The organism is Pseudonocardia sp. ICBG1293, from assembly GCF_020131355.1.
Taxonomy (GTDB): domain Bacteria; phylum Actinomycetota; class Actinomycetes; order Mycobacteriales; family Pseudonocardiaceae; genus Pseudonocardia.
On sequence record NZ_JAHLEL010000044.1, the window covers coordinates 402,296 to 515,759 of the forward strand.

109 protein-coding genes and 3 pseudogenes (2 of these 112 cut by a window edge) are annotated in these 113,464 nt (G+C 74.5%); 46 read left to right on the forward strand and 66 right to left on the reverse strand.

All coding sequences use genetic code 11. The annotated features are described in order from the left end of the window. Positions 1-219, forward strand: partial view of a UDP-glucose 4-epimerase GalE gene (galE, locus tag KPF47_RS21600; protein WP_224390617.1) — the 3' end only. Its footprint begins 750 nt before the window's first position; 219 of the gene's 969 nt are visible here — the last part of the coding sequence; its start codon lies beyond the left edge, outside the window; its stop codon occupies positions 217-219. Between the two features lie 32 nt (positions 220-251). Here galE and KPF47_RS21605 read toward each other — a convergent pair whose 3' ends face one another. Continuing rightward, on the reverse strand, positions 252-1,388 hold the full coding sequence (locus KPF47_RS21605; protein ID WP_224390619.1) for a DUF4192 domain-containing protein: 1,137 nt from the start codon (positions 1,386-1,388) through the stop codon (positions 252-254). 103 nt (positions 1,389-1,491) lie between these two features. Then, entirely contained in the window at positions 1,492-2,721 is a 1,230-nt protein-coding gene (locus KPF47_RS21610; protein ID WP_224390620.1) for an FAD-binding domain-containing protein, read from the reverse strand. 103 nt (positions 2,722-2,824) lie between these two features. On the opposite strand from KPF47_RS21610, the gene KPF47_RS21615 reads away from it, so the two are divergent. Together KPF47_RS21615 and sthA are read left to right on the forward strand one after the other, a co-directional pair. Beyond that, positions 2,825-4,318 carry an FGGY-family carbohydrate kinase gene (locus tag KPF47_RS21615; RefSeq protein ID WP_224390621.1) on the forward strand — a complete coding sequence of 498 codons (1,494 nt, stop codon included), beginning with the start codon at positions 2,825-2,827 and terminating at the stop codon, positions 4,316-4,318. Between the two features lie 57 nt (positions 4,319-4,375). After that, on the forward strand, positions 4,376-5,806 hold the full coding sequence (gene sthA / locus KPF47_RS21620; RefSeq protein WP_224390623.1) for a Si-specific NAD(P)(+) transhydrogenase: 1,431 nt from the start codon (positions 4,376-4,378) through the stop codon (positions 5,804-5,806). A gap of 1 nt (position 5,807) precedes the next feature. Here the strand turns inward: sthA and KPF47_RS21625 are convergent, their stop codons facing one another. Next, complete coding sequence (locus KPF47_RS21625) at positions 5,808-6,791, reverse strand: M23 family metallopeptidase (protein ID WP_224390625.1); 984 nt, start codon at positions 6,789-6,791, stop codon at positions 5,808-5,810. 492 nt (positions 6,792-7,283) lie between these two features. Between KPF47_RS21625 and KPF47_RS21630 the strand changes: the two genes are divergently transcribed. From KPF47_RS21630 to KPF47_RS21640, 3 genes are all read left to right on the forward strand, one after another. Further along, a complete protein-coding gene (locus KPF47_RS21630) occupies positions 7,284-8,093 on the forward strand; it encodes an SGNH/GDSL hydrolase family protein (protein ID WP_224390627.1) in 810 nt (269 codons plus the stop codon). Between the two features lie 110 nt (positions 8,094-8,203). Beyond that, a complete protein-coding gene (locus tag KPF47_RS21635; protein ID WP_224390629.1) occupies positions 8,204-9,028 on the forward strand; it encodes a glycerophosphodiester phosphodiesterase family protein in 825 nt (274 codons plus the stop codon). Between the two features lie 101 nt (positions 9,029-9,129). Continuing rightward, the gene (locus KPF47_RS21640; RefSeq protein WP_224390631.1) at positions 9,130-9,597 is read left to right on the forward strand and encodes a hypothetical protein; all 468 of its coding nucleotides are present in this window, start codon (positions 9,130-9,132) and stop codon (positions 9,595-9,597) included. Here the strand turns inward: KPF47_RS21640 and KPF47_RS21645 are convergent. Beyond that, positions 9,573-9,968 (reverse strand): YkvA family protein, encoded by a 396-nt coding sequence (locus tag KPF47_RS21645; RefSeq protein WP_224390635.1) that lies wholly within the window; start codon positions 9,966-9,968, stop codon positions 9,573-9,575. The two genes, KPF47_RS21640 and KPF47_RS21645, sit on opposite strands and share 25 nt — an antisense overlap. An 83-nt stretch (positions 9,969-10,051) precedes the next feature. Further along, complete coding sequence (locus KPF47_RS21650; protein WP_224390636.1) at positions 10,052-10,495, reverse strand: CBS domain-containing protein; 444 nt, start codon at positions 10,493-10,495, stop codon at positions 10,052-10,054. Between the two features lie 119 nt (positions 10,496-10,614). On the opposite strand from KPF47_RS21650, the gene KPF47_RS21655 reads away from it, so the two are divergent. Together KPF47_RS21655 and KPF47_RS21660 are read left to right on the forward strand one after the other, a co-directional pair. Then, on the forward strand, positions 10,615-11,079 hold the full coding sequence (locus KPF47_RS21655; RefSeq protein ID WP_224390637.1) for a MarR family transcriptional regulator: 465 nt from the start codon (positions 10,615-10,617) through the stop codon (positions 11,077-11,079). Between the two features lie 10 nt (positions 11,080-11,089). Then, a complete protein-coding gene (locus KPF47_RS21660; RefSeq protein WP_224390638.1) occupies positions 11,090-11,644 on the forward strand; it encodes an NADAR family protein in 555 nt (184 codons plus the stop codon). 21 nt (positions 11,645-11,665) lie between these two features. Here the strand turns inward: KPF47_RS21660 and KPF47_RS21665 are convergent, their stop codons facing one another. Beyond that, positions 11,666-12,019 (reverse strand): hypothetical protein, encoded by a 354-nt coding sequence (locus KPF47_RS21665; RefSeq protein ID WP_224390644.1) that lies wholly within the window; start codon positions 12,017-12,019, stop codon positions 11,666-11,668. A 281-nt stretch (positions 12,020-12,300) separates the two neighbouring features. On the opposite strand from KPF47_RS21665, the gene KPF47_RS39735 reads away from it, so the two are divergent. Beyond that, positions 12,301-13,032 carry a PadR family transcriptional regulator gene (locus tag KPF47_RS39735; RefSeq protein ID WP_305080457.1) on the forward strand — a complete coding sequence of 244 codons (732 nt, stop codon included), beginning with the start codon at positions 12,301-12,303 and terminating at the stop codon, positions 13,030-13,032. A gap of 144 nt (positions 13,033-13,176) precedes the next feature. Here KPF47_RS39735 and KPF47_RS21675 read toward each other — a convergent pair whose 3' ends face one another. Then, complete coding sequence (locus KPF47_RS21675; RefSeq protein WP_224390645.1) at positions 13,177-14,475, reverse strand: nitrate/nitrite transporter; 1,299 nt, start codon at positions 14,473-14,475, stop codon at positions 13,177-13,179. A 146-nt stretch (positions 14,476-14,621) separates the two neighbouring features. Between KPF47_RS21675 and KPF47_RS40325 the strand changes: the two genes are divergently transcribed. Then, on the forward strand, positions 14,622-17,024 hold the full coding sequence (locus KPF47_RS40325) for a PAC2 family protein (protein ID WP_308015452.1): 2,403 nt from the start codon (positions 14,622-14,624) through the stop codon (positions 17,022-17,024). Here KPF47_RS40325 and KPF47_RS21685 read toward each other — a convergent pair. The 4 genes from KPF47_RS21685 to amiA all read right to left on the reverse strand — a co-directional run bounded on the left by KPF47_RS21685 (position 16,916) and on the right by amiA (position 20,856). Further along, complete coding sequence (locus KPF47_RS21685) at positions 16,916-18,277, reverse strand: YcaO-like family protein (protein ID WP_224390647.1); 1,362 nt, start codon at positions 18,275-18,277, stop codon at positions 16,916-16,918. The genes KPF47_RS40325 and KPF47_RS21685 overlap by 109 nt on opposite strands. Further along, positions 18,274-19,725, reverse strand: a complete 1,452-nt coding sequence (locus KPF47_RS21690; protein WP_224390650.1) for a CocE/NonD family hydrolase — start codon at positions 19,723-19,725, stop codon at positions 18,274-18,276. The genes KPF47_RS21685 and KPF47_RS21690 overlap by 4 nt, the downstream gene beginning before the upstream one ends. Next, a complete protein-coding gene (locus KPF47_RS21695) occupies positions 19,722-20,636 on the reverse strand; it encodes a hypothetical protein (RefSeq protein WP_224390652.1) in 915 nt (304 codons plus the stop codon). Before KPF47_RS21695 ends, KPF47_RS21690 begins: the two co-directional genes overlap by 4 nt. Before the next feature lie 100 nt (positions 20,637-20,736). Further along, complete coding sequence (gene amiA / locus KPF47_RS39010; protein ID WP_020625778.1) at positions 20,737-20,856, reverse strand: streptamidine family RiPP; 120 nt, start codon at positions 20,854-20,856, stop codon at positions 20,737-20,739. Positions 20,857-21,015: 159 nt separating this feature from the next. On the opposite strand from amiA, the gene KPF47_RS21700 reads away from it, so the two are divergent. Then, complete coding sequence (locus tag KPF47_RS21700; RefSeq protein WP_224390654.1) at positions 21,016-22,257, forward strand: MFS transporter; 1,242 nt, start codon at positions 21,016-21,018, stop codon at positions 22,255-22,257. A gap of 188 nt (positions 22,258-22,445) precedes the next feature. Here the strand turns inward: KPF47_RS21700 and KPF47_RS21705 are convergent, their stop codons facing one another. From KPF47_RS21705 to KPF47_RS21730, 6 genes are all read right to left on the reverse strand, one after another. Beyond that, positions 22,446-23,243, reverse strand: a complete 798-nt coding sequence (locus KPF47_RS21705; protein WP_224390656.1) for an ABC transporter ATP-binding protein — start codon at positions 23,241-23,243, stop codon at positions 22,446-22,448. Continuing rightward, positions 23,240-24,394, reverse strand: a complete 1,155-nt coding sequence (locus KPF47_RS21710) for an iron ABC transporter permease (RefSeq protein WP_224390657.1) — start codon at positions 24,392-24,394, stop codon at positions 23,240-23,242. Before KPF47_RS21710 ends, KPF47_RS21705 begins: the two co-directional genes overlap by 4 nt. Beyond that, a complete protein-coding gene (locus KPF47_RS21715) occupies positions 24,391-25,404 on the reverse strand; it encodes an iron chelate uptake ABC transporter family permease subunit (protein ID WP_224390658.1) in 1,014 nt (337 codons plus the stop codon). The genes KPF47_RS21710 and KPF47_RS21715 overlap by 4 nt, the downstream gene beginning before the upstream one ends. Beyond that, positions 25,401-26,522, reverse strand: a complete 1,122-nt coding sequence (locus KPF47_RS21720; protein WP_224390659.1) for an ABC transporter substrate-binding protein — start codon at positions 26,520-26,522, stop codon at positions 25,401-25,403. The genes KPF47_RS21715 and KPF47_RS21720 overlap by 4 nt, the downstream gene beginning before the upstream one ends. Beyond that, positions 26,519-27,250: a sugar phosphate isomerase/epimerase gene (locus KPF47_RS21725; protein ID WP_224390660.1), complete on the reverse strand. Its 732-nt coding sequence runs from the start codon at positions 27,248-27,250 to the stop codon at positions 26,519-26,521. The genes KPF47_RS21720 and KPF47_RS21725 overlap by 4 nt, the downstream gene beginning before the upstream one ends. A gap of 125 nt (positions 27,251-27,375) precedes the next feature. Then, a complete protein-coding gene (locus KPF47_RS21730; RefSeq protein WP_224390661.1) occupies positions 27,376-29,676 on the reverse strand; it encodes a pyruvate dehydrogenase in 2,301 nt (766 codons plus the stop codon). A 170-nt stretch (positions 29,677-29,846) separates the two neighbouring features. Here KPF47_RS21730 and KPF47_RS21735 point away from each other — a divergent pair, with 170 nt between their 5' ends. From KPF47_RS21735 to KPF47_RS21755, 5 genes are all read left to right on the forward strand, one after another. Further along, positions 29,847-30,344, forward strand: a complete 498-nt coding sequence (locus KPF47_RS21735; protein WP_224390662.1) for an Lrp/AsnC family transcriptional regulator — start codon at positions 29,847-29,849, stop codon at positions 30,342-30,344. Positions 30,345-30,385: 41 nt separating this feature from the next. Then, on the forward strand, positions 30,386-31,207 hold the full coding sequence (locus KPF47_RS21740) for a DNA/RNA non-specific endonuclease (RefSeq protein WP_224390663.1): 822 nt from the start codon (positions 30,386-30,388) through the stop codon (positions 31,205-31,207). A gap of 29 nt (positions 31,208-31,236) precedes the next feature. Next, on the forward strand, positions 31,237-32,583 hold the full coding sequence (locus KPF47_RS21745) for a serine hydrolase (RefSeq protein ID WP_224390664.1): 1,347 nt from the start codon (positions 31,237-31,239) through the stop codon (positions 32,581-32,583). Positions 32,584-32,718: 135 nt separating this feature from the next. Further along, complete coding sequence (locus tag KPF47_RS21750; RefSeq protein WP_224390665.1) at positions 32,719-34,542, forward strand: BCCT family transporter; 1,824 nt, start codon at positions 32,719-32,721, stop codon at positions 34,540-34,542. Between the two features lie 287 nt (positions 34,543-34,829). Next, positions 34,830-36,566: a hypothetical protein gene (locus KPF47_RS21755; RefSeq protein ID WP_224390666.1), complete on the forward strand. Its 1,737-nt coding sequence runs from the start codon at positions 34,830-34,832 to the stop codon at positions 36,564-36,566. A 32-nt stretch (positions 36,567-36,598) separates the two neighbouring features. Here KPF47_RS21755 and KPF47_RS21760 read toward each other — a convergent pair whose 3' ends face one another. From KPF47_RS21760 to KPF47_RS21770, 3 genes are all read right to left on the reverse strand, one after another. Then, positions 36,599-37,579, reverse strand: coding sequence for an NADPH:quinone oxidoreductase family protein (locus KPF47_RS21760; protein ID WP_224390667.1), 981 nt, complete (start codon positions 37,577-37,579; stop codon positions 36,599-36,601). A gap of 85 nt (positions 37,580-37,664) precedes the next feature. Continuing rightward, positions 37,665-37,973 (reverse strand): hypothetical protein, encoded by a 309-nt coding sequence (locus KPF47_RS21765; protein WP_224390668.1) that lies wholly within the window; start codon positions 37,971-37,973, stop codon positions 37,665-37,667. 190 nt (positions 37,974-38,163) lie between these two features. After that, complete coding sequence (locus KPF47_RS21770; protein ID WP_224390674.1) at positions 38,164-38,589, reverse strand: hypothetical protein; 426 nt, start codon at positions 38,587-38,589, stop codon at positions 38,164-38,166. 285 nt (positions 38,590-38,874) lie between these two features. Between KPF47_RS21770 and KPF47_RS21775 the strand changes: the two genes are divergently transcribed. Next, positions 38,875-39,441, forward strand: coding sequence for a hypothetical protein (locus KPF47_RS21775; protein WP_224390675.1), 567 nt, complete (start codon positions 38,875-38,877; stop codon positions 39,439-39,441). A gap of 9 nt (positions 39,442-39,450) precedes the next feature. On the opposite strand, the gene KPF47_RS21780 is transcribed toward KPF47_RS21775, so the two are convergent. Continuing rightward, the gene (locus KPF47_RS21780) at positions 39,451-39,945 is read right to left on the reverse strand and encodes an ester cyclase (protein WP_224390679.1); all 495 of its coding nucleotides are present in this window, start codon (positions 39,943-39,945) and stop codon (positions 39,451-39,453) included. Between the two features lie 42 nt (positions 39,946-39,987). Further along, positions 39,988-41,052 (reverse strand): IS630 family transposase, encoded by a 1,065-nt coding sequence (locus tag KPF47_RS21785; RefSeq protein ID WP_255659546.1) that lies wholly within the window; start codon positions 41,050-41,052, stop codon positions 39,988-39,990. 299 nt (positions 41,053-41,351) lie between these two features. On the opposite strand from KPF47_RS21785, the gene KPF47_RS21790 reads away from it, so the two are divergent. From KPF47_RS21790 to KPF47_RS21815, 6 genes are all read left to right on the forward strand, one after another. After that, positions 41,352-42,209: an IS5 family transposase gene (locus KPF47_RS21790; protein ID WP_224390680.1), complete on the forward strand. Its 858-nt coding sequence runs from the start codon at positions 41,352-41,354 to the stop codon at positions 42,207-42,209. 250 nt (positions 42,210-42,459) lie between these two features. Further along, the gene (locus KPF47_RS21795; RefSeq protein ID WP_224390682.1) at positions 42,460-43,317 is read left to right on the forward strand and encodes an IS5 family transposase; all 858 of its coding nucleotides are present in this window, start codon (positions 42,460-42,462) and stop codon (positions 43,315-43,317) included. 191 nt (positions 43,318-43,508) lie between these two features. Continuing rightward, entirely contained in the window at positions 43,509-44,117 is a 609-nt protein-coding gene (locus KPF47_RS21800) for a TetR/AcrR family transcriptional regulator (protein WP_224390684.1), read from the forward strand. Further along, positions 44,114-45,148, forward strand: coding sequence for a DNA polymerase IV (locus tag KPF47_RS21805; RefSeq protein ID WP_224390686.1), 1,035 nt, complete (start codon positions 44,114-44,116; stop codon positions 45,146-45,148). The genes KPF47_RS21800 and KPF47_RS21805 overlap by 4 nt, the downstream gene beginning before the upstream one ends. A gap of 11 nt (positions 45,149-45,159) precedes the next feature. After that, positions 45,160-45,534 (forward strand): hypothetical protein, encoded by a 375-nt coding sequence (locus KPF47_RS21810; protein WP_224390688.1) that lies wholly within the window; start codon positions 45,160-45,162, stop codon positions 45,532-45,534. Between the two features lie 52 nt (positions 45,535-45,586). Next, a complete protein-coding gene (locus tag KPF47_RS21815) occupies positions 45,587-46,975 on the forward strand; it encodes an MFS transporter (RefSeq protein ID WP_224390691.1) in 1,389 nt (462 codons plus the stop codon). Here the strand turns inward: KPF47_RS21815 and KPF47_RS21820 are convergent. Then, positions 46,858-47,598 (reverse strand): annotated as a pseudogene (locus tag KPF47_RS21820) (IS3 family transposase); the annotation flags it as partial. The gene KPF47_RS21815 and the pseudogene KPF47_RS21820 overlap by 118 nt on opposite strands. 47 nt (positions 47,599-47,645) lie before the next feature. Beyond that, the gene (locus KPF47_RS21825; protein ID WP_224387616.1) at positions 47,646-47,939 is read right to left on the reverse strand and encodes a transposase; all 294 of its coding nucleotides are present in this window, start codon (positions 47,937-47,939) and stop codon (positions 47,646-47,648) included. Between the two features lie 42 nt (positions 47,940-47,981). On the opposite strand from KPF47_RS21825, the gene KPF47_RS21830 reads away from it, so the two are divergent. Next, complete coding sequence (locus tag KPF47_RS21830) at positions 47,982-48,200, forward strand: MFS transporter (protein WP_224390693.1); 219 nt, start codon at positions 47,982-47,984, stop codon at positions 48,198-48,200. Positions 48,201-48,311: 111 nt separating this feature from the next. Here the strand turns inward: KPF47_RS21830 and KPF47_RS21835 are convergent, their stop codons facing one another. Continuing rightward, entirely contained in the window at positions 48,312-49,277 is a 966-nt protein-coding gene (locus KPF47_RS21835) for an SDR family NAD(P)-dependent oxidoreductase (RefSeq protein WP_224390694.1), read from the reverse strand. 45 nt (positions 49,278-49,322) lie between these two features. Between KPF47_RS21835 and KPF47_RS21840 the strand changes: the two genes are divergently transcribed. Continuing rightward, positions 49,323-49,892, forward strand: a complete 570-nt coding sequence (locus KPF47_RS21840; RefSeq protein ID WP_224390696.1) for a TetR/AcrR family transcriptional regulator — start codon at positions 49,323-49,325, stop codon at positions 49,890-49,892. Positions 49,893-50,118: 226 nt separating this feature from the next. Here KPF47_RS21840 and KPF47_RS21845 read toward each other — a convergent pair whose 3' ends face one another. From KPF47_RS21845 to KPF47_RS21890, 10 genes are all read right to left on the reverse strand, one after another. Further along, the gene (locus tag KPF47_RS21845) at positions 50,119-51,342 is read right to left on the reverse strand and encodes an IS701 family transposase (RefSeq protein ID WP_374108784.1); all 1,224 of its coding nucleotides are present in this window, start codon (positions 51,340-51,342) and stop codon (positions 50,119-50,121) included. 136 nt (positions 51,343-51,478) lie between these two features. Further along, on the reverse strand, positions 51,479-51,862 hold the full coding sequence (locus tag KPF47_RS21850; RefSeq protein ID WP_374108883.1) for a transposase: 384 nt from the start codon (positions 51,860-51,862) through the stop codon (positions 51,479-51,481). Further along, on the reverse strand, positions 51,846-52,688 hold the full coding sequence (locus tag KPF47_RS21855) for an IS5 family transposase (protein ID WP_224386276.1): 843 nt from the start codon (positions 52,686-52,688) through the stop codon (positions 51,846-51,848). Before KPF47_RS21855 ends, KPF47_RS21850 begins: the two co-directional genes overlap by 17 nt. Before the next feature lie 140 nt (positions 52,689-52,828). Beyond that, positions 52,829-53,671 (reverse strand): IS5 family transposase, encoded by an 843-nt coding sequence (locus KPF47_RS21860; protein ID WP_224386276.1) that lies wholly within the window; start codon positions 53,669-53,671, stop codon positions 52,829-52,831. A 125-nt stretch (positions 53,672-53,796) separates the two neighbouring features. Then, positions 53,797-53,967: a hypothetical protein gene (locus KPF47_RS21865; RefSeq protein ID WP_224388985.1), complete on the reverse strand. Its 171-nt coding sequence runs from the start codon at positions 53,965-53,967 to the stop codon at positions 53,797-53,799. Continuing rightward, entirely contained in the window at positions 53,921-54,229 is a 309-nt protein-coding gene (locus tag KPF47_RS21870; RefSeq protein WP_224390442.1) for a hypothetical protein, read from the reverse strand. Before KPF47_RS21870 ends, KPF47_RS21865 begins: the two co-directional genes overlap by 47 nt. Next, on the reverse strand, positions 54,180-54,632 hold the full coding sequence (locus tag KPF47_RS21875) for an IS5 family transposase (protein ID WP_224387966.1): 453 nt from the start codon (positions 54,630-54,632) through the stop codon (positions 54,180-54,182). Before KPF47_RS21875 ends, KPF47_RS21870 begins: the two co-directional genes overlap by 50 nt. A gap of 47 nt (positions 54,633-54,679) precedes the next feature. Then, complete coding sequence (locus tag KPF47_RS21880) at positions 54,680-55,048, reverse strand: hypothetical protein (RefSeq protein ID WP_224390697.1); 369 nt, start codon at positions 55,046-55,048, stop codon at positions 54,680-54,682. Between the two features lie 49 nt (positions 55,049-55,097). Then, positions 55,098-55,937: an Fpg/Nei family DNA glycosylase gene (locus tag KPF47_RS21885; RefSeq protein ID WP_224390698.1), complete on the reverse strand. Its 840-nt coding sequence runs from the start codon at positions 55,935-55,937 to the stop codon at positions 55,098-55,100. A 28-nt stretch (positions 55,938-55,965) separates the two neighbouring features. Continuing rightward, entirely contained in the window at positions 55,966-56,418 is a 453-nt protein-coding gene (locus tag KPF47_RS21890) for a DoxX family protein (protein ID WP_224390699.1), read from the reverse strand. A 250-nt stretch (positions 56,419-56,668) separates the two neighbouring features. On the opposite strand from KPF47_RS21890, the gene KPF47_RS21895 reads away from it, so the two are divergent. The 4 genes from KPF47_RS21895 (at position 56,669) to KPF47_RS21910 (ending at position 60,972) form a co-directional block, all read left to right on the forward strand. Next, positions 56,669-57,895: a threonine synthase gene (locus tag KPF47_RS21895; RefSeq protein ID WP_224390700.1), complete on the forward strand. Its 1,227-nt coding sequence runs from the start codon at positions 56,669-56,671 to the stop codon at positions 57,893-57,895. After that, positions 57,892-59,457, forward strand: a complete 1,566-nt coding sequence (locus KPF47_RS21900; protein WP_224390701.1) for an AbgT family transporter — start codon at positions 57,892-57,894, stop codon at positions 59,455-59,457. Before KPF47_RS21895 ends, KPF47_RS21900 begins: the two co-directional genes overlap by 4 nt. Before the next feature lie 18 nt (positions 59,458-59,475). Further along, a complete protein-coding gene (locus KPF47_RS21905) occupies positions 59,476-59,958 on the forward strand; it encodes a hypothetical protein (protein WP_224390702.1) in 483 nt (160 codons plus the stop codon). Positions 59,959-60,033: 75 nt separating this feature from the next. Continuing rightward, the gene (locus KPF47_RS21910; RefSeq protein ID WP_224390703.1) at positions 60,034-60,972 is read left to right on the forward strand and encodes a TauD/TfdA family dioxygenase; all 939 of its coding nucleotides are present in this window, start codon (positions 60,034-60,036) and stop codon (positions 60,970-60,972) included. On the opposite strand, the gene KPF47_RS21915 is transcribed toward KPF47_RS21910, so the two are convergent. From KPF47_RS21915 to KPF47_RS21945, 7 genes and pseudogenes are all read right to left on the reverse strand, one after another. Beyond that, the gene (locus KPF47_RS21915) at positions 60,923-61,963 is read right to left on the reverse strand and encodes a D-alanine--D-alanine ligase (protein ID WP_224390704.1); all 1,041 of its coding nucleotides are present in this window, start codon (positions 61,961-61,963) and stop codon (positions 60,923-60,925) included. The two genes, KPF47_RS21910 and KPF47_RS21915, sit on opposite strands and share 50 nt — an antisense overlap. Before the next feature lie 3 nt (positions 61,964-61,966). Then, entirely contained in the window at positions 61,967-63,454 is a 1,488-nt protein-coding gene (locus KPF47_RS21920; protein WP_224390706.1) for an ATP-grasp enzyme, read from the reverse strand. Next, on the reverse strand, positions 63,451-64,227 hold the full coding sequence (locus tag KPF47_RS21925) for a class I SAM-dependent methyltransferase (protein ID WP_224390708.1): 777 nt from the start codon (positions 64,225-64,227) through the stop codon (positions 63,451-63,453). The genes KPF47_RS21920 and KPF47_RS21925 overlap by 4 nt, the downstream gene beginning before the upstream one ends. Next, a pseudogene (locus tag KPF47_RS41025) lies at positions 64,224-65,452 on the reverse strand (sedoheptulose 7-phosphate cyclase). The gene KPF47_RS21925 and the pseudogene KPF47_RS41025 overlap by 4 nt, the downstream one beginning before the upstream one ends. A 158-nt stretch (positions 65,453-65,610) precedes the next feature. Beyond that, positions 65,611-66,282 (reverse strand): HAD family phosphatase, encoded by a 672-nt coding sequence (locus KPF47_RS21935; protein WP_224390709.1) that lies wholly within the window; start codon positions 66,280-66,282, stop codon positions 65,611-65,613. 218 nt (positions 66,283-66,500) lie between these two features. Continuing rightward, positions 66,501-67,433: a TauD/TfdA family dioxygenase gene (locus KPF47_RS21940; protein WP_224390710.1), complete on the reverse strand. Its 933-nt coding sequence runs from the start codon at positions 67,431-67,433 to the stop codon at positions 66,501-66,503. A gap of 68 nt (positions 67,434-67,501) precedes the next feature. Continuing rightward, the gene (locus KPF47_RS21945) at positions 67,502-68,140 is read right to left on the reverse strand and encodes a hypothetical protein (protein WP_224390711.1); all 639 of its coding nucleotides are present in this window, start codon (positions 68,138-68,140) and stop codon (positions 67,502-67,504) included. Between the two features lie 149 nt (positions 68,141-68,289). Between KPF47_RS21945 and KPF47_RS21950 the strand changes: the two genes are divergently transcribed. Both KPF47_RS21950 and KPF47_RS21955 read left to right on the forward strand, forming a co-directional pair. Further along, complete coding sequence (locus KPF47_RS21950; protein WP_224390712.1) at positions 68,290-70,272, forward strand: M13 family metallopeptidase; 1,983 nt, start codon at positions 68,290-68,292, stop codon at positions 70,270-70,272. Between the two features lie 49 nt (positions 70,273-70,321). After that, positions 70,322-70,540, forward strand: a complete 219-nt coding sequence (locus KPF47_RS21955) for a DUF2945 domain-containing protein (RefSeq protein WP_224390713.1) — start codon at positions 70,322-70,324, stop codon at positions 70,538-70,540. Here the strand turns inward: KPF47_RS21955 and KPF47_RS21960 are convergent. Together KPF47_RS21960 and KPF47_RS21965 are read right to left on the reverse strand one after the other, a co-directional pair. Beyond that, the gene (locus tag KPF47_RS21960) at positions 70,509-71,888 is read right to left on the reverse strand and encodes an amino acid permease (RefSeq protein WP_224390715.1); all 1,380 of its coding nucleotides are present in this window, start codon (positions 71,886-71,888) and stop codon (positions 70,509-70,511) included. The two genes, KPF47_RS21955 and KPF47_RS21960, sit on opposite strands and share 32 nt — an antisense overlap. Before the next feature lie 126 nt (positions 71,889-72,014). Next, positions 72,015-72,545: a GNAT family N-acetyltransferase gene (locus KPF47_RS21965; protein ID WP_224390716.1), complete on the reverse strand. Its 531-nt coding sequence runs from the start codon at positions 72,543-72,545 to the stop codon at positions 72,015-72,017. A 26-nt stretch (positions 72,546-72,571) separates the two neighbouring features. Between KPF47_RS21965 and KPF47_RS21970 the strand changes: the two genes are divergently transcribed. Beyond that, the gene (locus tag KPF47_RS21970; protein WP_224390717.1) at positions 72,572-73,897 is read left to right on the forward strand and encodes an MFS transporter; all 1,326 of its coding nucleotides are present in this window, start codon (positions 72,572-72,574) and stop codon (positions 73,895-73,897) included. A 7-nt stretch (positions 73,898-73,904) separates the two neighbouring features. Here KPF47_RS21970 and KPF47_RS21975 read toward each other — a convergent pair whose 3' ends face one another. The 6 genes from KPF47_RS21975 to KPF47_RS22000 form a co-directional block, all read right to left on the reverse strand. After that, positions 73,905-74,921: a hypothetical protein gene (locus KPF47_RS21975; protein ID WP_224390718.1), complete on the reverse strand. Its 1,017-nt coding sequence runs from the start codon at positions 74,919-74,921 to the stop codon at positions 73,905-73,907. Between the two features lie 97 nt (positions 74,922-75,018). Beyond that, entirely contained in the window at positions 75,019-75,447 is a 429-nt protein-coding gene (locus tag KPF47_RS21980; RefSeq protein WP_224390719.1) for a pyridoxamine 5'-phosphate oxidase family protein, read from the reverse strand. Positions 75,448-75,464: 17 nt separating this feature from the next. Beyond that, the gene (locus KPF47_RS21985; protein WP_224390720.1) at positions 75,465-75,860 is read right to left on the reverse strand and encodes a transglycosylase family protein; all 396 of its coding nucleotides are present in this window, start codon (positions 75,858-75,860) and stop codon (positions 75,465-75,467) included. A gap of 199 nt (positions 75,861-76,059) precedes the next feature. Further along, on the reverse strand, positions 76,060-77,280 hold the full coding sequence (locus tag KPF47_RS21990; protein WP_224390721.1) for an MFS transporter: 1,221 nt from the start codon (positions 77,278-77,280) through the stop codon (positions 76,060-76,062). A gap of 277 nt (positions 77,281-77,557) precedes the next feature. Next, positions 77,558-78,433, reverse strand: coding sequence for an alpha/beta hydrolase (locus KPF47_RS21995; protein ID WP_255660267.1), 876 nt, complete (start codon positions 78,431-78,433; stop codon positions 77,558-77,560). Between the two features lie 66 nt (positions 78,434-78,499). Further along, positions 78,500-79,135 carry a DUF1275 family protein gene (locus KPF47_RS22000; protein WP_224390724.1) on the reverse strand — a complete coding sequence of 212 codons (636 nt, stop codon included), beginning with the start codon at positions 79,133-79,135 and terminating at the stop codon, positions 78,500-78,502. Between the two features lie 45 nt (positions 79,136-79,180). On the opposite strand from KPF47_RS22000, the gene KPF47_RS22005 reads away from it, so the two are divergent. Next, a complete protein-coding gene (locus KPF47_RS22005; protein ID WP_224390726.1) occupies positions 79,181-79,675 on the forward strand; it encodes a hypothetical protein in 495 nt (164 codons plus the stop codon). A 130-nt stretch (positions 79,676-79,805) separates the two neighbouring features. Here the strand turns inward: KPF47_RS22005 and KPF47_RS22010 are convergent, their stop codons facing one another. Both KPF47_RS22010 and KPF47_RS22015 read right to left on the reverse strand, forming a co-directional pair. Continuing rightward, entirely contained in the window at positions 79,806-80,297 is a 492-nt protein-coding gene (locus KPF47_RS22010; RefSeq protein WP_224390728.1) for a Dps family protein, read from the reverse strand. A 127-nt stretch (positions 80,298-80,424) separates the two neighbouring features. Next, positions 80,425-80,754 carry a universal stress protein gene (locus KPF47_RS22015; RefSeq protein WP_224390729.1) on the reverse strand — a complete coding sequence of 110 codons (330 nt, stop codon included), beginning with the start codon at positions 80,752-80,754 and terminating at the stop codon, positions 80,425-80,427. 244 nt (positions 80,755-80,998) lie between these two features. Between KPF47_RS22015 and KPF47_RS22020 the strand changes: the two genes are divergently transcribed. The 3 genes and pseudogenes from KPF47_RS22020 to KPF47_RS41030 all read left to right on the forward strand — a co-directional run bounded on the left by KPF47_RS22020 (position 80,999) and on the right by KPF47_RS41030 (position 84,077). After that, the gene (locus KPF47_RS22020; protein ID WP_224390731.1) at positions 80,999-81,997 is read left to right on the forward strand and encodes a tripartite tricarboxylate transporter substrate binding protein; all 999 of its coding nucleotides are present in this window, start codon (positions 80,999-81,001) and stop codon (positions 81,995-81,997) included. Next, complete coding sequence (locus KPF47_RS22025) at positions 81,994-82,566, forward strand: tripartite tricarboxylate transporter TctB family protein (protein ID WP_224390733.1); 573 nt, start codon at positions 81,994-81,996, stop codon at positions 82,564-82,566. Before KPF47_RS22020 ends, KPF47_RS22025 begins: the two co-directional genes overlap by 4 nt. A 4-nt stretch (positions 82,567-82,570) precedes the next feature. Continuing rightward, positions 82,571-84,077, forward strand: a pseudogene (locus KPF47_RS41030) (tripartite tricarboxylate transporter permease). On the opposite strand, the gene KPF47_RS22035 reads toward KPF47_RS41030, so the two are convergent. The 5 genes from KPF47_RS22035 to KPF47_RS22055 all read right to left on the reverse strand — a co-directional run bounded on the left by KPF47_RS22035 (position 84,078) and on the right by KPF47_RS22055 (position 89,709). After that, positions 84,078-85,121, reverse strand: a complete 1,044-nt coding sequence (locus KPF47_RS22035; protein ID WP_224390734.1) for an LLM class flavin-dependent oxidoreductase — start codon at positions 85,119-85,121, stop codon at positions 84,078-84,080. Further along, positions 85,118-85,996: a hypothetical protein gene (locus tag KPF47_RS22040; protein ID WP_224390735.1), complete on the reverse strand. Its 879-nt coding sequence runs from the start codon at positions 85,994-85,996 to the stop codon at positions 85,118-85,120. The genes KPF47_RS22035 and KPF47_RS22040 overlap by 4 nt, the downstream gene beginning before the upstream one ends. A 76-nt stretch (positions 85,997-86,072) precedes the next feature. Then, positions 86,073-87,878, reverse strand: coding sequence for an NAD(P)/FAD-dependent oxidoreductase (locus tag KPF47_RS22045; protein WP_224390736.1), 1,806 nt, complete (start codon positions 87,876-87,878; stop codon positions 86,073-86,075). A 157-nt stretch (positions 87,879-88,035) separates the two neighbouring features. Next, a complete protein-coding gene (locus tag KPF47_RS22050) occupies positions 88,036-88,839 on the reverse strand; it encodes a DUF1684 domain-containing protein (protein WP_224390737.1) in 804 nt (267 codons plus the stop codon). Between the two features lie 42 nt (positions 88,840-88,881). After that, entirely contained in the window at positions 88,882-89,709 is an 828-nt protein-coding gene (locus KPF47_RS22055) for a hypothetical protein (protein WP_224390738.1), read from the reverse strand. Positions 89,710-89,809: 100 nt separating this feature from the next. Between KPF47_RS22055 and KPF47_RS22060 the strand changes: the two genes are divergently transcribed. Genes KPF47_RS22060 through KPF47_RS22070 form a run of 3 tightly spaced genes read left to right on the forward strand, consistent with a single transcriptional unit; the run spans position 89,810 to position 93,753 of the window. Beyond that, positions 89,810-91,672 (forward strand): hypothetical protein, encoded by a 1,863-nt coding sequence (locus KPF47_RS22060; RefSeq protein WP_224390739.1) that lies wholly within the window; start codon positions 89,810-89,812, stop codon positions 91,670-91,672. A gap of 58 nt (positions 91,673-91,730) precedes the next feature. Beyond that, complete coding sequence (gene dinB, locus KPF47_RS22065) at positions 91,731-92,975, forward strand: DNA polymerase IV (RefSeq protein WP_224390746.1); 1,245 nt, start codon at positions 91,731-91,733, stop codon at positions 92,973-92,975. Positions 92,976-93,024: 49 nt separating this feature from the next. Then, positions 93,025-93,753, forward strand: a complete 729-nt coding sequence (locus tag KPF47_RS22070; protein WP_224390747.1) for a Clp protease N-terminal domain-containing protein — start codon at positions 93,025-93,027, stop codon at positions 93,751-93,753. Between the two features lie 88 nt (positions 93,754-93,841). On the opposite strand, the gene KPF47_RS22075 is transcribed toward KPF47_RS22070, so the two are convergent. The 6 genes from KPF47_RS22075 to KPF47_RS22100 form a co-directional block, all read right to left on the reverse strand. Next, entirely contained in the window at positions 93,842-94,717 is an 876-nt protein-coding gene (locus KPF47_RS22075; protein ID WP_224390749.1) for a MaoC family dehydratase N-terminal domain-containing protein, read from the reverse strand. Beyond that, positions 94,714-95,508: an alpha/beta fold hydrolase gene (locus KPF47_RS22080; protein WP_224390751.1), complete on the reverse strand. Its 795-nt coding sequence runs from the start codon at positions 95,506-95,508 to the stop codon at positions 94,714-94,716. The genes KPF47_RS22075 and KPF47_RS22080 overlap by 4 nt, the downstream gene beginning before the upstream one ends. Beyond that, a complete protein-coding gene (locus KPF47_RS22085; RefSeq protein ID WP_224390752.1) occupies positions 95,505-96,941 on the reverse strand; it encodes a wax ester/triacylglycerol synthase domain-containing protein in 1,437 nt (478 codons plus the stop codon). Before KPF47_RS22085 ends, KPF47_RS22080 begins: the two co-directional genes overlap by 4 nt. Then, positions 96,938-98,458, reverse strand: a complete 1,521-nt coding sequence (locus KPF47_RS40340) for an HAD-IB family hydrolase (protein ID WP_224390754.1) — start codon at positions 98,456-98,458, stop codon at positions 96,938-96,940. The genes KPF47_RS22085 and KPF47_RS40340 overlap by 4 nt, the downstream gene beginning before the upstream one ends. After that, entirely contained in the window at positions 98,445-100,835 is a 2,391-nt protein-coding gene (locus KPF47_RS22095) for a glycerol-3-phosphate 1-O-acyltransferase (RefSeq protein WP_224390755.1), read from the reverse strand. The genes KPF47_RS40340 and KPF47_RS22095 overlap by 14 nt, the downstream gene beginning before the upstream one ends. A 102-nt stretch (positions 100,836-100,937) precedes the next feature. Next, positions 100,938-102,359: an aspartate aminotransferase family protein gene (locus KPF47_RS22100; RefSeq protein ID WP_224390757.1), complete on the reverse strand. Its 1,422-nt coding sequence runs from the start codon at positions 102,357-102,359 to the stop codon at positions 100,938-100,940. 113 nt (positions 102,360-102,472) lie between these two features. Between KPF47_RS22100 and KPF47_RS22105 the strand changes: the two genes are divergently transcribed. Next, positions 102,473-103,963 carry a PucR family transcriptional regulator gene (locus KPF47_RS22105; protein ID WP_224390758.1) on the forward strand — a complete coding sequence of 497 codons (1,491 nt, stop codon included), beginning with the start codon at positions 102,473-102,475 and terminating at the stop codon, positions 103,961-103,963. A gap of 9 nt (positions 103,964-103,972) precedes the next feature. Here the strand turns inward: KPF47_RS22105 and KPF47_RS22110 are convergent, their stop codons facing one another. Next, positions 103,973-104,842, reverse strand: a complete 870-nt coding sequence (locus KPF47_RS22110; protein WP_224390760.1) for an SAM-dependent methyltransferase — start codon at positions 104,840-104,842, stop codon at positions 103,973-103,975. 151 nt (positions 104,843-104,993) lie between these two features. On the opposite strand from KPF47_RS22110, the gene KPF47_RS22115 reads away from it, so the two are divergent. Continuing rightward, positions 104,994-105,542 (forward strand): hypothetical protein, encoded by a 549-nt coding sequence (locus tag KPF47_RS22115; protein WP_224390763.1) that lies wholly within the window; start codon positions 104,994-104,996, stop codon positions 105,540-105,542. Here KPF47_RS22115 and KPF47_RS22120 read toward each other — a convergent pair. Next, entirely contained in the window at positions 105,443-106,564 is a 1,122-nt protein-coding gene (locus tag KPF47_RS22120) for a glycosyltransferase family 4 protein (protein ID WP_224390765.1), read from the reverse strand. The two genes, KPF47_RS22115 and KPF47_RS22120, sit on opposite strands and share 100 nt — an antisense overlap. A 186-nt stretch (positions 106,565-106,750) precedes the next feature. Here KPF47_RS22120 and KPF47_RS22125 point away from each other — a divergent pair, with 186 nt between their 5' ends. Next, the gene (locus KPF47_RS22125) at positions 106,751-107,170 is read left to right on the forward strand and encodes an ATP-binding protein (protein ID WP_224390766.1); all 420 of its coding nucleotides are present in this window, start codon (positions 106,751-106,753) and stop codon (positions 107,168-107,170) included. 75 nt (positions 107,171-107,245) lie between these two features. On the opposite strand, the gene KPF47_RS22130 is transcribed toward KPF47_RS22125, so the two are convergent. Next, complete coding sequence (locus tag KPF47_RS22130) at positions 107,246-108,169, reverse strand: methylenetetrahydrofolate reductase (RefSeq protein WP_224390769.1); 924 nt, start codon at positions 108,167-108,169, stop codon at positions 107,246-107,248. A 189-nt stretch (positions 108,170-108,358) separates the two neighbouring features. Between KPF47_RS22130 and KPF47_RS22135 the strand changes: the two genes are divergently transcribed. From KPF47_RS22135 to KPF47_RS22150, 4 genes are all read left to right on the forward strand, one after another. After that, entirely contained in the window at positions 108,359-109,459 is a 1,101-nt protein-coding gene (locus tag KPF47_RS22135; protein WP_224390919.1) for a polyprenyl synthetase family protein, read from the forward strand. A gap of 5 nt (positions 109,460-109,464) precedes the next feature. Beyond that, positions 109,465-111,024, forward strand: a complete 1,560-nt coding sequence (gene crtI / locus KPF47_RS22140) for a phytoene desaturase family protein (RefSeq protein WP_224390770.1) — start codon at positions 109,465-109,467, stop codon at positions 111,022-111,024. Between the two features lie 77 nt (positions 111,025-111,101). Further along, complete coding sequence (gene mptB, locus KPF47_RS22145; protein ID WP_224390771.1) at positions 111,102-112,721, forward strand: polyprenol phosphomannose-dependent alpha 1,6 mannosyltransferase MptB; 1,620 nt, start codon at positions 111,102-111,104, stop codon at positions 112,719-112,721. After that, positions 112,702-113,464, forward strand: the 5' portion of a protein-coding gene (locus KPF47_RS22150) for a phytoene/squalene synthase family protein (RefSeq protein ID WP_224390773.1). It continues 230 nt past the right edge of the window; only the first 763 of its 993 coding nucleotides appear in the window; its start codon is at positions 112,702-112,704; its stop codon lies beyond the right edge, outside the window. Before mptB ends, KPF47_RS22150 begins: the two co-directional genes overlap by 20 nt.

The following is a 113,464-nucleotide window of genomic DNA, read 5'->3' on the forward strand; positions in this document are numbered from 1 at the left end:
GGCAGCGGCCACGGGTTCTCCGTGCTCGAGGTGGTCGAGGCCTGCCGCACGGTGACCGGGCACCCGATCCCGGCCGTCGTCGCGCCGCGGCGGGCCGGTGACCCGGCGGTGCTGGTCGCCTCCAGCGAGCAGGCCGCGCTCCGGCTGGGCTGGAAGCCGTCGCGGACCGCGATCGCCGAGATCGTCGCCGACGCCTGGGAGTTCGCCCGGTCCCGCTGACCGGCTCGGACGCCGTGCGGGCACGACCGGGCTCACCGGTCGGTCCGGCCGGGCGCCAGGTGCGGGTCGAGCATCGTCGTGAGCAGCCGGCGCAGGCCGGCCGGGCCCGCCCACCGGGCGGCGGGCGAGCGGGGGTCGCGGGTGCCGTGCAGGCAGGTGGCCACCACCCCGGCGAGCACGTGGTCGGGCCGCTCGACCAGCGCGCGTTCGACCGCGCCGGTCGCGAGCGCACCGTCGCCGCGCAGCAGGGCGCACACCGCGAGCAGGGCCAGCGGGTGCGTCCGCTGCGGTGAGGGCAGGGCCGCGACCAGCACCGCCCACAGCTGCTCGGCGTCGGTCGCGCGGCGGCCCAGGCAGTGGCGCAGGGCCTCGTCGCGCACCTCGCCGAGGTCGAGGGCTCCGCACAGGGCCAGCGCGAGCCGGTCGTCGACGACGAGCCGGCCCGCGGCGGCCTCCTCCAGGCAGACCTCGAGCAGCGCGGTGCCGGTGCCGGCGGAGACCCGGGCCGGTGCGGCGCCGGAGTCGCGCAGCCGGGCCCGGCGACGGCGGAGGCCGGCGTCCCCGTCGAGCGGGGCGAGCACCGCGGCGCGGTCGGGCAGGACGACCCTGCCGTCGCGGACCGCGGCCGTGACCCCGAGGGTGGTCGAGGCCGGGTCGGGCAGCGTGCCGCCGCAGGTGCAGGGCAGGTCGAAACAGCCCCATCGGTCCCCGGCCCCGGTCCCGGTCGCCCAGAGCGCCGCGATCGGCTCGATCCCGGCGGCGAGCAGCGCCCGCCGCGCGGCGGACCCGACGTCGCCGCGGCTGCGTCGCGGGCCGGGCCCCGCCGGGCCCGGGTCGCGCACGACCACGGCCAGCGCCCGGTCGGGCGGGGCCCCGGTGAGCACGTCGACCGCGTCGGCGCACACGCGACGGGCCGACGCCGAGGACCGCGGCAGGTCGACCCGGACGGTCAGCCCGATCCGGCCGCCGGGGGGCGGCCCGGTGACCGAGACGAGGACCAGCGAGTCCCGGGGGTGGAACCCGAGCAGCACCGGGATCGCGGAGATCAGCTCGGCGGGGCGGTCGAGGGGCGGGAGCGGGCCGGGTGTCCCGGCCGACCGGCCGGGGGCGGGCGGGTCCCCCGGCCCGGGCGGTGGGTGGGCGGGGTCGGGCCGGGAGCAGGTGGTCATGGCGCCACGGTCGTCGCGGGCCGGGACCTGCAGAACCCCGTCACCCGGCCGGCTGTGGACAGAGTCGCGCCGACCCCCTTGGCGATGGGGTGTCGTGGATGGTTCAGCCGCGCCGGGGCAGCCGCTTGCGCCACGCGGTGAACGAGGTGACCGGACCGGCGTGCGGGCGGTACAGCCACGGCCAGGGGTGCACGACGACCGGACGGACCGCGGCGGAGCGGGTCGCGAACCCCGGGACCGGGGCGTGGGTGACCGCGACCGCGGTGCCGTCGAGCTCCGCGGCGACGGTGCCGCGCCGTACCTGCACGGTCCGGCGCCGTCCGAGGTCGGCGAGGGTCTGTGCGAGGAACACGAGCCGCTTGCCGGACAGCCGCAGGCGGCGCAGCAGCGGCTCGTCGAAGACGAACACGGCGGGCAGGTCCGGGTGGGCGAGCAGGGCGGGGTCGGCGTCGCCCAGCGACTCGGCGGTCAGCCACACCGCCTCGGGGCCGGTCCCGGTGGTGACCGGGGCGGCCGGTCCCGCGGTGGCCTCGGGGTCGGGGTCGGCGCGCAGCCGCGGGTCGCGCTCGGGGGCCGGGCGCGACGGCGGATCGGCGGGCCGGCACTCGATCGGGCAGGCCTCGGACAGCGCGCAGCTCCCGCACAGCTGCGGGGCGCGCTTGCGGACCTGCCAGCGGGAGAAGCCGTAGGGCTTGCCGGTGCCGGCACCGACGGTCCACTGCCAGCCGAGCCGGTTCGCCGCGCGGGAGCCGTCGAGCAGGTGCGCGAAGAACTCGCTCTCCCCGCCCGCCCACTCGTGCCCGGCGCGCACGGTCCACTGCGAGGACAGCCACATGCGGGTCTGGTTCACCAGCCAGCCGTCGGTGTGCAGCTCGGTGAGGCAGGCGTCGACGCAGGCCATCTCGGCGGGCCACGGCTCGTCCCATCCCTGTTCGGCGCGGGCGGGGGCCGCGCGCAGCGCGGAGCGGGTGCGGGTGCGGGTGCCGAGCCGGGCGTAGAGGTGGCGGGCGTACTCCTGCCAGCACAGTTCGTCGCGGAACTTGGCGCGGTCGCGCGGCGGGGCGTCGGCGGCGGCGTCCCAGGCGGTCGGCAGGTCGACCAGCCCGTGCCGGATCCACGGCGACAGCGCCGTGGCACCACGCCGCGACACCGGCAGCACCTCGTTGCGCCGCGCCGCGTAGCCGGTCAGGTCCAGTGCGGCGACGGCGGCGTCCGCGGCGGTCTGGCCGCCCCGGAACGCCCCGGAGGCGACGGGCTCGTCCCGGCAGAGGTCACCGAGGTGCTCGCGGACCCAGTCGGTCGCGGTGTCCGGGGCGGGTGTGGGCAGCTGCACCGCCGCAGTCTGCGGTGCCCTCGCCCACCGCGCGCGTCGACCTGCACGAATGTTCTGCGCTCCTGCTGTGTGCGCCGCGCGGTCCGGACGGTAGGAACGTCCCATGCGCGTGTATCTGGGCGTCGACATCGGCACGTCGGGTTCGAAGGGCGTCCTCGTCGATCCGGGCGGCCGGGTCCTGGCCAGGGCCGACCGCGCACACGACACCGCCCAGCCCCGGCCCGGCCACGTCGAGCACGACGCCGAGACCGTCTGGTGGGGCGACTTCGTCGCGATCGTGCGGGAGCTGCTGCCCGCCCTCGACGGCGACGCCGAGCTGGCCGGGCTGGGGGTGTCGGGGATCGGCCCCACCCTGCTGCCCGCCGACGGCGACGGCCGCCCGCTGCGCCCGGCCATCCTCTACGGCGTCGACACCCGGGCCGGGACCGAGATCGACGAACTGAACGGGGAGCTGGGCGAGGACGCGATCCTGGCCCGGGCGGGGACGCCGCTGTCGTCGCAGGCGGTGGGGCCGAAGTGGCGGTGGCTGGCCCGGCACGAGCCGGAGGTGTTCGCCCGCACCGAGATGTTCCTGATGTGCTCGTCCTACCTGGTGCACCGGCTCACCGGCGAGTACGTCCTCGACCACCACTCGGCCAGCCAGTGCGACCCGATGTACGACCTGACCGCAGCCGACTGGGCACCGGACTGGGCCGAGCGCACCGCCCCCGGACTCACGCTGCCCCGGCTCCTGTGGCCGACCGAGGTCGCCGGACGGGTGAGCGCGGCGGCAGCGGCCGCGACCGGCCTGCCCGAGGGGCTCCCGGTCACCGCGGGCACCGTCGACGCCTGGGCCGAGGCCACCAGTGCCGGGGTGACCGGTGCCGGGGAGGTCATGGTCATGTACGGGACGACGATGTTCCTCATCGAGGTCATCGACCGTCCGCACCCGCACCCCGCGATGTGGACCACCCGCGGCGTCGTACCGGGGTCGTTCACCCTGGCCGCCGGGATGGCGACCTCCGGGGCGATCACGAACTGGCTGCGCGATCTCACCGGGGAGGGGTTCGCCGGGCTGGTCGCCGAGGCCGCCGAGGCACCGCCGGGCAGCGGGGGGCTGCTGCTGCTCCCCTACTTCGCCGGGGAGCGGACACCGCTGTTCGACCCGGACGCCCGCGGGGTGGTCGCCGGGCTGACCACCGGGCACACCCGCGGCGAGGTGTACCGGGCCGCGCTGGAGGGCATCGCGCACGGCGTGCGGCGCAACCTGGAGGTCATGCGGTCCGCGGGCGGCGGCACGAAGCGCCTGGTCGCGGTCGGCGGCGGGGTGCAGGGCGGCCTGTGGACCCGGATCGTCACCGACGTGACCGGGGTCCCGCAGGACGTGCCGGAGCAGACCGTGGGCGCCGCCCTCGGCGACGCCTGGCTGGCCGCCGTGGCGACCGGGGCCGAACCCCGGCTGCGCGACTGGAACCCGGTCGCCCGCACGATCGAGCCGGACCCGGCGGCCCGCGAGGTCTACGACCGCTTCCACCCGCACTACCGTTTGCTCTACACCGCCACCCGGGAGACCGCGCACTTCCTCGCCGCCGAGCGGAGACGCTCCTACCGGGCGTGACACGGTGTTCACACCGGCGCGGTTGCCGCGCGGCGCGGCGGCCACCACGCTGTGCGGGTGAGTGCCGACGAGTCATCCGTCCACGACTACGACCTGGTGGTGATCGGCTCCGGCCCCGGCGGGCAGAAGGCCGCGATCGCCGCAGCGAAGCTCGGGAAGCGGGTGGCGATCGCCGACCGCGGCCACATGATGGGCGGGGTCTGCGTGAACACCGGGACCATCCCGTCGAAGACGCTGCGTGAGGCGGTGCTGTACCTGTCCGGGTTCAGCCAGCGCGAGATGTACGGCGCCAGCTACCGGGTCAAGTCCGAGATCACCATCGACGACCTGCTGGCCCGCACCCGGCACGTGATCGGCCGCGAGACCGAGATCGTGCGCAGCCAGCTGCTGCGCAACCACGTCGACATCCTGACCGGGACGGCGCGGTTCACCGACCCGCACACCGTCGTCGTCGAGGGGCCGGGGCGCGGGGACCACAACCAGGTCAGTGCCTCGCACTTCGTCCTCGCGACCGGCACCCGCCCGGCCCGCCCGGACACCGTCGCGTTCGACGGCGAGCGGGTCGTCGACTCCGACCAGGTGCTGCAGCTGGGTCGCGTGCCCGGGTCGATGGTCGTCGTCGGGGCGGGGGTCATCGGCATCGAGTACGCGTCGATGTTCGCCGCCCTCGGGACCCGGGTCACCGTGGTGGAGAAGCGGGACGCGATGCTCGGGTGCTGCGACCCCGAGGTCGTGGAGTCGCTGAAGTTCCACCTGCGCGACTCCGCGGTCACCTTCCGGTTCGGCGAGGAGGTGTCCTCGGTCGAGGTGAACGGCCGCGGCACCGTCACCAGCCTGGCCAGCGGCAAGAAGATCCCGGCCGACATGGTCATGTACTCGGCGGGACGGCAGGGCATGACCGAGGAGCTGGGGCTCGACGCCGCCGGGATCCGGGCCGACGACCGGGGGCGGATCGAGGTGGACAAGCAGTACCGGACCTCGGTCGAGCACATCGCCGCGGTCGGCGACGTCATCGGGTTCCCGGCGCTGGCCTCGACCAGCATGGACCAGGGCCGGCTCGCGGTCTACCACCTGTTCGGCGAGCCCGTCCGCGAGCTGCACGAGCTTCAGCCGATCGGCATCTACACGATCCCGGAGATCTCGTTCTGCGGGCGCACCGAGGCCGAGCTGACCGCGGCGTCGATCCCGTACGAGACCGGGCTGGCCCGCTACCGCGAGCTCGCGCGCGGGGCGATCGTCGGCGACTCCTACGGCATGCTGAAGCTGCTGGTGTCACCCGAGGACCACCGGCTGCTCGGGGTGCACGTGTTCGGCACGAACGCCACCGACCTCGTGCACATCGGGCAGGCCATCATGGGCTGCGGCGGGACGATCGACTACCTCGTCGACACCGTCCTGAACTACCCGACGCTGTCCGAGGCCTACAAGGTCGCCGCACTGGACGCGACCAACAAGATCCGTGCGCTGGAGTCGGTCCAGAACTCCTGACTCAGGTGTAGCGGAACCCGTTCGCGTCCAGCCACGGCTTCGGGTTGATCTTGGTACCGCCGGGGTCCACGACCTCGATGTGCAGGTGCGGACCGGTGGACTGGCCCCGGTTGCCGACCTCGGCGATCTGCTGGCCCGCCGCCACCTTCTGGCCGACCGAGACCAGCGAGCGGTTGATGTGGCCGTAGACGGTGACCGTGCCGTCCGCGTGCCGGACCCGGACCCACATCCCGAAGCCGCTGGCGGGGCCGGAGCTGATCACGGTGCCGGCGATCGGCACGTGGATCGGGGTACCGATCGGGGCGGCGATGTCGAGCCCCATGTGCCTCGTGCCCCAGCGGGAGCCGAAACCCGAGGTCACCCGGCCGGTCACGATCGACACCGCACCGCCCGCGGAGGCGGACTGCAGCGCACCGGTGGCACCCGCAGCGCGGGTGGCCTCGACCGCCCGGGCGCGCTCCTCGGCGGCCTTGCGGACCTGGTCGACCGAGGCGCCGGCGGCCTGGACCGCGGAGGCGGCCCGGGCACGGCCGGTGTCGGCGGCGGCGACGGTGCGCGCGGCCGCCGAGGGGGCGGCGGCCGGGGCGGCCAGCGACGCGATGGTGGCCGGGTCCGCGATCGGGGAGGTGGCGTCGTCCGCCGCGGCCCGCGGGGCGGGGACGGCGGCGGGGAGGGCGGCGTCCCGGTCCGACACGGACGACGATCCCGCCGTGTCGGACCAGGACGTCACGGTCGCGGACAGGTCGCCGGAGCCGACACCCGCGTGGGCGGTGGCGGCGATGCCGCCCACCGCGACGACGGCGGCTGCGATCCGGGTCGAGGCCGGCCAGCGCGAGCCGTCCTCGGTCCGGGTGTCACGGGCGCGCCGGACGTGCGGACCTGCGGGGAACGAGCCGACCGGTACCCCGATCCCGGCCACCGCGAACTGCGGGGCCAGGAGCGCGAGACTCGCCGGGCGGCTCCGGGGGGAGCGATGCCGTGCCACGACCCTTCCTTCCGGATCCCGGAGCGGCGGACAACCCGTGGGGAGCGGGCGGCCCCCTGGGGAGGAGCCGCGTCCGGTTCGTGACCGTTCCGTGATCTGCCGACGACGCTAGCCGGACGGACCGGACGGACAAACCCGATCGGGTGATCACGAGACCGGCGGGACGTTGCGGGCGGTGAGCGGGGAGCACCGGTCACTCGGCCCCGTCACCTGCCGTTCACCGTGCGGCCGGTCCGCTCCGTCCGCCGTGGACAGCGCTCTGAGCTGCCCGTTCTCCCTGCCGGTCCGCACAGCCGAGTGGTCGTGACCGGGATCGGGGCGCACCGGACCGTCACCCGGGGTGAGGACGGGAGCACGGCGGCACCGCAACCGCTGCGCGGCGGACGCGGCCGGGCCGGGACCCGTTCGGCGCACCTCGTCGTCGACACCGCGTGCACCCCCTCACCCGGTGCCCGAATTGCCGTCCCGGTGGCGCGCGGGTTGTCTGGACGGGTGCGCCGCTTCCTGGTCCCCCTGCTGACGTGCGCGTTACTGGTCGCCCTGGCGCCGGCGGCCCTCGCCGCGCCGGCACCGGCCGCCGCCCCCGTCCGCTACGTCGCGCTCGGCGACTCCTACGCCGCGGGCGTCGGGGCCCGCCCGGACCCGGCCACCGGGGACTGCCGCCGGAGCGACGCCTCCTACCCGGCGCTGTGGGCGGCCCGCCACGCCCCGGCGTCGTTCGTGAGCGTCGCGTGCAGCGGCGCCACCAGCGGCGAGGTGATCGCCCGGCAGGTGCGCACCGTCTCCGCCGACACCACCCTGGTGACGATCACGGTCGGCGGCAACGACACCGGGTTCGGGCCGGTCCTGGCCGCCTGCAGCGTCGCGCGCGACGACGAGACCTGCCTGCGCGCCGTCCGGGGCGGGGAGCGCGCCGCCCGCTGGGTCGCCCCCGGCGGTCTGATCTCGACCATCGTCGGGGTCCGGCTGCAGGCACCCGACGCCACGATCCTCGTGCTGGGCTACCCGCGGCTGTTCGAGCCGGGCGCCGACTGCGATGTCCCCGGCGTCCCGAACGCGGTCCGCCGCGAGGCGCTCAACCGGGCCGCCGACACCCTCGACGCCGCCCTCGCCGACGCGGCAGGCCGCTTCCGGGGCCGGTTCGTCGACGTCCGCGGCGCGTTCGCCGGGCACGGCATCTGCTCCGCCGACCCCTGGATCACTCCCCCGCCGGCAGCGGCGCCGGCCGTCTACCACCCGACGGGGCAGGGCTACCGGGACGGCTACCTCCCCGCGTTCGAGGCGGCCCTCCACCGGCCCTGACCCCCAGCTCCTCGTCCGCCCGCCCGCCGCAGGACACCCGCCCGACACCCTCCCGACCAGCCGCGCGACCATGGTCCCAGGCACCGCCCCCGATCCTGAGGACTCACCTCGTGCGACGCCTGCTCGGCACCCTCCTCGTCCCCGCCGCCCTCCTCGCGACGGCCACGACCGCCCTCGCCGACACCGACCGTCCCCGGCCCGGCCCGGAGGTCGTCGCGCACCGCGGCGCCTCCGCCGACGCCCCCGAGAACACCCTCGCCGCCGCCGACGGCGCACTGGCCCAGCGGGCCGACGCCGTCGAGGTCGACGTCCAGCGCACCGCCGACGGGCACCTCGTGCTCGTCCACGACGCCACCCTGGCCCGCACGACCGACGTCGAGCGGGTCTTCCCGGCCCGCGCCCTGGCGCCGGTCGGGTCGTTCACCCTGGCCGAGCTGCGCCGGCTCGACGCCGGGTCGTGGTTCTCCCCCGCCTTCGCCGGGGAGCGCATCCCGACCCTGGCGGAGTTCGGCGACCGGCTCGGCGGCCGCGCGGACCTGCTGATCGAGCTGAAGGACCCGGCGAGGTACCCCGGCGTGGAGAAGGAGGTCGGCTACGAGGTCGACGGCCGCCGGGACGTCGTGGTGCAGTCCTTCGACCACGACGCGATGCGGCGCTTCACCGAGGCCACCCCGGACGTCCCGGCCGGCTGGCTGTTCGACGGGCGGCCGACCGCGGCGCAGCTCGACGACGCCGTCGCGCACGGGGTCACGCAGATCAACCCGTCGTTCCGGGACGTCGACAGCACCCTGGTCGCCGACGTCCGGGCACGCGGGATGCAGACCGGGGTCTACACGGTCAACGACCCCGACGACATGCGCCGGACCGCACGCACCGGGGTGGACCGGATCATCACCGACCGGCCCGCGGTGCTGCGGGAGGTACTGGGCGGCTGACCCGGGCGCGCGGACCCACCGCCGACATCCACCTCACACCGCCCGCCCTAGACTCGCCCCGTGGCGCGGGCGATTCCCGGCCGCTGAGCGGAGGATCGGGGATGACGGCTGTACGGCGGCCAGGACTGCTCCTCCCGGCGGTACTGGCGCTGCTCCTGACAGCGGGATGCGGGAGCTCCCTGGCGACCCAGCCGGGCTCGTCCCGCACGGTCACCACGACCGAGAGCCGCCCCTCCAGCCCGTTCTGCGACGCCGTCGAGGCCAGCCGCACCGCGACCCAGCCGTTCAACGGGGTGGGCATCGGCCGCGCGATCCCCGACGTGGGCGAGGTGGCCGCGAACGTGCGGCAGGCGAACGAGCAGGTGACCTCGCTCGCCCCGCAGGAGATCCGCGCGGACTTCGAGCGGGTGGACGTGCTCGTCGAACGTCAGCTGGCCCTGCTGGAGGCCAACGGCGGGGACACCCTCGCCGTCGCCCGCGACCCGGGGATCGCCCAGGACCGGGCGGACCCGGAGTACCAGGCCGCCTCGCAGCGCATCCGGGACTACGTCCGGTCGACCTGCACCTGACCGTCGACGACGACCGGTGCGGTCCGCCGCCACCCCAGGTAGCGGTCGGCCTCGACCAGCAGCGCCCCACCGAGCCACATCGCGACGACCGCGTCGTCGCCCAGGCCGAAGACGGTCAGGAACGCCTCGGGCACCAGGTCCACCGGCGACACCAGATAGGCCAGTGCCATCAGGAACAGCGCGACCCGGCCCTTCCCGAGGTGCGGGTAGGTGCCGCGCCAGGCGTCGCCGGCCATGGCGGGCAGCGCTCGGAACCGCTCGACCGGCCCGGGCTCCCCGGGGCGGCCGCGACGGGTGAGGGCGCGGAAGAGTGTCGCGAACGCGGCCGTACGGCCGGCGCGGCGACCTGCGGTGGCACTCGCTGCAGCCATGTCCGGTGCAACGTGCGGCGGGCCCCGGCCGTTCCCGGCGACGCGGTCACGTCACACCGGGAACCGCCGGGGCGGGCCCGTGGTCAGTGGGAGGCGAGGTAGATGTCGCGCAGCACCCCGGCCTCGGTGCTCATCTCGGCCAGCCGCTGCTTGACGACGTCGCCGATGCTGATCATCCCGACGAGCCGCCCGCCGTCGACGACGGGCAGGTGACGGTGGCGCCAGCGGTTCATCAGGCCCATGGCCTCGGCGAGCGAGTCCTCCGGCGCGCACGTCACGACGTGGCGGGACATGACGTCGGCGACGGTGAGGTCGAGCAGCCCCGCACCGTCGGTGGCGAGCCGGCGCACGATGTCGCGCTCGGAGACGATCCCGTCGACGCGTTCCCGACGGCCGTCGTCGGAGACGACGAGCGCGCCGATCGCCGGCGGACCGGCGAGGCGGGTCGCGGCCTCGGCGATGGTGTTCCACGACAACACGGTCTGCACCGTGTCGCCCTTGATCCGCAGGATGTCGGACACCTTCATGGAACTCTCCCTTCGACGGCCCTATTGTTGCGCTTGCGCAGTAGTTGTGCAATGGCAAAGATTGATCGACGCAACGGTCAGGCGGGGGTAAAGCCCCCTGGTGCGGGAGGTGGACGGGGATGGGCGGGACGGACGGGCGAGACCGGGATCACCCGGACGGCGCCACGGTCGAGGCGGGCCTGGCCCTGGCGCGCGCGTTCACCGGCATCAGCGTGCGCGCGGTCGCCGCGGCCGGGGACCTCGTGACCGTGCCCCAGCTGCGGGTGCTGCTGCTGATCGCCGACGCGGGACGCACCAACGTCGCCGCGGTCGGCCGCGAGCTCGACGTGCACCCCTCGAACGCCACCCGGGTCCTGGTCCGGCTCGGACGGGCCGGCCTGGTCGACCGCAGGCCCGACCCGGAGGACCGGCGACACCTGATCGTCGAGCTCACCCCGGCCGGACGGGAGCTGATCCGCGACGTCGACGCCCACCGGCGCGCCGCCGTCGCCGAGCTGCTGGCCCGGGTCCCCGCCGGGCGACGGGCCGGAGCGGCCGAGCTGCTGGCGGCGCTGGCCGACGCGGCGACCGCCCCGACGATCTAGCATCCTCGGCGTGAGCGAGGGCGCCCCGACCGACGTCGCATCCCTGCGGGCCGCCGTGGCGGCGGGCGCGGACCCGCGGTTCGTCCCGTTCTGGGGCTCCGAGCCCGAACCGGGCGACGTGCACGTCCTGAGCCAGTGGTTCCCGTCGCCGTTCGTCGTCGACGGGGTCCGCTACGCCACCGCCGAGCACTGGATGATGGCCGCCAAGGCCCGCGTCTTCGGCGATGACGAGGCACTCGCGCGGGTCCTGTCCGACGACGACCCGGACACCGCCAAGCGCGCCGGACGCGACGTGCGCGGCTTCGACTCCGCGGTGTGGTCCGCACGCCGGGTCGAGGTCGTCGTCCAGGGCAACGACGCCAAGTTCCGGTCCGCCGAGCGGCTCACCGCCGCCCTGCTGGGCACCGGTGACGCGGTCCTCGTCGAGGCCTCCCCCGTCGACCGCATCTGGGGCGTCGGCCTCGCCGCCGACCATCCCGACCTCGGTGCGCCGCAGCGCTGGCCCGGGCGGAACCTGCTCGGCTTCGCCCTGATGCGGGTGCGCGCCGGGCTCGGAGGCGGCTGACCCCGGCCGACCGGCCCCGGGTCAGGTCGCCCCGGGGAACGGGGAGCGGCGGGGACGGCGGACCCGGCGCACCACCAGCGCCGCACCCACCCCGGTCGCGACGGCACCGCCCACGTAGGGCACGGCCGCCCGGGCGATCTCCCCCGCCCGGCCGACGAGCGCCGCACGACGGGCGGCCAGGCCCGCACCGAGCCGGTCCAGGCTGGCCCGCAGCTCACGTGCCGCCTCGACGACCCGGTCGTCGCGCCCGTCGGACCGGGCCGAGAGCCGGTCGCGCAGCTGCGCGGCGGAGACCTCGCTCAGGTCCAGTTCCTGCGCCGTGTCCTCCGGCGCCCCGCCGGCCGGGCCGGTGCCCGCTGCATCGTGACGCCCCACGACTCCCCCTCCGTCCGGCGGACCGCCCGCCGGGACAGTGAACCCGCCGCGGGCCGTAGCGCGCACCCCAGGACGTTTTCGACAGATCACCGTTGCGTCGAAGAGCAGTCGCGATATATCGTGATGGCACACGAGCCGATCGAAGAGGGAGGCTCACGACGAGAGGACGACGCGTCATGACCACGCGCGACATGTTCCGGAGCCCGTTCGGGCCCCGTACCCAGCGATACCCCCGGGGCCGCCGCGGCGCCGGGTTCCCCTGCGGCCCGGAGGAGGCAGCCATGCACGACACCCCCGATGTCCACGGCGACGACCGTGACGATCCCCGTGACGATCCCCGCAGCGAGGGCGGCCACCGCCGCGGTCGCTCCCACCGCCGTGGACGCGGCCCCGGCGGACGGGGCTTCGGTCCCGGCCGCGGGTTCGGCCCCGGCGGACCGTTCGGCCCCGGCGGACCGTTCGGCCCCGGCGGCCCCTTCGGTCCCGGCGGGTTCGGCCCGGGAGGGTTCGGTCCCGGCGGCTTCGGTCCCGGGGGGCCCGGCCCCGGCGGACGGCGCGGCAGGCGTGCCCGCGGCGACGTCCGCACGGCGGTGCTGGCGGTCGTCGCCGACGGCCCGCGGCACGGCTACGAGATCATCCAGGAGATCACCGGCCGCTCCGGCGGTCAGTGGAAGCCGAGCCCGGGCTCGGTGTACCCGATGCTGTCCCAGCTGGAGGACGAGGGTCTGGTCCGCTCCGAGCAGACCGAGGGCCGGCGCGTCGTGCACCTGACCGACGAGGGCACCCGGCACGTCGAGGAGCACCGCGCCGAGCTGGACGCGGTGTGGGCGCCGTTCGCCGAGGACGCCGAGGAGGCCGGGTCGGACCCGGCGACCGGTCTGGGCACCGAGCTCGGCCGGCTCGCGGCCGCCGCACGGCAGGTCGCCGAGGCCGGCTCCGAGGCGCAGGTCGCCTCGGCGACCGAGACCCTGACCGAGGCCCGCAAGGCCCTGTACCGGCTGCTCGCCGAGTGAGGCTCGCCGAACGAGCAGACCACACCGCGTGAGGCCCGCCGCACGAGCGGATCGCACCCGCGCGGTGTGGCGGACGGGCGGAGCACGCCGGGTGCGGTGTGCGGGGCGGGGGCGGGACCGGACGGGTCCCGCCCCCGTCGTCGTCTACCCGGTCCGCCCGCGTCGCCGGTTGCGGCGCAGCGCCTCGCGCAGCGGCGGGACGACGGTGCCCTCGGCGGCCATCACCCGCCGGGCCTTGCGCCGGGCCAGGACGACCGCCACCGCGGTCAGCGCCCAGATCGGGAACTGCACGAGCCAGGCGAGGCGGAACGCCTCGGGGGTGTAGCCGCCGGACACGCCGAGCACGAGACCGACCAGCAGCGTGGTGGTGAGCGACGCGGTGAACCCGCCGACGTTGACGATCCCGACGGCCGTGCCGCGCCGGTGCGCGGGGTTGAAGGTGCGGGCGTAGTCGAACCCGACGGCGGAGCAGGGCCCGTTCGCGGCGAGCACGACGACGAGCAGGACGAGCAGCCACAGCGGGGCGGGCGGCGGGACGAGCAGCACGACCGTCCACACCAGTGCGGTCGCGGCGATGACCGAGAGCACGAGCCAGGACCGGCGCAGCGGGTGGCGGGCGGTGAACTCACCGAACACCGGTCCGACGACGGCCCCGGCGAGGACGAGCACGGTCAGCATCGCCGACGCGCCGGTGGGGCTCATCCCCTGTCCGGCGACGAGGTAGGGCACACCCCAGAGCAGCGCGAACACCAGGCCGGAGAACTGGGTGCCCGCGTGCGACCAGAGCCCGAGCCGGGTGCCCGGGTGCGCCCAGGCGTCCCGGAGCCCGTCGACGACCTCGCGGGGGCTGCTCGCCGGCGCCGGGGCCGGGCTGCCGGGTGGCCGGTCGCGGAACACGGCGAGCACCGCGACCGCGGCGACGACCCCGATCGCGGCGGCGGACAGGAACGCGGTGGTCCAGCCGTAGGCGTGCAGGACCGTGGCGAGCGGGATCGCGGACAGCACCTGTCCGAACTGGCCGAGCAGCGCGGTGACCTGCGTCATCAGCGGTACCCGGCGCGGGGCGAACCAGGTGGACAGCACCGACAGCACCGAGATGAACGTCAGGGCGTCGCCGACGCCGACGAGCACCCGGGCCGCGACGGCCAGCGGCAGCGAGGTGGCGAGTGCGACGAGGACCTGCGCCGCGGTCATGGTGACGGCACCGGCGAGCACCATGGTGCGGGCGCCGAACCGGTCGAGCAGCAGCCCGACGGGGACCTGGAGGGCGGCGTAGACGAGCAGTTGCAGGACGAGGAACCCGGCGAGCACGGTCGGGGACGCGTCGAACCGGTCGGCCGCCTCCAGCCCGGAGACGCCGAACGAGCTGCGTTGCAGGACCGCGACGACGTAGGCGAACAGACCGGCGGACCAGACGACGTAAGCGCGACGTGACGTGTGCATGACGAACGACCATTCTGGTCCACCCCGGACCCGCGGAGGGCCCCGGTGGGACCGTGTCACACGACGCGGCGGTCACACCGCGGCCGGGCAGGCCGTGGGGGCCTCCGGATAGGGTCGCGGTGCACGCCACGACTCGGAGGACGCCGGTGCTCGATCCCGCTCAGCTCTACCAGGTCGACCCGGCCGCGCCGGCCCTCGACGAGCCGGTCCTGATCGTCGTGCTGGACGGGTTCGTCGACGCCGGCAACGCGGGCGCCCTCGCCGTCGGCGCGCTCACCGACGACCGCGAGGCGGTCCGGGTGGCCCGGTTCGACGTCGACCAGCTCGTCGACTACCGGTCGCGACGCCCGCCGCTGCGGTTCGAGACCGACCGCTGGGCCGACTACGACCCGCCGGAGCTCGACGTCGTCGCGTTGGCCGACACCGGGGACACGCAGTACCTGCTGCTCGCCGGGCCGGAGCCGGACATGCAGTGGGAGCGGTTCGTCGCCGCGGTCGGGCTGCTGGTCGAGCAGCTCGGGATCCGCCTGGTGATCACGCTGCAGGGCATCCCGATGGCGGTGCCGCACACCCGCCCGATCGGGGTGACCGCGCACGGCACCCGGCCGGAGCTGGTGGAGGGCCACACCCCGTGGTTCGCCACCGCCGACGTCCCGGGCAGCGCCGCCGCGTTGCTGGAGTACCGCCTCGGGCAGGCCGGTCAGGACGTCGTGGGCTACGCCGTGCACGTGCCGCACTACCTGTCGCGCTCGGCGTACCCGCAGGCGGCGCGCGTCCTGCTGGACCACGCGGGGCTGTCGGCGGGGCTGTACCTGCCGACCGAGACGCTGACCCGGGCCGCCGAGCAGGCCGACTCCGAGATCGCCGAGCAGGTGGCGGGTTCGAAGGAGGTCGGGCAGGTCGTGTCGGCCCTGGAGGAGCAGTACGACCAGGTCATCGCGGCCCGGGAGTCCGGTGACCTGCGGGACGGGCTGGAGGGCGGCGAGCTGCCCAGCGGCGACGAGCTGGCCGCGGAGTTCGAGCGGTTCCTGGCCGGGGGTGGCGACGACAAGCCGGGTGGGAAGTCCCCCGGCGAGGACGAGCCACCGCACGAGCCCCCCCCGCGCCCCCGCTGCCCCCCGCGACCTGACCGACGCCGTGCGGGGCGGGACGGTCACCGGACCGGGCCGACCCCGCCGGTGACCTCAGGTCCCGAGGGCGAGGGCGTGCTGCACCCGCCCACGGCCGGCGGGGCCCCGCAGGACCGCCTCGACCCAGCAGCCGACGGGGCGGGCCGCGAGACCGGCCGCGGTCGCGGCCAGCCAGGCGTCGTGGACGGCGAGCCCGGCCGCGACGTGCTGGGTCACGGTCCCGGGGCCGGGGTCGAGGTCCCCGGTGACGACGAGCAGCCCGCCGACGCCGGTGAGGTCCGGGATCCCGCAGGCCCGCCGGGTCAGCGCGGCCAGCAGCGGGTGCCCGGCGTCGAGCACGGACGCGCGCTGGCCGGCGACCAGCCGGTCCCGGGCGACCCGGTCGAGCCCGATGTCGGGGACCGGGGCGCGCAGGTTCGCGAACGGCACCGAGCGACGCGCCCGGAGCACGTCCGCCGGGTGCCCGGCCGCGCCCGCGCCCAGCGGGACGGCGCCGTCGGGGCCGGGCCCGGTCGTGAGCACGACCCGGGACCGGGGACCGTCCGGGACGAGGTGGGCCGTCCGCCGCCGGTCCAGGGTGGCCGCGGCGGCGAGCACGGCGGCGGCCGCGTGGCCGAGGTCGAGCAGCAGCACCGGCAGCGAGCGCGGTCCGTAGCGCCACGCGGTCCGCTCCGGGGTCAACCGGAGGACGACGTCCGCGCGGTCGACGTCCGTGGGCCCGGCGTCCGTGGGCCCGGCGTCCGTGGGCCCGGCGTCCGTGGGCCCGGCGTCCGTGGGCCCGGCGTCCGTGGGCCCGGCGTCCGTGGGCCCGGCGTCGACCGGGCCGGGCGGGTCCCCGAGGGCATGGGCGAGCGGGTCGTAGACGCGGCCGCCGACCCGGGCGTCGACCGGGTAGCGACCACCCGCCGAGGGCACCCGGCGCAGCCGCACCCCGCCGACGACCCGGGCCGGATCGGCGGCCAGCGACAGCGCGAGCAGCGCACCGGTCCCGGTGCCGTCGACGGGCAGGGGCACCGGCCGGGTCGCGGTGGTCGCCTCGGCGGGGCGGGTGGTGTGGTCGGTGGGACCGGGGTCGGCGCCGGACCAGGCGAGCCGGAACGCCGCAGCGGTCCGAGGGTCCACGGCGACCCGCCGGTCCGGCACCGTCCCGCCGGGGGCCGCGGCCCGCTCCGGGGGCGGTGCGGCCCGGCCCGGGGGCGATGCGGGCCTGCCCGGGGACGGTGCAGCCCGGCCCGGGGACGGTGCGGGCCTACCCGGGGACGGTGCAGCCCGGCCCGGGGACGGTGCGGGCCTACCCGGGGGCGGTGCCGTCACAGGAACGGCGGCGGGCAGTGCACCAGCCCGTCGGGGCCGGTGGCCGGGTCCAGGTCGAGGCCGTACGCGCGGGCCGTCTCGCGCCAGCGCGGCAGCCCCCAGTAACGGAACGCCGCCGGCGCGTTCGGGACGAGCCCGGTGGCACACGTGCGGACCACCCGCCAGGGTGTCTCGGCGACGTCGGGGGTGGTGAGGTCGACGCGCGCGATCCGGTGCCCGTCGGCGAGCAGCGCCGCGGTCAGCGACGCCAGGTCCCCGGTCACACCGGCGCGCAGCGGGCCGCGCGTCGCCGGCGCGGTGAACCGGGGCAGGTACTCCTCCTGGACGCGCGGGTCGAGCCACACCTGCACCTGGGCGCCGAGGTCGCGCACGGCGGCGTAGCGCGCACCGGCGCCGTCCCGGTAGCGGCGGTCGGCGCGGTGGTCGAGATAGAGCCCACGGGCGAGGACCCCGGCCTCGATCGAGGCGTACACCCAACCGTCGGGGTCGAGCAGACCGCGGGTGAACACCCAGGTGTGGACGGCCTCCAGCACGGCCTTGGTCGCCGCCTCACCGGCGTCGAAACGGGCCGCGCCACCCCCGGCGACGATCCCGGTCTCCCGGTCCACGACGACGGCCCCGACCACCGCGGCCGGGTACTCGGTGGGCAGCTCGACGAGGTGCACCTCGAACGCCGCCCCGGCCAGCGCGGCGTCGAGCCCCGGCACCGAGGCCCGGTCGATGCCGCGGCCGGGCAGTCCGAGGTGCCACCAGCGTTCCAGGGCGTCGCGCTCGACGAGCTCGAGCAGGCCACGGCGATGGGCGTCCAGCGCGCCGTCGCCGGTCGCGATGCCGGCGTAGTTGAGGTGGTGGAAGCGGGGCTCGTCGCGGCGGGCGCCGCTGTGATGGTTGAGCAGCGCCCAGGAGGCGGGCAGCCACGTCTGCTCCCCGTCGGCCTCGACGCCGGCGATCCAGCGGATCGGCAGGTCGTCGGTGAAGCGCCGGTAGGGACGGCCGTCCTGCCAGGGGGCGAGCAGCGGCAGCTCGTCGGGGCCCCAGCACCGCCGGCCCGCGTCGCGCAGCTCGGCGGCCGTGGTCAGCGGGAGGTCGCGCGGGACGCGGTTGCCGCAGTAGCGCTCGACCGCCTCGCCGAGCGCGGCGGTGCGCGCGCCGTCCCGGTCGCCGAAGGTGGTGCCGAGGCTGACCCGGTCGGCGGGCCAGGCGCCGAGCCGGCGCGCGTCGGACACCTCCGCGGTGACGGCGGTGTAGGCGGCGGGCAGCCCCGGCACGGGGGCGACGTCCACCAGCCGGCGGACGACCCCGCTCAGCGGGTCCACCAGCGCCTCCACCGGCAGTACGGGAACGGTCGGTGCCGTCACAGGGTGACCTCCTCGGGGATGGCGGCCGCGGCGAGCTCGTCGCGGCCGGGTGGGACGTGTGGCAGGTCCAGGTGCACCGCGTGCACCGTGCGGGGGTCGGCGCGCAGGTCGGTCGCGTGCGCCGCGTCCTGCCCGGTGTGCGGGTTGCGGGCGTGGGCGGGCCAGTGGTGCCCGGCGATCTCGACGCGCAGCCGGTCGCCCTCGGCGAGTGCGGCACCGACCGGTGGGGTCGTGACGACGACCCGGTGCGGCGACGGGCCCCGGTGCCGGTGCACGGCGGTGACGAGGTCGTGGTCGCGCAGCCCGATCCGCACGACCCAGTCGGCGTCGACGGCGCCACTGTCGGCGACGAGCGTGACGACCAGTGGTCCGGCGAGGGTCCCGGCGGACAGGGGCGGGGTGTGGGCGACGACCCGGTCGTCCCGGTGCAGGTCCGGTCCGGAGACGGCGGGGACGGCGGGGACGGCGGGGACCGGCGCCCCCGGCGGCCGCGACCGCACCGGCCGGTCCGGGTCGGCGACGAACCCGGCGGGGAACCCACCCGGCCGCACGGCGTCGACGGCGAGTGCCGGGGCTCCCCCGGCGCGCACCCAGCGACCGGTCCCCCCGGCCGCGACGAGCGCGCCACGCCCCAGCGGCCGGTTCTCGACCGCGGCGCGGGCCCAGGCGGCGTAGACCGCGCCGATCCGACGGCCGGCCAGGGCGGCACCGGGTGCCGGCGCGTCGAGCTCGTGCCCCCACGGTCCCAGGACCAGCCGGGAGGGTCCTCCCCAGTGCCGGGCGAGCGCCCAGGTCCGGGCGGCGAACGGGTCCGCGGTGCCCCCGACGGCGAGCAGCGGCATCGCGGCGAGGGCGACCCCGTCCCACAACCACGGTGTCCGGGCGGGGGCGTCCCACAGGTCGGTCCAGCCGGCCGGCGCCGGGTCCAGCGCCGCGGTGACCGGCAGCGTCGTGGCCGCCGACGGGGCGGCGGGCCGGGCGTCCTGCCCGTGCTCGGACCACCAGCCGATCCGACAGGCCAGCCGGGCGGCGCCGCCGGGTTCGCGGGCGGTCTCACCGGGTCCGAGCGCGGGGACCGCGGCGAGCACCCCGCACACGTCGGGATCGGCGAGGGCACCCGCGACCGCGCAGTGCGCCCCGTAGCTGGCGCCGGCGAGCACGACCCGACCGTCGCAGCCCGGGACGGCACGCAGCGCGGCCAGCGCGGCGACGCCGTCGCCGGTCTCGTGGGCGTAGGGCAGGAAGCTGCCCGTCGAGCCGCCGCGTCCCCGGACGTCGACGACGAGGGCGCCGAACCCGTGCGCGGCCCAGCCGCGGGCCTCGGGGAGCAGCCGCTCACGGCCGTAGGGGGTGCGGATCAGGACCGCGGGCCAGCGTGCGGCGGTGGGACGGACGAGGGTGGCGGCGAGCCGGACACCGTCGGGGCCCGGCAGGTCGAGCTCGCTCACGGTGCGCTGTCGGGCACCGGCAGCAGGGCGTGGTCGGCGACGGCGGCGGTGTCGAGGTCGACCACCCGCAGGCGACGCCGGGCGGGCAGCGCGGCCGGGACGAGGGCGCCGGACGCGGGGGTGTCGTGGCCCGCCACCCAGGCGCGCACGTCGGCGGCGAGCAGCGCGGCCAGCAGGGCGTGGTCGCCGGGGCCGGTCGGGGCGGCGGGGGCGGCGTCCCAGTAGGCGAGCAGGTGCGGGTGTCCGGACCCGGCCGCGGCCAGGCGCCGGGCGCGGACGTCGGCGTGCCCGGCGTCACCGGGGTGCACCGAGGGCGGTTCGAGGATGCCGTGGCGGCCCTCGACGGCGAGCCGGAACCACGCGGTCCCCCGTGCGGGCAGCGTGTCCAGCGCGGTCCAGGCGGCGGGTGCGGGGCCGTCCGCGACGGCGCACACCGCGTCGACGGGACCGGCCGTACCGGCGTCGCCGGGGCCGGCCGCGGCGTCGTCGCCGGTGCGGTCGCCTGCGGTGGCCGGGTCGGTGGCACCACCGGCGGTGGCCGGGTCGGCGCGGCCACCGGTCCCGGAGCCGCCCGCGGCGGGGCTCCCCGGCGTGGCCGCGGTGAGCGTGGCGAGGTCGCGACGGCCGACCCGTACCCCGGGCCCGTCCAGGGCGGCGGCGACGGCGTCGGCCAGCGCGCCGGACCCGACGACGGTCACGGTGACGGTGCGCGGCGGCGGCGCGTGGTCGAGGTAGCCGGCGGCGGCGAACGCGTCCCGCTCCGGGACGAGCTCCGGCGGGGGTACCGGGTCGGTACCGTCGAACCAGGCGGTCAGCGCCTCGACGGTGGCGGGGGGCAGGTCGATCCCGCGCAGCCGGCCGGACGCCTCCCGCAGGGCGGTGCCCCGACCGGGGACCTCGAAGACGCTCACGCCCGGTCGCAGTCGTTGCACTGGCTCTCCCTGGTCCGTCGGTCGGTCACGGCAGACCGCGGGCCCGGCACCGTCACCGGTGCCGGGCCCGCGGCGGGTGTCACTCCTGCTCGGCGGCCTGCTCGGTCGCGAACGGGTTCTCGACGAGGGCGTTGGAGTGGCTCGCGGAGTTGTGCGGCAGGGCGCGCTCGGCCTCGAGCTCGGTGAAGATGTCCTTCATCGTTTTCTCCTCCAGTGGGTGACATCGTCCGGTTCCGGACCGCACCATCGTCACCATAAACGACATTGGTTTTCAACAGTGGGCCATCTCTCGTCCCGATCTATTGGAGATGACTGTCGTTTCACACTAGGGTTCGCGCAACCCCGACGGAAGGAACCCGTGAGCGAGACGGCCCCGACCGCCCCCGAGCACGAACGCACCGACCTGCGCCGCTACCTGACCGCCCGGGTCGTCTCGGTCGCCGGCTCACTGGCCGCCGCGGTCGCGCTGCCGGTACTCGTCTACCGCCTGACGGGCTCCCCCGCGTGGACCGCGGCGATCGCGACGGCGGAGGCACTGCCGTACCTGTTGTTCGGGCTGGTCGCGGGGGCGCTGGCCGACCGGGTCGACCGCAGGCGGCTGATGGTCGGCGTGGACCTGGCGTGCGGGCTGGTGCTCGCGGGGGTCCCGCTCGCGTGGTGGGCCGGGGTGCTCACGCCGTGGCAGGTGCTCGGCACGGCGGTCGCGGTGCAGACCGGGTTCGTGTTCTTCGACGCCGCGAACTTCGGCGCGCTGCCCACCCTGGTCGGGCCGGACCGGATCACCGCGGCGTTCTCCACCCTCTACGGCGCGACGACCGTCGTCGAGCTGGTCGTGCCGCCACTGGCCGGGCTGGCCGTCGCCACACTGGCCCCGGCCGGGCTGCTGTCGGTCACCGCGCTCACCGCGGTCGCGTCGGCGCTGCTGATCCGTTCGGTGGCCGGGCGGTTGTCCCCCGGGCCGGGTACCCGCGCCCCGACCCGGATCCTCGCCGACGTGCGCGAGGGCCTGGGGCTGCTGTGGGGCAACCCGGTCGTGCGCACCCTGACCCTCGTCGGCACCACCCAGGCCGTCGCGGGCGGCGCCTGGCTCGCGATGACGGTGCCGTGGGCGGACCGGGTCCTGGGCATCCGCGCCGACGGCGACGCCCGGCTCGGCCTGCTGTTCGCCTGCTGGGGCGTGGGTGGGCTGGCCGCGGCCCGGCTGGTCCCACGGCTGTCGGAGCGCTGGGGCGGAGCCCGGCTGGCGCTGGCCGGGCTCCCGGTCTCGCTGGCCTGCGCGGTCGCCGTCGTCGCGGCGACACACTGGGTCCCCGCGCTGCTCGCCGCCACCGCGTTCGGGGCGGCCTACTCGACCGTCGTGCTCAACGCCGTCACCTACCGGCTGCAGGTCACCCCCGAGCACGCCCGCGCCCGGGTGTCGACGACCGCGCGGATGCTGTCCTGGGGGCTCGGCACCCCCGCCGGCGCGGCGCTGGCCGGAGTGGTGGCGACGACGCCGGCGGGCCCGCGCGGTGGGCTGGCGGCCGGGGCCGCGGTGCTGGCCGGCGGGGTCGCGCTGGCCTGGCTCACCCCGCCGCTGCGCCGGGCCGCCCGCGGCTGACCGGGCCGACCCCGTCCGGGACACCCCGGCCCGGCGCCGGCAGCACCGATCCCGACGCGCGCCCGACCGGCGAGACGCACGTTTCCGCCCTCGCAGGGGCGGAAACGTGCACGTCGCTGCACCGGCGACCCGCCCGGGAATGGCGAACCGGTCGTCGGCGTGCCACGCCCGGCGGGGTGGGTGGGCCGTCAAGCACTGACCGGCCGGGCCGGGGTGGAGTCCAGGTAGCTGCAGGTCAGCCGCCCCTCGTGGGTCGAGACGACCCCGCGCACCCCGAACACCTCGGCCAGCAGCCCCTCGTCGACGACGTCGGCGGGCGGCCCGTCGGCGTGCACCCGCCCCTCGCGCAGGGCGACGATCCGGTCCGCGCACCGGGCGGCCTGGGCGAGGTCGTGCAGCACCGCGACGACCGTCAGCCCCCGCAGGCCCTGCAGGTCCCGGACCAGGTCGAGCATCTCCAGCTGGTGGCGCACGTCGAGGTAGGTGGTCGGCTCGTCGAGCAGCAGCACCGGCGCGTCCTGGGCGAGCGCGAGCGCCAGGCGCACCCGCTGCCGCTCGCCGCCGGACAGCAGCTCGACCGGGGTGTCGGCCCGGTCCTGCGTGCCGGTGGCCCGCAGCGCCTCGACGACGTGGGCGTCGGCGCCGCCGCCGAGCATCCCCAGCGGCCCGCGGACCGCGTAGCGGCCCTGCGCGACGAGCGCCCGCACGGTCACCCCGCCCAGCGGCGGCAGCGCCTGCGGGAGCACCGCGACCCGCCTCGCGACCTCCCGGCGCGGGGTCCCGGCCAGCGGCCGGTCGGCCAGGTGCACGGTCCCGGCGTCGGGCCGGTGCAGTCCGGCGAGCACCCGCAGCAGCGTCGTCTTGCCGCAGCCGTTGCGCCCGACCAGCGACAGCCACTCCCCCTGCCGCACCGACAGGTCGACGCCGTCGAGCACGGTGCGCCCGTCGAACCGCACCGTCACCCCCTCGGCCCGCAGTACCGTCACAGGACACCTCCCACCGTCGTGCGGGACCGCCGGCGGACGATCCCGATCAGTACCACCGCGCCGGCGACCGCCGTCACCGCTCCGGCGGGCACCCCGATCGGCCGGTCACCGGCCGGGGCGAGCGCCGTCACCGCCTGCGCGACGACGTCCGCCGCGACGACCGTGCCCGCCCCGGACAGCGCGGCCGCGGGGACCAGCAGCCGCGGGTCGGCCGCACCCCACGGGCCGAGCACCGCGCGGGCCAGGTGCGGGGCGAGCAGCCCGACGAACGCGAGCGCCCCCACCGCGGCCACCGCGCCACCGGTGGCGAGCACCGCCAGCAGCACCGCCGCCGAGCGCCACCCGGAGACCGCCAGGCCGACTCCGCGGGCGTGGTCGTCGTCGACCCCCAGCACCGCGAGCACCGGGCCGAGTAGCACCGCCACGACGACGGCGACGACCGCCACCGGCCACAGCGCCGCCCAGTGCTCCCAGCCGCGGCCGTTGAGCGAGCCGACCAGCCACCGCACCATCGACCCGGCCAGCTGCGGGCGGGCGGTGAGCAGCAGCAGCGTCGTCCCGCCCAGGACCGCCGACACCAGGACCCCGACCACCGCGAGCCGCAGCGGGTCCGCGGTGCCCGGTCCGGCGGCGCGCCCGGCGAGCAGCCACAGCACGCCGCCGCCGAGGGTCCCGCCGAGCAGGGCCACCGCGAGCACACCGAGCGGGGTGCCGACGGGGCCGCCGAGCACGGTGCCCAGCACCGCGCCCAGCACCGCGCCGGACCCGACGCCGGTCACCTCCGGGGAGGCGAGCGGATTGCGCAGCACCGCCTGCAGCACCGTCCCGGCGACGCCCAGACAGGCACCGGCGGCGAGCCCGACCAGCACCCGCGGCACCCGCAGCCCGCGCACGAGGTCGACCGACAGCGGGTCCGCGGCCCCGGCCAGTGCCGCGAGGGCGGTGCCGGGACCGACCGCGGTCCCGACCATCAGCCCGGCCAGGGCGGCGGTCGCGACGACCGCGCCGAGCAGGGCGAACCGCGACGCCACCGTCGCGACCAGGCCGATGGCGACCCGGCCCGCCCGGTCCGGGGCCGCCCGGGCCCGGCCGGTCCCGGAGCGCACGCCGGGGGCCCGGGGCGCCGTCCCCCGCCCGGCCGGCCGGTTCACCGGGCCACCGCCGCATCGCGACGGGCCGTGCGGGCGGCCCGCGGGCGTCGCCAGGCCAGCAGCACCCCGCCCGCGACGATCGCGACCGCGGCGGTGAAGCCGCCCACCGGCAGCTCCACCGGGTGGAGCACCGTGCGGGCCAGCAGGTCCGCGACGACCACCACCGCCGCCCCCGCCCCGGCGCAGCCCGCCGCGCGCGGCAGCGGCCGTGCGGCCGGGACCAGCACCCCGACCAGCTGCGGGGCCAGGAAACCGACCCAGGCGACCGGCCCGGCCGGCCCGACGACGGCGGCGACGAGCAGGCAGGCCACGCCCAGTACCGCGGCCCGGGCCGCGCCGGTGCGCAGCCCGAGTGCCGCGGCGGCGTCGTCGCCGAGGCGCAGCGGCCCGAGCAGGGGCAGCACCGCGACGGCCGCGGCGAACGCGACCACCAGCGCGGGCAGCACCGGGGTGAGGGTGGCCCAGGTGGTGCCGGTGAGCGAGCCGAGCAGGTAGCGCACGAGCACGCCCTGCTCGGTGGACCCGGTCATCGCGACCGCGGCGAGCAGCAGCGCCTGCAGTGCCGCGCCGACCCCGGCACCGATCAGCAGCACCGCGGCCGGGCCGACGGCACCGCGGATCGCGAGCAGGGTGAGCCCGCACCCGACGACCGCGCCGGTGACCGCCGGCAGCAGCGGCGCGAACGGCACGGCGGCCCCGGTGACGATCGTGATCGCCACCGCCGCGGCCGCCCCGGAGGACACCCCGAGCAGCTCGGGGACGGCGAGCGGGTTGCGCAGGCCGTCCTGCAGGAGCAGCCCGGCCAGCCCGAGTGCCGCGCCGGTGAGCACGCCGAGCAGCAGCCGTGGGACCCGGAGCTCGGTGACCACCACGTGCTCGACCCCGCCCGTCGCGCCCAGCACCGCCGGCAGCCGGTGCGGTGCGACGGCCGGTGTGCCGGTGCCGAGGACCAGCGCGGCGACCAGCGCCGCCCCGAGGACGACGGCGAGCGCCGCCAGGGCCCGCCTCACCGGCCGGGGACCGCCGCGAGCGACTGGGTGACGATCGCGCCCAGGCTGCGGGTGCCACGGCCGCTGCCCCACAGCCGCGGGTCCATCTCGTGCACCTGGCGCGCCGCCACCGCGGGGACCTGCTGCCAGACGGGGTTGTCGGCGAGCTGGTCGGTGAGGGTGCGGTCGGCCGAGGAGAACAGCAGCGAGTAGGCGAACACCACGTCCGGCGCCTGGGCGAGGATCTCCTCGACGCTGTAGGTGCTGGCGGTCTCGACGTCGGCGCCGCGCGGGACGAACGGGTAGTCGTAGAGCGTCGCGAGCAGGTTCCCGTTGACGGTGTCGGTGGTGTCGACGCCGATCGTGTCGGCGCTGCCGTACATCAGCAGGACCCGGCGGTCGGCCCGTCCGGTGGCGCGGGCCTGCTCGACGCCGTCGGCCAGGGTGGTGCGGAAGCGCTGCTCCCCCGCGGTGGTCTCGGCGGTGCGGCCGGTCAGCGATCCCAGGTTCCGCAGGTAGCCGACCGACTCCTCCCAGGTGCCGGGCTGCACCAGCCAGAGCGGGGCGAAGCGTTCGACCGCCGCCCGCAGCGGCTCGTGCACCCCACCGAGGCCGATCACGAGGTCCGGGCGCAGGGCCGCGATGGACTCGACGTCCTCGCTCCCGAAGCTGCCGGCGACCGTCGGGACCTGCGCGGCGCGCTCGCCGAGCAGCACGGGGTTCTCCAGCAGCGCCGGGGTCGAGGTGCCGGCCGGGGTCAGCCCCAGCTCGACGACCATGTCGTCGCACAGACCGGTCAGACAGACGATGCGCGTCGGCGGGGCCGGCACGGTGACCGTGGTGCCGCGCGGGTCGGTGACCGACAGCGCCGGCTCCAGCGCAGCGACGTCCCGGCTCACGGCGGGCCGCTCGGCGGGCGTCTCCGGCGCGGGCGCCGCCGCCCCGCCGCACCCGGCGAGCAGCAGCACGACCGCCGCGACCGGCAGCACCGCGGCGACACGGGAGGCCCGGGCCGCGGCGGACCGGCGGGGGGCGGCGGACCGGCGGGGAGTGGCGACGCGGGCGGGCGCGGCGGGTCGGGCCGCGGCGGACCGGTCGCCCGCACCGGCGGGCACGGGGGGCACGGGGCGGGGGCTCATCGCGCACCCGCCAGATCGCGCCCGGACCGCAGGTCGCGCAGCGCGGCCGCGTCGCGACGCAGGGAGGCGGCGGTGTCACCGGGGACGAACTCCAGCAGCACCTCCACGTCGGCGTCGTCGGCGGCGGACTGCGCGGCGAGCTCGGCCAGGACCGGCGCCCACAGGTCGGCGCGGTCGGCGAGCGGGAGCCGCTCGGTGAAGCCGTCGGCACCCCAGGAGAAGGCGTGCACGGTCCGCGGGCGCAGCACGCGGACCTCGGTCAGGCAGGCGTCGGTATCGGGCAGCTCGCGCGGCTGCCAGTGCGTCACCAGGGCCGGGTGGTCGACCTCGGTGCGCAGCGCCGACGCGGTGTCGAGCCCGTCGGTGAGGGACTCGACGTGGTGCTCCACGAGCAGCCCCAGCCCCTGCTCGGCGACGGCGTCGGCGCAGCGCCGCAGCGCATCCACCGTGGCGGCGCGCTCGGCGGGCGACACGTCGGCCGAGGCCGCGGTGCCGGCCCAGACCCGTACCCGCGGGGCACCGAGCTCGGCCGCCGTCGCGACGACGGCGGCGAACGCGGCCGGGTCGTCGGCGCCGGCCTTGTGGTAGCTGCCGTAGGTCCCGATCCGCAGGCCGGCGCCCGCGCAGGCACCGCGGGCCGCCGACGCCGCCGTCCGGTCACCGGGCCGCACGTGCCGGTCCCCGGCCCACTCGACGACCTCGGAGCCGGCGTCGACCGCCAGGCGCACGACGTCCGGTACGGATCTCTCACGGAAGGTAACCGACGCCAACCCCAGAAGCAGCATGGTCGGTAACCGTAGTCATTGTCGTTTACGGGAGCCAGCGACGTACGTCACCCGGTGTCCGGTTCCGGCTAGAGCAGGTCGAGCCCGGCCGCCACGACGGTGTCCGCGTCGAGCCCGTGGTGGGCGTAGACCGACGCCAGGTCACCGGACTGCCCGAACCGGTGCACGCCCAGGTGCGAGGCCGGGACCCGGTTCACCCCGGCGAGGAACGCGAGCGTGTGCGGGTGCCCGTCGAGCAGGGTGACCAGGGGCGCGGCCCGCCGCGCCGGGAACGCCGACTCCAGGATCCACGGCTCGGCCTGCGGACGGGCGGGCCGCCCGGACCGCGCCTGCAGGGCGTCGAACAGCAGGCCGGGGCTGGTCACCACCACGACGTCGACCTCGTGGCCGAGCTCGGCCAGCCGGTCGGCGGCGGCGAGCGCCTCGGTCGTCGGCGCGCCGGCGACCGCGATGGTCAGCGCGGGCGTGCCCGCGGCACGGCGCAGCGGGTAGGCGCCGGCGACCACCTGGCGGCGACGCCGCTCGCGCGCCGCCGGGTCCGCCGGCACCGCGGCCAGGGTCTGGTCCACCGGTCGGGTCGACAGACGCAGGTACGCGCTGGTGCCGTCGGGGCGGCCGAGCCGGACCAGTGAGGCGAGCAGCGTCCACTCGGTGTCGATCGCGAACGCCGGCTCGTAGGTCACGCAGCCGGGCTGCTCCAGCCCCACCGACGGCGTCGTCACCGACTGGTGGGCTCCGCCCTCGGGCGCCAGCGACACCCCGGAGGGGGTGCCGACCAGGATCGACTGGCCGCCGGCGTAGATGCCGAACGACCACGGCTCCAGCGCGCGCTCGACGAACGGGTCGTAGAGCACCCCGATCGGCAGCACCGGACGGCCCCAGCGCGACCAGGTCGCACCCAGCTCCCCCAGCGCGCCGACCAGGTTGCCCTCGGCGATGCCCAGCTCCAGGTGCTGACCGGTGGGCCGCTCGCGCCAGTGCAGGATCGTCTCCGGGTCGTCGTCGAACCAGTCCTTGCGCTCCGCGGTGGACCAGACGCCGACCTTGTTCACCCAGCCGCCCAGGTTCGTCGACGACGACACGTCCGGGCAGAGCGTGACCACCCGCTCCGCGGCCGCCGGGGCCTCCCGGGTGAGGTCGAGCAGGGCCCGGCCGAGCGCGGCCTGGGTGGTGGCGCGCCCGGTCGGCGTGCGCCCGATGTCGGTCGGCAGCGGCGGGACCGGCTGCTCGTCGACCGGGTCGCGGTGCAGGCGCTGCGCCGCCCGCGCGACCACCTCGCCCACCGGCGAGGCCGGGTCGAACCGCTGCCAGGGGTCGTCGGGGTCGGCGCCGACGGCGTCGGCCAGCTCGCGCACCTGGTCGGCCGCCAGGATCGAGCCGTGGTTCTGCGGGTGGCCCGCGGTCGCGAGGCCGTGGCCCTTGACCGTGTAGGCCAGGATCACCGTGGGCCGGGTGTCGTCGATGGCCTCGAACGCGTCCCGCAGCGCCGCCGTGTCGTGCCCGCCCAGGTTGCGCACCGCGGCCAGCAGGGTGTCGTCGTCCAGACCGGCGACCAGCTCGGTCAGTGCCGCGTCGCCGTCGGGCAGGCGGGTGCGGACCTCGTCGGCGTCGCAGCGCAGCAGCCGCTGGTACTCGGCGTTCTGCATGGTGTCGATCCGGGCGCGCAGCGCGTCACCACCCGGGCGGTCGAACAGCTCGTGCAGCAGCCTGCCGTACTTGACGGTGAGCACCTGCCAGCCCGCCGCGGAGAACATGCCCTCGATCCGCGGGGCGCCGATCGCCGGGACGACCCGGTCCAGGGACTGCCGGTTCAGGTCGACGACCCACACGACCTCGCCCAGCTCACCGACCATCGGGTCGAGGATGGCCTCCCAGACCGCGCCCTCGTCGAGCTCGGCGTCGCCGACCAGCGAGTACTGCCTGCCCTGCCCCGCGCCGCCGAAGTGGCTGTCGACGTAGCGGCGGGCCAGCGCACCCCAGATGGGGGCGGTCGCACCGATCCCGACCGAGCCGGTCGAGTAGTCGACCGGGTCGGGGTCCTTGGACCGCGACGGGTAGGACTGCAGCCCGCCGAAGGCGCGCAGGGTGCCCAGGTAGCGCTCGTCGAGCTCGCCGAGCAGGTAGTTGATCGCGTGCAGCACCGGGGAGGCGTGCGGCTTGACCGAGACCCGGTCGCCCGCCCGCAGGTGCTCGAACCAGAGCGAGGTCATGATCGTCGTCATCGACGCGGACGACGCCTGGTGCCCGCCCACCTTCAGCCCGCTCGGGTCACCGCGCCGGTTGGCCGCGTCGACGATCGCGACGGACAGCCACAGCACCCGCTTCTCGATCTCGACGAGCGTGTCCGTCGTCACCGTCTGCGTGCCCATCGTCCACCACTCCAGCTCCGTTGCCCATGCAGCCTGCCCGGCCAGCCCACCACCGCACCGACGACTGCACAACCGCAGCCCGACGGGCTGAGCAGAATGCACGCCCCGTGCCGGGTCGACCCGGCACCGGAGCGGCATACTGCGCACCCACGGCACGACGGGGGGACGACATGACGGGCACGACCGGCGACGGACGGGCCGCACTCGACGGCCACGACGCCCGACTGCTGCTGGCGCTGGCGCAGGACCCGCGCGCGACCGTGCTCGCCCTGGCCGAGCGGGTCGGCCTGTCCCGCAACACCGTGCAGGCCCGGCTGGCGAGGCTGGACCGGGTGGCGGCGCTGGACACCTTCGAGCGCCGCGTCGACCCGGCCGCCCTGGGCTACCCGCTCACCGCGTTCGTGACGGTGCGGGTGGTGCAGCGCGAGCTCGCCGCGGTCGCCGACGCCCTGGACCGGGTGCCGGAGGTGCTGGAGGTGCACGGCGTCTCCGGGCCCGAGGACCTGCTGGTACACTTGGTGGCCCGCGACGCCGACGACCTCTACCGGATCGCCGGGCACCTGCTCGCGATCGACGGGGTGGAGCGCACGTCGACCTCGCTGGTCATGCGCTCGCTGGTCGGGTTCCGGACCGCGCCGCTGCTGCGCAGGCTGGCCGACGGCGGCTGAGCCGCACCCGCCGTTCACCCGGCACCGCTAGCGTCCCACCGATGAGCGCCCCCGCCGCCCCCGGTTTCGATCCGGACTTCCTCGGCGTCGCGACGCCGATGCCGACGCTGCCCGGGACCGACACCGTCCTGCTCCCCTACACCCACTTCGCGACGCTGCACCGGCCCGACCGGCGCCTGGCCGCCGCCACCGCCGTCGCGATCGACGGCGCGACCCTGCGACAGCTGGAGCGCTCCGACGACTGGCGCCTCGACGACCGTCTGCCCGCCGAGCAGCAGGCCGGCCCCGAGCTCTACCGCGACAACGACCTGGACCGGGGTCACCTGGTGCGCCGCCAGGACCCGGTGTGGGGCGAGCCCGCCGAGGCCGCGACCGCCGAGTCCGACACGTTCCACTACACCAACGCCGCACCGCAGGCCGCGGCGTTCAACCAGGACAAGCAGACCTGGGGCGGGCTGGAGGACTACCTGCTCGACAACGCGGGCGACCACGACCGGCGGCTGGTGGTGTTCACCGGCCCGGTGCTCGCCGACGACGACCCGGAGTACCGCGGTGTGCTGGTCCCCCGCCTGTTCTGGAAGATCGGCGCGTTCGTCACCGGCGGCGCCCTCGGGACCACCGCGTACCTGCTGGACCAGACCCCGGAGCTCGGCGACCTCGCCGAGCCGCCGGCCGGGGACCCGCCGCCGCTGGGCCCCTACCGCACCTTCCAGGTGCCGGTGGCCCGGATCGGCGAGCTCACCGGGCTCGACCTGGGCCCGCTGACCGCGGCCGACCGCATGCCGGTGCCCGAGCCGGTCCCGGCCGCCCTGTCGGAGCGGGCCGTACGCCTGCGGTCGTTCGCCGACATCCGGGGCCTGTGAGCCCGGAGCCGGGTCCTAGGGTCGGGCGGGTGACCGAGCTGCTCCCCAGCACCCAGCGCACCCTGCTCGCCCGCGTCGCCCGCGCCCAGCGCGACGGGCGGGTCCCCTCGCTCGTCGCCGGGGTGGTCCGCGACGGCGGCCTGGTCTGGCACGCCGGCCGCGGTGCCCTGCCCGACGGTGCCGCCCCGGACGACGTCCAGTACCGGATCGGGTCCATCTCCAAGACCGTCTGTGCCCTCACCGTCCTGCGGCTGCGCGACGAGGGGCTGCTCGACCTCGACGACCCGCTGGACCGGCACGTCCCCGGCACCCCGCTCGGCGACCGCACCCTCGGCCAGCTGCTGTCCCACCTCGCCGGGGCGGGCTCGGAGAGCCCCGGCGGGTGGTGGGAGCGCACCCCCGGCGGCACGCTCGACGAGCTGGGGCTGGGCGAGGGCGACCGGGTGCTGCCGGCCGCGCGTCGCTTCCACTACTCCAACCTCGGGTTCGGGCTGCTCGGCGAGGTCGTCGCCCGCACCCGCGGCCGCGCCTGGACCGACGTGGCCCGCGACGAGGTACTGCTCCCGCTGGGCATGACCCGCACCTCGCCCCGCCCGCTGGAACCGGCCGCGGCGGGCCGGGCCGTGCACCCGTGGGCCGACCTGGTCCTGCCCGAGCCCGAGCACGACGCCGGGGTGATGGCCGCCGCCGGGCAGCTGTGGTGCACCGCCGCCGACCTGGCCCGGCTCGGCGCGCTGCTGCTCGGCGACACCGGCGGGGTGCTCTCCCCCGCCACCGTCGAGGAGATGACGCTGCCCGCGGGCGTGGACCCGTCGTCGCCGGTCTGGGCGGGCTACGGGCTGGGCGTGCAGGTCCTGCGGGTCGAGCGGCCCGGCGGCGGCACGACGACGCTGGTCGGGCACGGCGGGTCGATGCCCGGCTTCCTGGCCGGGCTGTGGGTGGACCGGGAGGAGGGCGCCGGTGCGCTGGCGATGGGCAACACCACCGCCGGGATGGACAGCGGGCTGGCCGCCGGACTGCTGAACGACCTGCGCACCGCCGAGCCCCGCGTCGTCGCGCCGTGGACCCCGCAGCCCTGCCCGGTCGATCCCGACCTGCTCGGCCCGTGGTTCTGGGGCCCCTCCCCCTACGCGCTGCGCTCGGTCGCCGGCGGGCTGCTGCACCTGGGCGGCCTCGGGCGCCCCGGGCGCGCGTCACGCTTCCGGCCCGGCCCGGACGGCACCTGGATCGGCCTGGACGGGTACTTCGCCGGGGAGACCCTGCGCCTGGGCCGCGACCACCTGTGGCTGGCCACGTTCGTGTTCACCCGCACCCCGTACGACCCGGCCGCCCCCGTTCCCGGCGGCGTCTCCGACGCGGGCTGGACGGCCGGCTGAGGTCACGGTTCGGCGTGCACGGCGACACGGGGCGGCCGAGTACCTAGACTTTCGGCACACAAACGACTTGTGCACCATTTTCTGCACGGACGAAAGCGGAGGGGGGATGCGCCCGGCATCCGGGCGCGACCACACATGACACAGGCCCCAGCACCACCGGACGCCCGTCCGGACACGACCGGGGGCGACCGGCCCCGCACCGACTGGGTCGTGTTCGGCGTCGGCGCCGCGCTCGCACTGCTGTTCGTGCTCTGGGGGCTGCTCAGCCCCGACACGCTGGGTTCCGCCGCCGAGTCGATGCTGGGCGGGCTGATGCGCGGCGGCGGCTGGGGCTTCATCCTCGCCGCGACCGCCTTCGTCGCCTTCGCGCTCTTCCTGGCCTTCAGCCGGTTCGGGCGCATCAAGCTCGGCGCCGACGACGAGGAACCCGAGTTCCGCACGGTCTCCTGGATCGCGATGATGTTCTCCGCCGGCATGGGCATCGGCCTCATGTTCTTCGGCGTGAACGAGCCGCTCACGTTCTTCCAGTCGCCGCCGCCCGGCGCCGCCGAGCACGGCACCATCGACGCCCTGCAGACCTCGATGGCGACCTCGCTGTTCCACTGGACCCTGCACCCGTGGGCGATCTACGCCGTGGTCGGCCTCGCCATCGCCTACTCCACCTTCCGCAAGGGCCGCCGCCAGCTCATCAGCCAGGCCTTCATCCCCCTGATCGGCCGCAAGGCCGCCGAGGGCACCATCGGCCGCGCCATCGACATCCTGGCCATCTTCGCCACCCTGTTCGGCTCCGCGGCCTCGCTGGGCCTGGGCGCGTTCCAGATCGGCGGCGGCATGCAGACCGTCGGCTGGGTCGACGGCCAGGTCGGCCCGTGGGTCCTCGCCGCGATCATCGTCGTACTGACCGCCGCGTTCATCCTCTCCGCCGTCTCCGGCGTCGAGAAGGGCATCCAGTGGCTGTCCAACACGAACATGGTCCTCGCCGCCGTGCTGGCGTTCTTCGTGTTCGTCGTCGGCCCGACCGTGATCATCCTGGACCTGATCCCCACCTCGGTCGGCGCCTACTTCTCGCAGTTCTTCGAGATGGTCGGACGCACCGAGGCCGTCGGCGGCGAGCCGATGCTCGAGTGGCTCTCCGGCTGGACGATCTTCTACTGGGCCTGGTGGATCTCCTGGACCCCGTTCGTCGGCATGTTCCTGGCCCGCATCTCGCGTGGACGCACCATCCGTGAGTTCGTCGGCGGCGTCATCCTCGCCCCGAGCCTGGTCTCCCTGATCTGGTTCTGCATCTTCGGCGGCACCGCCATCACGCAGGCCCAGCAGGGCGCCCAGTTCTCCGACGACTCGAACGTCCAGCTCTTCCAGATGCTCGCCGCCTACCCCTGGGCCACCTTCACCGGCCTGCTGGTCATGCTGCTGGTCGCGATCTTCTTCGTCTCCGGGGCGGACGCCGCGTCGATCGTGATGGGCACCCTGTCCCAGCGCGGCACCATCGAGCCCAGCAAGTGGGTCGTCATCTTCTGGGGCTCGGTCATGGGCGCGGTGGCCGTGCTCATGTTGGTCACCGGCGGGGAGAACGCCCTCGACGGCATCCAGAACCTGACCATCCTGGTCGCCGCGCCCTTCGTCGTGATCATGGTTCTGCTCTGTTTCGCGCTGTTCAAGGACCTGCGCCGGGACAAGGTCGTGCTCCGCGACGAGAAGGGCGCCCAGGTGCTGGAGCAGGCCGTCGACTGGGCGACCGACAACCACGGCGACAACTTCTACGTCAAGGTCGGCGCGTTCGACCCGGACGAGGACAGCGCCCCCGGCGCCCGTGCCGGCACCGGCGCGGACGGTTCCGACACCGGCCACGGGAACGGGGCCGTCGGGGCCGCACCCACCGGGCAGGACAGCCGTGCGGGCGACGGGTCGACGGCGGCGACCGCCGAACGACGCGACAGCCCGGTCGGCGGCGGCTGACCACCTCTCGTCGCACACGACGGCGGCCGGACCCCCTCCCCGGGGTGTCCGGCCGTCGTCGTCCGTGGCAGGGTCGAGGGCTCACGGTCGTCGGGGGCGACCGGACGACCGGACCGCCCGTGACCGGCCGCCCACCGATGGTGAGCAGTCGGGAGTGACCCGGACCGGTCGCGCTCGTTGGACCTCCTGCGACCATCCGGCGCACGGCCCCCGCGTGCATCGGCGATCATCGGAAAGTGCTGCGCCGCAGCAGGAGCGAGTGGGAGGGACCCGACACAGTGGGCCGGATGCGTCTCGTCTTCACCCCCGGGGACGACCAGGGGTACGCCGAGGCCCGCAGCCGCCTGCTGGAGCAGTTCTCCCTCTGGGCCCGCCGTCGTCGCGTCGAGGTCGACACCGCGCTCGTCGCCGCAGCGCTGGACTACAAGTACGCACGCGACCGCAGGCTGGGCCGCTGGACCCGCTCGCACATCGCCGACGCGCTGGGCATGTGGTTCCCGCGCAAGGTGACCGTGCTCGAGCCCGACGACGTCGCCCCCGCCTTCCACGCGCTGATCGACTTCGTCGACGAGCACGACTGGTTCGACCCGCAGTCGCACCCCGCGGACGCCCTGCACCGCCAGGTCCTCGACTCCACCCCCGCCCTGCACGACGGCCTGGCCGACGAGCGCAACTACGACCTTGGCAAGTTCTGGGGCGTGCAGCTGCACCGGCACGGCGTCGACCCGGCCGATCCGGCCGCCGTGCAGCGGTTCCTCGACCGCGCCGGCGCCGGGCAGACCGATGTCGACCGGCACGCACTCGCCGAGATCATGCGACGCGAGGCGCAGCGGCCCACCCGCACCGAGTGGAACCCCGAGCTGCCGCCGGTACCGATGCCGGGCGCCGCGGCGCTCGTCGAGGCCGCGGAGCGCTCCGAGGCCTGCGAGCTGCTGCGCAAGCTGACCCTGTGGGTGCGGGCCGGGCGTCGGCTGACCTCCGACGGTCGCCTCGACCGCACCGACGCGCTCGACCTCGCCGCACACCTGCAGCTCGACCACATCTACCGCGAGACCGCCCGCACCAGCGACGACCTGCCCGAGGTGTCCCTGCTGCTGCGCTGGGCCCGGTCCGCCCGCCTGGTGCGGGTCGTGCGCGGACGGCTGCTGCCGGTCAAGAGCGCGGGCCCGCTGCTGAACCGGCCGATCGAGCTGTGGCGCCGGGTCTTCGAGTCGGTCGGGCGCCTGGGCGACAGCCTCGGCGGGACCGACGTCTTCGGTGCGCCGTCGCTGTTCGGGATGTCGATGTCGCAGGCGTTCCCGATGCTGTGGGTCGGCCTCTACGCCACCGGCGGCGGCCAGGTCCCGCTGGAGCACTTCCACCGCCAGGTCCGCGACGCCGTCAACGACGAGGCGGGCTGCGTGGTCGACGACCTCGCCGGCGACGTCGAGCAGCGGCTGTGGCGCCGCGACGTCACCGCCCTGCTCGACGCGTGCGAGCTGCTCGGCGCGATCGAGCTGACCGAGACCCTGGACGCCGACGAGCTGGACGCGCTGTCCTTCGTCGCGCACCGGGACGACCCGGACCCCACCGTCGTCGCGCTGACCCCGATGGGGCTGTGGGCGGTGCACGAGTACCTGACCGAGCAGGGCATGCACCTGCCCGCGCCGGGCGAGCTCGCCGACGAGGACGTCGAGTACGTGTGCGTGCGGATGAGCGGGGTGCGGGCCGACGTGGCCGAGGCCGAGCTCGCCGCCTGGGCGCGGTCGCGGCCCGCCGGGGACGCCGTGCGCGAGCTGGACCGCTTCCTGCGCCGTTGCGAGGTCCCGGCGCACCGCGGCCTGGCGCTGCACGCACTGACGACGACCGGCCCGGCCGGGCGGGCGGTCGCCGCCCGGCACCGGCTGCACGTCGCCGAGCCCGTGGTGGTGCCGGCGCCGCAGCGCCACGTCGGCCCCACCCCGGCGCCCCGCGCCGCGGCCGCCGAGACCGCGGCGCCGCTGCCGCGCACCGCGGTGCGCCACAACCTCGAACCGGCCGGCTGACCCGTCCGGCGCCGGCAGGCCCAGGTCCGGGGTCAGCCCGACTCGGGCCCGGTCAGCAGGACGACCTTGCCCGTGACCGTCCGGTCGTCGATGCGCGACAGGGCCGTCGCGGCGTCGTCGAGGCCGAAGCTCTCACTGATCAGCGGGTCGAGCGCGCCGGAACGCAGGTGCGGGACCAGGGCGTCCCACTCGGACCGGATGAAGTCGGGTCGGCCGAGGGCGTAGGCGCCCCAGCCGACCCCGCGGACATCGATGTTGTTGAGCAGCAGCCGGTTCACCTTGACCGTCGGGATGTCGCCCGCGGTGAACCCGATGACCATGAGCCGCCCGAGCGGACCCAGGCACCGCAGCGAGTCGGTGAACCGGTCCCCGCCGACCGGGTCGACGACCATGTCGACGCCCGCGCCGCCGGTGAGCTCCGTGACCGCGTCCTTGAACCCGTCGACGCCGACGGTGTGCGCCGCGCCGGCGCGCCGGGCGACCTCGGCCTTCGCCTCCGTGGAGGTCACACCGATCACGGTGGCGCCCATCGCCGCGGCCAGCTGGATGACCGCGGTCCCGATGCCCCCGGCGGCGCCCTGCACGAGCACCGTCTCCCCCGCCCGCAGGCCACCCCGGGTCTCCAGGGTGAAGTGCGCGGTCAGGTAGTTCATCGGCAGGCAGGCGCCTGCCGGGAACCCGACCTCGTCGGGCAGCGGGAAGACGAACTGCTCCGGAACGGAGACGGTCTCGGCGAACACCCCGGACATGGTGAACGCGACGACCCGGTCCCCGGCCGAGAACCGGCTCTCCGGGCCCGCCTCGCGCACCGTGCCCGCACACTCCGAGCCCAGGGTGAACGGCGGCTCCGGCTTGTACTGGTACATCCCCTTGGTCAGCAGGACGTCCGGGAAGTTCACGCCGGCCGCGGCGACGTCGATCAGGACCTCGCCGTCACCACGACCCGGTGCCTCGACCTCGGCGACGCGGACCGCGGACGGCCCGTCCAGCTCGCTGACCTGCACTGCACGCACGTGTGCTCTCCCTCGTGGTCCGACGGCGGTGTCCGCCGGTCATCGAACCACGCATCGGGGGTGATCCACACGGGCCGCGCGGCGACTACACCGGCTGGGCGTCGCCGTAGCGTGGGGTGCGCGGCTCGGTGAGCGCGTCGCACAGCTCGGAGAGCCGGTTGTCGATGCGGTCCTGCACCCGCTCCAGCGCGTCGAGCTCCAGCATGAGGTCCAGCGCGTCGCCGGTGGTGCCTCCGGCGAGGACCCGTTCCAGCTCGGCGCGACGGTCGGCGGCCCGACGACGGCAGGCGTCGGCGGTCGCCTTGTGGGCGCGCAGCCGGGCACGGGCGGGGTCGGCGAGCGCGCGTCCGCCGTTGACGGTGGCGACGCGCTCCTCCAGCAGATGCGGGTTCACGGGGCCCTCCGGTACGTCGTGGTGGGAACGTCGGATCGACGGCGCAGTGACCGTCGCCACACCCACGCTAGACGATCAGCGTGTGCCGCGCATCACATCAATGTGACATCCGCGGACACCGGTGCCCGGACAGGCGACGACCCCCGGCGCCGTCGGGCTCCGGGGGTCGTGGTGCGGCGGGCCGGGACGGTCAGTCACCGCGGCGCGGCTGCGGGATGAGCTCGGCGGGCCCCCGACGGCGCTGGGCGGGCGCGTCGGTGGTCAGGTGGTAGTGCCCGCGGCGGGACCGCCGGCACAGGTAGGCCCGCTGCGGCCGCCCGCCGAGGGCCTCCAGCTCACGCGCGGCACACTCGGCGGCGTCGCGGTCGGGGTAGATGACCTTGCCGTCGCTCCCGGTCGCGGAGGCGCCGAACCGCTCACGGTCCTCGATCTCCCGTCGGCCGGGGAGGCACACCTCCGGCCGACCGGACCGCATCAGCCGCGCGTACCGGGCCAGCACGCGGCCCCGCTCGCCGTCGACCACACCTCGTCCGGACGGCAGGTTCTCCACCGACCGCCGTGCCGCGGGGATCATCCCCGGGTGCACCGCCGGAACCCTGTCGAACTGCCCGTCCATGTCGCCTCCACGTCGCCGTCACTTGTGGATCGCTCAGCTCATCCTGCCTCGTTACGGCCCGCCGTGGACTCCCACGATCGTGTCAACTGTCACGCGGACATCCGCACATCCACTCACGGTGCGTGACATCGACCGCTGGTGGGCGCGACGGCGACGCCGCTCGGCGCCGCGGCGGTCGTGTCGTCACACCTGTGGGTACGGCCGTGTGCACCAGCCTGTGCGTCCGTCCGCTCCGCCCTATCCTGGATCTCCGGGAACGCGCGTGCCCCGGGTCGGGGGACGACGATGGCCATCCAGCCCGAGACGGGTGTCGGGAGCGGGGCGTCCGGCGGACCACGCTGGGACGAGGTGTTCACCCCGTCCGGCGTGGCCGATGGTGTGTTCGACGTGCGGTGGGACCTGCGTCCCCGGCTGCGCCGATGGCTCGCCGACCAGGGTCTGGCCACCGCGTCGGGGCGCGAGACGCACCGCCCGGCCATCGACGCCTGGGCCCTGCTCGACGGCGGCGTCATCGCGGTGTCGGCGGTGAGCCTGCCCGGTGCCCCGCCCGGCGCGGTACCCCTGCCCGGCCGGGAGCCGGCCGCAGGCGCCACTCCCCCGCGCCACTCCGCCCTGCTCCCCCCGGGCATGCGGCTGATCGGCTACCGGACCCTGCGCCTGGTCGTGGCGCGCCTGGGGCTGCCCGGTGGCGACGAGCCGCTGCCCGGCGAGCACCGCGACGTGCCCGGCCTGGTCGAGGACCTCTTCGACGCCCGCCGCCGCGACGACGCGACGGCCGAGCAGGCCGAGCTGCTCGCGACCTGCACCGACCGGACCTCCCTGCGCTGGGTGGTCACCGCGCTGCGGCCGTGACCTCCGTGGTCAGCGCCGGCCCGACCCGCTGCGCAGCACCCCGGTCTGGCGGAGGAGCCCCATGAGGTCGTAGCCCGCGTACAGCCGCCGCGCGCGACCGTCCCGGAAGTCGAAGACCTCCACCCCGACGAAGTCGAACGGCAGCCCGGTCCCGGGGATCCCGGGCGGTGTGAGCGTGCCGGTGAAGTGCCCGGTCCCGCGCCAGGTGAACGCGGCCCGCGGTGCGTCGGGGGCGAGCAGGGGTGGTCCGGTGCGCTCCCAGGTCAGGTCCGGGTAGGCGGTGAGCACGTACCGCATGTAGTCGGCTGCCGCGCCGGGTCCCCGCACCTCCCATCCCGAGTTGCGGGTGGTCGGGGTCTCCAGCACGAAGTCCTCGGTCACCAGCGGGCGGACCCGGTCCGGGTCGTGGCTGTTCCAGGCCTCGATCCAGCTCCCGTACCAGCGCAGGGCAACCTCCGGGTCCGGCGCCGCACCCTCCCCGACGGCCGGGGGCGAGGGGTTCACCATCGCATCCTCCCGAAAAACTGATGGTCGTTAGTTTTTAAGCTAGTGTCGCGTAAACGATGTTCTTTGACCGGGTCGGCAGTGGTTGAGTAGGTCGTCTGCGGGTTTGGTCCAGATGAACGGGTGGCAGCGTTCGTTCCAGCCGTCGATGAACCGGCCGATCGCGCCGATCAGTTCTCTGACGCTGCCGAAGCTGCCACGGCGAATGGCCTGGCGGGTGATGACCCCGAAAAAGACCTCGACCATGTTCAGCCACGATCCCGAGGTCGGGGTGAAGTGCAGGGTGATCCGCGGGTTGCGGGCCAGCCAGGCCTTCACTGCGGGGTGCTTGTGGGTCGCGTAGTTGTCCACCACCAGGTGCAGCTTGCGCCGCGGGTAGGCCTTCGCGACCTGCTTGAGGAACCGCAGGAACTCCTGATGGCGATGCCGCGGCAGGCACGCCTGCTCGACCCGCCCGGTCGCGACCTCTAACGCCGCGAACAGCGTGGTGGTGCCGTGACGGACGTAGTCATGCGTCCGTTTCTCCGGGATACCGGGCATGATCGGCAGGATCGGCGCTGTCCGGTCCAGGGCCTGGACCTGGGATTTCTCGTCGACGCAGAGCACGACGGCCTTGTCCGGCGGGTTCAGATACAACCCGACGATGTCGCGGACCTTGGCTTCGAGCTCGGGATCGGTGGAGAACTTGAACGTCTCGGACTTCCACGGCTGCAGCCCCCACCGCCGCCAAATCTTGCCGATCCACACGTGGGAGATCCCGAGCTCGGCACCGAGCAGCCGTGACGACCAGTGCGTGACTCCGAGCCGCTCAGGCGGCGGTTCCAGCGTGGCGAGCACAACCGCGACCTCGTCGATCACCGGCGGCCGGCCCGCCTTGGGCCGGTCGGCCAGCCCGGCGATCCCCTCAGCGGCGTAACGCTTCTTCCACCCGATCACCGTCGCCTTCGACGCCCCGACCAGTGTGACGATGTCCTTGACCGCCACCCCGTCCGCGGCCAGCAACACGATCCTGCCCCGTCGGGCCAGTCCCGCCGAAACCGACGAGGAACGCAGCCAGGACTCCAACACCTCGCGGTCGGCGGCCGGAACGTCCACGGTCACAGTCAACGGCACAGCTCATGATCCCGTAAACCAGCCCGTGAGTAAAGTAACCTAGTTACCGCAACACTAGCATAATAAGAGGTCGTTTCAGAACGACTTGTCGAGTTTCCATTGACCCCTCGACGACAGATCAAACGGCAGGTCAGATAGCCGCTTGTCGTCTACAACAGACACGTCGACCTCGTTCTGAAATGACCTCTAAGAGCGCCCGGCAAATGAGGTCGTGGGGGTGTCGTTGCAGGTAGAGGCACGGACCTCGGGTGATCATGGGATTGCTGATGTCCTGATGGTCGCCTGGAGGGTCCGTGCCTCTATTGCCAGAATCGCTGATCGACCCCCTCTGGGTCGAGTTCGCTGCCCTGATCGAGGCAGAGCGGCGCCCGGAGTTCGACCCGGCCCATCCGTGGGGATGTCACCGCCGCCGTATCCCCGACCGCCTGGTGTTCGAGCACGTGCTCGCGGCGTTGGTGCACGGCAGCGGCTACGAACGCATTGCCACCCCCGGCTGCTCGGACCGCACGATCCGCCGCCGTCTCGCCCAGTGGGCCGCCGCCGGCGTCGGGGAGCAGGTCCTTCGGGCCGCGCTGGCCGGCTATGGCCAGATGATCGGTCTCGACCTCGACGATCTGTCTGCCGACGGAGCGATCACCAAGGCTCCCTGCGGTGGCGAGGTCGCCGGCTGTAACCCGGTCGACCGGGGCAAACAGGGCACCAAACGCTCCGTGGTCTGCGACGGTGCGGGGATCCCGCTGCACCTGATCAGCGCCCGCGCCAATGACCACGACTCGCCGTTGCTGAAACCGACCCTGATCGGGATCTACGACATGATCGGGCCGCTGCCCGAGCGACCGTGCCTGCACCTGGACCGGGGCTATGACTCAGGCAAGACCCGCGATCTGCTCGAACGACTCGGGTTCGACGCACAGATCGCCACCAAGGGCCGGCCCGCCCCGATCCAGGTCGGTATGCGGTGGCCGGTCGAGCGCACCCATTCCTGGATGAACGGCTACGGCAAGCTGCGCCGGTTCACCGATCGCCGGAAGATCATCGTCGAGTTCTACCTCAACCTCGCCGCCGCACTCACCGTGCTCCGCCGGCTGATCAACCGTGCCCGCAGCCGCTACCGCTGGACAACCCGACCCACGACCCGTCGACTCCGATAACCATCAATCGCCGGACGCTCTAAGAGGTCATTTCAGAACGAGGTCGACGTGTCTGTTGTAGACGACAAGCGGCTATCTGACCTGCCGTTTGATCTGTCGTCGAGGGGTCAATGGAAACTCGACAAGTCGTTCTGAAACGACCTCTAAGAGCGCCCGGCAAATGAGGTCGTGGGGGTGTCGTTGCAGGTAGAGGCACGGACCTCGGGTGATCATCGGATTGCTGATGTCCTGATGGTCGCCTGGAGGGTCCGTGCCTCTATTGCCAGAATCGCTGATCGACCCCCTCTGGGTCGAGTTCGCTGCCCTGATCGAGGCAGAGCGGCGCCCGGAGTTCGACCCGGCCCATCCGTGGGGATGTCACCGCCGCCGTATCCCCGACCGCCTGGTGTTCGAGCACGTGCTCGCGGCGTTGGTGCACGGCAGCGGCTACGAACGCATCGCCACCCCCGGCTGCTCGGACCGCACGATCCGCCGCCGTCTCGCCCAGTGGGCCGCCGCCGGCGTCGGGGAGCAGGTCCTTCGGGCCGCGCTGGCCGGCTATGACCAGATGATCGGTCTCGACCTCGACGATCTGTCTGCCGACGGAGCGATCACCAAGGCTCCCTGCGGTGGCGAGGTCGCCGGCTGTAACCCGGTCGACCGGGGCAAACAGGGCACCAAACGCTCCGTGGTCTGCGACGGTGCGGGGATCCCGCTGCACCTGATCAGCGCCCGCGCCAATGACCACGACTCGCCGTTGCTGAAACCGACCCTGATCGGGATCTACGACATGATCGGGCCGCTGCCCGAGCGACCGTGCCTGCACCTGGACCGGGGCTATGACTCAGGCAAGACCCGCGATCTGCTCGAACGACTCGGGTTCGACGCACAGATCGCCACCAAGGGCCGGCCCGCCCCGATCCAGGTCGGTAAGCGGTGGCCGGTCGAGCGCACCCATTCCTGGATGAACGGCTACGGCAAGCTGCGCCGGTTCACCGATCGCCGGAAGATCATCGTCGAGTTCTACCTCAACCTCGCCGCCGCACTCACCGTGATCCGCAGACTGATCAACGCGGCCCGCAACCGCTACCGCTGGCCGGATAGGCCCACCACCCGCCGGCTGCGGTAACGATCAATTGCCGGACGCTCTAAGAGGTCGTTTCAGAACGAGGTCGACGTGTCTGTTGTAGACGACAAGCGGCTATCTGACCTGCCGTTTGATCTGTCGTCGAGGGGTCAATGGAAACTCGACAAGTCGTTCTGAAACGACCTCTAAGTGGCCGTGACCGGCGGCCTCGCGCCAGGAGGGAGGATGCGGCCGTGCCCACCGCGCCAGACCGCCCGTCCAAGGGGGACCGGACCCGTCGCAGACTGCTCGACGCGGCGGCGGCCCTGCTCGCCCGCGACAGCGGGTCCGGGGTGGGGCTGAGCGGGATCGCCGAGGCCGCGGGCCTGCGGACCGGGAGCGTGTACTTCCACTTCGGGTCGAAGGACGAGCTCGTCGCGACGGTGCTGGAGGAGGGGCTGCGCGAGTCGCTGCGCCACCTCGACGAGGCGCTGGCCCCGCTGCCCGTCGACGACGCCGGCGCCCGCCTGCGGGCCGCCGTCCGTGCCCACCTCGACGCCCTGGTCGAGCTCAGCGACCACGCCGCCGTCGTGCTCACGACGCCCGAGCCGGACGCCGACGGCCCGTTCGCGACGTACCGTGCCCTGATGCACCGCTACCGGGGCCGCTGGGCCGCGCTGGTCGAGGACGCGCAGCGGGCCGGGGTGATCGCCGCCGGGCCGGAGCCCCGGCTCGTGCGGGACCTGCTGTTCGGGGCGATGAACGGCGTCGCGGGCCACCGTGGGCGTCCCGGCCGGACGCCCGAGGCGTGCGCCGCCGCCGTGCTGGACCTGCTCGCCGGCCCGGGCCCCGCCCGGCCGTGAGCCCCCGCCGGATCCTGCACGCCGACCTGGACCAGTTCCTCGCCGCGGCCGAGATCCTGCGGCGTCCCGAGCTGGCGGGCCGACCGGTCGTCGTCGGCGGTGACGGCGACCCGGCCTCCCGCTCGGTCGTCGCGACCGCGTCCTACGAGGCCCGTGCGCACGGCGTGCGGTCCGGGATGCCGCTGCGCCGCGCGCACGCCCGCCTGACCGGCACCGACGCGGTGTTCCTGCCCTCGGACACGCCGTATCACCAGCAGGTCTCCGACGACGTGATGGTCCGGCTGCGCGGTCTCGGCGCACCGGTCGAGATCATCGGGTGGGACGAGGCGTTCCTGTCCACCGACGACGACCCCCGCGTCCTGGCCGAGCGGGTCAGGGCCGCCGTCGCCGCGACCGGGCTGTCCTGCGCCGTCGGCATCGGCGACACCACGGTGCGGGCGAAGACCGCGACCGGGTACGCCAAGCCGGGCGGGGTGCACGAGCTGACGGCGGCGAACTGGTTCGCGACCCTCGGCGGCGAGCCGCCCGAGGCGCTCCCCGGGATCGGGCGGGCCACCTCGCGGGCCCTGGCCGAGCTCGGGATCACGACGGTGACGCAGCTGGCGCAGGCGCGCCCGGGCGACGTCGCGCAACGGCTCGGGCCGCAGCGCGGGCCCTACTACGTCTCGCTCGGCCGCGGGATGGGGCGCACCGAGCTCGACACGACGCCGTGGGTGCCGCGCTCGCGCAGCCGCGAGACGACGTTCCCCGCCGACGTCGAGGACCGCACCGAGCTGCACGTCCTGCTGCGGGGGCTGGCGATGCAGGTGGCCGGTGACGTCGTCGCCGAGGGGCGGGACTGCGTGCGCGTCGGGATCCGGGTGCGCACCCGGTCGTTCCGCACCACCACCCGCAGCCGTGCCCTGGTCCCGCCCGGGCGCGACGGCGGGGCGATCGCCGCCGTCGCCGCGGAGCTGCTGGACGAGCTCGCCCCGGACCGGCCGGTGCGGCTGCTCGGGGTGCGTGCGGAGCTGACCACCCCGCGCCCCTGACGGGCGGGCGCGTGGCACGCTCCCGTGTCGTGACGACCTGGACCAGCGACGAGTGTGCCGCCCACTGGGGTGTGCAGGTGGGCACCTGGAACTCCTACGTCTCCCGGGGCCAGGCTCCCGCGCCGCTGCCCGACCCCGGCCCGGACGGCCGCAAGGTCTGGGACGCCGACGTCGTGCGTGCCTTCTCCCGTCCCGGGGTGGGCCGACGCCGGGCCTCGGTGGAGTCCGAGGCCGTGCTCGCGCAGCTGCGCGCGGCCGCCGACGCCCCGCGCGAACGCCGCCGTGAGCTGCTGCGGGCCGGCCGGGAGGCGGGCTGCGAGGTCAGCGCCATGGCCACGGCGCTGGGTGTCTCCCGGCACACCGCCTACGCCTGGTTGAAGGACTGACCCCCGGCAGCGAGACTGCCCGGGCGTGCGCACCGCAACGGAGGGGGAAGGCGTGCTGGTCCCGACGGCCGTACGGACGGCGACGAGGCGGCTCATCCCGCTGCTCGCCCTGGCCTACCTGCTGAACTACATCGACCGGGTCAACGTCGGGTTCGCGTCGCTGACGATGAACGTCGACCTCGGCCTGTCCGCGGCCGCCTACGGTCTCGGCGCCGGGCTGTTCTTCATCGGCTACTTCTTCTTCGAGGTGCCGTCCAACGTGATCCTGCACCGGGTCGGGGCCCGGCTCTGGATCGCCCGGATCATGGTGACCTGGGGGATCGTCGCCTCGTCGACGGCGTTCGTGCAGGGCGAGGTCGGCTTCTACGTCGTGCGGGTGCTGCTCGGCATCGCCGAGGCCGGCTTCTTCCCGGGCATCATCCTGTACCTGACCTACTGGTTCCCCCGGGTGGAGCGGGCCCGGATCGTCGCGCTGTTCTTCCTGGCCGTGCCGCTGTCCTCGGTGGTCGGCGGACCGCTGTCGACCTGGCTGATCTCGGTCGGCGACGGCGCACTGGGCTTCGACGCCGGCTGGCGCTTCATGTTCTTCGTCGAGGGTGTGCCCGCGGTGCTGCTGGGGATCGCGGTGCTGTGGCTGCTGCCGGACCGCCCGTCGCGGGCGCGGTGGCTGCCCGCCGAGCAGGCCGCCGCGCTGGAGGAGCAGATCGCCGCCGAGGACGCGGCGGCCGCCGGACAGGACCGCGGGGTGCTCGCGGCCCTGCGCGACGGCCGGGTGGTGGCGCTCTCGGTCGTCTACTTCGGGATCGTGTTCGGCCTCTACGTCCTGGCGTTCTTCCTGCCGCAGATCGTCGCCGGGTTCGAGCGGCAGTTCGGCGCGGACTACTCGCTGGTGGAGGTCGGCCTGATCACGGCGGTGCCGTACGCCATCGCGTCGGTGGTCATGGTGCTGTGGGCCCGGCACTCCGACCGCGGCGGGGAGCGGGCGCTGCACGTGGCGGTCCCCGCGGCCGTCGGCGCGGTCGCGATCGCCGCGGCGCTGTACATGGACTCGCCGCTGCTGGTGATGGCGTGTGTGACGGTCTGCGCGGTCGGGGTGTTCGCGGCGATCCCGCCGTTCTGGTCGCTGCCGAACGCGTTCCTCACCGGCGCCGGGGCGGCCGCCGGGATCGGGCTGGTCAACTCCTTCGGCAATGAGCTTGGCCCCGTAGTCCGGACACCGACGGTGTGGGGTCAGTGGGTGTGGTTGGGCGGGGTGTGGGCTGCTTCGAAGTCGTTCGGGGAGAGCATCCCAATACTGGAATGGCGCCGTAACGGATTGTACCAGCATTCTATCCATTCGAAGATGGCGGTGGCAAGCTCTGCGCGGGTTTTCCAGGTTCTGGAATCGAGCAGTTCGAGTTGCATGGTACCCCAGAATGATTCGACCAGAGAGTTATCGTAGCAATCTCCGATCGAGCCCATCGATGGGACGATTCCAGCGGCGACCAGACGTCGACCGAATGCCCATGATGTGAATTGGGTGCCGTGGTTGGAATGTAGGATCGTGGCGTGGTATTGCGGGCGTCGGCGGAGTATGGCCATGCCGAGGGCGTCGATGACGAGTTCGGTGCGCATGTTGTCGGCGATGGACCATCCGACTGCTTTCCGGGAGAATACATCGATGACTGCCGCGCAGTAGACTTTCCCTTCTCGGGTGGGGTGTTCGGTGATGTCGGTGCACCAGATCTCATCCGGTCCGTCGACGGTGAAGTCGCGGTCGACCAGGTCGGTGTAGGGGTCGGCGTGCTGGTCCCGGACGGTGCAGCCGTGGTTGCGTCGCCGGTAGAGGCCCTGGATCCCGGCCTGGCGCATCAGCCGAGCGACGCGTTTGTGGTTCACCGTGATACCGAGTCCGAGGGTGAGCTCGGCGTGCACACGTGGCCATCCGTAGGTGCCCCGGGACTCTGCGTGGATTTTCTCGATGTGTTTGAGGAGCAGTTCGTTCTCCTGCGTCCGTAGCGATGTCGCCCCGGAGTGCCATTCGTAGTAGCCCTGGCGGCGGACGCCAAGGACCCGGCAGGTCACCGCGACGTCGAATCCATCGTCGGCGAGTTCACGGACCAGCGGGAAAACTACTTTGGGAGGATGTTCTCCCGGGCGAAGTACGCGGCAGCACGCTTGAGGATCTCGTTCTCGATCTCGAGCCGGCGGGCCTTCTTTCGGAGTTCGACGATCTCACTTTTCTCCGCGCTCGACAGACGTGTGGAGCGCGGGTCACCGTCGTCTGCGTCGGCCTGGGAGACCCAGTTCCGCAGACACGACTCCGACAACGACAGGTCCTTGGCGATTTCCGAGATCGGCTTGACCTTCGAACGGGCCAGGTCGATAGCGCGTTGCCGGAACTCCGGCGGGTGAGGAGCGGGCACGAACGACATCCTTCCCGGCGGACGGCGTCCGCCTCAGGACAGGTGTCCGGTACCAGGGGCCAAGCTCACAACCTGTCCGGGTTCGTCGGGCCGTTCGTCACGGGCTGGCTGACCGACCTGACCGGCAGCTCCCGCGCCGGCATGTGGGTGGTCGCGGCGATGATGCTGATGTCCGCCGCGATCGCGCTCGCCTTCCGCCGGACGACCCAGCGTGCTGCTGCGGGTGACGAACCCCGAGGGTCGACCGCGCGGCGCCGGTGACCGTCCGGTCGAGAACGACGGGACCGGTGCCGCGACCTCGGCGACCGGGGAGACGACAGGGGTCGGCCGCTCCGTCCACGAGGGCATGACGAGGACGGGACCCCACAGCGGTCATGCGCACCACAGCTGCGCGGACACCCTCCAGAGGCGGTCGGCGCGCTCGGGGTCGAGCTCCCAGGCCTTGACCCCGTGGGGGTGCTCGGCGAGATCGGCGTCGTTCGCGACCTCGTAGGCCTCCTGGCAGTCGTCGAGGTAGTGGCCCCCCGAGCGGGCCAACCGGGGGTCGACCGCGGCCACCATGCTCGTCGCCGCGCCCTGCTCGACCGTCTTGTAGGTGAACACGCCCGCCGCCTCCGCGGCGGCCAGGGAGTCGTTCTGGCGCCGGGTGAAGTGCCGCTGCAGCCCGGTGGCGACACCCCCGGGGTTGACCGTGTTCGCGACGATGCCGTCCTCGGCCCACCGCCGGGTCGCACCGACCGCGAAGAGGGAGTTCGCGGTCTTCGACCGTGCGTAGGCGATCTGGGGGTCGTAGGCGCGGCGTCGGAAGTGCAGGTCGTCGAGGTCCACGTCGGCGCGCATGTGCGCGGTCGAGCTCACGACGACGACGCGGGCCGCGCCCCGGTCCGCGGCACCCGCACCGAGCGCGTGGTGCAGACCTGTGGCCAGGCCGAAATGACCGAGGTGGTTGGTGGCGAGCTGCAGCTCCCAGCCCTCGGCCGTCCGCTCGAGACCTCCGGTGACCACTCCGGCGTTGGCGAGCAGGAGGTGCAGCGGCCCCCTCCACGACTCGACGAACCGCCCGACCGACGAACGGTCCGTGAGGTCCAGCGGTAGTACCGCGGGTACCGCGCCGACCGACCGTCCGATGGCGGTGGCCGTGGCCGTGCCGGCCTCGGTGTCGCGAACGGCGAGGGTCACCTGGGCACCGGCGGCCGCCAGGGCGCGGGCCGACGCGGCCCCGATACCGGACGACGCCCCGGTCACGACGGCGCGCAGGCCGGTCAGATCGTGGCCCGCCAGCACCTCGTCGGCGGTGCTGACCGCGGAGAAGGGGGTGGTCAGCAGGGCGCGGGTCATCACCCGACTATACGAGCAAGACAGATTCTGTCTAGCTGGACCGGGGTGCGTAGGCTCCTCGACGTGACTGGTGGGTCGGAGGAGGTCGGGCGCCGCGATCGCGTGCTGGAGTCCGCGCTGCAGACCTTCGCCCGCCACGGCTACCGGAAGACCTCGATGGACGAGGTCGCGCGCCAGGCGAAGATCTCCCGGCCGGGCCTCTACTTCCTGTTCTCCTCCAAACAGGAGCTGTTCCGCGCGGCGGCGACCCGCGCCCTCGAGCAGGATCTCGCTGCGGCGGAACGCTCGCTCGGGTCGTCCGCGCGGCCGCTACGCCGCCGGATCGTGGACGCCTTCGACCACTGGGCCGGCCGCTACGTCGGCCCGGCGCGGGACGTCGAGGGCGTCGTCGACGACAACCCGGATCTGCTCGGCGAGATCGTCCACACGGCCCCGGCCCGCTTCCGGCAGCTGATCGTCGACACGCTCACCCCCGCCACCGGCGCCCGGGCCGCCCTGGACATCGCCCAGACCCTCGTCAGCACCTCCCTCGGCCTCAAGCGCGAGGTGGACTCCCGGGACGCCTACGTCCGTCGTCTCACCGTCGCCGTCGGTCTCCTGGTGCCGGAGCGGTGAGGCCCTTTCCGGTCGGCACCGGCCACCCGGTGCCGTCGACGGTCACGAGGATCCCGCCACCGGCGTCCACGACCTCCGCGCACGGGCCCGGGGCGGACTAGTACTCCAGCCGCACTTCGTTAGCTGAGCTGTCTTCGTCGTCGATAGTGGCTTTCGCGGGCTCGGTGTTGGTGGCGACGTCGCCAGGTCGACCAGGCCCAGCACGGCGCCTGGGTGGGAATGTGGATCAGAGGTGCCAGGAGACGTCGGATCTCGGCGAGGGTGAGCGGGATGAGCCCGTGATCAGGTCTTTTGGGGCGATCGCCGCGGTGACCGAGAGGTAGGCGTGGGCGAGAATAGCCAGGGTGACGTGGCGGTACCAGGCGTCGTAACGCCGCACTTGATAGTGGTCGAGCCCGACCTCGTTCTTCGCGGTCTGGAAGCACTCCTCGATCGCCCACCGCGTGCCGGCGACGCGGATGAGGTCGTCGTCGGTGGTGCCGGGCGGGCCGGCGCACAGGTAGTAGGCCAGATCGTGCTCCTCGCCGGCGGAGAGCTGTGTGTCGGTGAGGATCTGACGTCGGACCAGTAGCCATCGGCCCCATCCGGCCGGGGCGTTCTCGGGCGGATACAGCGAGGCCACGGCCCAGTCGTAGAAGCGTTCTCCCTTCACACCCGGACCGGCTGAGCGGCGCTTCCACGCCCGTCCGGGAGCGCGGGCGACCAGGTCGTCGGCCCGTCGTGAGCCGCTGATCTGACAGATGTCGGCGTCCAGGGACAACGGGACGGACTGGCTGCGCGGAACCGCGACGACGTAGCCGATCCGGCGCTGCTCGCACCAGGTGCGGAACTTGTAGTCCTGCCCGTATGCCTCGTCCGCGGTCACCCATCCTGCGGGAACCCCGGCATCGAGGGCACGGCCGAGCATTTCCTTGGCCAGCGTGGCCTTGGTGGCGAACTCGATCTCCTCAGGCACCGCCGCGGCTCGGCAGCGTTCCCGATCACCGGTCCAGGACTTGGGCAGGTAGAGCTCGCGGTCGATCAACGTCCGGCCCTTGCTCGTGGCATAGGCACAGAAGACTCCGAGCTGGCAGTTCTCCACCCGCCCGGCAGTGCCCGAGTACTGGCGCTGCACCCCCGCCGACTTCGTCCCCTTCTTCAGGAACCCGGTCTCATCGACGATCAGCACCCCACCGGACTCGCCGAGGTGCTCGACGACGTAATCCCGCAGGTCATCACGGACACCGTCGACATCCCAGGTCGCGGAGTTGAGCAGCCGCTGCATCCCATCCGGAGTCGTGTCACCGGCGACCTCGGCCAGCGTCCACCCGTTCTTCCCCGCCAACGGCGCCAACAACCCCCGCACATACGCCCGCGCCCGACGCCGCGGTTCCGTCCGGAAGAACCGGCCCGCCACCAGCCCGAACAGCCCATCCAGGCCACCGGCCCACGCCTCGAGATCCTCCTCCACCTGCACAAGATCGAAGCTTAGCGCACATCAACATCACAAACTGCGGCTGGAGTACTAGGGCGTGTCTCCTAAGAGGTCGTTTCAGAACGACTTGTCGAGTTTCCATTGACCCCTCGACGACAGATCAAACGGCAGGTCAGATAGCCGCTTGTCGTCTACAACAGACACGTCGACCTCGTTCTGAAATGACCTCTAAAGTGCGCAACCAGGTGACGATGGCCTTCAGTGCAACTCCGCCGCGGTAGGTCAGGGCGAGTTTGTCGTAGCGGGTCGCGAGGCCGCGCCACTGCTTGACCTCGCAGAACCCGCGTTCGACGACGTTGCGGCCGCGGTAGTCGACCCGGTCGAACGCCGGTGGTCGGCCGCCGCGTGTGCCGCGTCGTTTCCGGTGTCCCTGCTGGTCAGCCGGCTCCGGGATGACCGCGACGATCCGTCGTCCGCGCAGGTGGGCGCGGATGGCGCGTGAGGAGTAGGCCTTAGAGGTCGCGCGGATTGGTTGGTGATCATGGACGTCGTGCAGGTCGGGCGTTCCAGCGGTGTGTGGTCCAGGCCTGCCGAATCAAGCTACGGAGTGTGACGATCGTGTCGGCGAGGTCGAAGAACGCGTCGACGACGATTTCTCGTCGTTCGTAGCAGCGCTGCAGCCGGTTGAAGCTGTTGTGCCAAGCGTTGGTCCGCTCGACGTGCCAGCGGCGGGTGGCCTGGATCGGCGCTTTCTCACCCTTGTGCGCGATCTCGCCGTGCAGGCCTCGTTCGGCCAGCGTGTCGCGGGTCTTGCCGGAGTCATAGCCGGCGTCGAGGTGCACGGTGATGTCGTCGGGCAGCGGGCCGAGAGCATCGAGGCGGTCGAGGGTGGGGCCCAGTAGCGGGGAGTCGTGCCGGTTGGCTCCGGCCAGGACTCGGCCCAGCGGGATGCCGTATCCCTCGACGAGCACCGAACGTTTCATACCCTGTTTGCGCCGGTCCACCGGCGACGGACCGGCGACCTCGCCGCCGCCGGGGGCCTTGGTGATGGCGCCATCGACGGCGATGTCGTGCAGCAGCAGACCGACGATGCGGTCGTAGGCGTCCAGGACGATCCGACGCAGCTGGGCGAAGACCCCGAGCCTGATCCACTCGTCACGACGATCGCGGATGGTGGTCGCCGAGCAGGTGCTGTCAGCGATGCCCTCATACGAGCAGCCGAACCGCAGTACCTGCAGGAGCTTGTCGAACACGATCCGATCCGCGATCCGGCGGCGATGGCAGCCCAGCGGATGGGTGGGATCGAACTCGTCTCGATGAGGCAGCAGCGCGGTGAACTGGTCCCACAACGGCTCGGTCAGCCATGATGGCAGGGTGGGCACGCGGCCTCCAGACGATCACGAAGCGTAGATAACTTCATGATCGGCAGGCCCGTACCCGCCCTCGCCCCCAGACACTCGACCGCGGCCAAGCTGTGACCAATCCGCGCGACCTCTTAGAGGTCGCGCGGATTGGTTGGTGATCATGGACGTCGTGCAGGTCGGGCGTTCCAGCGGTGTGTGGTCCAGGCCTGCCGAATCAAGCTACGGAGTGTGACGATCGTGTCGGCGAGGTCGAAGAACGCGTCGACGACGATTTCTCGTCGTTCGTAGCAGCGCTGCAGCCGGTTGAAGCTGTTGTGCCAAGCGTTGGTCCGCTCGACGTGCCAGCGGCGGGTGGCCTGGATCGGCGCTTTCTCACCCTTGTGCGCGATCTCGCCGTGCAGGCCTCGTTCGGCCAGCGTGTCGCGGGTCTTGCCGGAGTCATAGCCGGCGTCGAGGTGCACGGTGATGTCGTCGGGCAGCGGGCCGAGAGCATCGAGGCGGTCGAGGGTGGGGCCCAGTAGCGGGGAGTCGTGCCGGTTGGCTCCGGCCAGGACTCGGCCCAGCGGGATGCCGTATCCCTCGACGAGCACCGAACGTTTCATACCCTGTTTGCGCCGGTCCACCGGCGACGGACCGGCGACCTCGCCGCCGCCGGGGGCCTTGGTGATGGCGCCATCGACGGCGATGTCGTGCAGCAGCAGACCGACGATGCGGTCGTAGGCGTCCAGGACGATCCGACGCAGCTGGGCGAAGACCCCGAGCCTGATCCACTCGTCACGACGATCGCGGATGGTGGTCGCCGAGCAGGTGCTGTCAGCGATGCCCTCATACGAGCAGCCGAACCGCAGTACCTGCAGGAGCTTGTCGAACACGATCCGATCCGCGATCCGGCGGCGATGGCAGCCCAGCGGATGGGTGGGATCGAACTCGTCTCGATGAGGCAGCAGCGCGGTGAACTGGTCCCACAACGGCTCGGTCAGCCATGATGGCAGGGTGGGCACGCGGCCTCCAGACGATCACGAAGCGTAGATAACTTCATGATCGGCAGGCCCGTACCCGCCCTCGCCCCCAGACACTCGACCGCGGCCAAGCTGTGACCAATCCGCGCGACCTCTTAGAGGTCGTTTCAGAACGACTTGTCGAGTTTCCATTGACCCCTCGACGACAGATCAAACGGCAGGTCAGATAGCCGCTTGTCGTCTACAACAGACACGTCGACCTCGTTCTGAAATGACCTCTTAGAGGTCGTTTCAGAACGACTTGTCGAGTTTCCATTGACCCCTCGACGACAGATCAAACGGCAGGTCAGATAGCCGCTTGTCGTCTACAACAGACACGTCGACCTCGTTCTGAAATGACCTCTTATCTGCGCGGACCCGCTCGGGCCGGGTCCGCGGTCGGCCCGGACCGACCCGTCCGACGCTCAGATGTGACATCAGGTGCGCGAACATCGGGGCGTCACCGGCCTGGCCAGGGCCGACCAGTACGACCAGCGGGCGGCCGTGTCCGTCAACGAGCTGGTGGATCTTCGTGCCGAGCCCTCCGCGGGAGCGGCCCAACGCGTGATCGGGCGGCTCGATCAGCAGATTCTTGTAGTTCGATCCGGCCCCCTGTGTCCCGCTGCAGGGTCGCGGCGTGTTGGTGAGCGCGGATGATCGTCGAGTCGACCGACACGGCCCAGTCCACGAGACCGGCGGAGTCGGCATCGGCGAGCAGAGCTGCGAGAACCTGGTCCCAGGTGCCGTCACCGCAGTAGCGGCGGTGGCGTTTCCATAGGGTCTGCCACAGCCCGAACTCGACCGGGACATCACGCCAGGCCAGCCCGCAGCGGAACCGGTAGATGATCCCCTCGATCACTCTGCGGTGATCGGCGAACGGGCGCCCTGGCATCCCGTCCGACGAGGGCAGTAACGGCTCGAGTCGGTCCCACTGGGCATCGGTCAGGACGGCACGGCGCGACACCTACTGATCATCGCGCAGGCCCGACCAGCCGGGTTAGGAGACGCGCCCTAGTACCCGATGGCGCTCGCGTAGTGGACCGCGCCGAACACCACGGCGGCGCCGACGACGAGCAGCGTGGTCAGCGCGAACGGCCACGCCGGGCGCCGCTCGACCAGGCGCAGCACGGTCATCGCGAGACCGGCCACCCCGGCGGCCGCGGCCACCACCAGCGACCCGCCGACCGACACGAGCACCGCCGAGGAGCTGCAGGTCTGCGGCGGGCAGTAGTCCAGGAACGCGAGGAGGAAGACCGCGCCGAACACGCCGAGCGCGACCAGCATCCCGGTCACGGCCAGGGCGACCCCGGACAGCGCGGCGGCCCAGCGGACGATCGGCCGACGTCCCGCTTCCGGACGCGCGGGACCGGTCGACAGCATGGGGTCAACGGTACCGCTACCGCCCGGTACAGGACAGATCGGACATCGATCACCACCGTTCGGGGAGCGGCCGGGCGGCCCGCCCCGCCTGGCACCCGGGGCACCAGAACAGGTTCCGCTTGCGGACCTCGGCGTGCGCGATCGGGCTGCCGCAGACCAGGCACGGCTGCCCGGTACGCCGGTAGGCGTAGACGACGCTGGCGCACACCGAGCCCCGGTCCGGCGGGGCCAGCAGGGCGGGGTCGTGCTCGGGGCGCAGCGTCTCGATGCGGCCGCGGCGCTCCCCGTCGCGCAGCATCTCCGACAGGTCCTCCCAGAGCAGGGAGAACGACCGGTCGTCGAGGTCGCGGGCGGGGGTCATCGGGTCGAGTCCGGTGCGGAACAGCGTCTCGGCGCGGAACACGTTGCCGATCCCGGCGACCACCGACTGGTCCATGAGCAGCACGGCGAGCGGGGCGCGCGAGCGGGCGAAGCGGTCCCGGACCCGTGTCGGGTCGGCGTCCTCGCGCAGCGGGTCCTCGCCGAGACGGGCCCGCAGGGCCGCGACGCCCACGTCGTCGAGCAGCTCGCAGGCGGCGGGCCCGCGCAGGTCGGCGTAGTGGGTCTCGCCGACGATCCGCATCCGGACCTGGCCGCGGGGCGGCTCCTCGGGCAGCCGCCGGTTCGCGAAGCGCCCCCAGAGCCCGAGGTGCACGTGCACCGTGGTGTCCGGCCCGTAGTGCTGGAACAGGTGCTTGCCGTGCGCCTCGACGCCGACGAGCACCCGCCCGTCGACGACCTCGGCACCGGTGGTGAAACGACGCTGCGGGCTGGTGACGGCCACCGGCCGTCCGGCGTAGCGGCGGCGCTGCAGCCGCGCCAGACGGTGCACGGTGTGTCCCTCGGGCATGCCGAGGGGTCCCCGTGCGGGGCGGGGTCTACTCCCCCGCCCCCGCGTGCGCCGCGTGCCGGGCGGGAGCGCGGCGGGCGGCGAGCAGTGCGTCGACCGACCAGCGGCCCGGACCGGCGGCGGCGAGGGCGAGCGCGACGGCGGCGATCACGCCGACGAGCTCCCAGCCGCCCGAGGAGACGAACGGGTTCACGCCGAGGTGGGCGAACAGGTAGGCCCCGGCCATCGCGACCACGACGGCCAGGCCCGCGACGGTCGTCGCGGCACCGGCGAGGAGCAGCACACCGCCTCCGAGCTCGACGGCGATCACGAACAGCGCGGACACCGTCGGCAGCGGGATGCCCATGCCGGCGAAGCCGTCGGCGACGCCGCCGACCCCACCGCCGAGCTTCTGCAGGCCGTGGGCGACGAGCACGGTACCGACGAGCAGCCGGACGAGCAGCAGGGCGGTGTCGGAGAGCGGCGCGGGGAGCGGTCGCATGCGTTCCTCTCGATTGTTGAACGTTCACGCTTGCGTCCGCGAGACTAGCAGGATGCCCGGAACGGCGTAGTCGTGTCCGCGGTCACCTCCCGTGGACCATCGCGGTCCGCTCGGGGAGGGGCTCGCGGCGGCGGCGGTCGGCCGTCGTGTCCTCCCGGTCCGGCGGCCCCCGGTCCGTGGTGCTCACCGCCGTACGCGCCGTCGTCGCCCCCGGGTTGCGCCGCGCCACGGCTCGGGATCGGGTGGGCGGGTGCCCGACTTCTCGACGCTGACCCACCTGGAGTGCTCCCGCACCGGCGACGTCCTCGACGCCGACACCGTGCAGGGCACCTCCCCCGCGGGGGCTCCGCTGCTCGCGCGCTACGACCTCGACCGGGCGCGCGCGCTCGTCACCCCCGCCGACATCGCCACCCGACCGCCGGACCTGTGGCGCTACCACGAGGTGCTGCCGGTGCGGGACCCCGCGCACGTGGTGACCATGGGCGAGGGCATGACCCCGCTGCTGCCGCTCCCCCGTGCCGGTGCCCGGCTCGGGCTGCCCGGGCTGCTCATGAAGGACGAGGGGCTCGTCCCGACCGGGGCGTTCAAGGCGCGCGGCGCCGCGGTCGGCGTCTCCCGGGCCGCCGAGCTGGGCGTGCGCGCCGTCGCCATGCCGACCAACGGCAACGCGGGCGCCGCCTGGGCCTGCTACGCCGCCCGCGCCGGGCTGGGGGCGCTGATCGCGATGCCGGTCGACGCCCCGGAGATCACCCGGCGCGAGGTCGTCGTCTCCGGTGGAGAGCTCTACCTGGTCGACGGACTGATCGGCGACGCCGGACGCCTGGTCGCCGACGCCGTCACCCGCCGCAACGCCGCCGGCGCGGGTTATCAGGACACCTCGACGCTGCGCGAGCCGTACCGCATCGAGGGCAAGAAGACAATGGGCTACGAGATCGTCGAGCAGCTCGGCTGGCGCTGCCCGGACGTCATCCTCTACCCCACCGGCGGCGGCGTCGGGATCATCGCGATCCACAAGGCGCTGCGTGAGATGCAGGAGCTGGGCTGGATCACCGGTCCGCTGCCGCGGCTGGTCGCGGTGCAGGCCACCGGCTGCGCCCCGATCGTCGATGCCTTCTCCGCGGGCCTGCGCGAGTCGACCCCGCCCGCCGACCCGCGCACGGTCGCCTTCGGCATCACCGTGCCCAAGGCGCTGGGTGACTTCCTGGTGCTCGACGCCGTGTACGACACCGGCGGGACCGCGGTCGCGGTGTCCGACGACGAGCTGCTCGCCGCCGAGCACGACCTGGCCCGCGACGAGGGCACCTGGATCTGCCCGGAGGGCGCGGCCTGCGTCGCCGCGGCCGGGCGGCTGCGCGAGTCGGGCTGGCTCGACGGCTCGGAGTCCGTGGTCGTCCTCAACACCGGCACCGGCCTGATCTACCCGGACACGGTCGTCGCCGACCCGCCGGTGCTGGCCACCGACGGGATGATCCCGTGACGACGGCCGGGTACCGGCCCGGACGGGTCGTCCGCGGGATCGAGCGGGTCGGCAACGCGGTCCCGCACCCGTTCTTCCTGTTCTGGATCCTGCTGCTCGGACTCGGTATCGGGTCGTCGGTGCTCGCCGCGAACGGGGCCACCGCCCAGCTGCCCGGGGCAGCCGAGGCGCAGCCGGTGCGCGACATCCTGTCGGTCGCGGGCCTGCAGGAGCTGCTCACCACGATGGTCGACAACTTCATCGGGTTCCCGCCGCTCGGCGTGGTGCTGACGATGCTGCTCGGCGTCGGGATCTGCGAGCGCACCGGGCTGCTGCGGACGCTGGTGAACGTCTCGCTGTCGCGTGTGTCGCGCCGGTTCATGCCCTACGCGGTGGTCTACCTGTGCGTGCAGGGCCACTTCATGGGCGACGCCGCCATGGTGATCCTCCCGCCGCTGGCCGCGCTGGCGTTCGCCTCGGTGGGGCGCCACCCGGTCGCCGGCGCGCTGGGCGCGTTCGCGGCGACGGCGGTCGGCTACGGCTCCGGGGTGATCGTCGGCGCGCTCGACGCCAACCTGTCGGCACTCACCGAGTCCGTGCTGCCGCCGGGGACTCCACCCGACATCGGCGTCAGCGTGCTGATGAACTACTGGATCCAGCTGGTGTCCTCGCTGGTGCTGCCCGCGGTGCTGGGCTGGATCCTGGTGCACCGCGTCGAGCCGGGGCTGCCGCCGGTGGACCCGCCGCCGCCCGGCACCGACGACGGGCCGGACCCCGCTGCCGGCGGGCCCCCGGCCGTCGAGACCCCCGACACGCGCGTCACGCCGCGCCAGCGACGCGCACTCCGTGTCAGCGGCGGCGCGCTCGCGGTCTGGCTGGCCTGCGCGCTCGCCGCCTGGCTGGTGCCCGGCGGGCCGCTGCGCGGGGAGGGCGGCGGGCTGATCGACTCGCCGTTCTTCGACGGCATCGTGCCGCTGCTGTTCGTGAGCTTCCTGGTCGCCGGGGTCGCCTACGGCGTCGCCTCGGGCGCGATCACCACCGCGTCCGACGTGCCGGAGATGATGGCCGAGTCGCTCCGGGGGATGCTCGGGTTCGTCGTCATCGCGTTCTCCGCGGGCCAGTTCATCGCGATGTTCACCTGGAGCCGGGTCGGGACCTGGCTCGCCGTCGAGGGCTCCGCCGGGCTGCGCGCGATCGGGCTGACCGGGCTCGGGGCGCTGCTGCTGGCGCTCGTGCTGTGCTCGGTGCTCGCGATGGTGATCTTCTCCGGGGCGTCGCTGTGGACGGTGCTGGCGCCGGTCCTGGTGCCGGTGTTCGTCGGCCTCGGGCTGCACCCCGCCGTCATCCAGGCCACCTACCGGATCGGCGACGCGATCACGAACCCGATCTCGCCGCTCAACCCGTACCTGTACGTGCTGCAGCTGACCTGCCGCCGCTACGACCGGAACTTCTCGCTCGGCATGGTGTTCTCCCGGATGGCGCAGTTCGTGCTGCCGGTGTTCGCGGTGTGGGTGCTCATCCTCTGCGCGTTCTACCTGCTCGGCGCGCCACTCGGACCGGGGACGACGATCCGCCTCGACTGAGTCGTTAGCCTCGTCGGCGTGCCCCGCCTGCGACCGTCGTCCGAGCCACCGCCCGCGCCGCTGTCCCGGTACTGGCGTGCCTACGTCGCCGAGTGCACCGACCAGGTGGAGCGTTTCCACCGGATCACCTCGGTCATCTCCGCGATGCAGGTGCGCACCTGGCTGACCGAGATCGGCAAGCGGCTGGACTCCGAGCTGGAGGCGGTCCAGCGGCTGGCCGCGGTCGGCGACTCGATCGAGCCGGCGCGGTTCCGGCTCACCGAGCCCCCGGCGAAGCGGATCGCCGCCCGGCTGAGCAAGGCGAAGGCGTCGCTGAAGCAGTCGGTCGACCAGGCCGCCGAGATCGCCGAGCAGGCGGTGCTGGACCCGACCCACGACGACGTCCGGGTGCACCTCAAGGTCCTCAACGAGCAGGTCGGACGGCTGGCGATCGCGGCCCCGATGGAGGACGAGCCCGCCGACCGGCCGCGCCGCCGCCGGTGGGGCCGCGCCGCGTCCTGATTCCGGGGCCGCCCACGACGTCGCGGTCTCCGCGCCCGGCGCGCGGGTGTCCGCCGGCGCCCGCACACTCGGGTGATGGACATCGAGGCCCTGCACCCGGTCGGTGCCCGCGTCACCGGGACGTCGCTGCCCGACCTCGCATTGGACGCGCTGGGGGCGCTGCTGGCCGAGCACGGCGTCGTCGTCCTGCCCGGTCAGGACGATGCCGACGACGAGGACTTCCTCGCCTTCCTGCGCGCGCTCGGCCCGCTCGCCTTCACCACCGGTGAGACACCGCTGGAGTCCCACCCGGACCTGAACGTGATCTCCAACGTCGGCCGCGACACCCCGCCGCGCAGCTCGTTCCACGTCGACACCAGCTACGTCGCGGCCCCGCCCGCCTACACCGCGCTGCGGGCGGTGACGGTGCCCGCACGGGGCGGGGCGACCCAGTTCTCCAACCAGTACCGCGCCTACGAGACGCTCCCGGAGGCGCTGCGGACCCGGCTGGCCGGGCGCAGCATCCGGCACGTGGTCACCGGGCTGTCCCCCGACGACGCGGGCACCGAGACCGAGGCCTGGCACCCGGTCTTCCGGCCGCACCCGCGCACCGGCCGGACCGCGCTCTACCTGTCGACCGCGGCCCGCTGCGCCGAGGTCAGCGGGATGGACGCCGAGGAGTCCGCGGCGACCGTGCGGGAGCTGATCGGGCACTCGACGCGACCGGACAACGTGCTCGACCACCGGTGGTCCCCGGGCGACGTGGTGGTCTGGGACAACGCCTGCGTGCTGCACCGGGCCGACCACTCCGGCGTCGTCGGGGGACCGGGTCATGCACCGCGGCATGGTGCGCGAGCACGTCGGGCCCCGCGCCGCCCGCTGAGTTCCCGTCGCACCCCGGACGCGGTCGCCGCACCCGCCGCGGAGGGTGCGCGGACCACCTCCGGGGTGCGACGGCGCGACCCACCGGCGGCGGGGAGCCGGATCAGCGGTCGGAGCCGGGTCCGGCGGTGGTGCGGGCGGCGGCGCGTGTGACGGCGTCGGCGAACAGGTCGGCGACACCGATCCCCGCGGCCTCGGCCATCGTCACGACCACCGAGGAGCGCGCGAACGAGCAGTACAGACCGGCCTCCAGGAACCAGGGGCGTCCGTCCGGGTCGATGCGGAAGTCGAACAGGCCGTAGTCCCGGCAGCCCAGTGCGCGGAACGCCGCGCGGGCGGCGTCCTGCACGGGGCCGGTGACCGGGTCGGCCGGATCCACGACCCACGACCGGGCGTCCTTGGCGACCAGCCGCAGGTCACCGGCGCCGGTCCGGGCGAGCTTGTCGTCGGCGAGCCGGACGGGCTTGTCGACCGCGTCCATCCGGTACTCCTCCAGCGGCAGACCGACCAGCTCGCCGCCGCGCTCGACCACGGCACACCGCACCTCGCGCCCGAGCGGCACGAACTCCTCGACCAGGGCGCGGTCGCCGTGGGCCAGCGCGTCCTTCAGTGCCACCTCGAACCCGTCCGGGTCGTGGACCAGGGTGACGCCGACGGAGTTGTCGGTGTCCACCGGCTTCACGACCGCGGGCGGGTGCACCGTCGGCACCTGCCCGGCGCGCACCGTCTCCCCCGCCGGGACGGCGACCCCGCCCTCGGCGACGACCGCGCGGGCCAGGGCCTTGTCCGCGCCCAGCGCCATCACCTCCGGGGTGTTGCCGACGTAGCCGATCCCGAGCAGCTCGAACAGCGCCCGGTGGTGGGTCATCCCGGGCCGGCAGAACATCTGCGGCACCATCACGTCCACCTCCGCCCGGGCGATCTCGGCGACCGCCTCGGGGAGGGTCCGCAGCGGCGCGGCGGCGATCTGCTCCGGGTCGAGCCCGGCCGGGAACCGCCAGCCGTCGGGCGTCACGTACGCGACGACGAACTCGTAGCGCGCCGGGTCGGCGGTCGCGGCGAGGCAGTCCGCGGCGTAGAGCCGGGACAGGTCGCAGAAGAACGCGTCGACACCGGAGCCGACGAGGTGCAGGACACGGAGCACGCCTCAGTCCCCCGCCGGTTCGACGAGCTTGCCGATGTTCACGTCGATCGTCACCCACGGCCGTCCGCGCAGCAGGTTGTCGAGCAGCAGGGAGGCGATCTGCAGGTGCGGGACCAGCAGGAACGGCAGCGGGTCGTGCACGTCGAGCAGCGCCTCCCGGCCCCGGACCACGATCCGCAGCCGCTCCCGCCACGATCCGGGGTCGCCGAGGAGCCTGCCCAGCTCGTGGTGCAGCCAGTAGGTCGGCCGCGTCCCCGGCGCCGGCAGCAGCGTGCGGTCGCCGGCGTCCAGGTAGGCCTCGGCGACGCCCGGCCGGTCGTGGAACAGGGTGATCGCCGAGTGGGTGCGCGGGTTGCACTCGATGGCCAGTACCCGGCCGTCGGGCGCCTCGATGAAGTCGAACGACAGCTGTCCGGTCACCCCCAGCTCACCGCAGAACTGCCGCACCCAGTCCTCGATCGCGGGGTGGTCGACGTGGTCGTAGTTGAGCAGGAAGCCCGACGACGGACAGCAGCAGTACAGGCGGACCTCGCCGTCTCGGACGGTGGCGTGGGTGCAGTACTCGGTGCCCTCGACGAACTCCTGCAGGATCCACGGGTTGTCCGGCGAGATCGGCAGCGTCGCGACGAACGCCGCGGTCTCGGCGCGGGTCGGGCGCGGGAGCCGGGTCAGGTCGCGGCGGCGCACCGGGTCGTAGCGCAGCGACTTGAGGATCCAGGTACTCCCCGGGGTGGCGGCGAAGTCGTGGACGACGACCTGCGCCGGGTCGGTGATGCGCCGCGCCGCGGGCACCGGCAGGCCGAACCCGGCGGCGGTCGCGGTGAAGCGGTGCTTGTCGTCGAGCATGGCGACCACGTCCGCGTCGGGGTGCAGGACCGCGCAGAACGGTTCGAGCAGCCGCTTGGCGTCGGCGTCGTACCAGCTCGCGACGGGGCTGCACACCGGCACGTACACGTCGGCGCCCTCGCGGCGGGCGATCTCGGCGAGTGCCAGGGCGTAGCCGGGTGCGTCCGGCGCCGGCACGACGTGGAACGCGTCGACCGCCCGGGAGAACCGGTGCCCGGTGAACCGGTACCGGGCCTGTTCGACGAGCACGACCCGGTGCCCGGCCCGGTGGAAGGCCCGGGCCAGCTCCAGGGCCTTGGTCATCTTCCCGCCGCTGAGCAGGACGGTCAGCGCACGGTCCGGACGCGCACGATCCGGACGCGCCCGCTCCCGGCGGCGGAACAGCCCGGCCAGCGCGGCGACGCCGATGACCGCGAGGTCGGCGGGTAGCGCTGCGGTGAGCAGGGCCAGGGTGCCCGCGGTGCGGGCCCGGGTGGCGACGGTGCCCGCGCGCGGGGTCCCGTCGCGGCCGGTGCCCAGGGCACGCCCGGCCAGCCCGGCGGCGGTGAGGGCGACGAGACCGGACACGAGCCGGGCCGGGGCCGGGCCCGACGAACGGGCCCGGCCCCGGCCGTGCTGACGCCGCGGCGCGGTGGTGCGGCTCATGCGGCGCGCCGGAGCAGGGTCAGCCCGTCGCACAGCGGCACCAGCACCTGCTCCAGCCGGGGGTCGTCGGTGACCCGGCGGTTGAACGCCGCGATCGCGTCACCGTTGGCCGTCCGCCCCCCGGTCCAGGGCAGGCCCTGCATCAGGGTGTTGTCCACGCAGACCACGCCATCCGGGGCGAGCAGGCCGCCGTCGAGGACGGCGTCGAGGTACCCGGCGTACCCGGCCTTGTCGGCGTCGACGAACACCAGGTCGAACGCGGTCCCCCGCAGCCGTTCCAGGGTGTCCGCGGCCGGGCCGACCTCGACCCGGATCCGGCGTCCCGCCGGGGACGCGGCGACGCAGTCCTGCGCGAACGCCGCCACGTCGGCGTCGAGCTCGCAGGCGACCAGCTCGCCGTCGTCGGGCAGGGCCTCGGCCATCGCGAGTGCCGAGTAACCCGTGAACATCCCGACCTCCAGCACCCGCCGGGCGCCGGTCATGCCGACGAGGAAGGCGAGGAACCGCCCCTCGACGTGCCCGGACAGCATCTCCTGCTCCAGCGACCCGGTCCACGCCGCGGACCGGGTGCGCCGCTCCAGCTCGACCAGTGCCGGCGAGGCCGGCGAGGTGTGCTCGTCGAGGTAGGGGTCCAGGCCCGCGGCCAGGTCCCGGGCCCGGACGAGGTCGGGGTCGGCGCCCGCCCCGGCCCGGGTCACGAGGTCGTCGAGCAGCCCGGCGAGGATCGTCGTCGGTGTGACGGGACGGGCGGGCCGGGTCGGTGCGCCGGTCACTTCAGCGACCACATGTCCACCCCGCCCGCCGCCGTCGGCAGGTCGGCGACGACCTCCTTGTGCGCGGCCAGGGCCGCGGTCAGCTCCGCGGGGGTGGCGTCGTTGACGAAGTGGCAGGTGCCGATCGGCTTCGGCACCGCCGCGCGCAGCAGCCCGGCGCGGGTCTGGGTGATCGACTCGGTGGCCTCGGCGAGCAGCTCCGGGGTGAGGTACGGGCTGTCGACGGTGAGCCCGAGCCCGCTGAACAGCCGGTGGACGCGGTCCCGCTCGCCGGTGGAGATGTAGCCGCGCCGCTCGGCGAGGGTCGCGGAGAACGCCATGTCGACGCTGATCGCGTGCCCGTGCAGCATCGGCGTCTCCGGCGCCAGCTCCAGGGTGGGGCTCCAGGTGTGGCCGAAGGCGATGACCCGGTCGAGGTCGAGCTCGTGCAGGTTGCGGTGCTCCAGCTCGAGCATGGTGCGGACGGCGTCGTAGGTGGCGCGGTGGGAGATCTCGCGCAGGTCCGGCGTGCCGTCCCGGTGCCCGAACCCGGTGGCCAGCAGGTCCTCGCCGTACTTCTCCAGCAGGTCGAACAGGTCGGCGTTCGCCACCGTCGCGATCTTGATCATCTCGGCGATGCCGTTGCGGACCTGGGCCGTGGGCAGCGTCGCCAGGAACGAGAAGTCCAGCAACACGTCGTGCGAGGCGTGGAAGGCACCGAGCCGGTTCTTGTGCTTCCCGTGGTTGACCGCGACCTTCATCGCGACGCTGGCGTCGATCAGCCCGATCAGCGTGGTGGGATGCGGATGTAGGGCGTGCCGCGCTTGTAGGACGCGCAGGCGAACCCGGCGACGTCGGTGGTCAGCCCGCCGCCGACGACGAGTGGCGGCTCGGTGCGGTTGAGCCCGAACTCGGCGAACGCGTCGACGATGCGCTCCAGGGTCCGCAGGCTCTTGGCGGTCTCGGCGATGGTCAGCGCGACGGTGGTCAGTGCGATGCCGTGGTGGTCGAAGTAGGCGCGGATGCGGTCGCCGTAGAGCTCGTGCACCGCCTCGTCGACGACCATGAGGCAGCGGCCGCGCTCCCGGTAGAGGTCCGCGACGTGCGGGTTCTCCGGGGCGAAGGCTCCGTCGACATAGGAGAGGGTGAACTCGATCCGCTCCCAGCTCTCGACCCGGAACGCGGTGTCGGTGGTGGTCAGCGTCGGGCTCGGCGGCACGGTCTGCACTGCCGGGGAACTGCTCATGTCCTCTGGTCTCCGATCAGGTCGATCCGGGGCGGGGCATGGGACTCGTGGGCACGCCCGGGCCGGGCCCGGTCGGTGACCGGGCCCGTCGGGGCCGTGCGGATGGGGTGCGCGGATGGGGTGCGCGGGAGGAGTGCGCGGGTGCGGTGCGCCGGGGGTCAGCGGGTGACGTCGGCGAGCAGCGCGCCGTCGTCGAGCGAGTCGACGCGCTCGGTCGCCTGCGAGAAGTCGTGACCCGCGGTGTTCGCGTTGGGGAAGGCGACGACGCGCACGCCGGCGCCGGTGGCCGAGGCGACGCCGCCGACGTTGTCCTCGATCGCGACGACGCTGTCGGCGCTCTCGCCCAGCGCGGCGATCGCGTGCGTGTACGCGGCCGGGTCGGGCTTGGGTGCGGACACGACCGCGCGGTCGACGAGCAGCGCGAAGTCCGTCCGCGTGACGTCCGGGCCGAGCGCGTCGAGGACGGCCTCGACGTTGTCGCGGGAGGTGGTCGTCACCAGGCCCACGGTGACGCCGCGGCCGTGCGCGGCCTTGATCGTCTCGCGGACGCCGGGGCGCGGGGTGGCGCCGGACTCGCGCAGCTTCTGCCGGAAGACCTCGGACTTCGTGGCGTGCACGGCGTCGGCGTCGGCGTCGACGGTCTCACCGGTGGCCGCGGCGTGCTCGGCGATGCGCTGCGCGCCGCCGTTGGACTCCAGCATCGCCAGGTAGTCCTCGCGGTCCCAGTGCCAGTCGAGGCCGTGCTGGGAGAAGGCCTCGTTGAACGCCTCGCGCTGGAGCTCGGAGGTGTCGACGAGGGTGCTGATGGAGCCGAACAGGATCGCGGGCACGGGGTGCTCCTTCGCGGTCGGGGCATGCCGGCGCACGCCCCGCCGCGGGTGGCGGCGGGGCGGGAATGCGCGTGTGGACGCTCGTGGGAGGCGCCGATCCTGCCGCGTGTGGACACGCCGGACCGACCGGTTCGCGGTGGCGGCCGCTCTCTCGACCGCCGCTCTCCCAGTATCGAGGGGCCCCCGTGTTCGGCAACTCGAACTCGGGCGGCCGGCCCTCAGAAGGGCCGGTCGCCCGCGATCGCGACGCGCTCGGCGACCCGCGTGTGCGGGTGGTAGTCGCCGACGGCGTAGTGCTGGGTGGCCCGGTTGTCCCAGAACGCGAGGGTGCCCTCGGACCAGCGGTAACGGACCTGGAACTCGGGCACGTGGGCCTGCGCGAACAGGTGCCGCAGCAGCGCGTCGGACTCCTCGGCCGGCAGCCCGACGATCGCCGTGGTGAACGACGCGTTCACGTACAGCGTGCGCCGCCCGGTCTCCGGGTGGGTCCGCACGACGGGGTGGGTCACCGGCGGGAACAGGTCCTGCACCGCGGCGAGCCGCTCCGGGTCCAGGAAGCGCGCGAACCCGGGCACCATGTCGTGCACGGCGGACGCGTCGTCGATGCGGGCCTTCACCTCGTCGTCGAGGTTGTCGTAGGCGACGGCCATGTCGGCCCACATCGTGTCCCCGCCGAACGGCGGCGTCTGCACCATCCGCAGCATGGCGCCCATCGCCGGCGCGGTGCGGAACGTGGTGTCGGCGTGCCAGATGTTCTCGTAGGTGCGCTTCCCGGTACCGAAGCGGACGACGTCGGCGGAGTCACCGGTGTCGAGCATCGGGTTGGTCTCCAGATCGCCCCAGAGCAGCGCCAGCTCGCGCTGTCGGTCGCTGGTGAGGTGCTGGCCGGGGAAGAACAGGACCTTCCACTCCAGCAGTGCCCGGTGCAGCTCGGCGCGCAGCTGCTCGTCGACCTGCTCGCGCAGGTCGATCCCGGTGATCTCGGCCCCCACGGTGCGCCCGAGCGGGGTGACGGTGAAGGCCTCGTACTGCGCGCCACATCGGTCCGCCCCGTCGCCGGGCAGGCGGGCCAGCAGGCGCTCACCCTCCAGGAGGTCGATGGCGGGCGTGGAGCCGGGACGGGTGACCGGCGCGTCGAGGTGGATCGTCACGTCCGCGATGGTGCGTGCGCCGTTCGGCGGTCGACAACCACGCGTCCACTGTGCGGTGACCTGTCCGGTCAACTTCGGCGTGCGCCGCCGCGGACCCAGTCGAGCGCGGCGTGCCCCGCGGGGGTCAGGGCGACGGTCAGCTCCCGGACCTCGGTGTCGGGCAGCGGGAACCGCGCCCCCTCCCGGGTGGACGCCCACACCGACGCGGCCAGGTCCACCGGACCGGCCGCCTGCACCAGGAGCGGCACCACCCGGCGGTACTCCGAGCGCACCAGCGCGTCCAGCGCGGTCGCGGCGACCGAGACGTCGAAGTCCACGTCGCCGGGGTCGGTGGAGTCGGCGAGATCCAGGCTGCGCCGTTCCGCGATGACCCCCAGCAGGACCGGGTGCAGGGAGGGATGGTCACCGAGCACCCGGTCGGGATCGACGTCCCACTCCCCGGGCACACCCAGGTCGAGGGCACGGGCGCAGAACTCGCGATGGAACATGTTCAGCGCCAGCAGCCGCAGCACCAGCTCACCGCGCTCGTACTCGGTGCCGGCGGCGGCCAGGCCGGACCGGGTCAGGATCGACCAGGCCCAGGCCGCCCAGTCGAGCTCCGAGCCGTCGTAGCAGAGGTCGAAGACGCCGGTCGCGACCTCGTGCAGGTCCCCGAGGACGTCGGCGGGGTCCGGGGATGCGTACAGCTCGTCCCACATGTCGGTCATCGGTGTCGGTTCTACACCGGTCCCGTGGTTGGACCGGGGGCCACCGGGTAGTCCCGCGCAGCACTCCCTCTTCCGCGACGGACCGGGCGGCGCGGGCGTGTCGCCGTCGGCTGCTCGAAACCGTCGTTCCCGACAGGCAGGATGGACCCATGACGACCACCGAGTCCGCCCCGACATCGCGACCGTCCGGTCTCGACCTCAGCTGGGTCGACCCGGACGTCCGCCCCCAGGACGACCTGTTCGCCCACGTGAACGGCCGGTGGCTGGCGACGCACGAGATCCCCGACGACCGGTCGCAGGACGGTGCGTTCCGTGTCCTGCGCGACCGGGCCGAGGACCAGGTCCGCGAGATCGTCGAACAGTGCGCCTCCTCGTCGGAACCCGGCACCGAGGCCCGCAAGATCGGCGACCTGTACCGCTCCTTCATGGACGTGGAGCGGGCCGAGGAGCTGGGCACCGCGCCGCTGCGCCCGCTGCTCGACGAGATCTACGCCGCCACCGACCGGGCCGCACTCGCCACCGTGCTCGGCCGGCGCCAGCGCGAGGGCCGGGCCGCACTGTTCGGCGAGTTCATCGCGACCGACCTCAAGGACTCCTCCCGCTACCTGGTGAACCTCAACCAGGCCGGGCTGGGGCTGCCCGACGAGTCGTACTACGGCGACGAGGGCGATCCCGAGATCCGGGCGAAGTACGTCGACCACCTGCAGCGCCTCGCCGAGCTGGTCGGGCTGGCCGAGCCGGGCCGCGTCGCCGAGCAGGTCATGGATCTGGAGACCGCACTCGCCGACGCGTCCTGGGACCGGGTCCTCAACCGCGACGCCGAGAAGACCTACACCCTGATGACCCGCGACGAGCTCCGCGCCGCCGCCCCCGGCTTCGACTGGGCCGAGTGGGAGTCCGCGCTGGGTGTGCCCGCGCACTCCTACGACGAGGTGATCGTCCGCCAGCCCAGCTTCGTCACCGCCGCCGGGGAACTGTGGGCCGGGCGTTCGCTGGAGCAGTGGCAGGCATGGCTGGCGCTGACCGTCGCCGGGTCGTGCGCGGAGTTCCTGTCCGCCGACCTGGTCGAGGCCGACTTCGACTTCTTCGGCCGCACCCTGTCCGGCACCCCCGAGCTGCGCGAGCGCTGGAAGCGCGGGGTGTCGCTGGTGGAGGGCGCACTCGGCGAGGCCGTCGCGAAGATCTACGTCGAGCGGCACTTCCCGCCGCACGCCAAGGAGCGGATCACCGAGCTGGTCGACAACATCGTCGAGGCCTACCGCCGGTCGATCTCGACGCTGGACTGGATGAGCCCGGCCACCCGGGAGCGGGCGCAGGACAAGCTCGGCAAGTTCACCCCGAAGGTCGGCTACCCGGAGACGTGGAAGGACTACTCCGACCTACAGATCGACCCGGCCGACCTGCTCGGCAACGCGGGCCGGGCGGCCGAGTGGCGCCACGACTTCGAGTACGCCAAGCTCGGCGGCCCGGTCGACCACGACGAGTGGCTGATGACCCCGCAGACGGTCAACGCCTACTACCACCCACGGCTCAACGAGATCGTGTTCCCGGCCGCGATCCTGCAGCCGCCGTTCTTCGACCCCGACGCCGACGACGCCGCCAACTACGGCGGCATCGGCGCGGTCATCGGGCACGAGATCGGCCACGGCTTCGACGACCAGGGCTCGCGCTACGACGGCGACGGCAACCTGACCGACTGGTGGGAGGCCGCCGACCGGACCGAGTTCGAGTCCCGCGCGCAGATGCTGATCGACCAGTACGACGGGCTGTCCCCCGCCGGGCTGCCCGACCACAAGGTCAACGGCTCGCTGACGGTCGGCGAGAACATCGGTGACCTGGGCGGCCTGACCATCGCGCTGAAGGCCTACGGGATCGCCTACGAGGGTTCCGAGCCGCCGGTGATCGACGGTCTGACCGGCGAGCAGCGGGTGCTGTTCGGCTGGGCGCAGGTGTGGCGGGCGGTGACCCGCGACGCCGAGGCGATCCGGCGGCTCACCACCGACCCGCACTCGCCGCCGGACCTGCGGTGCAACGCGGTCGTCACCAACCTGGACACCTTCCACGAGGCGTTCGGGGTGACCGAGGACGACGGTCTCTACACCGATCCGGACCGACGCGTCCGGATCTGGTGACGCACCCCCCGCGCCGGGTTGACCGGCCGGCGCGGGGGTATCCGTCCCAATGACGCAGAAGTTCGCCAAGGGCACGTGGGTCGCGTGGAACTGGGGCAACGGCACCCCGACCGGCAAGGTCGTGGACCACGCCACCGACCGGATCGAGAAGACGATCGACGGGAAGAAGCAGTCCCGCAACGGGACCGACGACAACCCCGCCTACGTCCTGGAGCAGGAGGACGGCCAGACCGTCCTCAAGCTCCACTCGGAGCTGAAGAAGGCGTGACCTTCCGGCGGCGGCGCCGCACCACCAGGTAGACCACGACGAGCAGGGCCAGGACCGGCACGCCCGCCTGCGCCGCCGTCGCGAACTGGGCGGTGAACGGCGTCGTCGCCAGCACCGCGGCGACGAACAGCATGGCCGCGACCGTCGTGTACGGGGCGCCCCACAGCCGTACCGGGGACGGCTCGCCCGCGGTGCTCCTGCGGAACGCGAGATGCGCGGCGAAGATCAGCAGCCAGGTCACCAGCGCGCCGAACAGCGCCAGCCCGACCAGCAGCGGGAACGCCGTGGCCTCGGCGAACACCGACACCAGCGACGCCAGCGCCAGCCCGGCCGCGGACAGCGCCAGCGCCCGCTGCGGGGCGCCGTGCCGGTTGACCCGGGCGAGCGACCGGGGTGCGTAGCCGTCGCGGGCCAGCGAGTGGGTCATCCGGGCGGTGACGTAGAGGTTCGTGTTCATCGCCGACAGCGCCGCGGTCAGCACCACGACGTTCATCACCGCGGCCGCCGCGGGCACCCCGGCCAGGGCGAACAGCCGCACGAACGGCGACTCGGTGACGTCGTCGCCGGTGCTCACGGTGTTCCACGGCAGCAGGGTCACCACCACCAGCATCGCGCCGACGTAGAAGACCGCCAGCCGCACGACGGTGCGCCGGGCGGCACGCGGGATGTCGCGCACCGGGTCGGACGACTCGGCCGCGGTGACGGCGACGGCCTCGGTGCCGAGGAACGAGAACGTCACCACGGTCAGCGCGAGCCAGATCGCGCCGAGCCCGTTCGGGGCGAACCCGCCGTGCCCGGTGAGCGCTCCGAGTCCGACCGGTGCCCGACCGGGCAGGCCGAACACGATCGTGACCAGGCCGACGGCGATGAACGCCACGATCGTCACGACCTTGACCATCGCGAACCAGTACTCGGTCTCGCCGAAGAGGCGGACCGCGCCCGCGTTGACCGCCAGCATGACCACCGAGAACCCGACGACCGGGACCCACAGCGGCAGGCCGGGGTACCAGAACCTCAGGTACAACCCGGCCGCGACGACCTCGCTGCCGATGTTCACGACCTGCGCCGCCCAGTACATCCAGCGCTGCACGAACCCGGCCCCGTGCCCGAGGTAGCGCTGGGTGATGGGCCCGAACCCGCCCGCCTCGGGGTGGCGGACCACCATCTCGGCCAGCGCGTAGGCCAGGATCAGCGCGACGACGGCGGCCACCACGTAGGCGACGATCACCGCGGGACCGGCGATGGAGATCGCGAGCCCGGAGCCGAGGAACAGCCCGGTCCCGATCGCGCCGCCGACGGCGATCATGCCGATCTGGCGCCCGTCGAGTTCCCGGCGCAGGCCGTCCATCGTGCTCCCCGTGCGGTACCGCTCCCCCGGCCCGGGGTCACGGGCGGGGCGCGCCGGCGCCCGGCCGGGCGGTCCGGGCCGGTGCACGGCGCAACGGGCGGTGATCCTCGCACGCGCCCGGCCGGGTCAGTCCCGGGGGCCGTCCGGCGGCACCGCGACCAGCGCCCGCCGGAACCAGGTGACGTCGCGCCACGCCCCGTGCTTCCAGCCGACCCCGCGGAACGTCCCGACCTCGGTGAACCCCGTCGCGCGGTGCAGGGCGCTGCTGGCCTCGTTCGGCTCGGCCATCCCGGCCACGGCGACGACCATGCCGCGCGCCGCGAGCTCGGTGAACAACGCCTCGTACAGGGCGCGGCCCACCCCGCGGCCGCGGGCCGCGTCGGCCAGGTAGATCGAGACCTCGCAGGTCCGGGCGTAGGCCGGGCGGGACTTCCAGGTGCTGCCGTAGGCGTAGCCGAGCACCTGGTCGCCGGGGTCCACGGCGACCAGCCAGGTGTGACGTTCCCGGGCGGCGGCGATCCGCTCGGCCATCTCCACCGGACCCGGTGGCTCGGTCTCGAAGGTGATCGCGGTGTCGCGGACGTAGGGGGCGTAGACGGCGGCGCAGGCGTCGGCGTCCTCGGCGGTCGCCGGGCGGATGACGGGTCGATCGGTCACGGGTCACAGCGAATCACGGTGCATCGGTGCCCGCCGCGGGTGAGGATCGTCGGGTGTTCCTGTCGATCGTGCTCGGACTGCTCTTCGGCCTCGCCGGCACCTCGACGTCGGGGGTGACTGTCGCGCTGCCGCTGCTCGCCGACGGGCTCGCCGTCGACACCGCGGCGGCGACCTGGATGGTGAGCGGGTACGCGGTGGCGCTGGCCGTCGCGACACCGGTGCACGGCCGCCTCGCCGACGCCGTCGGCATCCGGGTACCGCTGTGCGTCGGGGTGACCCTGCTCGGGCTGGGGGCGCTCGCGGCGGCCGCGGCGCCGACCTTCGGGGTCCTGATGGCCGCCCGGATCGTGCAGGGACTCGGCGCGGCGGCGGTCCCGGTGCTGGCCGCGGCGCTGCTGTCGGCCCGGACCCCGGCGGACCGGCGCGGCGGCGCGCTCGGGCGGCTGGCCGGGACCTCCGCCGCCCTGTCCGCGCTCGGGCCGCTGATCGGTGGGGCGCTGACGACCGTGGGCGGCTGGCGGGCGGCGGTCGCGCTCCCCGCGCTGGCGCTGCTCGCCGTGCCCTACCTGTGGCGGCACTCGGTGGTCCGCGGCGACGGCGCCCGGGTGGACCTGATCGGCGCAGTGGTCGTCGCGACGGCGGTGACCGGGCTGGTGCTGCTGGTGCAGTCGCCCAGCGCGGGTGCGGTCGCCGCCGTCGCCGGTGGGGTGCTGCTCGCGGTCGGCGTCCCGGTGACGGCACTGTGGGTACGGGCCCGTCCCGACGGTTTCCTGCCGCGCAGCGTGGTCGGCAACGCCACGGTGGTCCGCAGCTCGCTGTGCGCCTCGGCGGTGCCCGCCAGCTGGTTCGCGCTGCTGCTGGGCATCCCGCTGGAGCTCGCCGAGCGCGGCTGGAGCCCGCTGTCCACCGGGCTGGTGCTGGTGCCCTCGGCGGTGGTGGCCCTGACGTGCCCGGCGGCGTCGGCGTTCCTGCAGACCCGGATCGGACCGCGGCAGACGCTCACCCTGGCGTGCGCGACGACCGTCGTCGGGCTGCTGCTCGCCGTCGTCGGGGTGGCCGGCCACCAGCCGTGGGTGCTGGCGCTCGCACCGATGCTGGTGACGCTGGCGTTCGGCACCGGTCCGCCCGCGATGATCGCCTCGGTCGGCACCGCGGCGCCGCAGGACCGGCGCAGCGGGGCGATCGGGGTGGCGACGCTGTGCTTCCTCACCGGCGCGGGGATCGGGGCCGCGGCCATCGGCGGGTTCGCCGCCGTGATCGGGCTGAGCGCGGCACTCGCCCTGCTGCTGGTCCTGCCCGTCGCGGGGACCGCGGTGCAGCTCGCCGCGGGACGCCGGACCGGGACGGCCTGAGCGGGATCTACCCCCGCCGGAGCAGGGCACGGACCTCGTCGGTGTAGCGGTCGCGCAGCGCCGCGGTCCGTGCCGATCCGACCCGCCGCAGGTCGGCGCCGGGGGTCTCCCGGCCGACGACCTCGTCGAGCCACACCCGGAAGCAGCCGTGCAGCCCGCGGACCAGGCCGTCGAGCAGGCACGAGGCGGGGTCGAGCGGGTCCAGCACGGTCGAGACCGCCCGGTGCCCCGCCTCGGGGTGCGGTGGCGGCTCCGGGCAGACGATGAACCAGCCCTGGCGCGCCAGGACCGCCTCCTGCAGCAGGTCGAGGACCACCTCCTCCTCGCCGACCCCGGCCAGGGTGCACAGCACGTACCGGGCCACCGCGAGATCCTCGTGCCCGATCGCCTCGGCGAGCGCGACGACGTCGGGCACCGGGTGGCCAACCTGCTCCGCGACGAGCGCGGCGGAGGCCCGCAGCCAGCGCAGGGTGACGACGGCCGCCGCGTTCGGCTCGACCGACGTGACGATGGCGGGCGGGCCGAGCGGGTCCTCGTGCAGCAGGGAATGGGCGAGGACGAGCTGCTCGGCCGGGGCGTCGCACCGGGGATGGACGACGGCCTGCGCGGAGCGGCCGGTCAGGACACCGTCGTCGGCGTCGAGCACGGCGTCGGTCTCGGCGCGGACGTCGGCCGCCACCGCGTCGCGGAACGCCCGCCCCGGTGCCCGGGCCACGATCCGGCCCAGCAGGTGCGCGGTCTCGGTGCAGCCGTCCTCCATGACGCGGAGCAGGTCCCCGACCGGCTGGTTCGGGTGGCGCACCGCGGCGGCCAGCGCGGCCGGGTCGAGCTCGTGCGCGGCCTGGTCGGCGTAGGCGGCCCACAGGTGGGTCGACAGCGCGGTGAGTGCCTTCGCGGTGCGGCGGGCCAGGGAGTGGTCGAGCGTCCGGGGGACGCGGGCGGCCCGGTGGGCGACGGCGCCGTCGCCGGTGGGCCAGCAGGCCACGATCGTCGAGGCGACCGGGTCGTGGGCGTAGTTGGTCATGCGGCTTGGACGACGCCGGACGCGACGCGGTTCCGCCGGGCCCGGGGCCGGGCACCGGTGACCGCGCCCCTGATGGGTGCCTACCGGGCCGGCTGACTCAGTAGTTCCCGACCACCCGCTCCGGTGCCACGAGCACCGCGGCGCGCCGCTGCTCGGCCATCACCCGGTCGTACTCGGCCCAGTCGTCGTGGGTACCGCCGCAGGCCCCGAACACCGCACGCAGCAGCGCCGGGACGTCGACGCCGTCCCGTGGGTCGTCCGGCCCGATGATCTCCGAGGAGCCCTCCACGGCCGCCCACCGCCACCCGGCCCGCCAGTGCAGCGACGTCGCGGGTCGCGTGCGCAACGTCGTCAGCTTGACGGGGCCGTAGGTGACGTAGGCGGCCACCGGCGCACCGGTGACGGGGTGGTCGAGCACCCCCGCGTTGACCAGCGAGGTGTGCGGGCGGCCGTCGGCGCGTACGACCGCGACGGTGCACAGCCCGGAGTCCTCGGCGACGATCCGCCGTACCGCGTCCAGATCCATGCCGCCAGTGCGACCCGTCAGCGCCAGCCGAGCTTCTTGGTGCAGGCGGGCCAGGCCTTCCAGCCCTGCTCGTCCTGCACCTTCTTGGCGATCTCGATCTGCTGGGACTTCGTGGCCTGGTCGGCGCTCGGGGCGTACTGCCGGCCACCGAACTCCTTCCAGGTCGACGGCGTGAACTGCAGACCGCCCTTGAACCCGTTGCCGGTGTCGGCGTCCCAGTTGCCGGTGCTCTCGCAGTGCGCGAGCTTCTCCCAGGTCGCCGACCGCTCGACCGACGGCGCCGCCGACGAGGCCGACTCGGCCGCCGCGGCCGTCCCGACGACGCCCAGCGGGGCCGCCGCCACGGCGGCGAACGCGCTGACCCTGGCCACCTTCCGTCCGGTCTCGGTGGGCTTGCGGTGTCGTCCGGCCATCGTCGTTCCTCTACCTCGGGGAGCAGTTACCGCCCGGGCCGTGGTGCGGGGAGGACCCGGAGCGGCCGACACCGTAACCACGCCGGGACCATCGGTCACAACCCGTGACACCCGCCCGTCGGCGAGTAGGCGATGAGTGGTCGCCCGGCCGCGTTCACCGACGAACGGGGTAACGCATACCCGTCGGGCCGTCCGCCGATCAGCCGCTGCGGGTCGGCGCAGGGACCGGTTCACCCGCCGCGGGAACGGGGACGCGGAGCCCCAGCACGGCCGCCACGACGGCGAGCACCGCGACGACGCCGCCGTACACCAGCGCCGTGGGACGCAGCTCGCCCAGCGTCGCGGCGACGCCCGCGACCATCGCCGGCACCGAGAACGCCAGGTAGGCCAGGGTGTAGAGGGCCGCGAACAGCTCGCCGCGCTCGTGCGGGGCGGCGAGCGTGGACATCGTCCCGAACGTCGCGTAGGCGGCGGCCCCGAATCCCAGCCCGGCGACGACGGCGCCGAGGGCGGCGAGCACGAGCAGTCCGGTGAGCACCCCGGCCAGCGTGACGACGGTGCCCGCGGCGAGCAGACCCGCCGCCGGGACGAGCAGCGTCGACGGGACGCGACCGCGCAGTGCGAACGCCGTCACCGCACCGGTCCCGACGAGCGCGACGACGGTGAGCCCCCCGACCAGGTGGTCACGCACGCCGAACACCTGCGCGACGACCGACCCGCCGAGTGACAGGTACAGCCCACCGAGTGCCCAGCTCGCCAGCAGGATCGGCACGATCGCGACGAACCCGGCCCGCACGCGCGGCGGCACGCCCACCCGGGGGCGCAGCGACGCGAGCGCACCCGGCCTGCGGTCGATGGTCTCCGGGATCAGCGCGACCAGCGCGGCGGCGAGGACCAGGCCGGCCAGCAGCAGGGCCCAGACCAGGCGGGTCGGGGCGGGCGCGTACTCGACGAGCAGGCCGCAGCCCAGCGCACCGACCGCGAGCCCCGCGAGCGGCGCGGTGCCGTTCACCGCGCCGGCCCGGTCGGGCCGGTCACCGCGGGCGGCGAGGTCGACCAGGGTGGCCGGCAGCGTCGCCGTCGCCGCGCCGGTCGCGACGCCCTGGACGACGCGCGCGACCAGCAGCGAGCCGACGCCGTCGGCCAGCAGGAACAGCACCAGGGACACGACCTCCAGCGCGATGGCACCGAGCAGCACCGGCTTGCGTCCGATGTGGTCGGACAGCGACCCGGCGACGAGCAGCGCGGCGATCAGGGCGAGGACGTAGACCGCGAAGACCGCGGTCAAGGTGAACTCGCTGAACGCGAAGCTCTCCTGGTACACGACGTAGAGCGGCGACGGCGCCGACGACGCGGCGAGGAACCAGACGAACGTCGCTGCGACGGCGGCGAACGCCACCGGCGGGGACAGGCGGGGCACGGTGCTCCTCGGGTCGGACGGCCTTCTGAGCATCGCCAACGACCGGCCCGGGGCAGGCATTCCCCCCACCCCGCGCCACCCCGCGCGCCACCCCGCACCGCCTCTCCGGGTGTGCACGAGCGGGCCCCTCGTACGAAAGGTTCGGACGAACGACCCGCTCGTGCACCCCCGGAGGGGCGGGCGGGGCGAGGTGGGCCAGGACCAGGGGCGGGGCCGGGGCAGGGCGGGGCGTGGGCGGGGCAGGGCAGGGGCAGGGGGCCGGGCGGGGCGGGGCCGGTCAGGCCAGGGCGGTGCGCAGGGCGGCGCCGGCCTCGTCGAGCAGCGCGCGGCTGTCGTCGACGGCGGCGCCGAACTGCAGGAAGCCGTGGATCATGCCCGGCGACTCGCGCAGCTCCGTCTTCACCCCGGCGGCGGCGAGGGCCGCGGCGTAGGCGTTGCCCTGGTCGCGGAGCGGGTCGAACTCGGCGGTGACGATCAGCGCGGGCGGCAGACCGGACAGGTCGGCGGCGCGGGCCGGGGACATCCGGGGGTCGAGGAGATCCTCGTCGCCGGTGAGGTAGTGGCCCAGGAACCACTCGATCCAGGCCCGGGTCAGCAGTGGTCCCTGGGCGTTCTCCGTCATCGACGGGCTCTCGTCGGCGCTGTCGACGGCGGGGTAGACCAGCAGCTGGAACCGCAGGGCGGGGCCGTGGTCGCGGGCGTGCTGGGCGACGACGGCCGCGAGGTTCCCGCCTGCGGAGTCGCCGCCCACGGCGATGCGGGTCGGGTCGCCGTCGAACTCGGCGGCGTGGGTGTGCACCCAGCCCAGCGCGGCGACGGCGTCGTCGACGCCTGCGGGGAACCGGTGTTCGGGGGCGAGCCGGTAGTCGACCGCCACGACGACCGCTCCGGACCGGTTGGCCAACGTCCGGCAGACCGGGTCGTGGCTGTCGAGGTCGCCGATCACCCAGCCGCCGCCGTGGTAGAAGACCAGGATCGGGAACGGACCGGTGCCCTCGGGCCGGTAGATGCGGACCGGTACGTCGCCGGCCCGGTCGTCACGGACGTCGGCGACCGGCTCGGGCGGGCCGGACACGGACGCCATCCCTCGCATCATCTCGCGGTTCTGCGCGACGGTCATGGTCTCCGGCGGGTCCCCGCCCTGCTCGGCCATAAGGGTCAGGAGGGCTTCCACCTGCGGGTGCAGCGGCACGGTCGGTGCTCCTTCGACGTCGTCGTCCTACGGGGCCACGGGCCCCGCCGGATCATCCTGCACCCGCCGCGCGCCGACGGCACGGACGACGACTGCGGCCGCAGCCAGCACCGCCGCCAGCGCGGGCACCAGCGACGGGAGGTGCCCCAGCAGGAGCCCGCCCGCGACGGCGCCGAGCACGAGGGCGGCGAGCTGGCGCAGCGCGCGCCCGCGCAGCCCGTCCCCGGTCGCCAGGTCGGACACGGCACCGGTCAGGGTCCCGGTCATGTAGGTCGTCGACTGCCCGAGCAGCTGCGCGACGCTGCTCTGGCCGCCCATCGCCAGCGCGGCCCCCGCCAGCAGCGGCAGCGTCGCCCCCGGGGCGAGCGGCCAGGCCACCGCGAGCGCGACGAGCACGACCAGCTCGGCGACGAGCGGTGCCGACACCGCAGCGGGCCACCGACGCCGCGACAGCGACCACAGCCCGACCCCGGCGACGAACCCGGCCACCGCGACGGCCGGTGGCAGCAGCTCCGACGGGTCGGCGACGGCGAGCGCGTGCCCGGCGGTCACGAGGTTGCCGGTGACGACGCCGGCGAACGCACCCCCCAGGGCGACCACCGCCCAGACGTCCACCACCCCGGCGCACGCGGCCAGCAACGCGAGGATCACCGCACGGTTCACCGCGTGATCCTCCCGCGGCGGCGGCGTCGGTGGCACGCTGGGCGGGTGCAGCTGCGTGCGACCTCCACCCCGGCCGGGCTGCTGCGCGTGCGGTACGAGGTCACCGCCGACGGACGGGCCGTCACCGGGTGGAGCGCTCGGGTCTGGCAGACCCACCGCGACCTCGTCATCGACGGGCACCCGTATGCGCTGCGGGCGGAGGGGATCGCCCGGTTCGCCCTGGAGGGCGACATCCGCGCCCACATCCAGCGCTCGGTCGACCATCCGGACGGACCGCTCTCGCGCCCGCGCTGGACCGTCGAGCTCGGCGACCTGACCTACCGGCTCACCGGTTCGGGGATCGGGCACCGGTTCGCCCTGCTCACCACGGCCGACGCGGTGAACGAGGCAGGTCGGGTGTGGCGGGCGGGCGGGCTCCGGCCGTCCTACGGTGCGGATCTGCCCGACGCGCTGCCCCTGCCGGTCGGGGTGTTCGTGCTGTGGTCGGCGATGGCGATCTGGCGGGCGACGGTCGCCGCGGCCGCGACGGCGGTGCACTGACCGGTCGCACGGTCGTGATGTCACCGGACCGCGAGACCGGCGGGCCGGGAGACGGGCGGGCCGGGGCACGGACACGACGGCCCCGGGCGCCGTGGTGGGGACGCCCGGGGCCGCCGTCGGAGGCCGGTGCTCAGACCTCGCCGCGGTAGCCGGCGGCCTGCGCCTGCCACATCCAGCGGGCCTCCTCCAGCGCCCGGCCCAGCTCGATGAGCAGGTCCTCGGTGAGCGGGTCGGCCTTGCCCGCCTGCTCGATGCGCGGACGCAGCCGGTCGACGGTGGTGTCGACGGTCGCGGAGATGGTGAGCACGGTGTCCTGGTCGGACACGTAGCCCGCCGGGTACTCGGGCAGCCCGGTGTCGCGACCCACGGTCCTCGCACGGCCGTCGGGGGCGACGCCGATGGCTGCCGCCCGCTCGGCGACCGAGTCGCCGTGCTCGCGGGCCAGGTCGACGAGCTCGTCGAGGTGCAGGTGGATGTCGCGGAACTGCTTGCCGACGAGGTTCCAGTGCGCCTGCTTGGCGACCAGGGACAGGTCGACGAGGTCGACGAGGGTCTCCTGCAGCACGCGGCCGGTGATGTCGGTGGCGCCGCTGTCGAGCGGGCTGGTGATCGGGGTGGCCATGGCGCTGACCGCTCCTTCCGGTGTCGGTTCGGGACGTGGCGGGGGTGCCCCGTCGCGGGGGTCCCCACACCGGTACGTGATCCGACAGACACCTGGTGAGGCGTGCCTGACCTGGGGAAAGTCCAGCCTATGAGCGCGCCGCGTGGGTCACGAGTACCGGGATCGGCGAGTCCAGGATGATCCGCTGCGCGGTGCTGCCGGTGAGCAGCTTGCCGACCGGGCTGCGTCGCCGTACCCCGACGACGAGCAGCTGCGCGTCCTCCTGCGCGGCCAGGTCGAGGATGGCCTCGGCGGGGTCACCGCCGTCGTCGACGACGCGCACCGCGGTCAGCGGGTCGCCCGCGGCGCGCAGCCCGGCGAGCCGGGCACCGATGGCCGCGTCCAGCGCCGCGTGGTCGTGCGTCGTGGCGTCGTGGGGGTCGGTGTCGAACCGCTCCTGGCGCCCGGTCGCCAGCACCGTCAGCGGGGCCCCCGCAGCCGGGACTCGCGGACCGCCAGGTCCAGGGCGGCGTCGCCCTCGGGCGTCGGGCCGTAGGCCACACAGATCGTCATGTCGCTCCCCATCAGGCGTACGCGGACCGACGGAGACTAACCAGGCGAACAGGACGTTCCGGAGAAAAGTTCATTGTGGTCACAGAGGTCGTCGAGTTTCCGATCCGGACAGTGGAGGACGGAGCGGACGTGTGCCAACGTCTGCGCCCATGCCACGACGGCAGGTCATCGCAGCCCTGGGAATCCTCCTCGTCGCCGCACTCGCGGTGACCGCCTTCGCCGACGCCGCCCGGTCCGGGGAGGGTCAGGCGGCACGCTCCAACCTCACCCTCATCGCGCCCGCGGCCGCCGGTGGCGGCTGGGACCTGGTCGCCCGCGAGGCGCAGCAGGCCCTGCGCACCGGGAACGTCGTCAACACCGTGCAGGTGGTCAACATCCCCGGTGCGGCGGGGACCATCGGCCTGAACCAGCTCGCCGGCCTCGCCGGGGAGGAGACCACGATGATGGTCACCGGCACCGTCATGCTCGGCGGGATCAGCCAGTCCGGCAGCGCGATCAGCCTGCAGGACACCACCCCGATCGCCCGGCTCGCGGAGGACTTCGAGGTCGTCGCGGTCCCGGCGGACTCCCCCTTCCGGACGCTCGAGGACCTGCTCGCCGCCTGGGCGGCGAACCCGGCCGCGCTCCCGATCGGCGGCGGCTCGGCGGGCGGCATCGACCACATGGTCGCCGCCCAGCTCGCACAGGTCCGCGGCATCCCCGTCGAGCGGATGGTCTACACCCCGCACCCGGGCGGTGGGGAGCTCACGCTCAGCCTGCTGTCGACCGCGGCCGGCACCGTCGGCGTCGGGATCTCCGGCTACAACGACTTCCGCGACCTGGTGGAGTCCGGGCAGCTGCGGGTGCTGGCCGTCGTCGCGCCCGAACGCCTGCAGGGGGTCGACGCCCCGACCATGGACGAGCTCGGCATGCCCGAGGTCGACCTGGTCAACTGGCGCGGGCTCGTCGCCCCCGCCGGGATCACCCCCGAGGCCCGCGCGGAGCTGGAGCAGATCGCCCGCGAGATGGTCGGCACCGAGTCCTGGGACGAGGCCGTGACCCGCAACCGCTGGGTGCGCAGCGAGATCTACGGCGAGGACTACGACCGGTACCTGGTCTCCGAACAGTCCCGCATCGACGACCTTCTGAAGGAGCTGGGGCTGTCATGAGCGGCCGTCCTGCACACCTGTCCCGGGGCGCGCTCGTCGTCCCCGCGATCCTGGCCGCGCTGGGGGTGTTCCTCACCTACGGCACGCTGACCATGCAGGTCGTCGGTGACGGTGGCCTGTTCGGGCCGACCACGATGCCCTGGATCGTCGCGGTCCTGTGCTTCGTGGTCGCGGCGCTGCTGGCCTTCGACATCCTGCGCCCACGCCCGGAGTTCGACACCCCGGCCCCGGCCGCGGCGGGCACCGGTGACGGCGACGCCGAGGGCACCCCCGACGGTGAGGGCGCCGCCGGGAGCGGGGCGGCCGGGGACGAGCCGGCCGACACCGGGGTGAACGCCCCCGCCGTGCTGACCGCGGTCGGTGGCGTCGCCGCGTTCATCGTGGTCCTGCCCTTCCTGGGCTGGATCCTGTCCGCGACCGGGCTGTTCGTCGCCGTCGCCGCCGCCCTGGGCAACCGCCGCTGGCCCGCGATGGCCCTCGGCGGGCTCGCCGTGTCCTCCGCGGTCCAGGTCGTGTTCAGCATGCTGCTCGGGATCTCGCTGCCCGCCGGCTTCGTCGGAGGGTTCTGACACCATGGAACAGCTGACCAACCTGCTCGGCGGCTTCGCCGACATCCTCAGCCCCTCCGCGCTGCTGTTCGTGTTCCTCGGCGCGCTGATGGGCACCGCGGTCGGGGTCCTGCCCGGCCTGGGCTCGGCGATGGCCGTGGCACTGCTGCTGCCGCTGACCTTCGTCCTCGAACCGACCAGTGCGCTGATCATGTTCACCGGCATCTACTTCGGTGGCCTGTTCGGCGACTCCATCGCCGGGTTCCTCATGAACACCCCCGGCAACTCCACCGCCATCGCCAGCACCTTCGAGGGCCACCGGATGGCGCTGCGCGGCAAGGCCGCCCAGGCACTGGCCACCGGTGCGATCGGCGCGTTCATCGGCGGCATGGTCGCCTCCGCGCTCGTGGTGTTCTTCGCCCCCACCCTGGCCTCGCTCGCCACCGGGTTCGGCCCCGCGGAGTTCCTCGCCCTCGCCGTGTTCGCCTTCGTCGCGATCTCCGCGGTCGTCGCCGACTCCGCCATCCGCGGCGTCGCCGCCCTCGCGATCGGACTCACCCTCGCCCTGATCGGGATCGACCAGCCGACCGGCACCCCGCGGTTCTCCTTCGGTTTCTCCCCCCCTGCTCGACGGCGTCTCGATCGGCGTGATCACCGTGTCCCTGCTCGCCCTGGGCGAGGTGTTCAGCCAGGCCGCGAAGGTCGGCCGCGCCCAGGAGACCAAGGCCGTCATGCCCACCGGCCGCTGGTGGCTCTCGCGGGCCGAGTTCGGCCAGGCGCTGCCCGCCTGGCTGCGCGGCACCGCGATCGGTGTCCCGTTCGGCGTCATCCCCGCCGGCGGCGCCGAGGTACCGACCTTCCTCGCCTACGGCACCGAACGACGCCTCGACCGCCGCAAGGCCGAACCGACCTTCGGCAAGGGCGCCATCGAGGGCGTCGCCGCACCGGAGGCCGCGGGCAACGCCACCGCAGGCACCGCGATGGGCGCACTGCTCGCCCTGGGCCTGCCCACCTCGGCGACCGCGGCGATCCTGCTCGCCGCGTTCCAGCAGTACGGCCTGCAGCCCGGACCGCTGCTGCTGGAACGCTCCGGGGACATCGTGTGGGCGCTGCTCGCCGGGTTCTTCCTGGCCATGATCGTGCTGCTGATCCTGAACCTGCCCTTCGCGCCGCTGTGGGCGCAGCTGCTGCGGGTCCCCAAGTCCTACCTGTACGCGGGCATCGCGGTGTTCACCGCGTTCGGCGTCTACGCCGCAGGCGCCAGCCAGGTCGACCTGATCATCATGCTGGTGGTGGGCGTGCTCGGGCTGGCGATGCGGCTCTACGACATCCCCGTCGCCCCGGTCCTGATCGCGGTCATCCTCGGGCCGCTGGCCGAGTACTCGCTGCGCGACGCGATGGGCAACTCCGACAACGACCCGGCGGTGCTGGTGTCGAGCCCCATCACCGTCGTGCTCTACCTGCTGCTCCTCGCCGGCCTGGCCTGGACGGCGTGGCGACGCTTCGCCGAGAAGCGCGCCGCCGACGTGTGATCACCCCGCGGCGCGGGCCAGCTCCACGGCCCGCGCCAGCGTGGTGAGGCGCTCGTCGAGCGTCTCCCCCGCCGGGTAGAGCCGGACGGTGTCGACGCCCGCGGCGGCCCAGTCCCGCAGCCGTGCCGCGACCCGCTCGTGGGTGCCGATCAGCGTCGTTCCCAGCACCATGTCGTCGGTGACCAGGGCCGCGGCACCGGTCCGGTCCCCGCCCAGCCAGGCGGCGCGGACCGCGTCGGCGCGCTCGCCCCAGCCCTGGCGGCGGTAGGCGTCGAAGTAGAAGTTGCGCTCGGCCGTGCCCATCCCGCCGAGGCTGAACGCGATGCCGGGCCTGCGGGCGTCGACCATCGCCGCCTGGTCGTCCTCATCGTCGGCGAAGGCGACCTCGGCGCCCTGGCAGACCTCGATCGCGGACCGGTCCCGCCCAGCGGCGCGCAGACCGGTGTCGAGGTGGGCCAGGTAGGCGTCGGCGCCCTCCGGGACGAAGCTGGTGCCCAGCCAGCCGTCGGCGACGCGGCCGGTGAGCTCCAGCATCCGCGGGGACAGCGCGGCGACGAAGACCGGCAGGTCCGGCACCGGGGTGCTCGACAACCGCATCGGGCGGCCCTGTCCGCCGGGCAGCGGGATCGCGACGGTCTCGCCGTCGTAGCGGATGCGCTCCCCCGCGCAGGCGGCCCGGACCACCTCGACCGTCTCGCGCAGCCGGGTCAGCGGACGGGCGAACGGCACCCCGTGCAGACCCTCGATCACCTGCGGGCCGGAGGGACCGAGGCCGAGCAGGAACCGGCCGTGCGACATGTCGTGCAGGGTCAGCGCCGCCTGGGCGATGGCGACCGGCGAGCGGGTACCGACCTGGATCACCCCGGAACCGAGCCGGATCCGCTCGGTGCGGGCGGCGAGGTACCCCAGCGCCGACGGCGCGTCGGACCCCCACGCCTCCGCGACCCAGCAGTCGTCGAGGCCGAGGCGTTCGGCCTCGACGACGAACTCGACGGTCTCGCGCCAGTCGCCGCCGGACGCCTCGACCGTCGTCGCGGTCCTCACCGGGCCTCCCGGACGAGCCCGACCGGGCCGTGCGCGGGCACGTCCCCGGCCGCGAGCACCGCCGCGGCCATCGGCGCCAGCAGCGCGGCGAGCTCCGCGGTCCGCTCCGGGCCGAGGACGGCCCACGGACGGGCGGCGGCCCGGTCGGTGAGCCGCTCGATCCCGTCGTGCTCGTCGGCGCCCTCGGCGGTGAGCGCGCCGGAGGCGTCGATCCAGCCGCGGGCACGCAGGTCCTGGGCGCCGGCCGCCCAGGCCTCGGGGCCGAAGCCGCGGGCGGTGCGCAGCCACTCGCCGTCGGTCTCCCCGGCGGCGATCTTGAGGTGGTGCGCCGCGACCGGGCCGACACCCCGCGCGACCAGGACCGCGACGTGACCGTCCCCGCGGTGCTCGCGCAGCGTCGTCGTCGCCTGCCAGAGGACCGCGAGGTCGTCGTCCGGCCGGGGCAGCGCGGCGTTCGCGGCGGCGAGGACGCGGCCGTCGACGTCGACCTCCGCCGCGGCGGCCCAGGCCAGCTCGGCGGCCCGGCGGAGATCGGCCGGGGCGACGGCGTCGAGCCCCGACCGGCGCAGCGCGGCGACCGAGCCGGCGAGCCGGGCCGCGAGCGCGTCCCCGGGGCTGCCGAGCGACCACACGGCGGGCAGTGCACGCCCGGTCATCGACGGGTCGAACCCGTGGAACGCGGCCGTCACCGGCGCCGCGCCCACCGGCCCCAGCGGGGCGGCGCGCATCGCGAAGTAGCCGCGCCAGAACCCGCGGAACCCGGCCGCGGTGGCCGCGGCCTGCACCTCCGGAGCGAAGTGGACGACGTCGTGGACCGGTTCGAGCTCGGCCCACAGGGCGCGCGCGGACCGGGCCGCACCGGCGGGGATGGTCATCTGCGCAACGTAGTACGGGGTGGCCGCACGTGCGCCGGGCACGCGCGGCCACCCCCGTGGCTCTCCCGCTCGGCGGTCAGGAGAGGTGGTGCCGCTCCTGCAGCCCGTACACCGGGGTGTCGATGCCCGCCGCACGCGCCGTGAGCTGCAGCGCCAGGTACAGCGAGTAGAACCGGCTCTGGTGCAGGTTCCCGCCGTGGAACCACAGGTTCGGCTGCTGGGTGGGCTTCCACATGTTGCGCTGCTCGCCCTCCCACGGGCCGGGGTCCTTGGTGGTGTCCGAGCCCAGGCCCCACACCTTGCCCACCCGGTCGGCGACGTCCTGGCCGACGATGTCGGCGGCGAGGCCGTTCATCGACCGGTAGCCGGTGGCGAAGACGACGAGGTCGGCCTCGAGCTCGGTGCCGGCGGCGAGCTTCACGCCCTTCTCGGTGAACTCCTGCATCTGGCCGCGGACGAGCGGGACCTTCCCGTCGGCGACGAGCTCGGCCGCGCCGACGTCGATGTAGTAGCCCGAGCCACGGCGCAGGTACTTCATGAACAGGCCGGAATCGTCGTCGCCGAAGTCGAGGTCGAAGCCCGCCTTCTCCAGCTTGGCGTAGAACTCGGCGTCGATCTCGCGGACCTTGTCGTAGTTCGGCTTCTCGAACTGGTTCATGATGCGGTACGGCAGCGACGCGAAGATCATGTCCGCGGTGTGGGTGTCGACGCCGTTCGCGACCGCCTCCTCGGAGTAGAGGCCCTTGAGGCAGTACTCCAGCAGCGACTCGGAGCGGATGATGTGGGTCGAGGAGCGCTGCACCATCGTGACGTCGGCGCCGACCTCCCACAGCGACCCGCAGATGTCGAACGCCGAGTTGTTCGAGCCGACGACCACGACCTTCTTGCCGCGGTAGGCGTCCGGACCGGGGTGCTGCGAGGAGTGCTGCACCTCGCCCCGGAACCGGTCGCGGCCCGGGAAGTCGGGGACGTTCGGCTTCCCGGAGACGCCGAGCGCGATCACGAGCTGGCGCGGGCGCAGGGTGATCTCCTCCCCCGCCCTGTCCACCACGACCGACCAGCGGCCCGACGCCTCGTCGAACTCGGCGCTCCTGGCCGTCGTGGAGCCCCAGTAGTTCAGCTCCATGATCCGGGTGTAGAACTCCAGCCAGTCGCCGATCTTGTCCTTCGGCGCGAACACCGGCCAGTTGTCCGGGAACTTCAGGTACGGCAGGTGGTCGTACCAGACCGGGTCGTGCAGGGCGAGGCTCTTGTAGCGCTTGCGCCAGGAGTCGCCCGGCCGCTCGTTGCGCTCGACGATGATCGTCTCGACGCCGAGCTGGCGGAGCCGGGCACCCAGCGCGATGCCGCCCTGACCGCCGCCGATGACCACGACCTCGGGGTCGCGGGTACGCCCCAGCTCGGCCAGCTCGGACTCGCGGCGCTCCTTCCAGGTGACCCGGTCCGGGTTGGCGCCGTGCTCGGTGCCGAACGGCCGGTTCTCCCCGCGGGGCTCCTCGTGGCCCTTCAGCTCGTCGAGGGTGGTCAGCAGGGTCCACGCCCTGCCGTCGACGATGCGGGCGTGCCCGGAGCCGCGACCGACGGCGGTCTCGAAGGTGAACCAGACGTCGGTGACCCCGCCGGCCTCGGTCGGCTCCTTCGACAGCTCCCAGTGCGAGGGGTCGGTCGTCCCGAGGGTCGCGGTGAGCAGGTCGCGCACCCCGTCGTGGTGCTCGACGGTCTTGAGGTTCCAGGTGAACGCGACCAGGTCGCGCCAGTAGCTCTCGTCCGCGAACAGCGAGACGGCTCGGTCGATGTCGCGGGCGGACAGGGCGTCGGCGAAGGCGGTGAGCCAGCCCTCGGCGGTCGTGCGTGCGGCGGACTTCTCCTGCGTCGTGGTCACGGGAGCCTCCTGCGAGCGGTTCGCCACGACCGGGGCGGCGCTCGCCGTCCTGCCGCGGTCGTCGGGGCAACGAACGTGAGTGAACACCACGCACGTGATCCACGACACCGGTTGCGGGGAGGTTGCAACGCGCCCCCACCGCGGCAGGACGACGACCTCAGGCGAGGTCGGGGCGCAGCGGGGTGCGCTCGCCCGCCTCGACGGCCACGTCCAGGGTGTTCCCGGCGGGCGGCAGCGGGCAGGTGGCGTGTGCGGTGAACGCGCACGGCAGGTTCACGACCCGGTTCAGGTCCACCTCCAGCGTCCCGTCCGGTGCCGGGTCCCCGGTCTTCAGGATCCGGCCGCCGCCGTAGGTGGTGTCCCCGGAGGTGGCGTCGCGGAAGTGCAGCGACAGGCCACCGTCCTTGCCGGCCAGCGCCACGAGGCGCTGCGGGGCCCCGGCCCAGGTGAAGGCGACCTCGCCGACCGCGGTCGGGAAGTGCTGGAGCCCGGCGACGACGGCGTCGACCGTCACGGTCCGCGGCGCGTCGTAGGGGGTGAACACGGCGTCGACGACGGCGGCCGGGTCGTGGGGCCACACCGGCACCCCGGTGAACGCGGTCCGGGTGACGGCCTGCGGGTCACGCACCCGCAGCGCCCACGAGTCGGTGCGCCGGGCGATCTCGACGACCCGCTCACCCACCGCCACCATGACCCCGGGCGCACCGTCGACGGGGCGGACGTGCGCGGTCCCGTCGAGCGGGCCCGTCGCACCGGGCAGCACGACCCCGTCGGCCGCGGCGGCGGTGATCGCGACCTCGTCGGGTCCGGCCTCCCGCCACGTGCCGGCCAGTCCCGGGATCACGCCGTCCCCGTCGTCCAGCCAGTGCAGGGCGGTCAGCGAGAGCCAGCCGTGCGGCTCGCGGAGGGTCTCCTCGCGCGCGGCGCGCCACGCGTCATGGGCGGTGAGGGTGCTCGTCATGTGGGGGCAACGCCACGCCGGTGCGGCGGTGTTCCCCGGCCCTCAGTGCACGCGGCGGCGGACCGACTCCGGGTCCGGACGGGTCAGCGCGACCACCCCGGCCAGCGCGACCAGCACGCCCGCCAGCGCCGCGCCCTCCCAGCCCGGCCGGATCCGGTCGCCGAGCAGCGCGATCCCGACCACCCCCGGCACGACCACCTCGGTCACCGACAGCACCGCCGTCGCCGGCCCGACCGCCCCGTCCTGCAGGGCCCGGGCGAAGGCCAGCACGCCGAGCACCCCCATCGCGACCACGCCGTAGACCAGCGGGTCGAGCAGCAGGCCGCCCGCGGTCTCCCACCGGAACGGGCCGGGGTGGATCGCGCGGACGGCCAGCGCCGTACCGCCGAACCCCAGGCCGGCCAGCAGGGCCAGCAGCATCGGCCGCCCGGCCCGCCACACGAACGGGGCGGCGGCCAGGATCAGCGCGAACGACACCAACAGGATCGGGGTGGCCACCGGGGGCAGCGCGTCCGGGCGGTCCGGCGCGGCGCTCGCGGCCACCACGACCAGCCCGGCCAGCACCGCGACGACCGCCCACCGGTCGCGCCGGATCAGGTTCCACGGGTTCCAGCCCTGGTCGGCCAGGGTGGTCAGCGCGATCGCGCCCGCGAGGATCGACTGCACCGCGAAGACCGGCAGGTAGCGCAGCGCGACCACGGTGAGCACCCAGGCGACGACGTCGGCGAGCAGCCCGGCCAGGAACCACGGCTGCAGCCACACCGGGCGTCCGTACTTCGCCAGCCTGCTGCCGCGGGCCTCCCAGAGGGCGGCGACGGTGTTGCCGACCATCGCGGCCGCGGCGATCAGCAGGGCAAACAGTGTGGTCATGTCCGGGCCCATCCTGCCCGCCCCGGGCACGACCCGCTCCGGACACGCCGATCGGCGACCGCGGGTGTGTCGACCCGGGCCGGACGTGCACACTCGGCCCATGCGCATGCAGTTCGGCCCGGACTCCGACGACGAGTTCCACGCGGCCGCCCAGGAGCTGCTCGACGGGTTCGCGGGGTGGCTCACCGAGAACGAGGTGGTCGCCGAACCGATGTCGGCGGAGCTGCTGCTGCAGTACAAGTGGCTGGCCGGCGACGGCGACCTCGCCGACTGGCCGCTGGAGCACGTCGAGACCTTCCTCGACGGCTGGTGCCCGCACGTCGTGCTGGAGCACCGGCTGCCGGTGCGCCTGGTCCCCGCCAGCGTCGCCGCGTTCGTCGAGTACCTCGACGAACGCGGGCTGCTCGCACCCGGGTCGCCGCGACCGTCGCAGGTGCGACGGCTGTGCGGCGAGTACGTCGAGGAGTACGACGAGCTGGAGGCGGGCGCCGGGTCGCCGCTGCTCACCGAGCTGGGCGACGACCCGGACCCGGTGCGGATCCCCTCCCCCGCCGACCGGGCGGCGTCCGCGGCGCAGGCCCGGATCCTCTCCGACGCCCGGGCGCTGGCCGCCTGGTGCGGTCCACGCGGCCGCGCCCTGACCGCGACCGGCAACCTGCGCCTGGCCGACGCCCGTGAGCTGGTCGACCTGCTCGGTACCGGCGACGAGCCGGATCGCGTCGGCCGTCTCGACCGCGCGACCCGGCTGCGGACGCTGACCTGGGTGCTGGAGGCGAGCGCGCGCGCCGGCGCCGTCCGGCGGGAGGCCGGACGACTGGTGGCGGTACCGCGCTTCACCGGGCTCGACGACACATCCGCCCACGAGGACCTGGTACTGGCCGCCCGCGACGTGGGCGCCCTGTCGACCGGATGGCCGCACGGCCCGGCCGAGGACCCGGCCGACCCGGACCGCCCCGACCGGGACGCGACCCCGGCCCTGGTCGAGGACGCCGTGCCCGGCGTGGACGCGGTGTTCACCGGCGAGATCGACGACCAGGCGATCGAGGAGCTGCTGCGGGCCGGGGAGGGCCCGCCGTCGGAGGACGCGACCCCGGCCCTGCTGTTCCTGCTGCGCCACGTCGACGACGGCGTCGACCTGCGCCACGCCCTGGACGTGCTGCTCGACTGGAGCGAGGACGCCGCGGGCGACGCCGACGTGGCCTCGCTGCGGACCGCGGTGCTGCTGGAGCAGCTGGAACGCCTCGGCGTGGTCGCCTGGACCGGGTCACGCCGTGAGCCCGACGGGGCCGGCGGTGTCCGGGTGGGCGGGATCGTGCAGCTCACCCCCGGCGGGGTCGCGTGTGCGCTGCTGCTGCTCGCCGCCGAGGACCTGCACTATCCGACCCGCCCGGACCCGGCGGTCGCCTCGGCCGCGGAGATCGTCGAGCTGGCCGGGGAGGTCCCGCCCGACGAGTGGCGCCGTGACATCGACGCCTGGCACGCCGCCCAGCCGGATCCCGCCCGGGCGGTGTCGGACTTCGTCGCGGCGGCGCTCGCCCCCGGTCAGCCGCTGCTGGTCGCCCTCACCGCGACCGGGGTGGCGGCGGACCGGTTCGGGGCCGAGGCCGTGGACGCCCTGCTGCGCGAGCACCTCGACGGCCCGCACCGCGGGATGGTCGCCCGCCGGCTGGTGGCGCGCGGTGAGCTCGACGCCGACGCCGTCGAGCCGGAGCTGCTGCTGCTCGCCTCGGTCGACGTGCTGGCGGTCGCGCTGGACACCGTCGAGGCGCAGGACTGGCCGGACGCGTTCGCCGCCGAGTTCCCGCCCGAGACCGTCGAGGTGTTCGACGCGCTGTGGCGGCTGGACCACCCGCGGGTCGGCGAGGTCCTGGCCGCGCTGGGCGAGCACCACCCCGATGCCCTGGTGGCGAAGGCCGCGCGCCGGGCCCGGGAACGCTGGCGCAGCCGGACCGGGGGCAGCTGAGGGTCGGCGGAGCCGTCCGTCGCAGCCGCTCGCCGGAGGCGCGACGACATGCGAACATGTGTTCGTGCGCGGCCTGGCCACCATCCTGCATGCCGACCTGGACTCGTTCTACGCGTCGGTCGAGCAGCGTGACGACGCGCGCCTGCGCGGACGCCCGGTGGTCGTGGGCGGTGGTGTCGTCCTGGCCGCGAGCTACGAGGCGAAGGCGCACGGCGTACGGACCGCCATGAACGGCCGTCAGGCACGGGCACTGTGCCCGCAGGCGATCGTCGTCCCGCCACGGATGGCCGCCTACTCCGAGGCGAGCCGCGCGGTGTTCGCCCTGTTCCGCGACACGACGCCGGAGGTCGAGGGGCTCTCCATCGACGAGGCGTTCCTGGAGGTCGGTGGCCTGGGCCGGATCGCGGGCACCCCCCGCGAGATCGCCGCGCGGCTGCGGGAACGGGTGGCCCGGGAGGCGGGACTGCCGATCAGCGTCGGCGTGGCCCGCACGAAGTTCCTGGCCAAAGTCGCGAGCGGCGCGTCCAAGCCGGACGGGCTGCTGGTCGTCGACCCCGACCGGGAGCGGGAGTTCCTGCACCCGCTGCCGGTGCGCAGCCTGTGGGGGGTGGGCGCGGTGACCGCGGGCCGGCTGCACGAGGTCGGGGTACGGACCGTGGCCGACGTCGCCGCCCTCGGCGAGGCGGCGCTGGTCTCCTACCTGGGCCCGGCCGCGGGCCGGCACCTGCACGCCCTGGCCCACCTCCAGGACCCCCGGCCGGTCGACACCCACCGGACCCGCCGGTCGATCGGCTCCCAGCGTGCACTGGGCCGCGGACCGCGCACCGACACCGAGCTCGACGGGATGCTGGCCGCGACGGTGGACCGGCTCGCCCGTCGGCTGCGTTCCCCACGCGGCTCGGACCGGGACGACGCGCTGCCCGTCACCGGCGGCGGCCGGGTCTGCCGGACCGTGGTGCTGCGCCTGCGATTCGGTGACTACAGCCGGGTCACTCGCTCGCACACCCTGCCGGTGGCGACCGCGCACACGCCGACGATCCTGTCCGCGGCGCGGCGGCTGCTCGTCGACGCCCTGCCCGAGATCCACCTGCGCGGCATCACCCTGCTCGGGCTGTCGTTGACCAACCTCGACCGCGACGACGCCCTGCAGCTGGAGCTGCCGTTGGACGCGCACGCCGGTCCGGCCCTGGACACCGCGCTCGACGCCGTCCAGAGCCGGTTCGGCTCGGCCTCGGTGGGACGCGCCAGCCGGCTCGGCCGCGACGAGGGGCTGGAGGTACCGCTCCTCCCCGAGCACGAATGATCGTCAACCCGATGTTGACGACAGGCGAGCGTCAACTTACGGTTGACGCATGAACACGCCGACGCCCCCGGGCACCGCCGTCCGTCTCGACGACCTCATCCGGGCCGTCACCGCGGCCCACCACGACCCCCTGGAACAGCTGTCCGACGCGGTGCTGACCGGGGACCACCTCGGTGAGGTCGCCGACCACCTGATCGGCCACTTCGTCGACCGGGCACGCCGCTCCGGCGCCTCGTGGACCGAGATCGGCCGCAGCATGGGGGTGTCCAAGCAGGCCGCGCAGAAGCGGTTCGTGCCGCGTGGCGACGCCGCTGACGACATGGCGGGCGGTTTCGAGCGCTTCACCCCGCGGGCCCGCGGGGTCGTCGTCGCGGCCCAGGAGTCGGCCCGCGCGGCCGGCAACGACCGGATCACGCGTGAGCACCTGCTGCTCGGTCTGCTCGCCGAGACCCACGGGCTCGCGGTGCTGCTGCTGACCGGGCTCGGCACCGACACCGGCGCGCTGGGCGAGGCCGCCACCGCGGCGCTGCCGGCCCCCGCGGACACCCAGCCCGCGCTCATCCCGTTCGACCCGACCGCGAAGAAGTCCCTGGAGCTGACGTTGCGCCACACGCTGCGGCTGGGGCACCACTACGTCGGCACCGAGCACGTCCTGCTCGCGCTGCTGGAGACCGAGGACGGCGACGGCGTCCTGTCCGCCGCCGGGGTCGACGCCGCCCGCGTCGAAGAGGCCCTGGAACAGGCGCTCACCGCCATGGCCGACCCCGGCACGTCGTGACCGCCCTCATCCGGGTCCCGGCGCGCCACGCGCCGCGTGCGGTGGAGACCCCGCGGCAGCGGCGCCTCGTCCGCCGGTACGGGTCCCGCTAGGACGCGAGCTCGATGCTCCCCCGGACCGACTCCGGTGCCCCGTCGGCGCCGGCGGCGACGGCGATGCGGTCCCCGTCGGGGGTCCCGCCCACCCACACGTCGGCGCCGGCGAACGCGGGCGCGGTGAGCCGGTACTCGAAGCCCCGGACGAACGCCGTCGGGCGGTGCCGGCGTGCGATCTCTAGGCCGAGCAGGGCGAACAGCGGACCGTGCACGACGAGCCCGGGGCAGCCCTCGACGCCGGTGACGTAGGGCAGGTCGTAGTGGATGCGATGGGTGTTGTAGGTCAGCGCCGACATCCGGAACAGCAGCTCCGGGCCGGTCGGCAGGGTGAACCCCCACTCGTGGTCCGGTCGCGGGGCCGGGTCGGGGGTGGTCAGACCGCGGCCGGTGCCGGGCGGCTGGGAGCGGTAGACGATGTCCTGCTCCTCCACGCAGAGGAGCGTGTCGTCACGACGGAACTCCGCGCGCGTGGTCACGAAGGCCATCTCGCCGGTGCGTCCCTGCTTCACCCGGACCGGGCCGAGCTCCTGGCGGCGGGTCACCGGCTCACCGACCCGCCACGGCGCGTGCCAGGTCAGACGGCCGCCGGCGAACATCCGGCGCCGGTCCGGGACCGGGGGCAGGAAGTGGCCCTCGCGGGGGTGGCCGTCGTCGCCGAGCGCCGACATCAGCGGGGTGTCGAGGAAGGCGAACCAGTGCCACAGCGGCGGGAGCGGATCCCCCTCGGCGGCGACCGGGTCGAGGTCGAGCAGCCCGGAGAACGCGGCGACCGCCCACGGGGTGACGGCACCGGTGCCGACGAGCGGCCCGGGGGCCCAGCCGTCGAGGGCGGCGGCCAGGTCGGCGGGGGTGTTCCCGGGGCCGGTCACGACGCGACCTGGTAGCGGGTGTGCTGCAGGATCGTCCAGGCCACCAGGGCCGGGTTGTCCACCATCGGGACGTGGCCCACGCCGGGGAGCACGACCAGCTCGGCGCCGGGTACGGCGTCCATCAGCGGGCGGCCGTAGCGGCCGTAGGGGATCGTGCGGTCCGAGCCGGCCCAGGCGACCCGCACCGGGCAGGGCAGCTGCTCGAACGGGGTGATCGCGGTGTCCATCCTCGCCGCGGACAGCAGCGGCTCCAGGATGGTGCAGCCGGCGAGGTCGTCGAACAGCTCGGCCACCTCCTCGGGGGTGTAGCGGTCGGCGTGCTCGGCCACGGTGAGCAGGAGCAGCCTGCGGATCACCCCGCACGAGGCCAGTGTGCGCATCGGCGCCCACCCCGCGAGCAGTGCCCCGACCCGGAACACCGCGAGCAGCCGGTACAGGTCCGAGGGCACCGACCAGGCCCCGGCCGGGGACAGCCCGACGACCGAGCGGGCCCGGCCGCGGCGGGCCAGCTCCAGGGCGGCCCAGCCGCCCAGGGAGTTGCCGACCACGTGCGGCCGTTCCGGCACGCCCAGCGCGTCGAGCTCCCCGACCAGGGCGTCGACCATCAGGTCCATGCTGAACTCGCCGTCGGGCATCGACGGGCCGTCGAGGTGCCCGGGCATCGTGACCGCCCAGACCTCGTGGTGTTCCTCCAGCATGGGCAGCAGCGGCTTCCAGGCCCGCCAGGACGAGGTCATCCCGTGGAGCAGCAGCAACGGCTCCCCCGAGCCGCCGACGTGGTGTGCGCTCATCCGACGATCATCGGCTCGGCGGCCCCCGGCTGCAGCGCGAGGACCTCCGCGAAGCCCCCGGCCAGGCAGCGGGCGAACTCCTCGCGGTCGGTGATCGCCGCCGCGTCGATGTTCGCACCGACGCAGCACTGGTCCCCGTGGGTGACCACCGAGATCATGGCGGCGCAGCCGGGCAGCGGCGCGAACGGGTAGACGCGGTCGATCCGGGCACCGCACAGGAACGCCTCGGACCGCAGGCCCGGCACGTTCGAGGCCTGCAGGTCGTTGCCCTGGGTCGAGCCGCCCGCGACCAGGGTCAGCAACGGGCCCGGCAGCCGGGCCAGCAGCGGGGCGACGACGTCGGGGCTCTCCAGCGCGGGCTCGGAACGGGCCGCGCGCATCTGCTCGGACACCGCGCGGATCCGCAGGGCCGGGTCGGCGATGCCCATCGGCGCGGCGAGCCGGGCCGGTGCCCAGCGGTTGCCGCCCGCGGCGTCGCCCTCCCGGCGCACCGAGACCGGCACCGAGGTGCGCAGGGTCGCGTCGCCGGCGACCGGGTGTCCCATCGCCTCGTGGTAGAGCCGGAAGGCGCCCAGCAGGGACGCGACGAAGGCGTCGTTGAACGAGCCGCCCACCGACTTGCCCGCCGCGCGCAGATCGGCGAACTCGACGTCGAGCGCGACGAACCGCCAGGACATCCCGCGCGGACGCAGCAACTCCGAGGCCCCGCCGGGCGGCGGGGACAGCACCCGCAGCGCCGAGTCGAGGTAGCGGGCCGTGTCGCGGGCGGCCGAGAGCGGGTGGGTGAGCGCGCCGACGACGTCGCGGGCGGCGCGGGCGGCCGCCGGGACGATCCCGGCCTCGCGGCGGACCAGCCGGTCGACCTCGGCCAGCGGGTCGGGCGAGGTCGGCCGGGGCGCGGCGGGCTGCGGCTTGGAGTCGTCGTGCTCGCGCTTGCGGCTGTGCAGCTGCGACAGCAGCTGCACCACGCCCATCCCGTCGGTCAGCACGTGGTGCAGCTTCAGCAGGAACGCCGACCGCCCGCCGGGCAGACCCTCGACGAGCATGGCCTCCCAGGGCGGCCGCTCCCGGTCGAACGGGGTCATCATGAACTGCTCGGCGATCGGCGACAGCTCCGGCCAGAAGCCCGGCCCGGCGCCGGGGATCCGTACCCGCCGCAGGTGGTAGTGCAGGTCGAACTCGAGGTCGTGGATCCAGTAGGGCGTGCCGAGACCCGCCAGCGGCTCGCGGATGCGCTCGCGGAAACGCGGGACCATCCGGGTCGCCCAGTCCACCGCCGCGACCAGCCGGTCCCAGTCGGGCCGGGCGTCGAGCAGCTCGACCGCCAGCACCGGGGACCGGAACCGGGGGTCGTCGCCCTCGGCCCGCCACATCATCACCTCGAACGGCGACATCTCACGGGCCGAGCCCCAGGCCGCCGGGGAGTCGCTCATTCCGGGTCCTCCTGGCTGTCGCGGGTCCGGTCGGCGTCGGGCGTCGCGATGCGGCGCTCGGGCCATGCGGCGAGGGTGTCGAGGAACCGGCCCCGGACCTCGTCGGCGTACTTCCCGGCGTCCTCCGGGACCCAGGTCGAGGTGTCGACGGGGGGCAGCACCGCGACCTGCACGGTGCCGCCGCGCAGCGTCTGGGCGCCGCGCCACATGATCTGGCCGGCGTTGCGGATGACCACCGGCACGATCGGCACCCCGGCCTGCATCGCGATGTGGAACGCGCCCTTCTTGAACGGGCCGAGCCGTGGCGTCGGCGAGCGCGTGCCCTCCGGGGCCATCGCGAGCGAGATCCCCTCGTCGCGCAGCTTGTCCACGGCCGGCTGCAGCGCCGCGCGGGCGGCGCGCGAGTTCGACCGGTCGACGAACGCGACGTCGGCGGCCCAGAACAGCTGCCCCCACACGGGGATCTGCGCGGCCTCCTTCTTCGCGACGCCGGTGAAGCTCTCGCGCAGGAGCTTCATCAGCACCGGCACGTCGAACTTGGACTGGTGGTTGAACACGAACACGCACGGCCGCGCGGAGTGCAGGTACTCCGCACCCGTCACCTCGACGTCGATGCCGGCCAGCCCGAAGGCGACGTCGGCGCCGACCGAGCCCGCCATGTCGACGAACCGCCGCCGCGACCCGTGCAGCAGCCCGGCCCCGGCCGCGGCGGCCAACCCGCCCGCCATGCCGCCGTAGAAGACGGCGGTGCGGGCGACGTCGGTGACGCTGGGGAACAGACCCCCGCGCGGCGCGCAGTCCAGCACCGGCCAGCCCCGGTCACCGGCGAGCCCGCGCAGCGAGTCGGTCGGTGACACCGCGACCGCGTGGCCGACCGCGGACAGGAACTCCGCGTCCTCGGTGCCGTTGGCGTAGCCGAAGCAGTCCGCCAGGTCGACGCCGTGCGCGGCGGCGTCGGCGCGCACGGCCTCGGCCTTGCCGGTGCCCCACAGCGAGGTGCCCGCCACCCGGCCGGTCAGCACACCGTCGCGCACCTCCAGCTCGGTGCACAGCACCCGGTCGGCACCGAGCTCGTCGGCCATCGGCTGCACCTGGAACCGGGTCGCCGAGGACGCCATGACCACCTGGTGACCCTGCTCCTGGTGCGCGGCGACGAGCTCCCACACCTCGGGGTGCAGCGACGCGGCGATCTCGTCGCGGAACAGCGTTCGCCCGAGGCTCAGCAGCTCGTCCTCGCTGCGCCCGGTCCAGGTTGCGAGCGTGATGGAGAGGAACTCCTTGAAGTCGTCGTCGGTGCGGATGCCGCGCATCCCCGACAGCACGGTGCGCACCATCTCGACCGGGCCGACGTCGAACTCGCGCAGCCGCTTGCGGTAGAAGGCGCCCGCGGAGTAGCCGTCGATGACGGTGCCGTCGTAGTCGAAGTAGGCGACCGTGCCCGGCCCCGGCTCCGCCTCCCGGACGGCCCGGAGCCGGTCCCGGAGGTCACCGGACGGCGTCCCGTCAGCTGGCGACACCCGAATCCCCTTCCGCACGCTGCTTGGCCCCGGACGGCGGGACCGCCGGTGACGCCGGGACCGCCCCGGACGCCGTGCGCTCCCCGGAACCGAGGACCACCTCGAGGCGGGCGCGCTGCAGCTCGCCCAGCCGTCCCAGATCGTGGATCACCGCAGTGACCTCCGCCAGCCAGGCCGCGCGCCGCTCGCCCAGGGGCGCACCGGCGGCGCCGGAGTCCTCGAGCAGGTCGCGGTTGCCCGCCTGGCGCACGGCCGTGGCGTACAGCTCGCGCGACACCGAGTCCGCCCGGTCGAGCCGCTGCTGCAGCAGCATCTGGCGGCCGACTCCGAGGCAGTCCTCCAGGAACTCCTTCTCCTCGGTCATCGGCTGTTCGCCGAGTGCGACGAGCCGGTCGGAGACGACGAGCTGGGCGTCGAGGAACGAGCGCAGCACGCCCGGCGCGACCAGCAGCGGCGCCTGGCGCAGCGCGCCCCGCACGTCCGCCGGGTCCGCCGCGCGGGTGCGCCACCCCGGGTCGACGAGGTCCAGCTCACCGATGATCTCGCTGCGGAACTCCCGGCGGGTGGAGAAGAAGAACTCGAACTTCAGCAGGTCACGCAACCGGGCCAGCTCGCGCCATGCGACCTCGACGATGTCCTCGTCCGCGCCGGCGTCGCCGATCCGCAGCAGTGCCACCTCGAGCATGGCGCGGTTGAGCAGGTGGTGCAGCGCGCCGTTGCGGTAGAAGGCGGCGACGTGGTGGCGCCCGGTGCTGACGGCGAACACCGGCTCGGTCCCGCCGTCGTAGACGGTGACGACCCCGGCCTCGGCGAGCCGGTCGAGCGTCATCCGCAGGCCGTGCCGGGTCCGCAGCTCGGCGATCGGCACCGGGATCCCGCGCGCCTCCAGGTAGTCCGCCAGCGGCGCGACGACCTCGCGGACCTGCTGCAGGGTCAACGCCCTGTCCTGCGCCCACAGCAGGGCGAACGTCGCGAGCGAGGTCGCCGTCGCCGGGGTGACGCGGTTGATCCCCGCGCACACCCGGAACGCGACCTTCTCCAGCTGGGCCCGGCCCGGGCCGGCGTCGTCGAGGGCACGGCGCAGCGCGAACGGCTCGGCGAAGCGCACCCGGGCGGTGCCGATGTGGCGGCGCTGGTCGCGGAAGTAGCCGTAGAGCCAGCCCAGGCCCTCGGCCTTCTTCTCCCCGCCGCGCTGCTCGGCGGCCATCGCGCCGACCTCGTGCAGCTGGTCGTAGACGATCGACACCGGGACCAGCACCGCGTCGAGCTCGGGGCGGTCCTCCAGCGCGGACACCAGGTAGCGCAGCAGCCCGACCCGGGGCTTGCGGAGCTTGCCGGTGCGGCTGCGGCCGCCCTCGATGTACCACTCGAGGTTGAACCGCTTGGCGAGCAGGTGTCCCAGGTACTCCTGGATCGCGGCCTTGTAGACGGTGTCGCCGCCGAAGGTGCGGCGGATGAACACGATCCCGGCGCGCCGCCCGAGCGCCCCCATCGGCCAGAACGACAGGTTGTTGCCACCCAGGACGTGGTTGCGCGGGAAGTTGCGGTCGTGCAGCACCTCGGCGAACAGCAGCGGGTCGGCGTAGGAGCGGTGGCTGGGCAGGAACACCAGCGCGTGCTCCTTGTTCAGCTCGCGCAGCCGCTCCAGCCCGGACTCGTCGACCTGCACGTCCCAGGCCTTGGTGTGCATCGGGCCCATCATCGCCCGGAACACGTCGATCGCCGGCGGGCTCTGCACCGCGGCCATCTCGTGCAGGCAGGACTCCAGACGCTGCTCGACCTCCGCGGCCGGGCTGCCGGTCTGCCGGGCGAGCCGCTCGACCAGTGCCGGGAACCGGGCCGAGGAGGTGATCTGCTCCACCATCCGGCGCGGCACCTTGTAGCGGTCGCCCAGGATGCGCCGCTCCGCACGGTCGCAGGCCAGGACCGCCTGACGGGCGACGAAGCGGGTGAACCCGTGCGAGCCGGGCCGCCCGCTCTCCTGGGCGACGAAGCGCGACACCAGGTCGGCGACGGTCGCGGGCTCCCCCGCGACGACGTGCGCGGCGTCCGGACGGTGCCGGGCCATCGAGGGGTGCAGCGGCGACCACGCCATCCGCATGACCGCGGACGTGGCGAGCCCGGCGAGCTTGCGGACCGCGCCGCCGTCCTCGGGCTCGGGGGTCACCCAGGCCACGCGGGCCGGGACGATCACGGTGTCGTCGCCGTGCAGCGCCTCGCCCAGCGCGGACGGCACCTCGCCGTTGGCGCCGATCCCGACGACCGCCGCGCCCGGGTGCTGCTCCTCGACCCAGCGGCGCAGGATGCCGCGTTCGGTGTGCGACCGGGCCTGGGTCACCACGACCTCACGTCCGCCGGTGAGGTCGTCGGTCGTCATGGAGCCCCCCGTCGCATGCCCCGCCGCGGTGCGGCGCCTGCCGGGGTCAACCTAGTTACCCGTGGGTTCGGCAACAACCCGACGCGGCGGTCCGCCGCGAACTCACACGATCTTCTGCGCCTCGGTGAGCACGTGCCGCAGGATCTGCTCCATCTCGTCGAACTCGGCCTGCCCGGCGATCAGCGGCGGCGCCAGCTGGATCACCACGTCGCCCCGGTCGTCGGGGCGGCAGTACAGCCCGGCCTCGAACAGCGCACCCGGCAGGAAGCCGCGCACCAGCCTCTCCCGCTCCTGCGGGCCGAAGGTCTCCCGGGTCGTCCGGTCGCGCACCAGCTCGATCGCCCAGAAGTAGCCGTCGCCGCGCACGTCACCGACGATCGGCAGGTCGCGGAGCCGGTCGAGGGTCGCCCGGAACGCATCGGCCCGCTCCGTGACGTTGCCGTAGAGGTCCTCGCGCTCCAGGAGGTCGAGGTTCGCGAGCGCGACGGCCGCGGAGACCGGGTGCCCGCCCCAGGTGTAGCCGTGCGGGAAGGTCACGCCGGGGGCGAGGAACGGCTCGATCACCTTCTCCGAGGCGATCATCGCGCCCAGCGGGCCGTAGCCCGACGTCATGCCCTTGGCGCAGGTGATGATGTCGGGGGCGAGGCCGAACTTCGCACTGGCGAACGGCACGCCGTGCCTGCCGAACCCGGTGATCACCTCGTCGGCCACGAGCAGCACGTCGTGCCGGTCGCAGATCTCGCGGACCCGGGCGAAGTACGACGGCGGCGCGGTCAGGCAGCCGCCGGAGTTCTGCACCGGCTCCAGCACGACGGCGGCGACGGTGTCGGCGCCCTCGAACGCGATCGCCTCCTCGATCCGGTCGGCGGCCCAGCGGCCGAGCGCCTCGGCGTCGCCGTCGAACTCGGGGTGCCGGTAGAGGTTGGTGTTGGGCACCCGGAACCCCCCGGGCGCCAGCGGCTCGAAGTCCTTCTTCATCGCCGGCAGCCCGGTCACGGCCATCGCCCCGTGCGTGGTGCCGTGGTACGCGGTCGCCCGGGAGATCACCTTGTGCTTGAGCGGGCGGCCACGGAGCTTGAAGTACTGCTTGGCGACCTTCCACGCGCTCTCGACGGCCTCCCCGCCGCCGGAGGTGAAGAAGACCCGGTTCAGGTCACCGGGGGCGAGGTGGGCCAGCCGCTCGGCCAGCTCGGCCGCGGGCGGGGTGGTGTAGCCCCAGACCGGGAAGAACGCCAGCTCCGCGGCCTGCTTCGCGGCGACCTCGGCCAGCTCGCGCCGCCCGTGCCCGGCCTGCACGACGAACAGCCCGGCCAGGCCGTCGAGGATGCGGCGACCGCGGTCGTCCCACAGGTGCACCCCCTCGCCGCGGGTGATCACCGGGACCGGGTTCGCCCCGTCGCGGCCGTGCATCCGGGCGAAGTGCATCCACAGGTGCCGTCCCGCGGCGTCGGCGTGCGGCGAGAGTGCGGGTGCGTCCGGGGTGGCTCCGGCCTCGGTCCGGGTCGGGTCCTCGACTGCGGTCACGGGGGACTCCCTCGGTAGTGGCGTGGTGGATCCGATCGTCGGTGCCACGACCGTCCCGGTCAGGGATACGATCCGTACGGTTTCCGACCGCCGGCCGGACGGAGTGGATCCCGGTGCACCCGACCATCGCCGATGTGCTGGCCCGACCGGAGGTCCGGGCCGGCTCACCGGTCGTCCGGGCCGGACGGGCCGCGCTGGGCACCGCCGTCCGCTGGGTGCACGTCAGCGAGGTCGCCGACCCGGCCGGGACGCTGCCGGCGGGCGTGCTGGTCCTGTCGGTCGGGGTGCCGGTGGCCGACCCCACCACGGTGCCCGCCCGCTACGTCGACGCGCTGCGGGCCGCCGGGGCGGTCGGGCTGGTCGTCGAGATCGGGCAGCAGCTGCCGTCGTTGCCCGCCGGCCTGGTGCAGGCCGCCCGCGCCGCCGGGTTCCCCCTGGTGGAGCTGCGGCGCACCGTGCGCTTCGCCGAGATCGTGGCGGGGGTGCTGGAGCAGGTCGTCGACGAGCGGGGCGACGACGAGGGCGGCGGCGACCGGGCCGAGGCCGCGTTCCGGGCGCTGGCGCTGCACCGGGTGGCGCCGGGGCGCGTCGTGGACGAGCTGGCCCGCCGGATCGACGCACCCGTGGTGTGCGAGGACCTGGCGCACCGGGTGCTGCTCACCGCCGGCACGCCGGACCTGCGGGACTGGGTGGCGCGCTCCCGGCTGGCCGGGCCGGCCGGACCGGAGGGGTGGGCGGTCGCCCCGGTCGGGAGACCGGATGCCCGGTGGGGCCGGCTGGCGGTGCCGTCCCGTCCGGCGCCGGGCACCGTCGACCGGGTCGGCGCGTTGCTGGCGGCCGCCGCGGACGCGGTGTCGCTGCTCGACCCGGACCCGCAGGCCCTGCTGCGGTCGGCCCGGGACGCACTGCTGGCCGACCTGGCCGCGGCGGTCCCCGCCGAGGCCGCACGGCTGGCGGTGCGCGCCCGCGCCGCCGGGCTGGACACCACGGGCCCGCTGTCGGTGGTGGCGCTGCGCCCGACCGGGGACCACGACCCCGGACAGGCCGTCGAGGCGGCGGTGGCCGCCGTCGCCCCGGGGGCGACGACCGTGACCGCCGGTCCCGGGGAGCTCGTCGTACTCGTCCCCGGCGACGGCACCGCGCTGTCCGCCGCGCTGCTCCCCGCGCTGCCCGCCGGCCTGGCCGCGGCGACGGCCGGGCCCGGCCCGTTCACCGAGCTGCCCGAGCTCCTGCGCCGGGCCCGCGAGGACGCGTCCGCGCACACCGCCACCGGTGGCCGCGGCCCCGTCCGGGTCCCGGCACTGCGGGGCATGGTGCACCGCCTCGGCGACGACCCGCGGCTGCTCGGCTTCGCCGCGGAGGTCCTCGGTCCGCTGGCCGCGCTGCCCGCCCCCGCCCGGACCGACGCCCGGGACACCCTGTGGGCGCTGGTCGAGGCCGGCGGGGTCGTCACCGACGTGGCCCGCAGGCTCGGGCTGGGCCGCCCCGCCGCCTACGCCCGGCTGCGGCGCCTGTCCGCCCTGCTGGGCCTCGACCTCACCGACCCCGAGGCCCGGACGGCGCTGCACCTGGCGCTGCTGGTCGACGCCCGGGTCACCCGCTGAGCAGGCCGCTCAGGGCCGGTCGGCCCACAGCAGGGTCACCCCGCCCAGGGTGTCGGCCACCGAGGCGTCCAGCGGGCGCCCGTACCCCGCGGCGACCTCGCGGACCGGGCGGCCGGTGACCGCCCAGCCGTGGCGCCGCAGCCAGGCGTCGCAGGACTCGGGGCGCGGCTCGGCGAAGAACAGCCCGCCGACGTCGTCGGTGTCCAGCATCTCCTGCGCCGCCGCGCGGAACGACGGCTCGTCCGCGATCCGCTCCACCTGGTCGCCGAAGTGCTCGACGGCGATCCGGCTGCCGGGCACCGAGAGCGCGTGCACCCGTTCGAACAGCAGCCGTTCGGCGTCGGCGGGCAGGTAGGGCAACAGCCCCTCGGCCAGCCAGACGGTCGGCCGTGCGGGGTCGAGGCCGGCCGCGACGAGCGCCGCGGGCCAGTCGTGACGGAGGTCGACCGGCACGGTGACCCGGCGCGCGGTCGGCGTGACCCCGGACTCCCCGACGACCCGGTCCTTGAAGGCCAGCACCTCGGGCTGGTCGACCTCGAACACCGTGGTCCCGGCGGGCCAGGCGAGCCGCAGGGCCCGCGCGTCGAGCCCGGCGGCGAGCAGGACGACCTGGGTCGCCCCCGCGCCGGTCAGCGCCTCGTCGAAGAACCGGGACCGCACCCCCTGGTAGCCGGCCTGCACGACCCACGGGTCGGCGGGGTCGCCCGGGTCCTGTGGCAACCCCGACACCGTCCCGGCCGCGTCGACGAACCGCTGGGCCAGCGGGTCGTCGACGAGCCGGTCGGCGCGGCGGGTCTCCAGGGCCCGTCCTGCGGCGACGGCCAGGGCGGTGGCGCCCACGCTGCTGGTGATGTCCCACTGATCGTCGGCTGTGCGCATGACGATCACGCTAGGAGAACGAAATTAGCGTTGCTCACCAGTCACGCGGATGATCACTCGCACGGCGCAGGCCGGACCGGACACCGGGTCCCATACCGACGGACCGTGTGTGAGCCGTAACACCGGGTGCACCCGCGACGAGGGTCGCCGCATGGACCTCCGACGGGTCACCGGCTATCTCGCACTCGGCGTCCTGGCGCTGTACTGGCTGTGGGTGCTGACGCGCACCGCACCGGTACTGCGGCACGGCTGCCGCGACCGCAGGCTGCGCGTGCGGCTGGCCCTGGTGCGTACGGCCGCCGCCGGCGGGACGGCGCTGTTCGTCGCGACCGTGCACTTCTGGGCGACGTCGTGGTGGCACGTCGCCGCGGCGCTGCCGGTCGCGCTGACCGGCGCCGCCGGGCTGGTGCGGGTGCACCGACGGCTCGTCGCCCCGCCCCGCCACCGCGTCGCGCTGGCCCAGCGGGTCCGCCGTGCCGGCCACTTCCAGGTCATCGACCACCCCGGGCCGGGCGGGCCGCACCGGCACGCGGCCGTCGAGGACGCGGCCCGGCCCGTCCGCGGGTTCCGCGCCGTCCGCGACCTCGCGCCCGCGCCGGGTCAGCCCGCAGCACCGACCGGTTCGCGGTCCTCGGGGTCCTCGTCCTCGGAGACCTCGGAGAGCTCGGCGGCGGGCGTCTCGCCGACCAGCTCGCCGTAGACCCCGACCAGCGCCTCGGCGATCCGCACCCGGTCGAACCGGGACACCGCGCGGTCCCGTCCGGCGATGCCGAGACCGGCACGCAGGGCGTCGTCGCCGAGCACCCCGCGCAGCGCGACCGCCAGCTCGGCGGGCCGGGCCGGGCGGACCAGCATCCCCGTCACCCCGTCGACGACCACGTCGCGCAGCCCGCCCACACCGGTCGCCACGACGGCCCGCGCACAGGCCATGGCCTGCAGGACCGGGCCGACCGGCACGTCGTGTGCCGGCGCGGCGACGACCACGTCGGCCGAGCGCAGCAGCCGGGGCAGCAGGCCGCCCTCGACCGGGCCCAGGAACCGGACCCGCCCCGCCACGCCGGCCTCGCGGGCGATGCCGAACAGCCGCGTGCGGTCGGGGTCCTCCCCCGCAGCGCCGCCGGCCACGAGCAGCTCGGCGCCGCGGATCCGGGCCAACGACCGGATCACCGTGTCCATGCCCGCCCCCTCGGCCAGCGACCCGATGGCGAGCAGCCGCGGCTGCTCGCCGCGGCGCAGCGCGGGCCCGTCGGGGGTGAAGGCGTCGGTGTCGACGGCGGCGGGCACCGTCCGCAGCGCCGCGCGCGGCACCCCACGGCGCAGCAGCGCCGTGTGCTGCTCCTCGCTGGAGGCCAGCACCCGGACCCCGCCCTGCGACGAGGCGGCGCGGGCCACCGGGATCGCGACCGGGCCCGGGCCGGCCGCCGGGTAGACCTGCACGACCGGCACCCCGGTCGCGACGGCGGCCTGCCCCGCCCGGGGACCGATGGCGTGCACCACCTGCGGCGGGTCGTCGGACCAGGCGGCGGCCAGTGCCGCGTCCGGCCCGTCCTCCCACGGCTGCACACGCAGGGCACCGCCGCCGGAGGGGGCGGTCAGGTCGGGGTCGTCGGGGACGTCGGTGAACACCCGGACCGTGTGACCGGCGGCGGCCAGCGAGGCCGCGGTGATGCCCGCCCCGCAGGTGCGCGGGATCTCGGGGGTACGGATGACGGCGATGCGCAAGCGGATCCTCCACGTCGTGCTCGCAGATGCGGGCACGCGCAGTTGGCTCTACGCGTCGGACCCGTGACCGTACCCGTCCGGCCGGATCCACGGGTGGGGGACCGCGGGAGTGTGCGGAACGGGCACATCGGGTAACCGGGTCCCGTCGGGCGGGCAGGCCCGGCAGGACGTGGAGGGGGCGGCGTGATGACCGCACAGTCCTGGATCCTGAGGGTGCAGCCGGATGCGGCGGCGTGCCGCGCGGCCCGGCACGGGCTGGCACGGTTCCTGACACCGCTCGTGGACGACCTCACCGTGGGCGACGCCACGCTGGTGCTGCACGAGCTGGTCGCGAACGGTGTCGACCACGCCCACACCCCGATGCTGGTGACCGCCCGGGTCCGCGACGGCGCCGTGCGGCTGCGGGTCCGCGACGGCTCGGTCGTGCGTGGCCGCGAGCAGCCCCACGACCCGTCGGCGCTGCGCGGGCGCGGTCTGCAGATCGTCGGGCGGCTGTCCCAGCGCTGGGGCGTGAGCCGGCACCGCGGCGGCAAGACGACCTGGGCCGACGTGGGGCCGGTCGGCGCCCGACCGGTTCCGGACCTGCACCTGGTCCGCACCGCCTGAGCCCCGGCGCAGCCCCCCGACCGCACGTGCGGCGTGTGGGCCGGGGAGCGGGGGCCGGAACGCGACCGCGGGCCGTCAGGCCGGGGTGGACAGCCGGGAGCCCTCGTGGCGCGGCGCCAGTCCGAGGCGCTCGACCAGCTCGGTCGTCGCCGTGGAGCGGTTGAGGCAGTAGAAGTGGATGCCGGGCACCCCCTCGGCCAGCAGCCGTTCGCACAGCTCGCCGGTGACGTCCATCCCCGCGGCGCGGAACGCGGCCGCGTCACCGGAGTACGGCGCGAGCCGCTCGACCAGGGCCTCCGGCAGCGGCGACCCGGACAGCTCGGGCCCCTTGTGGAAGGTCCGCTCCGAGGTCAGCGGCATGATGCCGGGGATGATCGGCTGGTCGAACCCGGCGGCGGCGACCCGGTCGCGCAGCCGCAGGAAGCCCTCGGGCTCCAGGAACAGCTGGGTGACGGCGAACTCCGCACCCGCCCGGAACTTCCCGACGAGCCGCTCGGTGTCGGTCTCGAGCTCGGCCGAGCGCGGGTGGCCGTAGGGGAACGCGGCCACGCCCACGCAGAAGGGGCCGGACCGCTTGATCAGCGCCACGAGCTGGTCGGCGTACTCGAGCCCCTCGGGATGGGCGACCCACTCGCCGAGCGGGTCGCCGGGCGGGTCGCCACGCAGCGCCATGATGTTGCGGACGCCCGCGGCGGCCAGCGACCCGATCACGTGGCGCAGCTCGTCGGTCGAGTGCGAGACGGCCGTCAGGTGCGCCATCGAGCACAGCGTCGTGTCGGTGGCGATCCGCTCCACCGTGCGGACGGTGCGGTCGCGGCTGGAGCCGCCCGCGCCGTAGGTCACCGACACGTAGGCCGGGTCCAGCACCTCCAGGCGGCGGATGGCGCGCCACAGCTCCGCCTCGCCCCGGTCGTCCTTGGGCGGGAAGAACTCCACCGCGAAGAAGGGGCGGTCGACGTTGATCCGTTCGGTCACCGTGGATGCGGAGCTCGTCGTCACCCCGACGACCTTACGGTGCGCACCGCCGGTCGGTCGTCCACCGACCGCCGCGCACCGCCCGCACCCCGCCATGACGTGCACCACCACGGCATCGACGGGCCGGGTCCCGGGTGCACCGATAGCCTGGTCGTCGTGGCCGACCCCGTCTCCCCCGTGTCCGCACCGTCCGGTCCGTCCGGATCCCCGGGCCTGTCCACGGCGGGCCCGGCCCCGCTGGACGACGCACTGCCCCAGCACGTGGAACGGGTGCTGGCCGGCTACCTGGACCGGCGCCGCACCGAGGTGCTGGGCATCGACCCGGTCGTCGTGCAGGCCGCCGACGCCCTGGCCGGGTTCGTGCTGGGTGGCGGGAAACGGCTGCGGCCCACGTTCGCCTGGTGGGGCTGGCGCGGCGCGGGCGGCGATCCGGCCGATCCGCACGCCCAGGGCGTGCTGAGCGCGATCGCCGCGCTGGAGCTGATCCAGGCCTGCGCCCTGGTCCACGACGACCTGATGGACGCCTCCTCCACCCGGCGCGGCCGGCCGACCGTGCACGTGGAGTTCGCCCGGATGCACGCCGCGAACGGATGGTCCGGACCGCCGGCGCGCTTCGGCGCCGCGGTCGCGATCCTGGTCGGGGACCTCGCCCAGGTGTGGGCCGACGACATGTTCCACGCTGCCGCGCTGCCCGAGGGGGCCCACGCCCGCGCCGCCGAGCCGTGGCGGGCGATGCGGACCGAGGTGCTGTCGGGCCAGTACCTCGACGTCCTCGCGCAGGCCTCGGGGGACACCGCCGAGTCGACCGCGCTGACGATCGACCGGTTCAAGACCGCCGCCTACACCGTGGAGCGGCCGCTGCACCTGGGCGCGGCGATCGCCGGGGCCGACCCGCGGGTCGTCGCGGGCTACCGGCGCTACGGCGCCGACATCGGCGTCGCCTTCCAGCTGCGCGACGACCTGCTCGGGGTGTTCGGCGACCCCCGGGTCACCGGCAAGCCCGCGGGCGACGACCTGCGCGAGGGCAAGCGGACCCTGCTGGTCGCCGCGGCGCTGCAGCGCGCCGAGCAGCGTGGGGACCGCGCCGCCGCGGACGTCGTCACCGGCGCTCTCGGCGACCCCGACCTCGACGCGGCGACCCTGGACCGGGCCCGCTCCGCGCTGTCGGAGCTGGGCGCGGTGCAGGCGGTGGAGCAGCGGATCGCGGCCCTGACCGGTTCCGCGCTGGACGCGCTCGACGCGGCGCCGGTCGCCGAGCCGGGCCGGTCGCACCTGTTCGAGCTGGCCGAGCGCGCGACCCGGCGGGCCTGGTGAGCGGGGTGCGGCGGATCGAGGGGCACGCCGACCACGTCGTCGTCGTCGGGGCGGGGCTGGCCGGACTGTCGACGGCACTGCACCTGCTCGGCGCAGGCCGCCGCGTCACGCTGGTCGAACGGGAGAGCTTCCCCGGCGGGCGCGCCGGGCGGCTCGACGTCACCGACGACCACGGCACCTACGCCCTGGACACCGGCCCCACCGTGCTGACCATGCCGGAGCTGCTGGACGCGGCGTTCGCCGCCGTCGGCGAGACGACCTCCGACCGGCTCGACCTGGTCCGGCTCGACCCGGCCTACCGGGCCGAGTTCGCCGACGGCTCGGCGATCGCGGTGCACACCGACGCCGCCGCGATGGAGCACGAGATCCGCGAGCAGTGCGGCCCGGACTCCGCTGCCGGGTACCGGCGGCTGCGCCGCTGGCTGACCGACCTCTACCGCGCCGAGATGGACAACTTCATCGGCGCGAACATGGACTCGCCGCTGTCGCTGCTCGGCCCGGACCTGGCCCGCCTCGCCGCGCTCGGCGGGTTCGGCAGGCTCGGGAAGCGGATCGACCGCTTCCTGCCCGACGAGCGGCTGCGGCGGGTGTTCTCCTTCCAGGCGCTCTACGCCGGGGTGTCCCCCCGGGACGCGCTCGGTGCCTACGGCGTCATCGCCTACATGGACACCATCGCGGGCGTGTACTTCCCGCGCGGCGGCATGCGGATGATGGGCACCGCGCTGGCCGGCGCCGCCGCCGACGCGGGAGCCGAGATCCACTACGGGCGCACCGTGACCGGCCTGGACCGGTCCGGGGACCGGGTGACCGCGGTCCGCCACGCCGGGCCGGACGGCGCCGACGAGTCCGTGACCCCGTGCGACGCCGTCGTGCTCACACCCGAGCTGCCCGCGGCCTACGAGCTGCTCGGCGGCGCGCCGCGGCGCCCGGTGGGGCTGCGCTGGTCGCCGAGCGCCGTCGTCGTGCACGCCGGGATGCCCGCGCCGGCGCCCGGCACCGCGCAGCACCACCACACGATCTCCTTCGGCGGCTCCTGGGCGGGGACCTTCCGCGAGATCATCGACGAGGGCCGGCTGATGACCGACCCGTCGCTGCTGGTCACCCGGCCCGGGCTGACCGACCCGTCGCTGCAGCCCGGCGGGCGCGAGGTGATGAGCGTGCTCGCGCCCTGCCCGAACACCGCGGTGGCGCCCGGCATCGACTGGGACCGGGTCGGTCCGGCCTACGCCGAGGAGCTGTTCGGGGTGCTCGCCGACCGCGGTCTGGTGGACTCCTCGGCGCAGCCGAGCTGGACCCGGATGTGGACCCCGCAAGACTGGGCGGCCGCCGGGATGGCCGCGGGGACGCCGTTCTCGGCGTCGCACACGCTGGCCCAGACCGGTCCGTTCCGGCCCCGCAACCTGGTCCGCGGGACGGCGAACGCGGTGCTCGCCGGCTGCGGGACGACCCCGGGCGTCGGGATCCCCCCGGTACTGATCTCCGGCCGGCTCGCGGCCGAACGGATTACCGGTCCGCGCCCGGCCGAGCACGCCGGGCGCGGGGCCGCCGCACGCACGGGGCGCTGACACGGGGCAGCGGAGGCGGGTGCCGGGGGGCGTGGAATCATGCTCCCGACGATGCCCGACCAGCACACACGGACACGATGACGGCTCAGCCCTCGCCCCCGCTCCCCCGCCCGGCCGCACCCGGACCGGTGACGCCGGGCCCCGGCGCGGGCGCGGTCGTGCCCCCGCCGCCCGTCCCGCGGCCCGCGGCCCCCGGGTTCGCCGAGCGGTTCGGCTCGCCACCGCGGGGGGTCCTGCTGCTCGGGCTGGCCGGGACCGTGCTGATGTTCCTCGGTTCGTTCGGCGGCGGCGGGATCCCGATGCGGGACCCGGTGATCGGCAACTCGGCGCTGTCGTTCTGGCGCTACGGCCACGGCGCGATGCTCGCGACGATCGTGATCTACACCGGCCTGGTGCTGATGGTGTGGGCATGGGTGCGGCTGGGGCGCGCGGTCCTCGCCCGCCGCGCCGGCGGCCGCGCCGTGCTGACGACGGCGGCGGTGTGGATGCTGCCGATGCTCGTCACCGCGCCGCTGTTCACCCGCGACCCCTACAGCTACCTCGCCCAGGGCGCGCTGCCGCTGGCCGGGTACGACCCGTACGTCGTCGGCCCGGACACCATGGGCGGGATCTTCACCGACAACGTGCACTTCTTCTGGCAGGACACCCCCGCCCCGTACGGGCCGCTGTTCATCCTGCTGGCGCAGGGCGTGGTCCTGCTGGCCGGCCAGAACGTGCTGCTCGGCGTCGTCCTGATGCGGCTGACCCTGGTCACCGGGCTGGCGCTGCTCGTCGCGGTGCTGCCCGCGCTGACCCGGCGGCTCGGCGGGCGGCCCGCGGTCGCGCTGTGGCTCGCCGTGGCGAACCCGGTGATGGTCGTGCACATGGTCGGCGGGGTGCACAACGACCTGCTCGTCGTCGGGCTGCTGCCGCTCGCGGCGCTGCTGGCGCTGCGCCGGCGGTTCGTGTGGGCGATCGCCGTCGCGTCGCTGGCGATGGCGGTGAAGGCCTCCGCCGGGATCGTGCTGCCGTTCCTGGTGCTGGTGTGGGCGGCGGGGCTGTCGGGCGGGTTCTGGTCGCGGCTGGTCCGGGCCGGCGTGCCGTCGGTGACCGTGTTCGGTGTCGTGTTCGGCGGGGCGACCTGGCTCACCGGGTTCGGGCTGGGCTGGCTGCCCGCGCTCAGCGCGCCGTCGATGATCGTGAACTGGCTGTCGGTGCCCACCGCCGTCGGACAGGCGACCGCGAGCGTGGCCGGGATGTTCGCCGAGGACGTGAACACCCAGGCGTTCGTCGACACGTCGCGGTTCGTCGGCGCGGTGGTGATGGGCCTGCTCATCGCGCTGCTGTGGTGGCGCGGCCGCGACGATCCGCGGGCCGCGGTACGCAACGCCGCGATCGCCCTCGCGCTCGCCGCCGTGCTGTCCCCCACCACGCTGCCGTGGTACCTGAGCTGGGGATTCTGCCTGCTCGCCATGACCCCGTGGAGCGCGCGCGGGCTGCAGTGGGTCGTCGCGGGCTCGATCTGGCTGATGATCGTGTACTTCCCGGACGGCGAGACCGCCCTGTACGTGCCGCATTACCTGCTGGTGTGCGCGCTGGCCGCCGCGCTGGCCGCGGTGTCGCTGCTGCGCCCGGACCCGCTGGGCCTGCGCCGCGCGACCGCGGCCCCGGCGGCATCCCCGAGCACCCCCGCCGACGATGCGGTCCTCCGCGGCTGAGCGGGCCGGACGCGTCGAGCTCGACGCCGCCGGCCTGACCGACCCGCAGCTGCGGGCCGCCTACGCGGCCTGCCGCGCGCTGCACGCCGAGCACGGACGCACCTACTTCCTCGCGACGCGGCTGCTGCCCCCGGCCCGGCGGGTCGACATCCACGCGCTCTACGGCTTCGCCCGCTTCGCCGACGAGATCGTCGACGACCCCGACGGGGCGGGCGGCGGGGACCCGCACACCCGGCTCGACGCCCTCGACGCCGAGCTGGAGGCCGCGCTGGCCGGGTCGCCGCTGCCGGGCAGCAGGCCCGAGGTGCTCGCCGTCGCCGAGACCGCCCGCCGCCACGACCTCGCGGCGTCGCTGTTCCGGGACTTCATGGTCTCGATGCGGATGGACCTCACCGTCACCGACTACGCCACCGACGACGAACTGGCCGTCTACGTGCACGGCTCCGCCGCGGTGATCGGGCTGCAGACCCTGCCGGTGCTCGGGACCGTCGTCCCGCGCGCGGAGGCCGAGCCGCACGCCGCGCTGCTGGGCGTGGCGTTCCAGGTCACCAACTTCCTGCGCGACGTCGGCGAGGACCTCGACCGCGGCCGGGTGTACCTGCCCGCCGACGAGCTCGCCGCGTTCGGCGTCGACCGCGAGCTGCTGGCCTGGAGCAGGCGTACCGGGCGGCCGGACCCGCGCATCCGCCGCGCGCTGGCCCACCTGGTCGCCCGTACACGGGCCACCTACCGGCGGGCCGACC

Coding starts and splice junctions, on each gene's coding strand:
- KPF47_RS21605 (WP_224390619.1), bottom strand. CDS start 1,388: ATGACCACCTGCTCCCGGCCCGACCCCGCCCACCCACCGCCCGGGCCG.
- KPF47_RS21615 (WP_224390621.1), top strand. CDS start 2,825: ATGCGCGTGTATCTGGGCGTCGACATCGGCACGTCGGGTTCGAAGGGC.
- KPF47_RS21640 (WP_224390631.1), top strand. CDS start 9,130: ATGACGGCTGTACGGCGGCCAGGACTGCTCCTCCCGGCGGTACTGGCG.
- KPF47_RS21645 (WP_224390635.1), bottom strand. CDS start 9,968: ATGGCTGCAGCGAGTGCCACCGCAGGTCGCCGCGCCGGCCGTACGGCC.
- KPF47_RS21650 (WP_224390636.1), bottom strand. CDS start 10,495: ATGAAGGTGTCCGACATCCTGCGGATCAAGGGCGACACGGTGCAGACC.
- KPF47_RS21655 (WP_224390637.1), top strand. CDS start 10,615: ATGGGCGGGACGGACGGGCGAGACCGGGATCACCCGGACGGCGCCACG.
- KPF47_RS39735 (WP_305080457.1), top strand. CDS start 12,301: ATGCACGACACCCCCGATGTCCACGGCGACGACCGTGACGATCCCCGT.
- KPF47_RS21675 (WP_224390645.1), bottom strand. CDS start 14,475: ATGCACACGTCACGTCGCGCTTACGTCGTCTGGTCCGCCGGTCTGTTC.
- amiA (WP_020625778.1), bottom strand. CDS start 20,856: ATGAAGGACATCTTCACCGAGCTCGAGGCCGAGCGCGCCCTGCCGCAC.
- KPF47_RS21720 (WP_224390659.1), bottom strand. CDS start 26,522: ATGAGCCCCCGCCCCGTGCCCCCCGTGCCCGCCGGTGCGGGCGACCGG.
- KPF47_RS21730 (WP_224390661.1), bottom strand. CDS start 29,676: ATGGGCACGCAGACGGTGACGACGGACACGCTCGTCGAGATCGAGAAG.
- KPF47_RS21735 (WP_224390662.1), top strand. CDS start 29,847: ATGACGGGCACGACCGGCGACGGACGGGCCGCACTCGACGGCCACGAC.
- KPF47_RS21740 (WP_224390663.1), top strand. CDS start 30,386: ATGAGCGCCCCCGCCGCCCCCGGTTTCGATCCGGACTTCCTCGGCGTC.
- KPF47_RS21750 (WP_224390665.1), top strand. CDS start 32,719: ATGACACAGGCCCCAGCACCACCGGACGCCCGTCCGGACACGACCGGG.
- KPF47_RS21755 (WP_224390666.1), top strand. CDS start 34,830: ATGCGTCTCGTCTTCACCCCCGGGGACGACCAGGGGTACGCCGAGGCC.
- KPF47_RS21770 (WP_224390674.1), bottom strand. CDS start 38,589: ATGGACGGGCAGTTCGACAGGGTTCCGGCGGTGCACCCGGGGATGATC.
- KPF47_RS21775 (WP_224390675.1), top strand. CDS start 38,875: ATGGCCATCCAGCCCGAGACGGGTGTCGGGAGCGGGGCGTCCGGCGGA.
- KPF47_RS21835 (WP_224390694.1), bottom strand. CDS start 49,277: ATGACCCGCGCCCTGCTGACCACCCCCTTCTCCGCGGTCAGCACCGCC.
- KPF47_RS21880 (WP_224390697.1), bottom strand. CDS start 55,048: ATGCTGTCGACCGGTCCCGCGCGTCCGGAAGCGGGACGTCGGCCGATC.
- KPF47_RS21885 (WP_224390698.1), bottom strand. CDS start 55,937: ATGCCCGAGGGACACACCGTGCACCGTCTGGCGCGGCTGCAGCGCCGC.
- KPF47_RS21890 (WP_224390699.1), bottom strand. CDS start 56,418: ATGCGACCGCTCCCCGCGCCGCTCTCCGACACCGCCCTGCTGCTCGTC.
- KPF47_RS21910 (WP_224390703.1), top strand. CDS start 60,034: ATGGACATCGAGGCCCTGCACCCGGTCGGTGCCCGCGTCACCGGGACG.
- KPF47_RS21920 (WP_224390706.1), bottom strand. CDS start 63,454: ATGAGCCGCACCACCGCGCCGCGGCGTCAGCACGGCCGGGGCCGGGCC.
- KPF47_RS21945 (WP_224390711.1), bottom strand. CDS start 68,140: ATGACCGACATGTGGGACGAGCTGTACGCATCCCCGGACCCCGCCGAC.
- KPF47_RS21950 (WP_224390712.1), top strand. CDS start 68,290: ATGACGACCACCGAGTCCGCCCCGACATCGCGACCGTCCGGTCTCGAC.
- KPF47_RS21955 (WP_224390713.1), top strand. CDS start 70,322: ATGACGCAGAAGTTCGCCAAGGGCACGTGGGTCGCGTGGAACTGGGGC.
- KPF47_RS21960 (WP_224390715.1), bottom strand. CDS start 71,888: ATGGACGGCCTGCGCCGGGAACTCGACGGGCGCCAGATCGGCATGATC.
- KPF47_RS21975 (WP_224390718.1), bottom strand. CDS start 74,921: ATGACCAACTACGCCCACGACCCGGTCGCCTCGACGATCGTGGCCTGC.
- KPF47_RS21980 (WP_224390719.1), bottom strand. CDS start 75,447: ATGGATCTGGACGCGGTACGGCGGATCGTCGCCGAGGACTCCGGGCTG.
- KPF47_RS21985 (WP_224390720.1), bottom strand. CDS start 75,860: ATGGCCGGACGACACCGCAAGCCCACCGAGACCGGACGGAAGGTGGCC.
- KPF47_RS21995 (WP_255660267.1), bottom strand. CDS start 78,433: ATGGCCGAGCAGGGCGGGGACCCGCCGGAGACCATGACCGTCGCGCAG.
- KPF47_RS22010 (WP_224390728.1), bottom strand. CDS start 80,297: ATGGCCACCCCGATCACCAGCCCGCTCGACAGCGGCGCCACCGACATC.
- KPF47_RS22020 (WP_224390731.1), top strand. CDS start 80,999: ATGCCACGACGGCAGGTCATCGCAGCCCTGGGAATCCTCCTCGTCGCC.
- KPF47_RS22025 (WP_224390733.1), top strand. CDS start 81,994: ATGAGCGGCCGTCCTGCACACCTGTCCCGGGGCGCGCTCGTCGTCCCC.
- KPF47_RS22040 (WP_224390735.1), bottom strand. CDS start 85,996: ATGACCATCCCCGCCGGTGCGGCCCGGTCCGCGCGCGCCCTGTGGGCC.
- KPF47_RS22050 (WP_224390737.1), bottom strand. CDS start 88,839: ATGACGAGCACCCTCACCGCCCATGACGCGTGGCGCGCCGCGCGCGAG.
- KPF47_RS22055 (WP_224390738.1), bottom strand. CDS start 89,709: ATGACCACACTGTTTGCCCTGCTGATCGCCGCGGCCGCGATGGTCGGC.
- KPF47_RS22060 (WP_224390739.1), top strand. CDS start 89,810: ATGCGCATGCAGTTCGGCCCGGACTCCGACGACGAGTTCCACGCGGCC.
- KPF47_RS22070 (WP_224390747.1), top strand. CDS start 93,025: ATGAACACGCCGACGCCCCCGGGCACCGCCGTCCGTCTCGACGACCTC.
- KPF47_RS22080 (WP_224390751.1), bottom strand. CDS start 95,508: ATGAGCGCACACCACGTCGGCGGCTCGGGGGAGCCGTTGCTGCTGCTC.
- KPF47_RS22085 (WP_224390752.1), bottom strand. CDS start 96,941: ATGAGCGACTCCCCGGCGGCCTGGGGCTCGGCCCGTGAGATGTCGCCG.
- KPF47_RS22095 (WP_224390755.1), bottom strand. CDS start 100,835: ATGACGACCGACGACCTCACCGGCGGACGTGAGGTCGTGGTGACCCAG.
- KPF47_RS22110 (WP_224390760.1), bottom strand. CDS start 104,842: ATGCGCACAGCCGACGATCAGTGGGACATCACCAGCAGCGTGGGCGCC.
- KPF47_RS22115 (WP_224390763.1), top strand. CDS start 104,994: ATGGACCTCCGACGGGTCACCGGCTATCTCGCACTCGGCGTCCTGGCG.
- KPF47_RS22125 (WP_224390766.1), top strand. CDS start 106,751: ATGACCGCACAGTCCTGGATCCTGAGGGTGCAGCCGGATGCGGCGGCG.
- mptB (WP_224390771.1), top strand. CDS start 111,102: ATGACGGCTCAGCCCTCGCCCCCGCTCCCCCGCCCGGCCGCACCCGGA.